At 59.8% G+C, this 111,007-nt stretch carries 119 protein-coding genes and 3 pseudogenes; 62 read left to right on the forward strand and 60 right to left on the reverse strand.

Annotation, left to right across the window (positions count from 1 at the left end; all coding sequences use genetic code 11):
* The first annotated feature begins 5 nt into the window (after positions 1 to 5).
* From PVW48_RS17145 to PVW48_RS17185, 9 genes are all read left to right on the forward strand, one after another.
* Positions 6 to 662 carry a DUF6927 domain-containing protein gene (locus tag PVW48_RS17145; RefSeq protein ID WP_274582290.1) on the forward strand — a complete coding sequence of 219 codons (657 nt, stop codon included), beginning with the start codon at positions 6 to 8 and terminating at the stop codon, positions 660 to 662.
* 104 nt (positions 663 to 766) lie between these two features.
* Entirely contained in the window at positions 767 to 1,066 is a 300-nt protein-coding gene (locus PVW48_RS17150) for a type II toxin-antitoxin system RelB/DinJ family antitoxin (RefSeq protein WP_008327444.1), read from the forward strand.
* Positions 1,053 to 1,328 (forward strand): type II toxin-antitoxin system RelE/ParE family toxin, encoded by a 276-nt coding sequence (locus PVW48_RS17155; RefSeq protein WP_040884151.1) that lies wholly within the window; start codon positions 1,053 to 1,055, stop codon positions 1,326 to 1,328. Before PVW48_RS17150 ends, PVW48_RS17155 begins: the two co-directional genes overlap by 14 nt.
* A 107-nt stretch (positions 1,329 to 1,435) precedes the next feature.
* Positions 1,436 to 5,698, forward strand: coding sequence for a strawberry notch-like NTP hydrolase domain-containing protein (locus PVW48_RS17160; RefSeq protein WP_274582212.1), 4,263 nt, complete (start codon positions 1,436 to 1,438; stop codon positions 5,696 to 5,698).
* Positions 5,699 to 5,818: 120 nt separating this feature from the next.
* On the forward strand, positions 5,819 to 6,205 hold the full coding sequence (locus tag PVW48_RS17165) for a DUF6878 family protein (protein ID WP_274582213.1): 387 nt from the start codon (positions 5,819 to 5,821) through the stop codon (positions 6,203 to 6,205).
* A gap of 1 nt (position 6,206) precedes the next feature.
* Positions 6,207 to 6,668, forward strand: a complete 462-nt coding sequence (locus tag PVW48_RS17170) for a DUF6915 family protein (protein ID WP_274582214.1) — start codon at positions 6,207 to 6,209, stop codon at positions 6,666 to 6,668.
* Positions 6,669 to 6,768: 100 nt separating this feature from the next.
* A complete protein-coding gene (locus PVW48_RS17175) occupies positions 6,769 to 7,071 on the forward strand; it encodes a hypothetical protein (RefSeq protein WP_274582215.1) in 303 nt (100 codons plus the stop codon).
* Between the two features lie 125 nt (positions 7,072 to 7,196).
* On the forward strand, positions 7,197 to 7,925 hold the full coding sequence (locus PVW48_RS17180; RefSeq protein ID WP_274582216.1) for a DUF736 family protein: 729 nt from the start codon (positions 7,197 to 7,199) through the stop codon (positions 7,923 to 7,925).
* Between the two features lie 155 nt (positions 7,926 to 8,080).
* Positions 8,081 to 8,617: a hypothetical protein gene (locus tag PVW48_RS17185; protein ID WP_274582217.1), complete on the forward strand. Its 537-nt coding sequence runs from the start codon at positions 8,081 to 8,083 to the stop codon at positions 8,615 to 8,617.
* Positions 8,618 to 8,793: 176 nt separating this feature from the next.
* On the opposite strand, the gene PVW48_RS17190 is transcribed toward PVW48_RS17185, so the two are convergent.
* Both PVW48_RS17190 and PVW48_RS17195 read right to left on the reverse strand, forming a co-directional pair.
* Complete coding sequence (locus PVW48_RS17190) at positions 8,794 to 9,501, reverse strand: toll/interleukin-1 receptor domain-containing protein (RefSeq protein WP_274582218.1); 708 nt, start codon at positions 9,499 to 9,501, stop codon at positions 8,794 to 8,796.
* 59 nt (positions 9,502 to 9,560) lie between these two features.
* Entirely contained in the window at positions 9,561 to 9,782 is a 222-nt protein-coding gene (locus PVW48_RS17195; RefSeq protein WP_102856492.1) for a DUF2188 domain-containing protein, read from the reverse strand.
* Positions 9,783 to 9,940: 158 nt separating this feature from the next.
* Here PVW48_RS17195 and PVW48_RS17200 point away from each other — a divergent pair, with 158 nt between their 5' ends.
* The 12 genes from PVW48_RS17200 to PVW48_RS17255 all read left to right on the forward strand — a co-directional run bounded on the left by PVW48_RS17200 (position 9,941) and on the right by PVW48_RS17255 (position 24,114).
* Positions 9,941 to 10,276 (forward strand): helix-turn-helix domain-containing protein, encoded by a 336-nt coding sequence (locus tag PVW48_RS17200; RefSeq protein ID WP_102856493.1) that lies wholly within the window; start codon positions 9,941 to 9,943, stop codon positions 10,274 to 10,276.
* Positions 10,263 to 11,117 (forward strand): ImmA/IrrE family metallo-endopeptidase, encoded by an 855-nt coding sequence (locus PVW48_RS17205; protein ID WP_274582219.1) that lies wholly within the window; start codon positions 10,263 to 10,265, stop codon positions 11,115 to 11,117. Before PVW48_RS17200 ends, PVW48_RS17205 begins: the two co-directional genes overlap by 14 nt.
* A 600-nt stretch (positions 11,118 to 11,717) precedes the next feature.
* Complete coding sequence (locus tag PVW48_RS17210) at positions 11,718 to 12,647, forward strand: DUF2493 domain-containing protein (protein WP_274582220.1); 930 nt, start codon at positions 11,718 to 11,720, stop codon at positions 12,645 to 12,647.
* 540 nt (positions 12,648 to 13,187) lie between these two features.
* Positions 13,188 to 13,394, forward strand: a complete 207-nt coding sequence (locus PVW48_RS17215) for a hypothetical protein (protein WP_260084982.1) — start codon at positions 13,188 to 13,190, stop codon at positions 13,392 to 13,394.
* A gap of 564 nt (positions 13,395 to 13,958) precedes the next feature.
* A complete protein-coding gene (locus PVW48_RS17220; protein WP_274582221.1) occupies positions 13,959 to 14,552 on the forward strand; it encodes a helix-turn-helix domain-containing protein in 594 nt (197 codons plus the stop codon).
* A complete protein-coding gene (locus PVW48_RS17225; protein ID WP_274582222.1) occupies positions 14,539 to 16,872 on the forward strand; it encodes a relaxase/mobilization nuclease domain-containing protein in 2,334 nt (777 codons plus the stop codon). Before PVW48_RS17220 ends, PVW48_RS17225 begins: the two co-directional genes overlap by 14 nt.
* Before the next feature lie 8 nt (positions 16,873 to 16,880).
* Positions 16,881 to 18,881, forward strand: coding sequence for a type IV secretory system conjugative DNA transfer family protein (locus tag PVW48_RS17230; RefSeq protein WP_274582223.1), 2,001 nt, complete (start codon positions 16,881 to 16,883; stop codon positions 18,879 to 18,881).
* A gap of 456 nt (positions 18,882 to 19,337) precedes the next feature.
* On the forward strand, positions 19,338 to 19,829 hold the full coding sequence (locus tag PVW48_RS17235; protein ID WP_274582224.1) for an Lrp/AsnC family transcriptional regulator: 492 nt from the start codon (positions 19,338 to 19,340) through the stop codon (positions 19,827 to 19,829).
* Between the two features lie 161 nt (positions 19,830 to 19,990).
* On the forward strand, positions 19,991 to 21,133 hold the full coding sequence (locus tag PVW48_RS17240) for a glycine cleavage T C-terminal barrel domain-containing protein (protein WP_274582225.1): 1,143 nt from the start codon (positions 19,991 to 19,993) through the stop codon (positions 21,131 to 21,133).
* An 81-nt stretch (positions 21,134 to 21,214) separates the two neighbouring features.
* Positions 21,215 to 21,664 (forward strand): OsmC family protein, encoded by a 450-nt coding sequence (locus PVW48_RS17245; RefSeq protein ID WP_274582291.1) that lies wholly within the window; start codon positions 21,215 to 21,217, stop codon positions 21,662 to 21,664.
* An 11-nt stretch (positions 21,665 to 21,675) separates the two neighbouring features.
* Positions 21,676 to 22,476: an enoyl-CoA hydratase gene (locus PVW48_RS17250; protein WP_274582226.1), complete on the forward strand. Its 801-nt coding sequence runs from the start codon at positions 21,676 to 21,678 to the stop codon at positions 22,474 to 22,476.
* 3 nt (positions 22,477 to 22,479) lie between these two features.
* Positions 22,480 to 24,114 (forward strand): acyl-CoA synthetase, encoded by a 1,635-nt coding sequence (locus PVW48_RS17255; RefSeq protein WP_274582227.1) that lies wholly within the window; start codon positions 22,480 to 22,482, stop codon positions 24,112 to 24,114.
* A 280-nt stretch (positions 24,115 to 24,394) separates the two neighbouring features.
* Here the strand turns inward: PVW48_RS17255 and PVW48_RS17260 are convergent, their stop codons facing one another.
* From PVW48_RS17260 to PVW48_RS17275, 4 genes are all read right to left on the reverse strand, one after another.
* On the reverse strand, positions 24,395 to 25,051 hold the full coding sequence (locus PVW48_RS17260; protein ID WP_274582228.1) for a hypothetical protein: 657 nt from the start codon (positions 25,049 to 25,051) through the stop codon (positions 24,395 to 24,397).
* A 10-nt stretch (positions 25,052 to 25,061) separates the two neighbouring features.
* On the reverse strand, positions 25,062 to 25,547 hold the full coding sequence (locus PVW48_RS17265; protein ID WP_274582229.1) for a hypothetical protein: 486 nt from the start codon (positions 25,545 to 25,547) through the stop codon (positions 25,062 to 25,064).
* A gap of 243 nt (positions 25,548 to 25,790) precedes the next feature.
* The gene (locus tag PVW48_RS17270; RefSeq protein ID WP_274582230.1) at positions 25,791 to 26,240 is read right to left on the reverse strand and encodes a hypothetical protein; all 450 of its coding nucleotides are present in this window, start codon (positions 26,238 to 26,240) and stop codon (positions 25,791 to 25,793) included.
* A gap of 69 nt (positions 26,241 to 26,309) precedes the next feature.
* A complete protein-coding gene (locus tag PVW48_RS17275) occupies positions 26,310 to 27,134 on the reverse strand; it encodes a class I SAM-dependent methyltransferase (RefSeq protein ID WP_274582231.1) in 825 nt (274 codons plus the stop codon).
* Positions 27,135 to 27,416: 282 nt separating this feature from the next.
* Between PVW48_RS17275 and PVW48_RS17280 the strand changes: the two genes are divergently transcribed.
* A complete protein-coding gene (locus PVW48_RS17280) occupies positions 27,417 to 28,373 on the forward strand; it encodes a LysR family transcriptional regulator (protein ID WP_274582232.1) in 957 nt (318 codons plus the stop codon).
* Between the two features lie 385 nt (positions 28,374 to 28,758).
* On the opposite strand, the pseudogene PVW48_RS17285 reads toward PVW48_RS17280, so the two are convergent.
* The 17 genes and pseudogenes from PVW48_RS17285 to PVW48_RS17365 form a co-directional block, all read right to left on the reverse strand.
* Positions 28,759 to 29,352 (reverse strand): annotated as a pseudogene (locus PVW48_RS17285) (type IV secretion system protein); the annotation flags it as partial.
* A gap of 55 nt (positions 29,353 to 29,407) precedes the next feature.
* Positions 29,408 to 30,507, reverse strand: a pseudogene (locus PVW48_RS17290) (IS3 family transposase).
* 62 nt (positions 30,508 to 30,569) lie between these two features.
* Positions 30,570 to 31,061 (reverse strand): annotated as a pseudogene (locus PVW48_RS17295) (type IV secretion system protein); the annotation flags it as partial.
* A 12-nt stretch (positions 31,062 to 31,073) separates the two neighbouring features.
* Entirely contained in the window at positions 31,074 to 31,487 is a 414-nt protein-coding gene (locus tag PVW48_RS17300) for a hypothetical protein (RefSeq protein ID WP_338020480.1), read from the reverse strand.
* On the reverse strand, positions 31,484 to 31,678 hold the full coding sequence (locus PVW48_RS17305; protein WP_040182603.1) for a DUF4177 domain-containing protein: 195 nt from the start codon (positions 31,676 to 31,678) through the stop codon (positions 31,484 to 31,486). Before PVW48_RS17305 ends, PVW48_RS17300 begins: the two co-directional genes overlap by 4 nt.
* Positions 31,675 to 32,661, reverse strand: a complete 987-nt coding sequence (locus PVW48_RS17310; RefSeq protein WP_274582236.1) for an ATPase, T2SS/T4P/T4SS family — start codon at positions 32,659 to 32,661, stop codon at positions 31,675 to 31,677. The genes PVW48_RS17305 and PVW48_RS17310 overlap by 4 nt, the downstream gene beginning before the upstream one ends.
* Positions 32,662 to 32,665: 4 nt before the next feature.
* Complete coding sequence (locus PVW48_RS17315; protein ID WP_274582237.1) at positions 32,666 to 34,045, reverse strand: TrbI/VirB10 family protein; 1,380 nt, start codon at positions 34,043 to 34,045, stop codon at positions 32,666 to 32,668.
* A complete protein-coding gene (locus tag PVW48_RS17320) occupies positions 34,042 to 34,716 on the reverse strand; it encodes a TrbG/VirB9 family P-type conjugative transfer protein (RefSeq protein WP_274582238.1) in 675 nt (224 codons plus the stop codon). The genes PVW48_RS17315 and PVW48_RS17320 overlap by 4 nt, the downstream gene beginning before the upstream one ends.
* Positions 34,717 to 34,838: 122 nt before the next feature.
* Positions 34,839 to 35,492, reverse strand: coding sequence for a virB8 family protein (locus PVW48_RS17325; RefSeq protein WP_274582239.1), 654 nt, complete (start codon positions 35,490 to 35,492; stop codon positions 34,839 to 34,841).
* Positions 35,493 to 35,507: 15 nt separating this feature from the next.
* On the reverse strand, positions 35,508 to 36,317 hold the full coding sequence (locus PVW48_RS17330; RefSeq protein ID WP_274582240.1) for a type IV secretion system protein: 810 nt from the start codon (positions 36,315 to 36,317) through the stop codon (positions 35,508 to 35,510).
* Positions 36,317 to 37,405, reverse strand: a complete 1,089-nt coding sequence (locus PVW48_RS17335) for a lytic transglycosylase domain-containing protein (RefSeq protein ID WP_274582241.1) — start codon at positions 37,403 to 37,405, stop codon at positions 36,317 to 36,319. The genes PVW48_RS17330 and PVW48_RS17335 overlap by 1 nt, the downstream gene beginning before the upstream one ends.
* Before the next feature lie 55 nt (positions 37,406 to 37,460).
* Complete coding sequence (locus PVW48_RS17340; protein WP_274582242.1) at positions 37,461 to 37,628, reverse strand: hypothetical protein; 168 nt, start codon at positions 37,626 to 37,628, stop codon at positions 37,461 to 37,463.
* Positions 37,625 to 40,000, reverse strand: coding sequence for a type IV secretion system protein B4 (locus PVW48_RS17345; protein WP_274582243.1), 2,376 nt, complete (start codon positions 39,998 to 40,000; stop codon positions 37,625 to 37,627). The genes PVW48_RS17340 and PVW48_RS17345 overlap by 4 nt, the downstream gene beginning before the upstream one ends.
* Positions 39,990 to 40,268, reverse strand: a complete 279-nt coding sequence (locus PVW48_RS17350) for a type IV secretion system protein VirB3 (protein WP_274582244.1) — start codon at positions 40,266 to 40,268, stop codon at positions 39,990 to 39,992. The genes PVW48_RS17345 and PVW48_RS17350 overlap by 11 nt, the downstream gene beginning before the upstream one ends.
* Positions 40,261 to 40,554 (reverse strand): TrbC/VirB2 family protein, encoded by a 294-nt coding sequence (locus tag PVW48_RS17355; RefSeq protein WP_274582245.1) that lies wholly within the window; start codon positions 40,552 to 40,554, stop codon positions 40,261 to 40,263. The genes PVW48_RS17350 and PVW48_RS17355 overlap by 8 nt, the downstream gene beginning before the upstream one ends.
* On the reverse strand, positions 40,551 to 41,171 hold the full coding sequence (locus PVW48_RS17360) for a lytic transglycosylase domain-containing protein (protein WP_274582246.1): 621 nt from the start codon (positions 41,169 to 41,171) through the stop codon (positions 40,551 to 40,553). Before PVW48_RS17360 ends, PVW48_RS17355 begins: the two co-directional genes overlap by 4 nt.
* A 43-nt stretch (positions 41,172 to 41,214) precedes the next feature.
* A complete protein-coding gene (locus tag PVW48_RS17365) occupies positions 41,215 to 41,568 on the reverse strand; it encodes a hypothetical protein (protein WP_274582247.1) in 354 nt (117 codons plus the stop codon).
* Between the two features lie 224 nt (positions 41,569 to 41,792).
* Here PVW48_RS17365 and PVW48_RS17370 point away from each other — a divergent pair, with 224 nt between their 5' ends.
* The 3 genes from PVW48_RS17370 (at position 41,793) to PVW48_RS17380 (ending at position 42,809) form a co-directional block, all read left to right on the forward strand.
* On the forward strand, positions 41,793 to 42,032 hold the full coding sequence (locus PVW48_RS17370; RefSeq protein WP_274582292.1) for a hypothetical protein: 240 nt from the start codon (positions 41,793 to 41,795) through the stop codon (positions 42,030 to 42,032).
* Positions 42,033 to 42,156: 124 nt separating this feature from the next.
* Positions 42,157 to 42,414: a helix-turn-helix domain-containing protein gene (locus tag PVW48_RS17375; protein WP_274582248.1), complete on the forward strand. Its 258-nt coding sequence runs from the start codon at positions 42,157 to 42,159 to the stop codon at positions 42,412 to 42,414.
* A gap of 167 nt (positions 42,415 to 42,581) precedes the next feature.
* Positions 42,582 to 42,809 (forward strand): hypothetical protein, encoded by a 228-nt coding sequence (locus PVW48_RS17380; RefSeq protein ID WP_274582249.1) that lies wholly within the window; start codon positions 42,582 to 42,584, stop codon positions 42,807 to 42,809.
* Between the two features lie 296 nt (positions 42,810 to 43,105).
* Here the strand turns inward: PVW48_RS17380 and PVW48_RS17385 are convergent, their stop codons facing one another.
* Positions 43,106 to 43,984 carry a LysR substrate-binding domain-containing protein gene (locus PVW48_RS17385; RefSeq protein WP_274582250.1) on the reverse strand — a complete coding sequence of 293 codons (879 nt, stop codon included), beginning with the start codon at positions 43,982 to 43,984 and terminating at the stop codon, positions 43,106 to 43,108.
* Between the two features lie 98 nt (positions 43,985 to 44,082).
* On the opposite strand from PVW48_RS17385, the gene PVW48_RS17390 reads away from it, so the two are divergent.
* The 3 genes from PVW48_RS17390 (at position 44,083) to PVW48_RS17400 (ending at position 45,847) form a co-directional block, all read left to right on the forward strand.
* Entirely contained in the window at positions 44,083 to 44,787 is a 705-nt protein-coding gene (locus PVW48_RS17390; protein ID WP_274582251.1) for an SDR family oxidoreductase, read from the forward strand.
* The gene (locus PVW48_RS17395) at positions 44,777 to 45,028 is read left to right on the forward strand and encodes a DUF6552 family protein (protein WP_274582252.1); all 252 of its coding nucleotides are present in this window, start codon (positions 44,777 to 44,779) and stop codon (positions 45,026 to 45,028) included. The genes PVW48_RS17390 and PVW48_RS17395 overlap by 11 nt, the downstream gene beginning before the upstream one ends.
* A 186-nt stretch (positions 45,029 to 45,214) precedes the next feature.
* Complete coding sequence (locus PVW48_RS17400) at positions 45,215 to 45,847, forward strand: tyrosine-type recombinase/integrase (protein ID WP_274582253.1); 633 nt, start codon at positions 45,215 to 45,217, stop codon at positions 45,845 to 45,847.
* A gap of 156 nt (positions 45,848 to 46,003) precedes the next feature.
* On the opposite strand, the gene PVW48_RS17405 is transcribed toward PVW48_RS17400, so the two are convergent.
* The 7 genes from PVW48_RS17405 to PVW48_RS17435 all read right to left on the reverse strand — a co-directional run bounded on the left by PVW48_RS17405 (position 46,004) and on the right by PVW48_RS17435 (position 51,890).
* Positions 46,004 to 46,636, reverse strand: a complete 633-nt coding sequence (locus PVW48_RS17405; protein WP_274582254.1) for a cysteine hydrolase family protein — start codon at positions 46,634 to 46,636, stop codon at positions 46,004 to 46,006.
* An 18-nt stretch (positions 46,637 to 46,654) separates the two neighbouring features.
* Positions 46,655 to 46,972, reverse strand: a complete 318-nt coding sequence (locus PVW48_RS17410; RefSeq protein WP_274582255.1) for a DMT family transporter — start codon at positions 46,970 to 46,972, stop codon at positions 46,655 to 46,657.
* A gap of 350 nt (positions 46,973 to 47,322) precedes the next feature.
* The gene (locus PVW48_RS17415; RefSeq protein WP_274582256.1) at positions 47,323 to 47,694 is read right to left on the reverse strand and encodes a methylglyoxal synthase; all 372 of its coding nucleotides are present in this window, start codon (positions 47,692 to 47,694) and stop codon (positions 47,323 to 47,325) included.
* Between the two features lie 21 nt (positions 47,695 to 47,715).
* Entirely contained in the window at positions 47,716 to 48,717 is a 1,002-nt protein-coding gene (locus PVW48_RS17420; protein WP_338020481.1) for a GntR family transcriptional regulator, read from the reverse strand.
* A gap of 47 nt (positions 48,718 to 48,764) precedes the next feature.
* Positions 48,765 to 50,294, reverse strand: a complete 1,530-nt coding sequence (locus PVW48_RS17425) for a tripartite tricarboxylate transporter permease (protein ID WP_274582258.1) — start codon at positions 50,292 to 50,294, stop codon at positions 48,765 to 48,767.
* 33 nt (positions 50,295 to 50,327) lie between these two features.
* A complete protein-coding gene (locus tag PVW48_RS17430) occupies positions 50,328 to 50,855 on the reverse strand; it encodes a tripartite tricarboxylate transporter TctB family protein (protein WP_274582259.1) in 528 nt (175 codons plus the stop codon).
* Positions 50,856 to 50,924: 69 nt separating this feature from the next.
* The gene (locus tag PVW48_RS17435; RefSeq protein ID WP_274582260.1) at positions 50,925 to 51,890 is read right to left on the reverse strand and encodes a Bug family tripartite tricarboxylate transporter substrate binding protein; all 966 of its coding nucleotides are present in this window, start codon (positions 51,888 to 51,890) and stop codon (positions 50,925 to 50,927) included.
* 272 nt (positions 51,891 to 52,162) lie between these two features.
* Here PVW48_RS17435 and PVW48_RS17440 point away from each other — a divergent pair, with 272 nt between their 5' ends.
* From PVW48_RS17440 to PVW48_RS17465, 6 genes are all read left to right on the forward strand, one after another.
* Complete coding sequence (locus PVW48_RS17440; protein ID WP_274582261.1) at positions 52,163 to 53,248, forward strand: isocitrate/isopropylmalate dehydrogenase family protein; 1,086 nt, start codon at positions 52,163 to 52,165, stop codon at positions 53,246 to 53,248.
* An 88-nt stretch (positions 53,249 to 53,336) separates the two neighbouring features.
* The gene (locus PVW48_RS17445) at positions 53,337 to 54,011 is read left to right on the forward strand and encodes an aspartate/glutamate racemase family protein (protein ID WP_274582262.1); all 675 of its coding nucleotides are present in this window, start codon (positions 53,337 to 53,339) and stop codon (positions 54,009 to 54,011) included.
* Complete coding sequence (gene otnK / locus PVW48_RS17450; protein WP_274582263.1) at positions 54,005 to 55,282, forward strand: 3-oxo-tetronate kinase; 1,278 nt, start codon at positions 54,005 to 54,007, stop codon at positions 55,280 to 55,282. The genes PVW48_RS17445 and otnK overlap by 7 nt, the downstream gene beginning before the upstream one ends.
* Positions 55,279 to 55,920, forward strand: coding sequence for a 3-oxo-tetronate 4-phosphate decarboxylase (otnC, locus tag PVW48_RS17455; RefSeq protein WP_274582264.1), 642 nt, complete (start codon positions 55,279 to 55,281; stop codon positions 55,918 to 55,920). The genes otnK and otnC overlap by 4 nt, the downstream gene beginning before the upstream one ends.
* A 3-nt stretch (positions 55,921 to 55,923) precedes the next feature.
* A complete protein-coding gene (rraA, locus tag PVW48_RS17460; protein ID WP_274582265.1) occupies positions 55,924 to 56,397 on the forward strand; it encodes a ribonuclease E activity regulator RraA in 474 nt (157 codons plus the stop codon).
* Positions 56,398 to 56,674: 277 nt separating this feature from the next.
* A protein-coding gene (locus tag PVW48_RS17465; RefSeq protein ID WP_274582266.1) for an IS3 family transposase occupies positions 56,675 to 57,786 on the forward strand; the annotation gives its coding sequence in 2 pieces (ribosomal slippage) (positions 56,675 to 56,930 and positions 56,930 to 57,786; 1,113 coding nt in all).
* A 217-nt stretch (positions 57,787 to 58,003) separates the two neighbouring features.
* Here PVW48_RS17465 and PVW48_RS20145 read toward each other — a convergent pair.
* Entirely contained in the window at positions 58,004 to 58,699 is a 696-nt protein-coding gene (locus PVW48_RS20145; RefSeq protein ID WP_274582267.1) for a hypothetical protein, read from the reverse strand.
* A 149-nt stretch (positions 58,700 to 58,848) separates the two neighbouring features.
* Between PVW48_RS20145 and PVW48_RS17475 the strand changes: the two genes are divergently transcribed.
* Complete coding sequence (locus PVW48_RS17475; RefSeq protein ID WP_274582268.1) at positions 58,849 to 59,490, forward strand: hypothetical protein; 642 nt, start codon at positions 58,849 to 58,851, stop codon at positions 59,488 to 59,490.
* Here PVW48_RS17475 and PVW48_RS17480 read toward each other — a convergent pair.
* From PVW48_RS17480 to PVW48_RS17495, 4 genes are all read right to left on the reverse strand, one after another.
* Positions 59,487 to 60,002, reverse strand: a complete 516-nt coding sequence (locus PVW48_RS17480) for a disulfide bond formation protein B (RefSeq protein WP_093454931.1) — start codon at positions 60,000 to 60,002, stop codon at positions 59,487 to 59,489. The genes PVW48_RS17475 and PVW48_RS17480 overlap by 4 nt on opposite strands.
* Before the next feature lie 101 nt (positions 60,003 to 60,103).
* Positions 60,104 to 60,445, reverse strand: coding sequence for a copper-binding protein (locus PVW48_RS17485; protein ID WP_013959881.1), 342 nt, complete (start codon positions 60,443 to 60,445; stop codon positions 60,104 to 60,106).
* A 33-nt stretch (positions 60,446 to 60,478) separates the two neighbouring features.
* Complete coding sequence (locus PVW48_RS17490; RefSeq protein ID WP_093454932.1) at positions 60,479 to 63,661, reverse strand: efflux RND transporter permease subunit; 3,183 nt, start codon at positions 63,659 to 63,661, stop codon at positions 60,479 to 60,481.
* Complete coding sequence (locus PVW48_RS17495) at positions 63,658 to 66,081, reverse strand: efflux RND transporter periplasmic adaptor subunit (protein ID WP_093454933.1); 2,424 nt, start codon at positions 66,079 to 66,081, stop codon at positions 63,658 to 63,660. Before PVW48_RS17495 ends, PVW48_RS17490 begins: the two co-directional genes overlap by 4 nt.
* 594 nt (positions 66,082 to 66,675) lie before the next feature.
* On the opposite strand from PVW48_RS17495, the gene PVW48_RS17500 reads away from it, so the two are divergent.
* The 3 genes from PVW48_RS17500 (at position 66,676) to PVW48_RS17510 (ending at position 70,104) form a co-directional block, all read left to right on the forward strand.
* The gene (locus tag PVW48_RS17500; RefSeq protein ID WP_093454935.1) at positions 66,676 to 67,458 is read left to right on the forward strand and encodes a DsbA family protein; all 783 of its coding nucleotides are present in this window, start codon (positions 66,676 to 66,678) and stop codon (positions 67,456 to 67,458) included.
* 101 nt (positions 67,459 to 67,559) lie between these two features.
* Complete coding sequence (locus tag PVW48_RS17505) at positions 67,560 to 67,973, forward strand: rhodanese-like domain-containing protein (RefSeq protein ID WP_244525676.1); 414 nt, start codon at positions 67,560 to 67,562, stop codon at positions 67,971 to 67,973.
* A gap of 4 nt (positions 67,974 to 67,977) precedes the next feature.
* Positions 67,978 to 70,104 (forward strand): protein-disulfide reductase DsbD family protein, encoded by a 2,127-nt coding sequence (locus tag PVW48_RS17510; protein WP_274582269.1) that lies wholly within the window; start codon positions 67,978 to 67,980, stop codon positions 70,102 to 70,104.
* Between the two features lie 5 nt (positions 70,105 to 70,109).
* Here PVW48_RS17510 and PVW48_RS17515 read toward each other — a convergent pair whose 3' ends face one another.
* The 5 genes from PVW48_RS17515 to PVW48_RS17535 form a co-directional block, all read right to left on the reverse strand.
* On the reverse strand, positions 70,110 to 70,763 hold the full coding sequence (locus PVW48_RS17515; protein WP_093454938.1) for a DUF3047 domain-containing protein: 654 nt from the start codon (positions 70,761 to 70,763) through the stop codon (positions 70,110 to 70,112).
* Between the two features lie 8 nt (positions 70,764 to 70,771).
* A complete protein-coding gene (locus PVW48_RS17520) occupies positions 70,772 to 71,539 on the reverse strand; it encodes a MauE/DoxX family redox-associated membrane protein (RefSeq protein ID WP_093454968.1) in 768 nt (255 codons plus the stop codon).
* Positions 71,540 to 71,555: 16 nt separating this feature from the next.
* Complete coding sequence (locus tag PVW48_RS17525) at positions 71,556 to 72,494, reverse strand: DUF305 domain-containing protein (protein WP_093454939.1); 939 nt, start codon at positions 72,492 to 72,494, stop codon at positions 71,556 to 71,558.
* Positions 72,495 to 72,562: 68 nt separating this feature from the next.
* Positions 72,563 to 72,964 carry a Cu(I)-responsive transcriptional regulator gene (gene cueR / locus PVW48_RS17530; protein WP_093454940.1) on the reverse strand — a complete coding sequence of 134 codons (402 nt, stop codon included), beginning with the start codon at positions 72,962 to 72,964 and terminating at the stop codon, positions 72,563 to 72,565.
* Positions 72,965 to 72,976: 12 nt separating this feature from the next.
* Complete coding sequence (locus PVW48_RS17535) at positions 72,977 to 75,487, reverse strand: heavy metal translocating P-type ATPase (RefSeq protein ID WP_093454941.1); 2,511 nt, start codon at positions 75,485 to 75,487, stop codon at positions 72,977 to 72,979.
* A 206-nt stretch (positions 75,488 to 75,693) separates the two neighbouring features.
* Between PVW48_RS17535 and PVW48_RS17540 the strand changes: the two genes are divergently transcribed.
* Genes PVW48_RS17540 through PVW48_RS17550 form a run of 3 tightly spaced genes read left to right on the forward strand, consistent with a single transcriptional unit; the run spans position 75,694 to position 76,532 of the window.
* Positions 75,694 to 75,987, forward strand: a complete 294-nt coding sequence (locus PVW48_RS17540) for a hypothetical protein (protein ID WP_093454942.1) — start codon at positions 75,694 to 75,696, stop codon at positions 75,985 to 75,987.
* Positions 75,988 to 76,038: 51 nt separating this feature from the next.
* On the forward strand, positions 76,039 to 76,254 hold the full coding sequence (locus tag PVW48_RS17545) for a heavy-metal-associated domain-containing protein (RefSeq protein WP_093454943.1): 216 nt from the start codon (positions 76,039 to 76,041) through the stop codon (positions 76,252 to 76,254).
* The gene (locus tag PVW48_RS17550; protein WP_274582270.1) at positions 76,251 to 76,532 is read left to right on the forward strand and encodes a hypothetical protein; all 282 of its coding nucleotides are present in this window, start codon (positions 76,251 to 76,253) and stop codon (positions 76,530 to 76,532) included. Before PVW48_RS17545 ends, PVW48_RS17550 begins: the two co-directional genes overlap by 4 nt.
* Positions 76,533 to 76,566: 34 nt before the next feature.
* Here the strand turns inward: PVW48_RS17550 and PVW48_RS17555 are convergent, their stop codons facing one another.
* The 10 genes from PVW48_RS17555 to PVW48_RS17600 form a co-directional block, all read right to left on the reverse strand.
* A complete protein-coding gene (locus PVW48_RS17555) occupies positions 76,567 to 77,235 on the reverse strand; it encodes a L,D-transpeptidase (RefSeq protein ID WP_093454944.1) in 669 nt (222 codons plus the stop codon).
* A gap of 54 nt (positions 77,236 to 77,289) precedes the next feature.
* A complete protein-coding gene (locus PVW48_RS17560) occupies positions 77,290 to 78,018 on the reverse strand; it encodes a DsbA family protein (protein ID WP_093454945.1) in 729 nt (242 codons plus the stop codon).
* 10 nt (positions 78,019 to 78,028) lie between these two features.
* Positions 78,029 to 78,505: a c-type cytochrome gene (locus tag PVW48_RS17565; protein WP_093454946.1), complete on the reverse strand. Its 477-nt coding sequence runs from the start codon at positions 78,503 to 78,505 to the stop codon at positions 78,029 to 78,031.
* Entirely contained in the window at positions 78,502 to 79,887 is a 1,386-nt protein-coding gene (locus tag PVW48_RS17570) for a multicopper oxidase family protein (protein ID WP_093454947.1), read from the reverse strand. Before PVW48_RS17570 ends, PVW48_RS17565 begins: the two co-directional genes overlap by 4 nt.
* Positions 79,884 to 80,750, reverse strand: coding sequence for a copper resistance D family protein (locus PVW48_RS17575; RefSeq protein WP_093454948.1), 867 nt, complete (start codon positions 80,748 to 80,750; stop codon positions 79,884 to 79,886). Before PVW48_RS17575 ends, PVW48_RS17570 begins: the two co-directional genes overlap by 4 nt.
* A 3-nt stretch (positions 80,751 to 80,753) precedes the next feature.
* Complete coding sequence (locus tag PVW48_RS17580) at positions 80,754 to 81,098, reverse strand: copper resistance CopC family protein (protein WP_093454949.1); 345 nt, start codon at positions 81,096 to 81,098, stop codon at positions 80,754 to 80,756.
* 26 nt (positions 81,099 to 81,124) lie between these two features.
* A complete protein-coding gene (locus PVW48_RS17585; RefSeq protein ID WP_093454950.1) occupies positions 81,125 to 81,565 on the reverse strand; it encodes a c-type cytochrome in 441 nt (146 codons plus the stop codon).
* Positions 81,565 to 82,134 carry a L,D-transpeptidase gene (locus PVW48_RS17590; RefSeq protein WP_093454951.1) on the reverse strand — a complete coding sequence of 190 codons (570 nt, stop codon included), beginning with the start codon at positions 82,132 to 82,134 and terminating at the stop codon, positions 81,565 to 81,567. The genes PVW48_RS17585 and PVW48_RS17590 overlap by 1 nt, the downstream gene beginning before the upstream one ends.
* A gap of 121 nt (positions 82,135 to 82,255) precedes the next feature.
* Positions 82,256 to 83,707: an ATP-binding protein gene (locus PVW48_RS17595; protein WP_093454952.1), complete on the reverse strand. Its 1,452-nt coding sequence runs from the start codon at positions 83,705 to 83,707 to the stop codon at positions 82,256 to 82,258.
* Complete coding sequence (locus PVW48_RS17600) at positions 83,707 to 84,435, reverse strand: response regulator (protein WP_093454969.1); 729 nt, start codon at positions 84,433 to 84,435, stop codon at positions 83,707 to 83,709. Before PVW48_RS17600 ends, PVW48_RS17595 begins: the two co-directional genes overlap by 1 nt.
* A 245-nt stretch (positions 84,436 to 84,680) precedes the next feature.
* Between PVW48_RS17600 and PVW48_RS17605 the strand changes: the two genes are divergently transcribed.
* From PVW48_RS17605 to PVW48_RS17620, 4 genes are read left to right on the forward strand one after another with little or no spacing between them, the layout of a single operon-like run.
* Positions 84,681 to 85,067 carry a DUF6010 family protein gene (locus tag PVW48_RS17605; protein WP_244525680.1) on the forward strand — a complete coding sequence of 129 codons (387 nt, stop codon included), beginning with the start codon at positions 84,681 to 84,683 and terminating at the stop codon, positions 85,065 to 85,067.
* A 3-nt stretch (positions 85,068 to 85,070) separates the two neighbouring features.
* A complete protein-coding gene (locus tag PVW48_RS17610; protein WP_093454953.1) occupies positions 85,071 to 85,730 on the forward strand; it encodes a TVP38/TMEM64 family protein in 660 nt (219 codons plus the stop codon).
* A 1-nt stretch (position 85,731) separates the two neighbouring features.
* Positions 85,732 to 86,745, forward strand: a complete 1,014-nt coding sequence (locus PVW48_RS17615; protein ID WP_244525679.1) for a cation diffusion facilitator family transporter — start codon at positions 85,732 to 85,734, stop codon at positions 86,743 to 86,745.
* Positions 86,742 to 87,191 (forward strand): DUF411 domain-containing protein, encoded by a 450-nt coding sequence (locus PVW48_RS17620; protein WP_093454954.1) that lies wholly within the window; start codon positions 86,742 to 86,744, stop codon positions 87,189 to 87,191. The genes PVW48_RS17615 and PVW48_RS17620 overlap by 4 nt, the downstream gene beginning before the upstream one ends.
* Here the strand turns inward: PVW48_RS17620 and PVW48_RS17625 are convergent.
* Entirely contained in the window at positions 87,188 to 87,751 is a 564-nt protein-coding gene (locus PVW48_RS17625; protein WP_093454955.1) for a Crp/Fnr family transcriptional regulator, read from the reverse strand. The genes PVW48_RS17620 and PVW48_RS17625 overlap by 4 nt on opposite strands.
* 76 nt (positions 87,752 to 87,827) lie before the next feature.
* On the opposite strand from PVW48_RS17625, the gene PVW48_RS17630 reads away from it, so the two are divergent.
* Both PVW48_RS17630 and petA read left to right on the forward strand, forming a co-directional pair.
* Positions 87,828 to 88,352 (forward strand): hypothetical protein, encoded by a 525-nt coding sequence (locus PVW48_RS17630; RefSeq protein WP_093454956.1) that lies wholly within the window; start codon positions 87,828 to 87,830, stop codon positions 88,350 to 88,352.
* 108 nt (positions 88,353 to 88,460) lie between these two features.
* A complete protein-coding gene (gene petA, locus PVW48_RS17635; RefSeq protein ID WP_093454957.1) occupies positions 88,461 to 89,018 on the forward strand; it encodes a ubiquinol-cytochrome c reductase iron-sulfur subunit in 558 nt (185 codons plus the stop codon).
* A 361-nt stretch (positions 89,019 to 89,379) separates the two neighbouring features.
* Here the strand turns inward: petA and PVW48_RS17640 are convergent, their stop codons facing one another.
* From PVW48_RS17640 to PVW48_RS17655, 4 genes are all read right to left on the reverse strand, one after another.
* Positions 89,380 to 90,297: a cation diffusion facilitator family transporter gene (locus tag PVW48_RS17640; RefSeq protein WP_093454958.1), complete on the reverse strand. Its 918-nt coding sequence runs from the start codon at positions 90,295 to 90,297 to the stop codon at positions 89,380 to 89,382.
* Positions 90,287 to 91,042, reverse strand: a complete 756-nt coding sequence (locus PVW48_RS17645) for a transglutaminase-like domain-containing protein (protein ID WP_093454970.1) — start codon at positions 91,040 to 91,042, stop codon at positions 90,287 to 90,289. Before PVW48_RS17645 ends, PVW48_RS17640 begins: the two co-directional genes overlap by 11 nt.
* 95 nt (positions 91,043 to 91,137) lie before the next feature.
* Entirely contained in the window at positions 91,138 to 91,716 is a 579-nt protein-coding gene (locus PVW48_RS17650; protein WP_274582271.1) for a cation transporter, read from the reverse strand.
* A 103-nt stretch (positions 91,717 to 91,819) separates the two neighbouring features.
* Positions 91,820 to 92,248, reverse strand: a complete 429-nt coding sequence (locus tag PVW48_RS17655; protein ID WP_093454971.1) for a MerR family transcriptional regulator — start codon at positions 92,246 to 92,248, stop codon at positions 91,820 to 91,822.
* Positions 92,249 to 92,455: 207 nt separating this feature from the next.
* Here PVW48_RS17655 and PVW48_RS17660 point away from each other — a divergent pair, with 207 nt between their 5' ends.
* Genes PVW48_RS17660 through lnt form a run of 10 tightly spaced genes read left to right on the forward strand, consistent with a single transcriptional unit; the run spans position 92,456 to position 99,878 of the window.
* Positions 92,456 to 93,022, forward strand: a complete 567-nt coding sequence (locus tag PVW48_RS17660) for an SCO family protein (protein ID WP_093454960.1) — start codon at positions 92,456 to 92,458, stop codon at positions 93,020 to 93,022.
* A gap of 5 nt (positions 93,023 to 93,027) precedes the next feature.
* Positions 93,028 to 93,450, forward strand: a complete 423-nt coding sequence (locus PVW48_RS17665) for a disulfide bond formation protein B (RefSeq protein ID WP_093454961.1) — start codon at positions 93,028 to 93,030, stop codon at positions 93,448 to 93,450.
* Positions 93,447 to 94,106, forward strand: a complete 660-nt coding sequence (locus PVW48_RS17670) for a DsbA family protein (protein ID WP_093454962.1) — start codon at positions 93,447 to 93,449, stop codon at positions 94,104 to 94,106. Before PVW48_RS17665 ends, PVW48_RS17670 begins: the two co-directional genes overlap by 4 nt.
* Positions 94,107 to 94,129: 23 nt before the next feature.
* Positions 94,130 to 94,597, forward strand: coding sequence for a copper chaperone PCu(A)C (locus PVW48_RS17675; RefSeq protein WP_093454963.1), 468 nt, complete (start codon positions 94,130 to 94,132; stop codon positions 94,595 to 94,597).
* Positions 94,597 to 95,223 (forward strand): SCO family protein, encoded by a 627-nt coding sequence (locus PVW48_RS17680; RefSeq protein ID WP_274582272.1) that lies wholly within the window; start codon positions 94,597 to 94,599, stop codon positions 95,221 to 95,223. The genes PVW48_RS17675 and PVW48_RS17680 overlap by 1 nt, the downstream gene beginning before the upstream one ends.
* A complete protein-coding gene (locus PVW48_RS17685; protein ID WP_274582273.1) occupies positions 95,220 to 96,593 on the forward strand; it encodes a M23 family metallopeptidase in 1,374 nt (457 codons plus the stop codon). The genes PVW48_RS17680 and PVW48_RS17685 overlap by 4 nt, the downstream gene beginning before the upstream one ends.
* Positions 96,594 to 96,596: 3 nt before the next feature.
* Positions 96,597 to 97,052 (forward strand): DUF411 domain-containing protein, encoded by a 456-nt coding sequence (locus PVW48_RS17690; protein WP_274582274.1) that lies wholly within the window; start codon positions 96,597 to 96,599, stop codon positions 97,050 to 97,052.
* Positions 97,053 to 97,064: 12 nt separating this feature from the next.
* On the forward strand, positions 97,065 to 97,847 hold the full coding sequence (locus tag PVW48_RS17695) for a ZIP family metal transporter (RefSeq protein WP_274582275.1): 783 nt from the start codon (positions 97,065 to 97,067) through the stop codon (positions 97,845 to 97,847).
* A gap of 28 nt (positions 97,848 to 97,875) precedes the next feature.
* Positions 97,876 to 98,334: a signal peptidase II gene (gene lspA, locus PVW48_RS17700; RefSeq protein ID WP_274582276.1), complete on the forward strand. Its 459-nt coding sequence runs from the start codon at positions 97,876 to 97,878 to the stop codon at positions 98,332 to 98,334.
* Positions 98,301 to 99,878, forward strand: a complete 1,578-nt coding sequence (gene lnt, locus PVW48_RS17705) for an apolipoprotein N-acyltransferase (RefSeq protein WP_274582277.1) — start codon at positions 98,301 to 98,303, stop codon at positions 99,876 to 99,878. The genes lspA and lnt overlap by 34 nt, the downstream gene beginning before the upstream one ends.
* Before the next feature lie 9 nt (positions 99,879 to 99,887).
* Here lnt and PVW48_RS17710 read toward each other — a convergent pair whose 3' ends face one another.
* Together PVW48_RS17710 and PVW48_RS17715 are read right to left on the reverse strand one after the other, a co-directional pair.
* A complete protein-coding gene (locus PVW48_RS17710) occupies positions 99,888 to 100,400 on the reverse strand; it encodes a L,D-transpeptidase family protein (RefSeq protein ID WP_274582278.1) in 513 nt (170 codons plus the stop codon).
* Positions 100,401 to 100,463: 63 nt separating this feature from the next.
* Positions 100,464 to 102,818, reverse strand: a complete 2,355-nt coding sequence (locus PVW48_RS17715) for a heavy metal translocating P-type ATPase (protein WP_274582279.1) — start codon at positions 102,816 to 102,818, stop codon at positions 100,464 to 100,466.
* Between the two features lie 181 nt (positions 102,819 to 102,999).
* On the opposite strand from PVW48_RS17715, the gene PVW48_RS17720 reads away from it, so the two are divergent.
* Positions 103,000 to 103,284 carry a hypothetical protein gene (locus PVW48_RS17720; RefSeq protein ID WP_093454916.1) on the forward strand — a complete coding sequence of 95 codons (285 nt, stop codon included), beginning with the start codon at positions 103,000 to 103,002 and terminating at the stop codon, positions 103,282 to 103,284.
* Between the two features lie 45 nt (positions 103,285 to 103,329).
* On the opposite strand, the gene PVW48_RS17725 is transcribed toward PVW48_RS17720, so the two are convergent.
* Both PVW48_RS17725 and PVW48_RS17735 read right to left on the reverse strand, forming a co-directional pair.
* Complete coding sequence (locus PVW48_RS17725; RefSeq protein WP_093454917.1) at positions 103,330 to 103,992, reverse strand: L,D-transpeptidase; 663 nt, start codon at positions 103,990 to 103,992, stop codon at positions 103,330 to 103,332.
* A 531-nt stretch (positions 103,993 to 104,523) separates the two neighbouring features.
* On the reverse strand, positions 104,524 to 105,594 hold the full coding sequence (locus PVW48_RS17735; protein WP_093454918.1) for a hypothetical protein: 1,071 nt from the start codon (positions 105,592 to 105,594) through the stop codon (positions 104,524 to 104,526).
* Between the two features lie 226 nt (positions 105,595 to 105,820).
* Between PVW48_RS17735 and PVW48_RS17740 the strand changes: the two genes are divergently transcribed.
* From PVW48_RS17740 to repC, 4 genes are all read left to right on the forward strand, one after another.
* On the forward strand, positions 105,821 to 106,702 hold the full coding sequence (locus tag PVW48_RS17740) for a recombinase family protein (protein WP_274582280.1): 882 nt from the start codon (positions 105,821 to 105,823) through the stop codon (positions 106,700 to 106,702).
* 134 nt (positions 106,703 to 106,836) lie between these two features.
* On the forward strand, positions 106,837 to 108,030 hold the full coding sequence (gene repA, locus PVW48_RS17745; RefSeq protein ID WP_274582281.1) for a plasmid partitioning protein RepA: 1,194 nt from the start codon (positions 106,837 to 106,839) through the stop codon (positions 108,028 to 108,030).
* Positions 108,014 to 108,943, forward strand: coding sequence for a plasmid partitioning protein RepB (gene repB / locus PVW48_RS17750; RefSeq protein ID WP_274582282.1), 930 nt, complete (start codon positions 108,014 to 108,016; stop codon positions 108,941 to 108,943). Before repA ends, repB begins: the two co-directional genes overlap by 17 nt.
* Positions 108,944 to 109,156: 213 nt before the next feature.
* Complete coding sequence (repC, locus tag PVW48_RS17755; protein WP_274582283.1) at positions 109,157 to 110,368, forward strand: plasmid replication protein RepC; 1,212 nt, start codon at positions 109,157 to 109,159, stop codon at positions 110,366 to 110,368.
* The last annotated feature ends 639 nt before the right edge of the window (positions 110,369 to 111,007 follow it).

Below are 111,007 nucleotides of genomic sequence, written 5' to 3' on the forward strand. Positions count from 1 at the left end.
GCGTGATGGGTTGGCTCTTCTATACCGATCGCCGCGTCCAGACCTACGCGGATGAGAAAGCGGAGATCACCCGGCTCTGCACCTTCGAGGGCGACACGCGCAAAACCGAGCTGGTCAAAGCCTGTAAGGTTGGCTCCACTTGGTATGCGGCGGCAAGGTTCACCAATCTCGACGGCACCCCTGTCGAAGACACGACCTACGTCACCGATGCGGATGGCTCCATCACTTTCGGGGCTGTCTTCCTCACCCGATACGATGATGGCTGCTGGGGCTACAAGGACATGGAAGAAAGCGCAGGACCAGTCGAATCTCGCGCACCACTGATCCTGTTGGCCCTGCTGTCCGAGCTGAAAGACCCAGACAGCTACGCCCAGGACTGGCGTCAGCGTTGCCGGGACTGGGCTGCGATCCCGGACTACGAGGAAGGCGACAAGATCAGGCTCGCCACGCCCGTGACGCTCACCGATGGCAGCACCTGCCAGATCGTCACAGCGACGCACTACAGACGGGGGCGGCAAAAACGCCGCTGCTACCGCATCGAGGAAACCGGCGGGCTCGTGCGGCTCTCGAAGGCTTCGCTTGCCGGCTCGGAGCTGCTCAGCTCCGCAAAAGGCGAGGCCAGTCCTGTGCTGGCGGAGTATCTCGCGGGGCAGCGTGGCTGAGTTTCCCGCTGAGACAACACCACAGGACCACGCGCTCACATACTGCCGACTTGAAACCGTATCTCAAATGAGATACATCACTCCCATCAACTGGAGGACCATCCATGCCTGCCCAAACATCCATGCTTCATGTCCGTGTTGACGATCAGCTGAAAGCACAGGCTTCGGACGCACTTGCGGGCGTCGGTCTGACGCTCTCCGACGCGGTGCGTATTCTTCTGACCCGCGTGGCCGCAGAAGGCGGCTTGCCTGCCGGATTGACTTCTGATCCGGATGCCTATGACGCCTGGTTCCGGGCGAAGGTACAGGAAGCGCTGGACGATCCTAGGCCCACAACGCCCCATGCCAAGGCGATGCAAGACGCCCAGGCGTTGATTGACGGGAAGCGCCTTGCCAAATCTTGAATGGAAAGCCACGGCCATCGCCGACTTGCTGGCAATCATTGACTACATTTCCGACGACAACCCGGATGCCGCCCAAGTTCTCAAAGATGAGATTGAACACAAGACGTCCCTTCTTCCAGAACGCCCTCAAATGTATCGTGCGGGCCGTGTCGATGGGACCCGGGAGATGGTTGTTCGACCGAACTACATCGTGGTTTATGTTGAAGGCCCTGAGATGGTGACCATTTTGCGCGTTCTTCATGCTGCGCAGCAGTGGCCATGATCGGAGTGCAGGCCCCCCGCTAAGAAATTGCCCGCTCTACGCCTTCAAAGTGTAGAGCGGGCTTTTTGTCCTTTGGAACTCAGACCCTGATCCAAAGGAAAATCCCCATGACCAAGTCCAAACCGGCGAACCCGACTCTTTCAATCTCCGAAGCTAACCTCACCTCTGCGCTGGCGCAAATCGGCGCGGAGATCGACCACCAACCCCTGCGCAGCTCAGCGCTCGCGCGCATCATGCGCGAGACCTTTCTTGGCAGCGATGCCGGCGGTGCCTGGGACTGGCGCATGGCCTATGACCTGATGCAGGCCGCGGCCGTCCAGGTGCTGCTGCGTGAGGCCTGCGCGGCAGGTGACATCGCCGCTGCAAAGCTGCTTGCCTCTCGGCTCCTGACGGAAACTCGCCGGTCAGAGCAGCAGATCAGACTGCAGCAGTTTTCCACGCCGCTGGCATTCGCGGCCCTGACGGTGCGGGCGGCAGCCATTCGAAAGGGCGAGACCGTGCTGGAGCCGTCGGCTGGCACCGGTGCTCTCGCTGCGTTCGCCGCCCGGGCCGGTGCCACACTTCTGCTCAACGAGATCGAACCCTTTCGCCAGAGCCTTTTGCGCGCGGTCTTTGGCGGCGATGTGACGGGCCATGACGGTGAGCATATCGACGATCTGCTGCAGACGCCGGTTTCACCCGACGTCGTGGTGATGAACCCGCCCTTTGCCTCCTCGGTCGACCGCTCCCGGGACAAACACATCGCTGCCAAACATCTCATTGCGGCTGCAAAGCGCCTGGCACCCGGTGGGCGGCTGGTTGCGATCATGCCGCAGGGATTCACGCCCGAACGTGATGCCGCGCATTGGTCCCGAGCCCGCGGTCTCCTGACGCCGCGCCTGGCCCTCACGATGCCGGGGCAGGTCTATCGCAAGCTCGGCACCTCTGTGGAAACCCAGCTGATGGTATTCGACAAGGTGCAGGAAGAAGGCGAGATGATCCGCGCTACAGTCCAGGACCTTGAGGAAGCCCTTCCTTTTGTCGACGCCGTGGCCGCGACCCGGCCCGAGATGCGCCCCGGCCAACGGGCTGAAGCGATCCCTCATGCTCGGCCGACCGTTCCATCATCTGCCCCGCGCAAGGCCGCTGCCAGTGTTGTCACCACCTCCAAACCCCAGGCCATTGCTGTTGTCCCGCTCAGTTTCACGAGCCTTGATATCCCGCGCCACAACACCCCCGTCTCGGATATCTATGCGCGCTACCGTCCGCAACGAATCGAGATTGCAGGCGTGCAGGAACATCCCACGCCCTTGGTCGAAAGCATCGCCATGGCCTCTGTCGCGCCGCCCGTGCCCTCTGGCGCGGCCAGTGCGGAACTGCGCCTGCCTGCCAGGCTGATCGAGGAAGGCCATCTCTCCGAGGCGCAGCTCGAGACCATTATCATGGCGCATGATGCCCATGGGCGTGATCTGCCCGGGCGGTTCACCATCGACGACGACCAGACCAAGCCGACGCGCGCCGATGATGATCCAGACGCACGGGCCTATCGCCTTGGTTATTTCCTCGGCGACGGCACCGGTTGCGGCAAGGGCCGCGAATGCGCGGGGCTCATCCTTGTGAACTGGCTGGCCGGGCGCAGAAAGGCGATTTGGGTTTCCAAATCCGCCACGCTCATCGAGGACGCCCTCCGCGACTGGACCGATCTCGGCGGCTCGCCCGCCGACATCCAGCCGCTCTCCAAATGGAAACCGGACCAGCCCATCCCGATGGGCGACGGTATCCTCTTCGTCACCTACGCCACGCTGCGCTCGTCGGGCAAATGCGGCACCACGCGGCTCAGCCAGATCCTCGACTGGATGGGCGCGGAGTTCGACGGCGTGCTGGCCTTTGATGAGGCCCATGCCATGCAGAATGCGGCCGGGTGTGAGCAGGGCAGGGGGGTGAAACCCTCGCAGCAGGGCCTTGCTGGCCTCCGGTTGCAACTGGCCGCGCCACGCGCCCGCGTCTTTTACATCTCCGCCACGGGCGCCACGAGTGTGCACAACCTGGCCTATGCGGCGCGTCTCGGTCTCTGGGGGCAAGGCCCCGAATACCCCTTCCAAAGCCGCGAGAGTTTCGTCTCGGCGATGGAGGCAGGCGGTGTCGCCGCCATGGAGGTGGTGGCGCGCGATCTCAAGACGCTCGGCCTCTACACGGCCCGCGCCCTCAGCTTCGACGGCGTGGAGTATGACGTGCTCGAACATGCGCTCACCCCGGCCCAGATCGAGATCTACGACGCATACGCGGGTGCGTTTCGGACGATCCACCACAATCTCGAAGCCGCTTTGACAGCCACCGGCGTCAACGATGCCTCGGGCGAGACCAATGCCTCGGCAGCTCGCGCCTCGGCCAAGTCCCGTTTCGAGAGCACGAAGCAGCGCTTCTTCAACCATCTCCTGATGGGCATGAAAGCCCCGACCATCATCCGCGCGATCAAGGAGGATCTGGCAGCGGGCAAGGCTTGCGTCATCCAGGTTGTCTCGACAGGTGAGAGCCTGCTGAAACGCCGGCTTGAGGCGATGAACCCGGAGGACGAGCTGGTCGAGGGCGCGCTGACGCCGCGCGACTACGTCTTGGGCTACCTCGAACAGGCCTTCCCGATCCATGCGCAAAAGCTTGTGGAGATCGACGGCAATATGGTGGCAGAACCTTTGCGCGATGAAACTGGCGCGCTCGTTGTCTCGCGCGAGGCGCTCGCCCTGCGCGATGCGGCCATGATGGAGTTGATGACGCTCGCCCCGATCCCCTCGGCGCTCGATCAGATCCTCTGGGCCTTTGGCGACGAGGCCGTCGCAGAGGTCACGGGTCGGTCCATCCGCCCTTTGAAGGCCGAGGATGGTCATCTCTTCATCGAGAAGCGCGCCGCCAGCAGCAATTCGTCCGAGACCCAAGCCTTCATGGACGGCGAAAAGGATGTCCTGATCTTCTCCGATGCAGGTGGCACCGGTCGATCCTACCATGCGGCGCAAACGGCGAAGAACCAGAAACGGCGGCGGCACTATCTACTGGAGCCCGGCTGGCGCGCCGATGCAGCCATCCAGGGGCTTGGCCGCACGCATCGCTCGGCTCAAGTGTCAGCGCCCTTCTTCCGGGTCTGCACCTCCGATGTGCATGGCGAGAAGCGCTTCACCTCGACAATCGCCAAACGCCTCGACCAGTTGGGGGCCCTCACCAAGGGCCAGCGCGAGACCGGTTCGCAAGGCATGTTCCGCGAGGAGGACAATCTCGAAAGCCCGATCGCGCGGGCCGCGCTGCGTGGGTATTTCGCCGATCTTGCCGCCGGGCGCGTTGAGGCGATGAGCTACGATAGCTTCACCGACTGGACAGCCCTGCGACTGATCGACAAGGACGGTGTGCTTCTCGAGGAGCTTCCCCCGATCCAGCGGTTTCTGAACCGGGTGCTGGCGCTGCCCATCCACATGCAGAACGCGCTCTTTGCGGAGTTCATGTGCCGGATTGCCGATCAGTCTGAGCGGGCGCGCGCGGCGGGCACGCTCGATCTCGGCGTGGAAACCCTACGCGGCGACAAGATAGAACAGGTCTCCACGGAAGATCTCTGGACCTGCCCGAAATCTGGCGCCGTGACGCGGATCATCGGACTTGAGGTGACGGACCCGGTCCACGTGCTGTCGGCGGATGACGCCCTGTCGCGCAATCCCGACAAGCTCCCCATGGTCAATCGCGCCTCCGGTCGCGCGGCGCTCATCTCGGCGCGGCCCATGCAGATGTATGACGAGGATGTCGTCATGCTCATGCGCAAGGTAGCTCGGCCCAACGGGCCGAGCTACCTCGAGGAGACGCGCTTCGAGTCGTCGGCCTGGGAAGAGATCGGCAAGCCTGAGTTCGCGCGGCTTTGGGATGCCGAGGCTGCATCCCTGCCAAAAACCACCACGACCAAGCTCTACCTGTTGACTGGGCTGCTGCTGCCAATCTGGAAGGACATTCCGACCACCAACGAGCGCATCTATCGGGTCACGCCTGAAGGGGCGACGGCGATGATCGGGCGCACGTTGAGCGAGGAAGGGGCGGCAGCGTTGCGTGCCCGCTTCCTCGTGTCCAACCCGCAAACACCGCAGGAGATGTTGACCGCCGCCCTCGGCACCACCGCGCCTGTCGATCTGGGCCTGGGTCTCACCCTGACCCGTCGCCGGGTCGCAGGCGAGGTGCGTCTCGAGCTTAGCGGCGCGGACAAGGGCATGATCGATGGCCTCAAGGCCCTCGGCTGCTTCACCGAGATCATCGCCTTCCAGCTGCGGGTGTTCCTGCCGCATGGGGACGGGATCGACACGGGAAGCATTCTGGCCCGGGTCGTGGGGCAGGGAGCCGCCAGAGCTGCTGAACAAGCCGCCTGAAAAGTCAAAGAGGGCGTTGGGCCGGGCGTCGCGGATCGGGGTTTGGCCGGTCTGCGCTTTCCGGGCGCGCGGGCGAATGCCACGCCCGGACCCCCATATTGCAGACAAGAGGACAGAACCATGACCAATCCCCAAATGGACTATGCCGCAATGGCGGCTCAGTGGCGCGCAGAGCGCGAAACCACCTTGAAGGCATCCCGAGCGGAGCTGATCGCGCAACTACGTGCGCTTGGCATTAGCGAGGTCACTGCCGAATACGAAGGCTATGGCGACTCCGGCAATGTCGAGGATGTGACCGTGCAGCCTGCAGAGGTCAAACTGCCGGAACCGCTTGCCACCGAGGTGGGCGATTTCGCCTGGTCGCTCGCCTATCACCATCACCCGGGGTTCGAAAACAACGAGGGCGGCTACGGCACGCTGACCTGGGACTTGCGCAACGACAGCATCACCCTCGATCACGCGGACCGCTATGTCGAATGTTCGCACAGCTATGTCGAGGGTCTTTGAGATGGCCCATCCGCTTCATCATGCTGAAAGCTCTGCCCGGAAATTCGGCGGGGTGCCGTCTGACTATCAGTCCATACATGACTGGTTCGATGCCTCGAAAGAGCACCTCGCGCTCTTTACGCACCGAGCCATGCGCCACCACGCTCAAGGCCTGTTCGAGGCGGAACGGGTTTTCGGCCTGACCCTGACCAATAGCGCGGGTCGGGACATCCCCGTGCGTTGGATCGGCGAGCAACATGTCCGCGAAGACTGTCAGGGCCGTATCCCGAGCATGGCGGACTGGCTGCGACGGATACAGCCCGAGCCATGGATGGCCAATGGCCACATCGACCGGCATTCCGGCTCCGAGCCCTGCGGCGACCCAAGGGTTGCCTGGGCCTCCGAGGTCGCCGCCGGAAGAACGGTTCTTGGTCTGAAGGATTGGATGGCGGCGCACGCAACGCAAGCCACGGAAGGTGCCTGACAGCTCTCGGCCGTTTGCCAAACGAATACTGCATGGAAGCCCGGTTGGAAGATCGGGCTTCTTGCGTCGTTTCCCCACCATTCTTCTTGAGGAGGATCGCATGACACTCGATGAAATCAAGGCCGCCGTGGATGCCGGGCAGACCGTGCACTGGGCCAATACCGGCTACGTTGTCCACAAGGACCGGCTCGGTCAGTACCTCATCACCTATGTGCCGAACGGTAGCTGCATCGGCCTGACCGACCGGAGCGGGCAACGGTTGAACGGAAAAGAGGCGGAGTTCTTCATCGCGCAACCGAAGGTCTCCGCAGAAAATCTGGGCCGCCAATCAAGACCAGATGGGCAGGGGAGGGGCGCAGCACCCGAAGGCGCGGGGGTATTCCCAGTCGGACGGCAGCTCTGACCCGTGGGCGGGGCTGAAAGGAAAGCAAGCTTTCTGGTTTGTGATCCCAGGAGGGGTCGAGAAAGCAATCCCGGATGCGTTGGCAAAAACGTCAGGCACCGGCCAATCCAAAAAGGAACTATCCCATGTTCGCAGGAACCCTCACCCGCAATGTCGAGACCGCAGCCGCTCAGTACACCGGCATGATCCATTCGACGCGCTTTGACATCGCCATCCAGCTCGAGGCACGGGCCAAGATGTCCGCTCGCAGCCCGGATTACGACGTGACGGCAGTCAACAAAACAGGCCGCAAGGTGCGCATCGGCACGGCCTGGAACGAGACCGGCAATACCAGCGGCAACCCTTACATTTCGATGCAACTCGATGTTGGCCTCGGCCCCTTCCGGGTCAACGCGGTGCAGACGAAAGAGGCGCGCGCGGCCCAAAGCGGCGAGTTCGAGATCATCCCGCTCGTCTCGAACGGCCTGATGAAATCCGGCTCGATCTCGGGCGAGCTCACCGCCATGGACGCCGACAACGCCTTCACGGGCTACATCGCCAACATGATGTTCGATCTGGAGTTCATGCTGATCGAGAACAGCTACAAATCCGAGGAAACCCACCCCGATTACCGGATCGAGGTCAGCTCGCCCCGGGGCACGCCAATCCGCGTCGGCTCGGCCTGGATGGCGAAAAGCAGCCGCACGGGCAACGACTACCTGTCGCTGCTGATCAACACGCCCGATGGCGACCTGCGCGTCAACGCCGTGCAGAACGAAGAGCAGCGCGGTGGCCAGACTTTCTCGATCATCCCGTTCATCGACAGCGGTGAGCAGTCGCAGGACGCGGGCGCGGGGCTGTCGCTGGTCGCGTGATCAGTGCGCGAGAGGAGACGATCTGAACCGAAAGGGGAGCCGTGGGACCACGGTTCCCCTTTTTCCATGTCCTTTTGCGTCAAGGACGCCAACCGCTTGCGTTATGGTGCAAATACGATACGATAGTATATTAACGTAATGTTGAGGGCAGGCGCGTGGCGGCAAGATCAGAGGCGAGTCCATGGTTCGACAGCTTCGACGTTGAAGCAGAGGTTGAGACTCTGCTCGCCCATATCGAGCGCTGTACAGAATTTGCGCTGCCCGCCAGAAAACGCACCGTCGTCATGTCCTATGCCAACACGAAGCTCGATAAGACCAGGCAGGCTTATCAAGAGGCAAAGGCGGCGGGACAGCTGCTGTCTACGTCGCGGCGCGCCTTTCTGACCGAGATCCAAGACACGATCTTCATGGCGGTCCCGGAAGAAAACCTCGCGCAGATGCCGCTGAGCGAGCAGGTTCTCAACGACCCGTCATTTTACGCGGACGCCATGCACCATGCCGCCGCGATCAGTGAGGATGAGCTATTCATGGCGCTGTCCTCTTCGCTGAAAGACATGACAGTCCAAGACGCCCGCGCGTTCGTCTCGAAGCTTTGGCACGGCACGATTGATGATAACGCCCGCAAATATGCCGAAGCCCTGAAGCGCCCCGAGCGTGAAATCATGCCGCAGCGGCCTGGCAAAACAGTATGATACTGCGACAAATCGGTTCCTTGTTCTGGCGTTTCGTGACTTGATCTACGTGAGTTGCCGCGCGCATCAAAGGCGCGCTTGCTCCTCGGTTTCTGTTGTCGCTCGAAGTCAATGGGCGACAGCATTTCGTTCCGCGTGAACCCGCAGTTGCCATTCTGTATCACCTTCAGATTTCATCAAAGCGTCACCAATTCCGCAAGCTTTGCCGCCACATTTGTCATGCTATCTTCAGCAGTGCTCAAGCCACTTCGTGAGCCAAGAAGGGGACTAACTTCGCGAAGCTCCTCGTAAGTTGTTTCATGGACGATTGGGACAAGAAGATCGCGTGCCAACAATGCCGAAAGCTCTTTATCGGCAATTCCTTCGCTCTGAAGGCGGCGCAAAAGTGCTGGGGTGACTAAAACAATGCCAACGCGTGACTTCACAAGTCCTTTGTCGATTTCACGCAGAAGGTTGGAACCAAGCAGAACATCCTTCTCGCTGAACCAAACTGAAACGCCAGCTTCTTCCAAGAAATCGTGTAGTTCTTTCGCTGCGCCTCCTCGGTCGTCCCACGCGTGACACAGAAAAACGTCACGAATGTCAGGAATAGATGCCCGCTTTTCAACGTTTTCTCGTACGGGAGTGAGTGTTCGCACTTCGACGGGAGTATAAACCACCGTCGAGCCTGCTCTAGACCAACGCGGCTTTGTGTTGCCGCCAGCTCTGGAAGCGCCACCGCTTCGTGCACTTCCACTACTTCCCAACGAGGAATAGGATGGACTGCGATACGGTGAATAAGAAAAAGACGACCTGTAGCCACGGGAACCACCTCGACATGCCGGGCAATTTTCGGCCCCACTTGCCGTGCGATGACCATTCACGGGTGCTGTACACTGTGCCATTGGATTATCTCCTTTGTTCGGGGGCGCGTTGGAAAGGGGTCATATATCGCGACGCTGGTTCAGCCTTTTGGAGGATAGGGGTCGTTGCCGTAGCTCCAGGCTTCGCGGAACTGACCATTCCGACCCTGAATCCGGAGCTCTGAGCCCTGATTGCGAGCGATGTCGCGCCCGTGGTCGATAGCTTCGCGCTGAGTGTCGAAGCTGCGGGTAAGACGTTCGTTGCCTTCGCCACGGACGCCCCATTTGTCGCCATTACGAACGACATACTGGTTCTTAGACATTGCTGTCTCCATTTAGCACGGCCCCATCATTGGCGACCGATAACGTATCATATGATCTTACGAAGCGAGTTGTCAAGTTAGCCGCTACGTGATAATATCATTGCATCTTACGGCGCGTTCCCTTATGGACTGCGCCGCTTTGATTCAGGGAGAGAAACATGACATTTGCGGTCCGTCTGAATGAGCTCCGGGTAAAAAAGAAAAAATCACTGCAGGAAGTTGCAGACGCCCTCGGAGTTTCCAAAACCCATATTTGGGAACTTGAGAAAGGTCGAACGGACAACCCTTCTCTCGAGCTGTTGACCAAAATTGCGGACTATTTCAAGGTGTCGATCCGGCATCTGGTGGGCGAAGATTTTGAGAACGACCAGAGCGATGAAATGGCACGTATGTTCAGACAGGTCGGCGATTTAGAAGAGAATGACCGAGCGATCATAGATGATATGATCCAGTCGCTTCGAAACCGCCGAAAGGGGGCAAATGATACAAATTGACCGCATGGAAATTGATGATGCCGGGAGCGACCCGAAGAGGCTCGCAAAGGCAATTCTGGATCAACTTACAGACGATACCGTGATGGTGCCGGTCAGAGATATCGCGAAGGCTATAGATATTTACGAGATCCGCGAGGAACAGTTGAGCGGTCTTGAGGGAGCTCTCATAGTTCCCAAAGAAAAGTCTGAAGGGGCAATCTTGATCAACAAAGATCGCCACGAAAGCCGAAAGCGCTATACGATTGCCCATGAGCTTGGGCATTACGTACATCCGTTCCATCGGGCCAATAGTCCAGACGGCTTCCGCTGTAAGAAGAGCGATCTGGCGGTCACAAAAGCTAAGCCGAATGATCCGCATTCACGGATGGAGCAGCAAGCAAACGAATTCGCGGCTGAGTTGCTTATGCCAGCACGGGCTGTTGCGTCCTTTGTCCGAGACAATGGCGAAGCCGATTTATCCCATATTCTTGAACTAGCTCGACGCCATGACGTGAGCAGAGAGGCAGCAGCTCGACGCTACATTCCTCGGATCGGCGACCCCGCAGCCATAATTTTTTCGAATGGTGGCGTCGTCAGGTATGCCCGGTTGAACGAGTTCTTTCCCAAGTTATCAGTTTGCCGCGGCGACCAGGTTCCGCCGCAGAGCGTCTCTGCCCTATCAACTGCGGAAATTGGAGAAGTAACTGGCTGCGTAGAAGTTGCGGCGTACACTTGGCTGCAGAGCCCGGCCGGAGTAACGTTGTTTGAGCAAACGCTGGCGCAACAAAACGGTTTCAGAATGACATTGCTCACGGCTGAAATCGAAGAAGTTGAGAACGAATGGGAAGCTCCATCGTTCTGACAAAGTGCCGCTCTGTCTATCTACACATTGCATTCATTGGTGTCGCCTGCAGCGAATGTAAGCCTTGCGGCCTCCCCTGCTCGGCTTCGCGTGTCGCAGGGGAGAACGGCCCTTCGGTCCGTCGCGCATTCGGCCATGCGGCCTCACCGCGGCGTTGCGCTTGGCATCCCGGTTTGCCCGCCTCGCGAGCACGTCCCTCCCCGGCCGCTCCGCCGGATTGCGCTCTGGTCTGTTTTGCGGAGCAAAACGATCCCGACACTCCATCCGTCTCCCGCGTCCGGTCGGGCCGTTTGCCTGCTCGTGTCGGGCAAACCTACCGTCAAAACACACACACATGAGCGTGGAAGCATATCCTCCGGATGGCCCCCAAATCAGCCCGCGTCAAGGATCGCAAAACTTTTCGGCGAGAGCGGGGCCTGTGGCGCGGGGCGGTCCCGTGCGGGAGGGCGCGCATGTGTCGGGTGCCCTGCGCGGAAAACTTTTGCGCCCGGCAAGCCGGCGGCTGCGCCGTCCCTGACCCGGGCAGATTCGGAAACCAGGCATTCGGCCATGCCCCCACACTCACGTGGTGGCCTTGCAACCGAACACTGGAGACCAGACATGGCTTACGACACCGCAAACACCTACGAGACCATCGAGCTTTTCGGGCTGACCGAGAAGGACGCACAGCTCCCGATCCCCGAGGATCACATCCTGCAGGACAGCATCATCCGCGAGAGCTTCGAGGCACTGCTCGGTCAGCTGCGCGGGACCGGGCTCGAGGCAGAAATCGAACCGCTGGCCCATGGGTTCGCCACGATCCTGCAGCGCCGAAAGGTGGCACTCGGCAAGGAGGTCGACCGAACCGCCGACAAGATCGGCGCGCTGGCAAAATCCCACGATGGATCGGAGATCGCCGAGACTGCGCTCGAGGAGGCGCAGGCGCGCTTTCTGCAGCTGCGCGAGATCGTCGGCGCCATCGAGGTGATGAGCGAGGCAGCGGCGGAATGCTACGAGATCGAGACGGGCCACGCCTTCATCCCGGCAGCCGGGTCGCGCGCAAGCGTCCGGGCGCAAGAGACTGGTGCCGTCTTCGAGGCCCGGCAACTGCTGGAGCAGCATGACCGGGAGACGGCTGCGAAGTCGAAAGTCGAGGGGGTGCCCCTGATCGTCTCGGGCGCCACCGATTGGACCGATGTCGATGTGATCTTCAACACGCTCGACAAGGTTCGGGAGCGGATCAAGCAGAACCGCAATCAGGAGATCTTCCTCTGCCACAAGGGTGGCAAGCATGGGGCGGAGATGATTGCAGCTCGGTGGGCCCGGGCACGCGGGGTCGCACAAGCGCGCTTCGATCCGCGCTGGTCCGCGCACGGGAGGGCGGCACCGTTCAAGTGCAACGACGAGATGCTGGACGACAAGTTCGCTGCGACAGGCGTCGTGCTCTTCGGAGGCAACGGGGTCGCGCTGAACCTCGGGCAGAAGGCGGAAGCGAAAGGCCTGACGGTCATGCGGGTTGCGGACCCGGCGAAGAATACGTCGCAGGATTGAAGAGAGGGGGTCGCGCTTGGCGCGGCCCTTTCGTCATGTCTCATGGCGCGTGCGCGCTCGGTCATGCGTGATCGACATGCGCCGGTGGCCAGCAATGGCATTCCCTCTACCCGGTCCGTCCGAGCGCGATCCATCCGTCTCGGTTCAGGCGGGGGCTGAGCGCACCTCAGGCACATCATCAGCAACGTACCACGCGGGGGCGGAAGACGTCGCACGTGAGGCAGAAGACTTGCGCGTCCCTCGGGTGGTGTTGCGGAACATCGCACCCATGCGAGGGGGCTTTGTCAGCGCCCCGGCCAGACTTGGCGAAACGAGGACGCGGACGGTGGCGTCGGCGTGATGCCAGAGGTCATCCGGGTCTCTCCTTTTTGCTATGCATGTGGATCGCACGGGGTCGGCCCAATCGTGCCCTGCGCTTGCGCTTCGGCAAGCACAAATACGGCTTCCACGGCGGGGCCGCGGACCCTCCGCATTTGCACTTGCGACCGGGCCTCTTGCCCCCGTGCTGGCAGATCCCCATCGCAACAAGGAGTAACCCAAATGACCAACCACTACGTCGCCACCGTCCCCGTCAAGTTCACCGATACCGATGGCCAGGAACGCACCCGTTTTCAGCGCGTGGGCGCGATGTTCCGCAACACCCGCAACGGGGACGGCTCGGAGTTCTTCAGCCTCAAGCTCGACTTCCCCGTCGCAGTCACGGAGCTGGTGATGTTCCCGCCGAGCGCGAAGGATCCCCAGGACTGAATCCTCTCACAAGGATGGGCCGCCCCGAGACGATCTTGGGGCGGCCCGATCCCTGTTCCAGGGATGCCGGACCCGGCGGGGGTGATCGCCCGAGGCGATCTCACGAAGCTGCCGGTCTCTGCGCGATCAAAGGACGATCGCCGACCGGAAGGATCAGGCCGCGACAGACCGGCCAGTCAGCCTCAAGGGGGCCATCCACAAAAACCGGGAGGCCAGGGCCTCCCGGTTTTTGCGGCAGAGATTTGGCGGAGCCAAATCTGGCCCTCCTTGACCCTGCCTGTCCGCCCTGTTGGTGGGGTTTGCGCCCGCCCGCAGTTCCGTCCGAACACATGCGTGTTCGGCCAGACCCTCGGGCGGGGCTGATGGACGGGACCCCTAGGACAGGTGGGTCGCCCGGTGGCGAGGGCGGCAGAGCCGCGTCCCTGCGGGCCGCGGCGTGAAGCGGACACCAAGGCTGCCCGAGACTGAAAGCGACATAAGTATATAATTGACAGCTAGGTATATTATCGTAAGGTGGAAACAGCCTTGGTGGAAGGTGGCAGGAAATAGGGGGTCTTTCTTCGCATGTCGCGTTCAAAACGTCTCACCGATGCGGACCGCATGGAGATCGTTCGCGAGGCTGCGGAAGGTGTGTCGACGTCTGAACTTGCTGAGCGGTTTGGCGTGTCGCCGCGAGCGATCCAGTACACGCTCAAAGTTGATGCCGAGCGCCAGACGGATGCTGCCATCCCGGTCTCAGCGGTCAGTGTGAAGGTCACGGCTGCGGAGCTTGAGGCGCTCGACGAGGTGCTGGTGAAGGCCGGGATCGAGAGCCGTGCCGAGGGGCTGCGGCGGCTTATTCAAGCGGCAGGCGGTGTGTTCGTTCCGGACGTGCAGATGGCGGCCGAAATGGCGCGTTACCGCGCCTCTCTGCACGAGGTCGGCAATGGGGTCGCGCAGATCGCCAAGCAGATGACGCGGGCCAACCGGATGGGGCAGGGGGCCTTGGGGGGCACGAGTGCCGAGTTCTCCGAATTGCGCCTTGCGCAGATGCGCGGGCTGGCGCGGTTCATCCTAGATTCCGCTGACGAGATCGATCTGCTCCTGCGCCGCCGTCGGGACGCCATGCAGCTCGAGGCCACGGCCGCGCTGAGGGAGTTTGCCCATGCGGCTGAATGATGCGGTTGACGCTGTCACAGGCGAGGTCTTCCGGGACGGCTGGAGCCGGATCCGAGGCTCGATGCAGGGGCTGCATGTCGCCAAGCAGAGTCAGCTTGTGCGCGCGGCTGCAGGGCACCGGCCAGCGGTCTTCAAGGCGATCCGGGGCGGCGGTACGCAAACCAAATCACAGCTCACTAGCCAGCTTGATTACCTCACCACCAAGTCCACCCATATCGTGGACAGTAGCGGGTTCCTCGATGGCAAGACGAAGCTCGAGGCGAAGGACATAAAGGACCTCACCGAGCGCTTTGCCAAGCGGTGGGATGCGGGCTTCAAGCCCAAGCTCGGGCAGACCACTCACATGCTCATGTCCTTCCCCATCGGCACGCGGGGCGAGGATGTGCGCGACATCGCGACGGATGTGGCTGAGCGGTTCTTCCAGACCGATGCGGGGCATTTCGACTACATCATCGCAGTGCATGAGGACCGCGATCATCCCCATGCGCATCTGGTGCTGAACCGCCGCTCGCAGGAAGGTGAGTTCTTCTTCCTCGGGCGCAACCATCGGTTCAACTATGACGATTTCCGCCTCGCCATGGTCGAGGAGGCGGAGAAGTACGGCGTGCGGCTGGGAGCCACGCGCCGGGTGGATCGCGGGGTTGTGCATTACCCCGCCCGGACCCGCGAGGTCTATGCGGCGAAAGAAGAGGGGCGCGCACCCCGCGAGCGGGAACGCGTGGGGGCCGACCTGACACGGACGCTCGCGGAGATCGCCAACACCAGAACCGTCTACCATTCGCTTGCCGCGGAAGCCTCCAGAGAAGCCCGCGAGGATATTGCGGCGGCGCTCTTCCGCGCGGGCGAGGTGCTGGCGCGTGGCGGGCAGGTGGACCGAACAGGAGATGTGTATATGGCCGAGGATCAGAGTTTCGAGGATCTGAGAAGCCTCTATGCGGAGAAGCTCGCACGGGTGCAGGGCATGATTGCCGAAAAGCCTGACGCGGAACGTCCCGTGCTGGAAAAGCGCCTCATCGAGATCCAGACGCAGGTCCAACACATGCAGCCGCTCGGATTGCGTTCGAGCACGTTGTCTGAGGCACCATCGGAGGGAGGGGTCTATTCCGCGGCGAACATCCAAGAGAGCCAGTTAGAGCGTCTTTCCGAGCCGCGCTTGCGGTCGCGGATCGACGCGGCGCTGCGCGGCACCGGGATCAGCACATCGGAAGTGGTCGCCCGGATCGAGACAGGTGCCTCAAATGCAGCGCTTGAGCATCAGTGGATCGCCGACGATCTCTCCAAGGTCTCTGAAGCCCGCGATCTGAACCTCGAACGCCGCGCCGATCTGGAACAGGCGCGTGACATCCTGAATGACGTGCATGTCGCCCTCGGCACGCTTATGGAACGGGAGAACGTGCTGCGTCGGGATGGCGTCGTTGAAGAGCAACCCGTCAGCGAGCGATTCCATTATCACCGGGACGCGGTGCGGGAGATGGAAGGGACAATCCGTCAGGAGATGCGCGCAGACGGTCTGACAGCGCAGCAGATCGAGGACCGGGACTGGGAGGTTGTCTCGCGGGCAGAGCGCCGGATCGAGACGGAGCAGCGTGCGTATCTCGAGGCACACCCGGAGCTGCTCGCACGTCCTGGCGATGTGATCGACCGGTCCGAGCCCTACAGGGAGACCATCACCGATGCGGCCCGCGCCAGCGAGATCACCCGCGAGGTCGACCGGATCATGGCGGGGCGCAACCTCCGAACGCCCGTTGCCGATGCTGTCGCGGATGACTTGCGCGTGCGCTATCCGGATATGCCGTCCCATCTCGCCCGGGGGCTCGGCGCGACCTATGCCGCTGTCGTCGAGATCCGGGACACAGAGGCCATCAATCAGGTCCGCCGCGAAAACGAGAAGCGCGAGGGGCTTGGGTCCGGAACGCGCGACGCACTCCTCGCAGCCCGCGGTGAAACTGCGCCGCAGTCTGACCGTGCCGACCGCCTCGCAGACGAAATTGCGCGTGTCCTGGACCATGAGCGGGCCGGGGAGTTGTCCGCTCCCTTCGAGACCGAGGCGGAGCGGGACGCTTTCCGCGGCGAGATCGCGCGGGTGCTGGATGACCGCCAATTGGGCCGGCTCACATCTGGCGATGCCGATGCGCTGGACAAGGTTCTCGAGGACCGACTCGACCGGCTCTATGTCGCCAAGGTCTACCTGCAATCGGATGCAGCGACGGCCAACACGGAGGCCTTGCGCCAGGTGGTCGATGAACTCGCCGACGTCGAATACGAGAAACACCGCGCGACAGACGTGGATGGCGAGATCGAGCGGGGTCAGGTCCATTGAACGCCGCCATGGGAAAAGCGCGGATCGCGACCGGTGTGCTTCTTGTGACGCTGGTGACCGGGGCCATGGGCTATACCATCGCCTCGGCGGTGCTGACCTACCAAGATCTCGGCTTCGGGGCCGAAATCGACTTTGCCTATATCGCGCAGAACTATCTGGCGATCCTCGATCGCCGCCCCGAGGACGCCCAGCTTATCCACCTGATCATCGGCAGCTTTGCCGCCGCCGGTATGATGCTGAGCCTCGCCCTGTCGGGATCGGCCCTCACACGATTTGGCCAGACGCATTGGCAGAGCGCGCGCGAGATGAAGGCCAATGGGTTTTTTGGCGCACCCGGGACCGGATTCATTCTCGGCAAGCTCGGTAATCCAAAATCCCGCGCGAAGTACATCTGCTCGAAGGTCTTCCCCCACGCGCTGATCGTGGCCCCCACGGGTCGCGGCAAGACCACGGGCTTCGTTATTCCGAACCTGCTGACCTGGCAGGGCTCCGCCGTGACGCTCGATGTTAAGGGCGAGTGTTTCGAGGCCACGGCCCGGCACCGAGCAGCCCAGGGCGACAAGGTCTATCGCTTTGCCCCCACCGATTGGGAGGGCAAGCGCACGCATCGCTACAACCCGCTCCTGCGCATCTTTGAGCTGAAAGATCCCGCGCGCCAGCAGATGGAACTGCAGCTCCTGGCGACGCTCTTCCTGCAAAGCGACAATGACCGGGTGCAGGGCCTTCTCAAAGGCGGGATCGATCTCTTTGTGGCGGCAGGACTGCTGGCCTTCCAGCGCAAGCGTCCGACCTTGGGCGAAATCTACCGCATCGCCGCGTCTGGCGGGAACAAGCAGAAGGAGTATTTTGCGCGCGGCCACGAGGTGGAAAACCGGGCTGCCAAGCTGATCTTCACGCGGCTCGCTTCGACCAACAACGATACGCTGACTTCCTATGTCTCGCTCCTGATGACCTCGGGGCTCGATCAATGGCAGAACCCGGCGATCGATGAGGCGACGGCGGTGTCGGATTTTGATTTCCGGACGATCCGCAAGAAGCCCTTCTCGGTCTATCTCGTCGTCCAGCCGCTGATGGTCAAACCCCTCGCACCGCTGATCCGGCTTTTCTTTTCCGATCTTCTCTCGGCCATGCAGGAAAAGGACCCCGGGCCTGACGAGCCCTGGCCGGTGATGATCATGCTCGATGAGTTCAATCGCCTTGGAAAGATGCCCATCGTGGTCGAGAGCATTGAGACCCTGCGGACCTATCGCGGCCATTTGGCCGTGGTCACCCAAACCATCCCCGCCCTCGATGAAATCTATGGCGAGAACACCCGCCGCGCCTTGCAGGGCAATGCCGGCGTGAAGCTCTACCTGACGCCCTCCGATGAGAAGACCGTCGAGGAGCTGAGCAAGGCGGTTGGCAAGACCACGAAGACGGTCGTCACGCGCTCGCAGTCCATCGGCAAGAACCCCTTCGAGGGCCGCAGCCAATCAACACGGACCGAGGAGAGCTCTCTGCTCCCCGAAGATGAGGCCCGCCGCCTGCCGCTCGACGAGATCGTCATGGTCATCGATGCGCAAATGCCTGTTCGGGCGAAACGGATCCAGTATTTCGATGACCGGCTCTTCAAGGCGATCCACGCGGCACAGACGGGCGAATTGCCGTTTCCGGAGCCGGGGGGAAGTGGGCCGCAAGGTAATCTGCCGTTGAGTATGCGCGCCATGCCGATGACGCCGCCACCGGATGGGCCCCGTGGATCTGAAGCCGATGTGGTGGCCGGACGCCAGGCTGCTGATGGCCAATCGTCAGAGCAAACCCATGTCGCCTTAAAGAAGACCGCGCCCGTCGTTCATGCCGTTATCGCCGAGGAACAACGACAGATGGAGATGGATTTTGCGGGCCAGGTCACGGATGCCGAGGCAGCGAGCGTCATGGGCGAGGCGCAAATGCGCTCCGCCGTCGATGGCCTGGACGACATGGAAGCGATGTTGCGCGATGGCGGTGGTCAAGAGCTAGTTGCCCGATAGGGGAGCGAGGATCGTATGCCGGTCGAGCGGCGGATTCCAGACACTCTCTGCGGGTGCGAAGAGTCCCAGGCGAAATGGTGGAAGCAGACTTTCAGAACAGGCTGCCAAGCCCAAATCTGAAGCCGTCGTTCGCCGCTCCCGTGCCGAATTAGGAATAGGGAGGACGAGGCGTCCCGTTGCAGCGTTCGCTCAAGGATCGACATACCGCAAAAAAGTGACATTACGAGAGCCCGTGCAGTAGATGGAGTTCGCGTAATTGACCGCCATGTTACGCCCCCAATACTAGCTGCGATTTGTCCGTCGGCAAAATGCGCAGAAAGTTTTTTTCGCGATTTCGACGAGATGGGTCGGAAAAGCGTATGCCTTATGCCAGGACATAACGCAGATTGCGCAAGGATGATTATACTCTGAATGCTCGGGCAACCGGCACATCGACCAAGTGAGAAAAGCGCGCGCATGAAGAAGCTGGGCCTTGACGCCACGGACATTCGTATCCTCAGTGCGGTCCAGCAACATGGACAACTCAGCAAGACGCGTCTGGCCGAGCTTGTGAATCTGTCCCCCACACCCTGCTGGGCACGTCTCGACCGGTTGAAAGCGGCAGGTTACATCCGCGGATACCACGCCGAATTGGCGTTGGAGCGGATCATTGATTTCACCCAAGTCGTCGTAACGGCCTCCCTCGGGTCGCACCGCAAGGCGGAATTCGCGCGCTTCGAGGACTACATCATGAAGCTGGACGAGGTCACCGATTGCATCGCGACCGGGGGCGGGATGGACTACGTGATGAAAGTCGCAACACCTAACCTTGCCGCTTTTCAGGCGATCATGGATGACATGCTTGCAGCCGAGCTCGAGATTGATCGCTACATGACGTACATCGCGACTCGTCAGATCAAAACTAGTAGGCCTAATCTGGCAAAACTGATCGCAAGCAGCGGAAAATGACACGCAAAGTCCGAACGGCCTGTTCGTCGCCCGATTATCGGTCTGATCAGACTAATCCGGACACGTTTACAGACCGTCAGTCTTGCAGGTTTTCGTCTAATCCATCGACACGTTTCAACACTTCACAGGCCAGTCAGGCCACCTGCTGCGAGAGCGAAAACATGACACAAACAGACGACTTTGGCTTCGGCACACAAATCCGGAAATCCCCTTATTTCGATGCAACAGTTCGCTGGGGCGCCAAGGCTTTTTCTGTTTATAATCATATGTATATTCCCCGTGACTTTGGCGATCCGGAACAGAATTTCTGGAACCTCGTGAATGACGCAATCCTGTGCGACGTAGCCGTTGAGCGTCAGGTCGAAATCACCGGCCCCGACGCAGCCAAATTCGTTCAGATGCTGACCCCGCGCGACCTGTCGAAGATGGCTGTGGGGCAGTGCAAATACATCCTCATCACCAATGCCCAAGGCGGCATCCTGAACGATCCGATCCTGCTGCGTCTGGCGGAAAACCACTTCTGGATCTCGCTGGCGGACAGCGACATCCAGCTTTGGGCGCAGGGCGTGGCCGTGCATTCGGGGCTGGATGTCACGATCTGTGAACCTGATGTGTCGCCACTTCAACTTCAGGGTCCTAAATCGGGCCTGATCATGCAGGCACTGTTCGGTGACAGCATTATGGACCTGAAATACTACTGGCTTCGCGAACTTGATCTGGATGGCATTCCGCTCATCGTGTCGCGCACCGGCTGGTCGAGTGAATTGGGCTACGAACTTTACCTGCGTGACGGCTCCAAGGGCGATATTCTGTGGGAGCGCATCATGGCTGCGGGCATGGAGTTTGGTTTGAAGCCGGGCCACACATCCTCAATCCGTCGGATCGAAGGCGGCATGCTGTCCTATCACGCGGATGCAGACATCAACACCAACCCGTTTGAGCTGGGATTTGACCGTCTTGTGAACCTCGATATGGAGGCGGAGTTCATCGGCAAGGCCGCGCTGCGCTGCATCAAGGAAGAAGGCCCCAAGCGCAAGCAAATCGGTCTGGTCATTGATTGCGATCCGCTCACAGGTCCGAACACAACCTTCTGGACGATCAACCAAAGCGGTGAGGAAATCGGCAAGGTGACATCGGCGGTCTATTCACCCCGTCTTGAGAAGAACATCGCATTGGCGATGGTGGCGGCAGATGCGGCAATTCTTGGTGCGGAAGTCGAGGTCGTGACAAAATCCGGTCCGACCAAAGCAACTGTGGTCGAGTTCCCATTCTACGATCCCAAAAAGCAGATTGCGGCGGCCTAACCAGTCTGGATCACAGGCGGCGCGGGCACCCCAGGGATGAACGCGCCGCTGCATTTCTCACCTTCGCAAGAGACCTTAGATATGTCCGATCTTTCCATCGAGCTGCATTGGCAGCGCGCCGAACCTGTATTTGCGACAGGCACCTATTCAAACGCACATACCGTGCAGATGAACAGATTGTACGACATCACCGTCGACTCTGCCCCGGATTGGGGCGGCGATCCGTCGAACACCAATCCCGAGCAGGCGTTGGCCTCAGCGCTTTCAAGCTGCCACATGATGACCTTCCTCGCGCTGGCGGCCAAGGCAGGATGGCCCGTGGCAAGCTATCACGACTATGCCGTGGCACATCTTGGCAAGAATCCCAAAGGCCAGATGTCGGTGACGCGGATTGATCTGCATCCGGTGGTGCGGTTCGACACCGGTTTCTCTGTGACAGATGCGCAGATGGCCGAGATGCAAGATCGGGCGCACCGATACTGTTTCATTGCCAACACGTTGGCCGACAGCGTTGAAATCAACATCCGTTGAAGGATTCCCACATGCAGACGGATCAAATTCTGCTCAGCGACTTGAGCGATGAAGGCATTCTGCGCCTGACGCTCAACGATGTGAAACGGCGCAATGCGCTGTCCGAAGCGATGCTGGGCGCGCTCGGCAAGGCGTTCTCGGACGCGGGCCGGGATCCGTCTGTCCGCGTGATCATCCTCGCGGCGAACGGGCCGGCGTTCTGTGCCGGTCACGATCTGAAGGAAATGACCGCCGGGCGTAGCAGGCCTGACGGCGGAAAGGCGTATTTCGCGTCCGTCATGGCTCTGTGTTCGAGCGTCATGCAAGGCATCGTCACCTGCCCCAAGCCCGTGATTGCCGAAGTCACAGGCATCGCGACGGCGGCAGGCTGCCAATTGGTGGCAAGCTGCGATCTGGCCATCGCGGCCGAGAGCTCACAGTTCAGCACGCCGGGGGTTCATATCGGTCTTTTCTGCTCGACCCCGATGGTGGCCCTGTCGCGCAACGTATCGAACAAACATGCCATGGAAATGCTGCTGACTGGCGACATGACTCCTGCCGCGCGTGCCGCCGAGATCGGGTTGGTCAACCGCGTGGAGGCCGAGTCTGCAATTCAAGCGGCTACAACCGAAATGGCCCGCAAGATTGCGTCCAAATCCAGCATGACGCTCGCCACGGGCAAACGCGCCTTCTACGCCCAGCGCGAGATGCCCTTGGCCGAGGCTTATGATTATGCAAGCCAGGTGATGGTCGACAACATGCTTGCAGATGATGCGCAGGAAGGGATCAGCGCGTTCATCGAAAAACGTGCCCCGCAATGGCAGGACGCCTGAGACATGGCCGCAAACCCCTATAACACCGATCTGGATCGCAATCCGGCGAACCACCAACCGCTGACCCCGCTAACCTTTCTGGAACGCGCGGCCACGGTGTTTCCCAATCACACTGCGATCATCCACGGCAGCCTACGGCGCAGCTACGAAGACTTCTACGCGCGCTCACGGCAGTTTGCATCGGCACTGGCGCAGCGCGGGATCGAACGGGGGGATACGGTTTCGGCCCTGCTGCCTAATACGCCAGCCATGCTGGAATGCCACTACGGGGTGCCGATGTGCGGGGGTGTTCTTCACTCGATCAACACGCGTCTTGACGCGGCGATCATCGCGTTCCAGCTGGATCACTCGATGTCAAAGATCGTTATCGTCGATGCCGAGTTCCTGCCGCTCTTGCAAGACGCGTTGGCGTTGGCAGAAGTCAGCCCTTTGGTGATCCAGGTGGATGATCCAGAATATGACGGTACGCGGACGGAATTTGACGGCACAGACTACGAGAGCTTCCTTGCAGGCGGCGATCCGACCTTCGCCTGGTTCATGCCTGAAGACGAATGGGATGCGATCTCGATCAACTACACCTCCGGGACAACTGGCGATCCCAAGGGTGTCGTCTCGCACCATCGCGGCGCATATCTCCTGGCCCAAGGCAATGCGCTGACCACCTCCATGCGGAAACACGTTGTCTACCTGTGGACGTTGCCGATGTTCCACTGCAACGGATGGTGTTTTCCGTGGACGCTTTCGGCCATTATCGGAACCCATGTCTGCTTGCGCCAAGTCCGCGCCGCGCCGATCTGGGCCGCATTGGCGGATGAAAAAGTGACACACCTTTGTGGTGCCCCGATTGTCATGTCGCTCATGATCTCAGCGCCCAAGGACGAACAACGCACCCTGGATCACACGGTGCAGTTCTTCACCGCTGCGGCGCCGCCACCAGAAAAATTGTTGGCCGACATGAAAACCGCAGGCTTTGATGTCACTCATCTTTATGGGCTGACGGAAACCTATGGCCCGGCTGTCGTTAATGACTGGCACGAAGCCTGGTCATCCTTGCCCAGCGCAGAGCAGGCACGCCTCAAATCGCGGCAAGGCGTGCGCTACCTGCCACTCGAAGGGCTGGATGTGCTTGACCCGGAAACCATGCAACCCGTTCCCCGCGACGGAGAAACGATGGGCGAGGTCATGTTCCGCGGCAATGTTGTGATGAAAGGCTATTTCCGGAACCCGGCGGCAACCCAGAAGGCCTTTGAGGGCGGTTGGTTCCATTCCGGCGATCTCGGCGTGATCCAACCTGATGGATACATCCAGCTCAAGGACCGCTCAAAAGACATAATCATCTCTGGCGGAGAGAACATCTCCTCCATCGAGGTGGAAGAGGTGCTTTATAGCTTCCCTGCAGTGGAGATTGCTGCTGTCGTCGCAATGCCGCACGAAAAATGGGGTGAAACCCCCTGTGCCTTTATCGAAGCCGCACCGGGCCAAGACATCGACACAGACGCATTGCGCGCATGGTGCCGCGAGCGACTGGCGGCCTACAAAGTTCCAGGGAAGTTCATCATTACAAGCATTCCCAGAACTTCGACCGGCAAAATCCAGAAATTTGCCTTGCGTGAATACGCTAAGGAATTGGTTAACTAAAGCTAAACCAGCATCTGAGCATAGACCAAGTGGCTCCAGCGAAAGCCGACGTTCAATAGACCTCGCACTTCGAGAATTCTCTGCAACGCCGCTTCCATCTCAGAGCAGTGGTGCGCATTGAATATGATGAGCTGAGAGCAATTAGTGTCTTCGGTCGCGACCGAGCAGCGAAGCTATTTCCCACTGGCCAGTGTAGCCTCGGAATATCCGACCACCCGACTTGAAACTCTTCTGGGCCCTTCCCCGCGCGCTTGCGCTCTCGTGCGGCAAGCATTTTGCGTCAAAGCCGCAAGCCGAAAAACACCATCGCCAACGGCACCGGTGAAACGGCAAGGGCGATGGTTGCGATGGTGGCAAGTGGTGAAAAGATACCGCTGAGGCCCGCCATCAGCATGATGCCACCGCCGCCGCCGATGACCGAGTTTCCGGGCGTGTTCACCGCCACGGCCAGCGCGACATAGCGATACCGGATCGCGAGCCGCAGCGCGCGCGTCGAATGCCCGTCCAGCAGCATGGCAACCCGGTCCTCACCCGACAGGGGCGCTGCCCGGGCGACGAGTTCCGCGGCCTGGTGCATCCGCAAGACTGACAAAACCCGCCGCAAGACTTCAATGGGCAAGAACCGCCCTGCCGTGTAGGCGAGGATCATCGACGCCACGGTGCAGACATAGATCAGCGGCGCGATGGCCGGACCGAAGGCCGCGAGCATGGCCAGACCGATTTCGGCTCCGGGCACGAAAGGCAGCGCCAGCAACCCGATATAGGCCACCGCGCCAAGCATGATCATGCGGTGAACCTGCTGTTCGTTGTCGGGCCGGATCTGCAGGTTCAGCGCGTCGCGGACCATGTGCGCGCCCCAAGTGGCCAGCAGCAGCACCGCAAACAGAATGAAGACGCGCAGGACGATACCGCCCAGCGAGGGACCGGGCGTTCGCATAGCGCCAATCTCAGCCGGAGGCGGCGATTGCGGTGTCGAAATCGGTGGCCGTGCCCGCCACTTCCATGACGATCTGATTGGTCCGGTACCAGCGGCGCGTCGTCCATGTCCCTTGAATCGTGACCGCGTCGCCCTCAACCTGGCCGTAAAACACCACCGTGTGCGGTGCATCCGGGCAAACGGTCGTGGCGGTGAAATGGATCACGCCATCAATCTCTTTGGTTTGATAGCCGGACCAGCCGAAATCGCAGTAGTTCTGGCAGTCAACGGACTGAAAGGTCCCATCCCGGAATATGATTTCGTCTTCCAGAACGGCACCGCTGTTCACGTCATGGCCGTAGACCTCGAAGGCCCGACCGTCCAGCGCACCATCGGCGACCCACGCGCCTTCCGGCACCTTAAGGTCAGGGATATCTTCGTTCATGACCGTCATCGTGGCCGCGCCGGTCCCGAGTGTGGCAACGGCTATCGCTGCGACTTGAATGATCTGGGGCATGAGAACCTCTGAATGACAATTGGGGCTGGGCAGCCGGATTTCCGAAAGTAATCCTGAAACGGTACCACGCAGAACCCTCTGGTATCAATTGGATTGGGTCGCATCCGCGACATTTGTTATTGAGAAGGCATTGAGATTGCGCAGCTTGGTGGCGAATATCAATGTGCCAACCCGGTCCTGGGACCGGGTGGAGAGGGGCTTTGCGCCTCACATGCGCGAGGCGTTTCCCGCTGTCGAGACGCCCTATTCGACACCGAGGACATTGCTGAGCATTTCGGCATAGGCCGGACGCGCAAGGGCGACGCCCTCTTCGAGCGACGGATGCGGCGACAGGGTCGTGATATACCCGACATCGAGCATGGACAGGTAGGATTGACCGTTCTCCTCATAAAAGGCGATATTGCCACAGGGCATCAGAGCAAGGTTGTGCAGCCCTGCGGCCCCGACATAGCCGCGCATGGAGTTGAAGCAGATCTTCATGCCAACGGCGGCACCGCCCATCATTTCGAAATCGCCATTGAGCGACCACTCGTCGTCCATCGCGATGAAGTCGCGGATCAGCGTGGCGGCTTCCTGTGGTGTCTGCGCCAATTCGTGGATGATGAAATGCTCGGACACCTCGGCTTTTGCGACAGATGTCAGGGTCAGACCGGCAAGCGCGGCCACGGACAGGGTTTTTAGGAAGGTGTTCATGCGTAGTCTCCTAGGTTGCGAAATGCGATTGGGACGGGACGGCATCTTTCGAACCGGCCCTGACGGGTCTCAGCCGGTCTTTTCGGCCATGAGGATGCGAAAGGTCGCTCCGATCCGGTAGCTGCCATCGGGCTGTACGAATGGGGCAAGCGCCGCTTCATGTGCTACGTCCAATGCCGCCTGACCGCTGGTTTCCGCGGCCTTGAACGCCACGCCCGACGATCCAAGACCCCTTTGCGCCGTTTCAAGGTCCGGATAGGTCCATGGGCTGTCCACGTCGAACACCTCGCGCGGGGCCAGGCCGGCGGCTGTGGCCAGTTCTTCAAGCTTGCCAGGTTCGGACAGGCCGAACGGACCGCCCGCGCCCGGGGGCGGCGGCGGCAGCAGCGGCTTCAGCGCCGCGACAAGGGCCGTCGCCTGCATACTGCCGGGTTCACCCCAGGTCATGATGAACACCTTGCCGCCGGGCTTTACGACCCGCCGTGCCTCGCGCAAGGCAGCAACCCGATCGGCCGCGTATTGGAAGGAATTGAAGCCGGTCACGACGTCAAAGCCGTCATCCTCGAAGGGCAGAATCTCCAGATCGCCCTGTTCCAGCCGGGTACCTGGCAACCGGCTGCGCGCGACATCCAAAAGCCCTTCCGACGCGTCGATCCCTGCGATTTCGGCACCAAGATCGGCAGCAAGGCGCAGGGCCATGCCAGCCCCGCAGCCGGCATCAAGCAGCCGGGTCGCGGAACCAACCGGCACCTTGTCGAACACCGCGTGGTAGGCCGCCGCGCATTGCGGTTCTTGGATGTCTGCCCAATCCGCGGCGCGCCCGCCCCAGATCCGGCCATTGGCCTCACCGCTCAGGATGTGCGACGCGTCTTGCGGTTCTTCGATAACTGTCATGGGTCGTTCCTCCATCTGGTTGCCTTAGGGCGAGCACAGCTTTCTTGTCGGCGCAGATTGAGGGCGCCGCGGATCGTTTCCGCCGGGAATGAAATTCAGGTCGTCGGGTCTTGGCCGCTCTATTGCCCCGGGGCGGCCTTGTCCGGGTCGTATCTTACGGAAAGCGCAGAAATTTCAGCCTCTCGTCGTGGTGCCCCCGATCCGCGTGATGCTTTTCATTGGACACAGGAACAGTATCTGCCCCAAGGTCAATTCAGTCCAGCGAAACGATTTCAGGCCGACATGAGCCAAATTCAGTTACACAAGGTCGACCTCAACCTGCTCTCCACCTTCGAGGCGCTGATCGAGGAAGGCAGCGTTGCCGCGGCAGCCGACCGGCTGCACCTGACGGCGTCTGCGGTCAGTCACGCGCTTGGCCGCATGCGGACGCAGTTCGACGATCCACTGTTCGTCCGTGTCGGCGGCAAGATGCAACCGACCCCGCGGGCGCTGCTTTTGGCCGATGAAATCGCGCCGATCCTGCGCAACCTGCGCCGTGCGCTCGAGCCAGCTGAGACGTTCGATCCGACAACCACCAACCGCGTCTTCCGCATAGCGTTGCATTCCTCACCCGCCTTCATGGCCAAACTGACCGCGCAGATCGCTACGCTCGCACCCGGCGCGATGATAGACTGGGTCAGGATCAAAACGACCAACCAGAACGATCTGATCGATGGGCTCATTGACCTCTTGCATGTTGGCGGACCGGCGCATCTTGCCGATGGGATCCAGTCGGCCCATGTTGCGCCACTCACCTTTTTCAGTTTTGCTCGGAAAGGTCACCCCGCCGCCGAAAACTGGAGCACCGAAACGGCTGCGCGCTATCGCTACCTACAGGTCGCCGTCGAAGACACTGGTGGTTCGCCTGTCGAGAAAGAGCACCGCGTGCTTGACCGTCCGAGGACATTGGGCGGCAAGGTGCACGATTTCCACCTCGCTGGTCCGATGCTAGAGGGAACCGATATGATCACCACGCAGCCTGCCTTTGTGATGTACGAGGCATGGAGACGCTACGGCCTGCAAATTCTCGAACCCGTAGCCGCGCCCAAGGACTTTCCGATACGCTTCGCATGGTCGGGCCGCCTTGCGACCGATCCCGCCAATGCATGGTTACGGGAAACGGTGATCGCGGCCTATTGCGACCAAGACATCGACATCACCGCGCAGATGCAGGCCGCGGCCGTTCCGCTGAAAGAGTGACTAGGGTAGAGCTGCGCTGCACGCCTTCTCCGCGTCGCCAACCCAAATCTCTACCGCCACCCGGCCGCAACTTGAGAGTGGCTCGGAGATCGTTCCGCCCGGATTAGGCCCAAAGGATAAGTGTTTCGGATTTCGTACTTGGTCGTAATGGATAGAATAACTCGCCTTGACAGTGGGAATTCCAGTCAGACGCAGCGATCGCATCGTTGGTTGAAGATAACCAGCTCATTCTGTTCGTGCTCGTGGAAATCTTTTGGCGGACGATCTAGCAGCGACACATACAGTCACGTAGACATGATATCAGTTTTGCTTCCGCAGCGAACGGCTGCTTCAACGTACCGCATTGCGGCAATAATCGAGGCTGGTGGGCGGCAGCTATGGGCCGTCACCGCCGCCCCAGCCTTCCAAGACGTGCCAGTTGCGCCAACATCTGAGACCCTGCCCCCGGTGACCCAGTGCCGCTTGCCTGACCCGTCTGTCCCATGCCTTGCCGCACTGGCATCTGCTGCACACCAAAAAACTGCCGCGCCCTGAGGGCTGCGTATTCGGCGCCACTGGCACCGCCGATCAGATAGCGGTTGTAGGCCTGCTGGCTGCCCATGGCGGCACGGGCGAAGTTGTAACCACCACCTAGACCACCCGAGAGGGCGGGCATCATGATGTTGCCGGAGATCGCGCGGACGATGAATGGCGTTGCGATGATGAAGCCCTTGGCCATGAGCACCATCATGAAGAAGGGGATGAGCGCGCCAATGTTGGAAGCGCCTTCCGGATCGCCCAGTTCGCCGATCAGGGCTGATGATACCCCGGTGATCGTGGCGAACACGCCGGCGACAACGATGGGGTAGAGCGCAAAGGAAACCAGTGCTGAAAGCCATCGCGCGAAGTAATCCTTGGTCACTTCGAAGAGGGTCATGAAAATCATGACTGGAGCGATCCCGATCAGAAGTGCGATCATCAAACGCGAGGCCACGATGACCTGAGCCCCGACTCTCCTCCGACCATTCGGAGAGTCCGCGGGTTGATTTCTGGGGCTACGCGGCGCGCATTTCCAGCCCCTTCATTGCCATGAACTCAGCCGGGGTCATGTTCCCGAGGCCGGAGTGCGGGCGGTGGTGGTTGTAGTCGTGCTGCCAAGCGCGGATCTGCTGCCGCGCCTCGCCGAGCGATGAGAACAGTGTCTCGTTGAGCAGCTCATCGCGGAGCCGGCCGTTGAAGCTCTCCACGAAGCCGTTTTGCATCGGCTTGCCCGGCGCGATGTAGTGCCATTCGACGCCGGTGCGCTGGCACCAGGACAGGATCGCCATCGAGGTCAGCTCCGTGCCGTTGTCGGAGACCACCATGGCTGGGCGCCCTCGCCGGGCGATCACGGCATCGAGTTCCCGGACGACCCGGTGCCCCGACAATGATGTATCGGCCACCAGCGCCAGGCACTCGCGGCTGTAGTCGTCGACCACGGCCAGAACCCGGAACCGGCGCCCGTCCGTCAGCGCGTCGCTCACGAAATCGAGGCTCCAGCGGATGTTCGGCGCATCCGGCAGCAACATCGGTCGTCGCGTGCCGAGCGCGCGCTTCCGGCCGCCTCTCCGGCGCACCTGGAGCTTCTCCTCGCGGTAGAGCCGTCTGAGCTTCTTGAGGTTCATCACGATCCCCTGCCGCTCGAGCATGACGTGGATGCGCCGGTATCCGAAGCGCCGACGTTCAGCGGCCACCGCCTTTATCGCGGCGCGAGCTTCGCCGTCGTCCGGGCGCACGCTCCGATACCGCACGCTCGATCAGTCCACTGCCAAAGCATTGCACGCCCGGCGCTGGCTCACCCCGTGTGTCGCAACGACGTGGGCCACCGCTTCCCGCCTGACACCGGGCGCTACCATTTTTTTGCCGCGACATCCTTCAGGATCGCGTTGTCCAGCATGGCCTCGGCCAGCAGCTTCTTCAACTTGCCGTTCTCGTCCTCGAGCGCCCTCAGCCGTCGCGCATCCGACACCTCGAGCCCGCCATACTTCGCCTTGTATTTGTAGAAGGTCGCAGAACTCACCCCGTGCTTGCGGCAGACATCGGCCGTCGCCATGCCGGCCTCCTGCTCCTTCAGCATCGCGATGATCTGCTCCTCGCTGAACCTCGATCGCTTCATCATCCGTCTCCTCGTTGGAGCGGACTCTACTTCAAACTGGAGGAAGATACGGGGCTCAGGTCAACGAGTATGAAGGCTGCGAGTCCGCCGAGAATCGAGAGCAAGAGGACCCCGACAATGTCGAGCATGGCGCCGGCCATCCAGTTCAACTCGGAACCAGCGGCGTTCAAGTAGTCCCCCAACTCCGCGATCAGTCTGTCAAACTCTTCGGCGAAAGTACCGGAGGGACCTGGGGTACCGCCACCGACCGAGGCGACAAGCGCACCCGCAATGCTGTCGATGCCGGCAAGGATGGCGGAGGAGAGCGCGTTGAACTGGACCCAGTTGGTCGCGAATATCCCGATCAGTCCGATCTTGACTGCGAGCCAGAATGCCGTGCGGCCGTCCATCGCCTTGTATTGGTAGATCATGTTCAGGAAGACGAGAATCACCACGAGCGTTGTTCCCAGGACGAGAAGCGTGCCGACCGTTGTCGCGACCGACCCGAACTGGGTTTCTGCTGCGGTGTCGAGATAGCCCTGGGAGGTTTCAACGAAATAGGTGACGACGCTCATAACGGGGCTACCCTACCAATTGCCTGCAGCTTCGCAGATGGCTTTGGCGGCAGGGCGGACGGCGCTTGCGCGGCGGTTGTAGGCGTCCGAAGCTTCCAGCATTTCCCAGCGTTCATCACTGGCGTAGAGCTCACGAAACACCGCCTCTGCCGCATCCCACGATGGGAACCGGGTCGCGCAGTCGCAGTTGCCGATCTCGACGATGCGCTCGAGATTCTGGGCGCGGTAGATGTCCTGGACCAGCACGCGCTGATAGGCTTGGCGCAGGGGGATCTCCTGAATCCACACGGGTTCAGCGGGCCGGTCTGGACAGACGTCGAAACTGCGCTCGAGGGTCGGCACGAGATTGCGCTCAGCGAAGCCGGGTGCCGACGTCAGGCCCAGAACCAGCGCAGTCACTACGAGGGTACAGCCCGCCTGCCTCATGCTGTCGCTCCGGCGGGTGTGGTCTCACGCTTCAGGAAGACTGTGTGTCCCACGTTGGCGAATTCTGAGGAGCTGATCGAGACGACCTCCCAGCCTTCTGCACCTTTGGCATTCAGGCTGGCCTGCATGTCGGCAAGGCTGGTCTTACGGGTCATGGGAAAGGACAAGATATCGTATTCAAAGGTCTTCATTGGGAAGCTCCGATCTCGGTTGCGCCGGGGAGGTAGAATTCTGTGATGCCGCGTCGGCCGTCGTGGCGACCGGCCTGGATGATCACATCGATGGAGTTCTCGATGTACTGAATCATGTCGGTATAGGTCATCGGGATCTCGGTCTTGAGCGCGGCGATGGCCAGACGCTGTACGGCAAGTTGCGGGGTTTCGGCGTGCAGCGTGGTCATTGACCCGCCATGGCCGGTATTAATCGCTTCTAGGAAAGTCATCGCTTCCTTGCCGCGCACCTCACCGAGGATGATCCGGTCGGGACGCATCCGCAGCGTCGCGGTGAGCAGGACATCGGCGGTCTGGAACTCCGAGTCCCGATTGGCGATGAGGGTCACGGCATTCGGCTGGGTCGGCAGAAGCTCGGCAGCTTCCTCGATGGTGACGATGCGTTCGTCAGACGGCACATGAGAGAGGATCTTCCGCGCGGCGACGGTCTTGCCGGTGGAAGTGCCGCCCGAGACGATCATGTTGAGTTTGTTCTCGACGCAGAATGCGAGGGCGTCATCAATGATACCAGCGGCCACGACCTCGCGGAGTTCACGGGTTTTCTCGAGGCGGAGTTCTTCCAGCTTGCGTTCTTTCCCATAGAGGAAATCCAGGGCGATCCCATCGAGCGGCAGGCTGGAGAAAAACCGCAGGCTGATCGACATGGCAGAGAGCACGGCGGGCGGGGTGATGACCTGCGCACGAATCGGGCGGTCCTTGTAGGTGATCGAGACCGAGACGATCGGGCGGTCTTTGCTCATCGTTGTGTTGGCGGAAGAGGCGATCTGGTTGCCCAGGTCTTTGACTTCTGTTGCGGTCAATGCCTGATCCAGCCTCCGCATGAAGTGATCGCCCTGGAATTCTCCCCAGCAGCTGCCGTCGGGGTTGATGCAGATCTCGATGACATCGTCGCGGGCGGCGGCGTCGATCCGATCAAGCGAGGTCTGGAGATAGCTCAGCGACATGGGCTCAGAAGATCTCCAGATCGCGGTCGACCATCACCGTGACGCGCGCGCCCTGGTCGACATAAATAACGGGGCCGATGGAGAGGTAATCGCCGATCACGCTGTCCGTGGCATCAGCCAGATCATCGCCCACGTCTTCGAGCACATCCGCTGCGGCCTCGTCCTGCACATTTGCAGCGGCGGCGCTTGGGGCCGCTGAGATCAGAGAAATCAACGCCGCCGAGCCGAAGCGCTCATCGAACCGGGTGTCGACAAAACCCGTCACGCCGGAACGACCTAGTTCATCACCCCCGAAGGAACTGATCTGGATGGTTTGATTGTCGGGCAGGATGATCCGGTCCCACGCGATCGTGACACGACGTTGAGCGATATCGACGCCAGAGCGATAGCGCCCGATGAGACGGGACCCACGCGGGATCAGAAGGCGGGAGCCATCGAAACTGAACACGTCCTCGGAAACGACGGCGCGGGTCTGGCCCGGCAGGGAGCTGTCGAGGGCGGTTTCCATGACGGCCTGGATCATCGTGTCCTGAATGATGGTGTTGGACGGGTTAGCAATGACCTCAGCCTGCGTCACAGAAGTGGGGAGCGCGCCGTTCAGCACAAAATCCGTTACCTCGCCAAAAGTCCGCTCGGCTAACGCCGTCTCATTCGCACCGGATGCACCTCCAAAAGCGATCGTCGGCGAGGTGATGCGGCGCTCCTGGAATGCGCGTTCCTCTTCCGCGCGGCGTTCAAGTTCCGCGAGCCGTCGTGCTTCCTCCTCGCGGCGCAACCGTTCTTCCTCCCGCGCGCGCAACTCGTCCTCGGTTGGGCCGATGGGTGCGGGAAGGGGGCGATTGGCCTCAAGCTGTGCGAGTTCGAGGTCCATGCGGATTTGCTCCAGCTCGCGATCACGCGCCGTGAGCTCATCTCGAAACTGCTGTTGCGCGGCTTCCGACGCGGTTTGCAGCGCCGCGATCTGGGCTGTCAGTGCATCGATGGCTTCGGCGGCAGCTGTGTCTTCCTCGACGACGGGTTCGGGCGCATTGCGCAACTCTTCGATCTGGGCCTGAAGGGCTGCGAGCTGGGCCAGAAGTTCTGCATTGGGCTCCACCAGCTCCGGTGCGACAAGAACGACTTCGGGCTCGAGTGGGGGAAGGGTTTCGATGGCGCCGAAGCCGTCGCCCTCGTTCTGGAACACGTCCGGTGTCGCCGTGCGCAGGGCTTCCTCCTCCTCGGGTTGGGACATGACATAGAGCGATGTACCGCCCGCGCCGATCGCGAGGACAACGACCAAAGCGAGCAGCGGTGAGCGTCGTGGGGCAGGGGGCAAACCTGCGCCCTTGCCTTGTTCTAGAGCAGCGAGGCGTTTCTCGAGGTCCGCGTTTCCGGTGTCGCTCATGATGCCACCCCCGCTGGCGGTGTGGCCTCGATACAGACCACCTCGTCACCAATCCGCAGGACCCATTGCCTGTTCACCCCGGAGACCCGGATCACGCCGTCCCCGGTCGCTTGGGTGTTGACCGTCCGTTCGCGGCCATTCGTGTAGCGAAAGATCGCGGGCACCGGCGCGTTCCGCGGGAGTTCGAAATACGTGAAGGTCCCGTCATCCCATATGCGGGTTGGCGTAAAATCGGTCCGCGCGCTGGCGCCGTAATTGTAGTTTGGCGCTTGGGCCGCGATGGCACGTGTGGGCCGTGCATTGTCGTCCGGATAGCGGAACTGCACCACGTAAAAGGTCGGACTGCGGGTCTCCTGGACGTTGAAATAGTAGCTGCGGCGGTTGGTATAGACCGTGACATTGGTATGGACGCCGCGTGCGACGGGCTTGATCGCGAAGGCCTGCCCGCCAGGCACACCGTCGATCTCGAAGCCTTCCGTGTCCCCTGCGATGATCGAGCGGATGCTCTCGCCTTCCCCGAACTCGACCGTGGTCACATGGGTGAGCGAGACATTCAGTCGATAGACCTGGCCTTCCTGGTAGGTGGCCAAGCGGACGCGGCTGTCATTGGGGCCGCCGCGCGGGATCGCTTCGGCATGGGCGAGGACCGGCAGCAGGGCAATCGAGAGCATGACAAGTCGAACTGGGAGCAAACATGCGTTTCCGGAATGAGTTGCGTCGCCAATACCCTGCCGCGCTGCGCGCTCTCGGGACATTGGTGACAAGATAATTTGAAGTGAATTCCAGAAACCCATTAATTCTCCAATCTGTCGGAGCGGATGGAATATTCGAGGACCGTAAAACCAAAAGGATTGGTCCAGACCTCGTCGATGGAACGACGGGTCTCGGGGCGGAACTCGAAGAGCAGCGTGGCGGTGAAGAGCCCGGTTTGGGTGCCGTTGATGGAGGTCAGACGCTTGCGCAGGCGGACCGTGGCGCGGTTGGTGCCGATCCGGTTGATGCTGAGGATTTCCACATCGAGCCGGGCGTTTGGACCATAAACCGTCGGCGGGTAGTTCTCGTTGGCGCTGTTCCAGATCTGGCGCAGCCCGCTCTCGGCAGCACCATCCGAGCGGCGCAAGACGCTGCGGATGCGCAGGTCATTGTCGAGCTGGTTATAGACCTCTCGGTCGGTCACATAGCGGAAGACCTCCGCCTCGATGACCGCCTGGTTGGCTGTGACCGAAGTCGCGCCCACCGAAGCCTCGGGGAGCGCGAAACCGGTTGCAGGATCATAGGGCACAACCACGGGTGGCGGGTCGACATCAAGGATCGCGACAGCCGCCGCGCTCATGCATCCGAGAATGCCGAAGATGAGCCCGATGAGCCCAAGGCGCTGCCAGAGCCGTTCGCGGCGCAGGGCACCATAGACCAGCTCTTCTTCGATGATTTCTTGTTCACTCGCCACGCGTCAAACCTCGGATCAATCTGCCCGCAGGTCCGGCAGGGTGAAATCCATGAAGCGCTGTTCCTCGGCGATGGTGGCGGCATCGATCACACCGCCGGTGCCATCGCCCACGGTCTGCACCGCTTCGAGCTGCCACATTGCGACCAGCGCGATCGCCAGTTCCGCCGTCACGCGCGTGTTGAGATCGATGCTTTCCTTGAGTTCGTCCATGTCATCGATCAGCCCGACGAGCCGGTCGACGCGTTCCAGCGACTGGCCGGCGTCCTCGTAGCTGTTTTGGGCGGCGGCCGAGACGAGTGCGCCGGTTGTGGCTTGGGTCGCCACGCGGTTGGCCCCGGGATTGCCGCTGGTGGCCATTTCCGAGAGGGTATCGTCGTCAAAGCCGAGATCGGCCAGCACCCGGTCCATCTGAGTTTCGATCTCACCCGCGCCGGAGCCAGAGAGGCCGGAGAAATCTCCGGTCTTGATGGCTTCGATGGTGGCGAGGATGTCCCCGAATTCCTGATCGAGCAGGCCATTCAGCTCGTCCTCCATATCGGTACGGATGATTTCCGGCAGTTCGGCGAGACGGGTGAGGGCTTCGTATGTCCGTTGCAGCTCCGCGAGTTGGTCCGTGAGAAGGCCGAGCTGTTCGCGGAGCTGCGTCAACTGCTCGTTTTGCAGGATCTCGTCTTCGATCATCTGCCGGAGCTGCTGGATGTTTTGCGCGATGTTCTGGGTGTCGACGACAGGCACGCCTTGCGCCACGGCGGAGGTGAGGGTGGCGAAATGCAGGCCAATCCCAAGCGTCGTGGCCAAGGCCGTTCTCATGAGCAAATGTCCCATCAATCAATCTCCCTGATCGTGAATTCCATGAACGCGCCCTCGGCCATGCGGGCGCTGGCCTGGGCCAGCTCTTCGGCGGAGAGAACGCGGGTGCGCGCCGCCTGTAGCCGGATGCGGGCTGCGACGAGGCGCACGAGTTCGGCGCGGGCATAGGTGTTGAGCGCGATGCTCTCCTGAACGTCTTCGGTTTCAGAAATCCGCTCGACGATATCCGAGATGCGAAAGGCTGCCTGTCGGATCGCGGCGGGTGAATTGTTGCCATAGAAGGCCGCACCATGCCCGGTGATCGAGAGGTTGGCATTGGCCAGAAGCGCGGGGTCGATCGTGCCGAGCGCTTCGATCCCGCCGATGCGGCTCAGATAAAGATTGTAGCGTTCGGGAATGACCTGGACGTAGTGCTGGGTCTCGGCAAAGGGCGGGACACCGCCATATTCGAACACACGGCCGGGTCCGGCGTTATAGGCCGCGAGGGCGTTGATGATATTGCCGTCGAAGGTGTTGAGCTGGGTGGCGAGATAACGCGCGCCGCCATGAACCTGCAGGTAGGGGCTGTCATAATATTCCGGGTTTATGCCGAGATCGCTGGCGGTTCCGGGCATGATCTGGGTGAGGCCGAAGGCGCCGACGGGCGAGCGTGCGCCGATGGTGAACCGGCTTTCCTGCCAAATGAGCGCCTGTAGCAGGGCCCGCCACTGAACGGGCGAGAGGCCCGCGCGGCCAACACCTGCAAAGCCGCTGGTCTCCTTGGCGACGCGGATGATGAGCTGCTCGATGTTTTCCGCAGCATCCCCGAACATCTGTGCGCCGCCGGGATTGGGATCGATCTCACCCGTGCCATAGACCGCCTCGACGGAGCGGGTCGGATCGCCGCTGCCGCTTTCCAAGCCCGAGACCATTGCCGGCAGGCCCTGACCGCCAAAACTTGTCTGGGCGTCGAGGATGCGTTGCAGGGTCTCGAGTTGCTCGCGCTCGATCTCGGCGATGAGTTCACGCACGGCAAGCTTGTCGGCCTGGACCGCGAGGTCGGCCTCGCGATCACCGGTCTCAACGATGTCGCGCGCGGTCAGCCCGCTGTCGTTGGTCGGCACACCTTGGGACAGGGCGAGACCGGGCAGCAGGCAAAACGTGAGGATTTGAGGCAGGCTACACTTCAATGTCGCGCTCCGGCGCGCCGAGGGGCGTGAAAGTGCAATCAGGTGCTGTGGGTGCCGTTGATGCGAGGAAGGCGAAGCAATTGGCCTGCGGCTCTTGGTACTGGGCGCAGGAGGCCAAGACGCCGAGCACGGCGAGAAGCACAAAAATGCGTGTCATGAAATCCTCCAGAAGTCCGGGCGGTTGCGGTAATCGGCTCCGACGAGGGCCTCGCCTTTTTCCATGCCGCCGAGGATGGTGAGATTGGGCCCTAGGGCGCTCAGATCGGCATCGACCACGATAGAACCTTGGTCATCGCGGATGAGCGCGAGGCGACTGTCGCTGCCGGTGTTGAGCAGCACATCGAGTTCCTTCTCATAGAGGTTCAGCATCGCGTAATCGGCGGCATGGGCGCGGATGTTCGGGAGGAGGATTTGCGTCGGCACGGCCTCGACGATGGTCTTGCCGGTCCGGGTACGCTCGAGCTGGCTGACATATTGCGTCATCATCACCGCGACGGTGTTCTGCTTGCGTGCGGTGACCAGCCAGTTCGACAGTCGCTCGGCAAAATAGGCGTTGTCGAGCGCCTTCCAGGCCTCGTCGATCACGATGATCGTAGGGCGGCGGTCTTCGATCTCGCGCTCGACCCGGCGGAAGAGATAGGAGAGGACGGCCATGCGTTCCTTCTCCGCCTCGCTGTCGAGAATGCCGGTGAGATCGAAACCGACCACATCGCCTTCCAGAGAGAATGTGTCTTCCAGCGTCTGGCCGAAGATCCAGCCGTAGCGGCCCTCTTCGGTCCATTCGAGCAGGCGCTGATGCAGATCGGCGCCATCATCGGTCGAGACAAAGAGCGATGCAAAGTCCCGCCAGTTCCGCAGGGCTGGATTGGAGGCCTGCGCGTTCTGGCGTACGACTTCCTGAATTCGGTTGGTCTGCGCGGGCGTCAGCGGCTTGTCTGCGCGATGAAGCAGAGTGGCGAGCCAGTCCGAGAGCCAAGCCGTGCCGCGATTGTCAGTCTCGGTCCAAAGGGGGTTGAGCCCAGTAGATTGTCCGGCTTTCAAAGACGCGTAGCGCCCGCCATTGGCGCGGACCGCCATCTCCATACCGAGACGGTAATCGAAGACGAAGATCCGCGCCCCTGCTCGACGGGCCTGTGTCATGAGAAAGGCCGACAGGACTGATTTACCCGATCCGGGCCGGCCCATAATCAGGGTATGCCCGCTGGTGGGTTCTTTGTCGGGCGAACCTTGCTCGTGATAGGAAAACCGGTATGCGCTCTGCTCGGGCGTGGGCAGATAGGTGATGACCTGACCCCAGGGCGTCCTCGAGGCAGGCTTGCCAAGCTGCGTCCGATGAAACGCCGCGAAGTCCGCGAAGTTGCGATTGGTGATCGCACTGGCACGCACGCGCTTCGGTTGATTGCCGGGGTGTTGGCTGAGGTAATGCGCCTTGGCCGCGACCCGTTCGCCGATCATCTTCACGCCCTCGGCGGCGGCGGCGTTGACGATCTCGGCGCTAAGGGTCTGCAACTCGTCCAGCGTATCACAGAAGATCGTCACGACCATGTGGTGCTCGCCAAAGCTCTGGCGCTTGGCCTCCAGATCGTCGGCGGCGATGTCGAGCGCTTCCATGAGCGAGAGGGCCGCATCCTGGCTGGCCTGCATCTGGCGCTTCTGCCGCTTGATCCGACCCGCCATGAGGTTCGAGTTGATCGGCGTGAAGGAGTGCGTGACGATCATGTCGACCGGCAGGTTCAGCATGTCGAACATCGTGCAGGAGGTGGCCTCGGAATATTCCCCGATGGTGAAGCTCTTTCCAAAGCGGTGTCCCACGACGCCTTCGGAGAGCTCGAAGTGATCCCCCTGAAACGACACGCGCGTGTTGGCGACGTTGAAGGACAGAAAGCCGTAGGTGTTCGCCGGATAGAGCGGCAGTTCCTGGCCAGTGTTGAGGGCCCCCAGAAAGCCGATCAACTCCCCAGATGCGGCGGAGAGAAGGCGCGGCTTGAGCTCGGTAAGCCCCGAGAGGAAGACGTTCACGGCCTCGCCGAGGCGCTGCAAGCGTTTGCGGGTCTCCTCCTTCAGTCGGTCCGGCGCGCTGCGGCTCAGGAATGGCAGGAGGCTTTTCGGAGGCGGGCGGTGAATGACGGTGAGCGTCAGTGTTTTGTCGCGGAGCCCGCTGGTCTCGAGTTTCGCGCGCCAGCGCCGGTCAACCTCGCCTGCGAAGCTGTCCTCACGGATCGGGTCGAGATCAGGTTTGATGGCCTTGGAAACCTTGTGGACGTAATAGCTGAACTCCGGCCCCAGCTGCGCGATGATCCGGGCGAATAGCGCCGTCACCTTGTCGAGATAGGCATCATCCGTTGTGTAGCTATTAACCCCGTCGAGCCGGATGCACTGGAAAAGCTCGTTCACGCGCGTCCGCACAGTGCGGTCATCAACCAAGCTCACATAGGGCAGCATGTGCGCGAGGCGGGTTTCGCGCGCATACCAATCCGGCGTCATCGTGCGGGGATCGACCGTGACATCATGGGCTTCATTAGGGCGCATAGCTATCCCCGCTATGAATTGAGCGGTTCCGCGTCGGTGGGGTTTCCTGCAACGCCGTCATCATCACGTCGATGAAGCGCGGATCCCAGTCGGCGGCCTTCCAAAGCACCGGGTAGAGCAGGGCGGCCACGCCCAGCACCGCGATGTGCTGGACCCAGACGAAGAGCAGTACGGAGCCGAAGAGCCAGACCATCGCATACATGATGGGCAGGCCCAGAAGCTTCGGCGGCCGCACGAGGCCGAGAAAGAGGGGCGAGCGCTCAGCCACCGGCGAAGACCGCAGCAACGATTGTGGGAGCGGCGGCGACACCCGCGATGCCGACAAGCACCCAAAGCGCCTGCCGCAGATCGATGATGTTGAAGAACCAGCTCAGGAAAACGCCGAGGACTGCGAGCGTCGCGATGACAACGCCAAGCGGGCCGGTCAGCGCATCAACGATGCCTTGCAACAAGCTCTGGATCGGGGAGAGATCGATGCTTTGCGCAAGCGCAGGCTCTGCGACGAGCAGGAAGAACGCCAACGAGGCGACAAAGAGGTTTGAAATCTGTCTCATGAATTTGTTCCTTCCAATCGGGCCACGACGGCCATGACACGGGCCACGTGGTTCTGGGTTTCTCGGTAGGGGGGAATGCCGCCATACTGGCGGACCGCATCCGGTCCGGCGTTGTAGGCCGCGAGCGCGAGCCGCGGATCGCCGAACGTCTCCAGCATCATCGCGAGGTAGCGGGCGGAGCCGTCGAGGTTCTGCAGCGGATCACGCGGGTCAACGCCGAGATCGCGCGCCGTCGCGGGCATCAATTGACCAAGGCCAATTGCGCCTGCACTCGAGATCGCATCCTGTCGGTAGGCTCTCTCGACTTCGATATTGGCGCGGTAGAGGGTTAGCCAGTCTCGGACTGATAGATCCGTGCGCCGCAGCCCGGGATGCCCGGCATAGCGAAGGCCGGTGGATTCGATGGCCGCCAGAACATCGGCGCGGGGCAGGGGTGCCGGACGGGCGAGTGCTGCAAAACGCAACGCGTCATGTTCAAAAGCTGGTTCATCTTCACCGAGGATCGCCAACTCGTCAGTAGCGGACCACTGTCCGATACCGTCATTGTAGTTGCGGGCAAAGCTATCCTGAGAGCGGGACGGGGTCAGAGAGCCATCGCTCTCCATGACCAGAACCATTTGCGCGGAGGCCGGTCCCGTGAGGAACCAGACAAGGAGAAGACTACTTGCTACCGCCCTTGTTGCTCTTAGCCAGCTTGTGCGTCGTCCGCTGGCCTTCTTCGAGTGGAACATCGGCATGGGAGAAGCCGATGCCGATGAGGAAAGACACCACGCCGGTAATGGTCTTGAACTCGCGGATCTTGATGTCGTTGTAGGTTGTCCGGGTACGTGCCGTGACCAGAAGCTTCTCCACGCCCTCGTCAGAGACCACGCGCATGACCCAGACCCCGTAATAACTCGGGCCTTTCTTGTGTGCCGACTCCTTGCACAGGATTTCAGCGCTATAGCCACTTTCCACGAGTTCGCGGAAACGTGCTTCCGTAACCACATTTGGTGCTTCGATGTCCCACTTCATGGCCCGGCTCACGCTTTCTGCAAACGCGCAACGCCCGGGCATTCCCACTTGAAGCCCAGAGTTACGATAGTATATTATTAACCGCAAGATATAATGCGGCAGATACGGCTGTATCTCGGTTACTCAAACTCTAGGCACGGCCATTGGCGTCTATCAAGGAAATAAGCGGTTTCAGAAACCTCCGGTTGAGCCGATGGGTGAAGATACAGGCTGTAGCCTTGCTGATGCTCGTTCCGGCTGCAAGCCAAGCGGAATCCTGTCTCGCCCCCGTCCGGCCATTCGTCCCAAGCGATTCGCAAGCCGCCCGGGATTATGCCGACATCATCCGACGGGACTTTGAGGTCTACATCGCGGACATTCAGGACTACTTTCGCTGCCTCGAGCAGGAGCGTGCGCGTGCTTTTGAGGAAGCTCGCGAAGTCAGTCTGGACTACGGTCGGTTTCTGGAACTGGTGGGGGATTGATGGGCCACTGGGCATGCACCAGACGTGCACCCCTTGGAAACCAGACGCCGATAACACCCTCAAATATCTACTTTTTAGATAACAGATTTCATCCGCTAGCGACGTCACAAAAGGTATGTGACGCGTGGCGCAAACAATCAGAAGCAAAGGACAAGAGGCTTTGTGCCAGGCGTTGGTCGACGCCCGGATTAAGTCTGGCCTCAGCCAGAAGGAATTGGCGGTCAAACTCAGACATCACCAGTCATTCGTGGCCCGTGTTGAGAGCGGAGAGCGCCGCATTGACGTCGTTGAGCTCATCGCATTGTCCAGAGCCGTTGGATTTGACCCTTTCGAGATATTGGCGATCGTCGAAGCCGCCACGGAGCCCGACCACAGGATTTGAGAACAAAGTAAATTTGGGGCGTACCGCTTTGGATGTCCCCTCGTGAAGTGAGCTCCTTCAAGGAAGAGTAGTTAGCCAACATCCACCAATTGCGTCATGCTGTGCAGGCGAAGCCTGGGAACACGATGCCGCGATTGCAGCGCCAAAGTGCAGGAAGTCAGTAAACAGTGGACGATGATAAAGGTGAAGGCGTCGCGATTGCCAATCTGATCGGGACCGATGGGTGCAGCGTAGTTGGTTGGGTGTATCGCTGGAGTATAGGCGCGCACGCGGTGATGTGGGACGTCAAAGGGCCCCAGCCGGTATCAGAAACCCGGCCGGATCTGACTGAGCAACAGAAGCAGGAAATCGACTTTGACGGATTGACGCGGATCGGAAGCGGCGACAGCAAATAGGCTGCTAAAGTAGCCGCCAGTTCATATTTGATGGACAGGGTCCGCCGGCATACCAGACATTGCGGCCGCGCGCGGCGAATGCGGACTCTGAGCCCTCACCGTGAATTCGATTTTCTAGCTGCGTGCGCTCGCAGCGCAAAAAATCGCTGCAAGTGCTCGATGTACAACGCTGCACGGCGGCAGAGATCGCTACCTTTCGTTAATGGTGCAGCGAAGTTGTGGAGAAGGATCCACAGATCGCGGGACCTTGCTCCCGCTCGTCCACATGATCGGAATGGCCGCTTTGAACCAAGGCGTCAGGCATCTTCGGCGGAGCGCGCCGTAAGCCACGTCATGACATTGACGACCGTCGCATTGTTCTTGGCTGTTCGCGGCATGAGGACATAGAAGTCATTTCCAACCGCGTCCCAGGCTGCACCAACCTCCACCAAACGTCCGGCTTCGAGGTCTTGAGCCACCAGAAAACGGCTCACCAAGGCTAATCCCTGCCCGGCGATGGCTGCATCGACCGCAAGGGACGTTTGGCTCAGACGTAGGTGGCGAGACGACTGGTCCTGAATGCCCAGATGCGAAAAGTAGCCCGGCCATTGGTCATGGGTGTCATGGATTTTCGGCTGTTTGGCAAGGGTTTCTGGATCAAGAGGAGCATCGCGCTTGTCCCCGAACTTCGGCGCGGCGACCGCGATCAACGATTGCCTGAACAAGAGCGTTACGTCCAGTGACGCGCCAAACGGCGGCGATCCCTGGCGCACTGCAAGGTCTATCCCGTCGCTGTGGAAGCTGGAAACTCTTTCGGTCGCCATGATCCGCAAATCGATATCTGGGTGTGCTGCGGTGAAGTCCGGTAGATTGGGGATCAGCCATTTCGCAGCAAAGGTCGGCGTGACGCTGATAAGGACCTTGTTCGGCTCTGGTTTCAGTTCGGCAGTTGCGGCTCGAAGGTCTGCGAACACTCCGGCTATCCGGTTGTGATAGCTGCGCCCGACTGACGTAAAAGCCAGGCCCTTCGGCACCCGTTCGAACAAGACGGCATCAAGATGCGCTTCGAGCTGGCGCACCTGTTGCGCGACGGCCCCTTGCGTAACGCCCAATTCTTCAGCGGCTGAGCGGAAACTGAGGCGACGGCCTGCTGCATCGAACGCACGCAAACTGTTGAGCGGAGGAAGTTCCGTCATACTGCAATAGTATTTCTACTGTCATGCAACATCAATTCTGAATCGAAGTTTCTCAGCGAAAGCATCATGTATGGCTAAACCAAGAAGGGATGCTCGATATGGCAGTAGAAAAAGTAGCTTTGATCACGGCAGCCGGAAGCGGCATGGGTGCGGATGCAGCGCGCAAGCTGGCAGAAGACGGATTCAAAGTTGGCATCCTGTCTTCGTCCGGCAAGGGCGAAGCGCTCGGCAACGAACTTGGCGGTTTTGGCGTGACCGGCTCCAACCTTGATGAAGACGCACTGAACGCTTTGGTCGAGAGTGCGAAGGATCGTTGGGGCCGTATCGATGTCTTGGTGAACTCTGCTGGCCACGGGCCAAAAGGACCAGTTCTCGAAATCAGCGACGACGATTGGCATCAAGGGATGGAAGTCTACCTGATGAACGTCATCCGTCCGACACGGCTTGTCACCCCACTGATGCAGGAGCACGGCGGCGGGGCAATCATCAACATCTCGACCTTCGCGGCATTCGAACCCGACCCTCTTTTTCCCACGTCGGGCGTCTTCCGGGCCGGGCTCGCTGCATTCACGAAGCTCTATTCCGACAAATATGCGTCAGAGAATATTCGGATGAACAACGTACTTCCGGGCTTCATCGACAGCTTGCCCGAAACCGAAGATCGCAAGGCGCGTATTCCCATGGGACGCTACGGTTTCGCTTCGGAAGTGTCTTCTCTCATTTCGTGGCTCGCCTCGGAAGAAGGCGGCTACGTGACGGGGCAAAACCTGCGTATCGATGGAGGGTTGACCCGTGCCGTCTGACACCTTGGCCCTTGTATCACCGCGCGAGCGCCTTGTCTTCTCGGTCAAGTGGGGCGCATCCGCCGTTCAGATCATGGGCTACACCGCGACGGGATTTGGCTGGACACCTTGGAACCTTTACCTGTTTCTCGTCGGTGTCGTGGGATGGTTCGCCGTCGGCGCGCTATGGAATGACAAGGCGCTCATGCTTGTACACCTTGTAGCACTCGGCGCAATGATTGCCGGTATGGCAAGCGGGTGATGAGCGAAAGCTGCCATTTAGGCACTGTGCAGCATTCAGGAGGTATGGGCTCTTTGCGCCAGAACGCGATCGCAGCGTCGGCTTTTCTCATGGGCATCGGACAGCGGCCATCCGCTCGGACTGTACAATGAAACGGTCAGCGTAGTGCTGATGAATGGGTTTGGAGGGAGGAACGGAGGGCAAATCATGCCAAGAGTCCAACTTCCCGCAACAACTTCGAAACGCAGAGCCTGGAACAAGGGGCGGATCATCGGTCAGAAACGTCCTTTGCTGCCAAAACAGGTCTGGGCAATCCGGGCACGGCCCGAACTGGCGGGTCATCTACGTGATCTGGCCTTGTTCAACGTCGCCATCGACAGCAAATTGCGGGGCTGTGACCTCGTCAAATTGGCAGTGTCTGATCTCGTCAAAGTTGACCGCGTACGCGAACGTGTTTCTGTGATCCAGAGCAAGACCAAGCGACCAGTCCAGTTTGAACTGACTGAAAACACGCGTGAAACTGTCTTGGCGTGGGTTAAGTCGCCTGAGATGCTTGCACGTCGGTTCATGTTCCCGAGCCGGTTCCACGACCGGCCGCACATCTCCACCCGCCAGTATGGGCGGCTGGTCCGCGATTGGGTGACGGCAATTGGTCTCGAGCCAAGCGGATACGGCACACATTCACTTCGGCGGACCAAAGCGGCCGAAATCTATCGAAAAACCGGCAATCTCCGTGCCGTCCAACTGCTGCTCGGTCACACGAAGATCGACAGTACGGTGCGTTACCTTGGCGTTGAACTCGAAGATGCCCTGAGCATCGCTGAGCGCATCGATATCTGAGTCAACGTGGCGAACGGTCCTGCCGTTCGCCGTATCAAAGCGAGTGTCCGCACGTTATGCGGCGTTGGTCGGTGCTGAACCCCACACCTAAGAAACGGTCGCGGCACGACGAATGTCCGGTTTAGCATTGTTGTGCGCGCGGAATGCTCGGAGATGTCACTTCGTTTGGCGATGCTCCGAAATTGCGTCGATCACGGTCGCCCGCTCCTGAACGGCCCCCGTTTGTAGATATTCCATCGCTTTGAGAGCCGCTTCATGCGCTTCAACCGATGAACCGCCGACACAGTCTTCGACGACGCGGCAGAAGTAGTCGGATTGGTGGCCATCCACAAATGTGTAGTGCACGCAAACATCGGTCAGCCCACCACACAGCAGAAGGGTGTCGACCTTCAGCCCCCGCAGCAGGATTTCCAGATCCGTCCCGAAAAATGCCGAGTAGCGCCGCTTTGGGATGATGTAGTCGCCTTTCTTGAATCCCATTTCCTCTTTGGCGACTTCCGTGCGCGGGTCGCCTTCAAGACAGTGAACGTCCTCATCCCCGTCCAGTTCGCGGCCAAAATCAATGAGGTCGGACCGATGAATTTCCTGAATGAAGATGACTGGCACATCATGTTCATGCGCCGCATCGACCAAGTCGCGCGCAGCGATCATTCGATCCTTGTACCCAGGCATGTTGTCGATGGAACGTACATCGCTGTCGTCAATGAAAGTGCTTTTCTGAATGTCGATCACAATGAGCGCGGGCCGACCTTCGATCAGTTTTCTTGCTGTTTTCGTCTTTGTCGTCATTTTCCGTGTCCTTTCGTCTTAGTGTGCATCTGAACCGAGCAGAAACATCCCCGCAATCAGAAGTGTCAGACCAGCAATACTGGTGATGCTGAGGTTCTGATTGAAGGCCAACACGCCAACCAGCACCGATCCGAGAGAGCCGATACCGGTCCAAATCGGATAGGCAATACCTAGCGGCAGTCGAGTCATCGCAGCGTAGAGGGCGACGATGCTCGCGATCATCGCGATGAGCGTTAGAGCGCCAAGTGTCCAAGAAAAACCCAGGCCAAGCTTCTTGAGCCCCGTCGCCCAAGCGACTTCCAGCGCACCTGCGATGAGAAGATAAATCCAAGCCATTCTGACCCCCAACGTTTTGCAGGTGGTCCTGACTGATGCCCTTTCGCGGCCGGGTCGTCCCGGCGCGCCATGGACTTTCCGATAAATGTGCGAGCGCGAATTGTCAATTTACCGGTCGACAAGATCTCAAAACTTCGGATGCTGCGCCGGACGCGAATGGCAGTTCTGCGTTTCGCCTACGAATGCGAATAGTCCGATAACTCTGAGCGGAAGCAAACCGGACGGAATTCAGGATAGCCAACTTTCGCCGCAAGGTTGCTGCTTCGGGATGTGCCTCCGAGGCGGGCTGAGAACTACGATATGACCCCGATCGAGGTTTTCTGCTTCCAGATTTCGGCCATTCGTTAGAGCTATTCGCTCGGTTGCCTCACCAATCTGGAAGCCGTGGCTTCATTCACCGCCAGAAGGGTGTCATAGAGAATGGCCAACCGAAGGAGCGACTTGACGTCCACATCATGCGGCAGTGCCGATAGCGGATCGATGAAGAAGACGAGAGCATCAAGTCTTTGCTCTGAAATCATTGCCCCGATCTGTGCATCGCCGCCAAGCGGACCGCTTTTCAACGTCGTCACAGTCAGCGCGGTTTCATCGTTGATGCGCCCACCGGTTGTTCCGGTCGCATAAAGCTGGAAGCCCGACAGCACGTGCTCATGTTGTTTCACCCAAGCGATCATTTGATCCTTCTTCTGGTCATGCGCAACAAGAGCAATAGCCTGCGTCATCTGAGGTCTCCTGACACCTGGCTATCGCGCGGGTTTGCTGGCATCCGCGGCCCAGTTCCAGGCAAGAGGGGATTTGCGTTTCAGGGCGCCGCTGAGATGCTTTCGCATCTTATGAGATGCGCCCAGATTGTCGCCCACTTCGAGCAGATCCAGAATTTCAAGATGCTCGGTACATTGCTCTACAAGTCGGTCGTGGTTGACTTCGGCCCGATACTCCATCAACCGACGCATCCGGTTCACACGCTGCAATGCCATCAGAAAGAAGGGGTTTCGTGATAGCTTTATGAGTTCCTCATGGAAGATTGCGCCATTCGCCAGAAGTGACTCGGCAGGCACCGAGTTGAAATCCATGTCCAGCATCCCCTCCTGAATGCGGCGTTGTTCAGAAAGAATCTGTCGATCCAGTTCAAAGGACGTTTCCAGCATTGCGGCTGGTTCAATTGCCATTCGGAACCGATAGATCTCATCAAAGGCTTCCGGCGTATTGGCAACCGGCAGCAAACGCCAGCCGTAGCCCTCTTTGCGCTCAATCCAGCCCTCACGTGCAGCCCTTACCAGAACCTCGCTGACGCGCGCCTTGGTCCAGCCATATCGCTGGCGCAGAAACTGTTCTGTCACCTCTTCGGGCAACCGATGCACCAGCCAATCATCAGCTAATCGTTGATAGTCGTCATCGGCAGAGTCGATTTGCACATCAAGCGCCTCGCTCATGGCGGACATATCTGCCTCGGCAACAAAGAATCCCCGGTTTGCCTGGCGCTCCAAGAAGCCCTCGGCCTCAAGAAGACTCATAGCTTCCCGGATCGGCGTCCGTGAGACGCCATAGCGATCGGCAAGCTGTTGCGCACCAAGGTGCTGCCCTGTGGAAATGCTCCCAGCTGCGATATCCTGCAAGAGCCGTTTCGAAATCCTTTGGGCGAGATCACTGGTTCGCATCGAAGGGGACATCTCTCTTCTTCGTTCAGTTAGTCGATCAACTGTTTCGCAGATATAATTGCACTCCAGATGCAAAAAAGTAAGCATAAATCGCACTTCTTGACCGCTAGGTGCAACTCATTTGAGGATCTTACTCAGCTTTCAGAAGCCGCCGCCTTCCTCTTGGCCCGGCCCAGCAGGCTGATGGCGAGCGGCACAAAGATGACTGCCAGAAGGATGATGGACAGAACCAAGGAAACCGGGCGCTCCCAGAAAAGGCTCATCGTCCCTTGTGAAATGATGTATGTCTGAAGGAAGGTTTCTTCGGCCATTGAACCAAGCACAAGCGCCAGTACGGTTGCCGCAGGCGAGTAGCCGTATTTCTTCATTGCAAAGCCAATCAAGCCGCTGCCAACCAGTATCCAGGTTTCGATGATGCTGGCGTTGATTGCATAGGCACCAATCACACACAGCAACACGATCACCGGAACGACATTTACGTAAGGAATATCGAGGAACTTTACGAACAAGGGGATCGCGAAGATGCTCATCGCGATGAGGATCATGTTGCCCAGATACATGCTTGCGATCAGGCCCCAGACAAATTCGGGATCATTCACGATCAGCAGAGGTCCGGGTTGCAGACCCCACATCAGAAAGGCGCCAAGCAGAACAGCGGTTGCACCTGATCCTGGGATGCCGAGCGCGAGCAGGGGAACCATAGCACCAGCCGAAGCAGCGTTGTTGGCGGCCTCCGGGGCAACCAGACCACGCATCTCGCCTTTTCCGAATTTCTCTGGGTCCTTGGCGACCTTCTTTTCTACCGAGTAGCCGATGATCGAGCCAAGCGTTGCACCGGAACCAGGCAAAACCCCGGCAATGAAGCCGATCGCCGAGCCGCGCCAGAAGGTCCAGCGGGACTCGTGGTAGTCCTTCTTTGACGGCCAGAACTCTTTGTCGCGGAATCCGATACGCAAACGCTTGGCTGGGTGCGTATGTTGACCATTGAATATGCAGTGGAGCAGCTCTCCGATGCCAAAGAGGCCGATGGCCACAGCAACAAAGTAAACGCCTCCAATCAGCTCCGAGGACCCGAACGTATAGCGTTGTTGGCCGCTCATCACGTCGACGCCGACTGTACCGATAGCAAAGCCAATCAGTGCCGAGATGAACCCTTTGAACTTGTTGTCGCCCATCATCGTTGTCAGCATCAAAAGGCCGACCGCGATGATCAGAAAGTATTCCGAGGGGCCGAAGGAGGCAGCAAAATTCGCGAGCGATGGGGCCAGCGCGGTGATCAGTATAACCCCGACAGTACCACCAAAGAATGAGGCAATCGCTTGCATCACCAGCGCCGGTCCGGCACGGCCCTTTTGCGCCAGTGGATAGCCGTCAATGGTTGAGGCCACAGTGGCAGACTCACCCGGCGTGTTAATCAGGATGGAAGTGATCGTGCCGCCATACATCGAGCCGTAGTAGATACCGGCGAGCATGATGATGGCAATTGTGGGATCCAGCCCAAATGTCATCGGGATAAGGACCGCGATACCTGCCGCAGGACCAAAGCCGGGGAAAAGCCCAACAATCATGCCCAAAAAGGCACCGATCACGAGGAACAGAAATCCTTCAGGCGACGCAGCTACACTGAGGCCAAGGGAGAGGTTTGAAACGATGTCAGAAAACATAAGACTCGTCCTTTCGAGCGAACAGGAGTCGCATCAGAAGCCAAAGGGGCTCGTCGGGAGAGAGGCGTTCAAGAGGATCTTGAAAAGACCGTAGAGGAAGCCTGGCAGTGCCACGCTGTAGATCAAGTTGCCGACGACATGACCGCGGTTAAACGTGAAGAGAAACGCCAGCATGAACAGGATCATGGCCAGAAGGGCACCGACAATCTTCATGATTCCCACGAAGATGCAGATATAGACGAAGACGATGAACACATCGCGCCCATACTCGGGGCCGCCGTCAAGCGCATGCGCGTCAACGCCCATTGCGTCAGCTTTTGCCTCCGTTTCAGGATCGGCCCGATGAGGCGCGCGAACACCGGTCACACGTTCCTTTTGCCATTCCTTGACATCGCCCCAAAGATTGACCGCACTGGAAATGATCAGCAAAACACCAATCAGCAGTGGGAAAAAGCCTGCAGCCGGACGTCCGGACGATGTCAGAAGCGTGAGCGTGTTCAGGCCGTAAACTGTGTAGCCGATCGACAAGAGCAAGAGCGCCGCGGCGAACCACTTTTTCATCGGACCTCCCCTTCCGATTGGATATGAAGACGCGGGCGCAGAACATGCGCCCGCGTCGCGTTCGAGAAGTTACTCTTCGATTGCGCCGATCGACACGAGCGTCTCGTGATACCGTGCGCTGGTCTCGGCCAGATAGGCACCAAAGTCGTCGCCCCAGATCGGGTTGCCCGACATGCCGTTGGTGACTAGGTACTCCTGCCACTCTGGCGTCTCAACCACCTGCTGCAGTGTCTCGATCCACCAGTCCTGCACCTCGGCATCCACGCCGCCGGGCATCACGACACCGCGCGGCAGAGAGAAGCTGAAGTCATAACCGAGTTCCATGAAGGTAGGCACATCGGGGTTGTTGGTGCTGCGCGCCGTGTCCGAGAAGGCCAACGCCACCAAAGTACCAGCTTCCAGCTGGCCACCGACTTCGGATGGATTGGCAACAACTGCGTCAACACTGCCCGAAGTCAGAGCAGTCACAAGCTCTCCGCCAGAGCCGATTGGCACATATTCAAACTCGATATCCGCGGCCTGAGCGAAAAGCTCGGCGGTCACACGTTCGGGGCCAGCAGAGCCACTGCCTGCAATCGTCACACGGCCAGCATTTGCTGCTTCAACAAAGGCGTCGACGCTCTCGTAGCCCGAGTCGGAGCGCACGACGAGCAGCATCGCGTCACTGGCAAGCAGGCCAATCGGCGTGAAATCCGCGTAGGTCCAATCGGTGTCGGAGACCAGCGGAGTGCCGATGAAGTTCCCGCTGGTCGATGTCAGGCGATAGGGGTCACCTGCGTTATTGGCGACAAAGCTGAAACCCACTGCGCCGCTGCCGCCTTCGCGGTTTTCCACCACGATGTTGCCGGGATAAAGGTCATAGGTGCGCAGGATGTCGACGACAGTACGCGACATGCGGTCATTCCCGCCGCCTGGCCCAAAGGCGATCGTGTAGTTCAGTCGCTCGGTTCCGTAGTCATCAGCAATAGCCGGAGCAGCAAGCGCGGCGGCAGCCACACATGCAGCCATTGCCGCAAAGGTTCTACGCTTGATCATGGTATCCTCCCTTGGATCATAATGCATTTCTTGAGTTCTTAATGCAATAATCCAATTGATTGCACATAGTCAACCATAAATGCACTCTTGCCTCAGGCTCCTTCGAAACCCCAATCTTTTTTGATCATTTGATGCACTCCGAGCGAGGGGATACGGCGGAAGAAGCAGGTAGAATCGCTTCGCGTTCCCATTTTTGCGTTGCATTTTGCTTTTTTAAGACATAAAGATCAAAGATGAAGCTTTGGAGAAGACCGTTAGGGAGGAGATGAACAATGAAGCTGATGGTACTGCCCTGTGACGGCATCGGACCTGAAATCATGGGGGCGACCCTCGAGGTGATGGAGGCGGCCAACGCTCGCTTCGACCTTGGCCTTACGTTCCATGAAGAAGAGTCCGGGTTCACCAGCCTGAAGAATCACGGCATCACTCTCAGGGACGACGTGCTGGAGCGCGCGCGGACCGAATTCGATGGCGTGATTCTGGGGACGCAATCGCATATGGACTACCCCCCGGTCGCAGAGGGCGGTCGTAATGTGTCTGCTGGTTTCCGCATCGGTCTTGACCTTTACGCCAATGTGCGCCCGGCGCGCAGCCGTGCTTTCCTTGAGAACAAGGCGCCCGACATGGATCTCGTGATTATGCGCGAGGCGACCGAAGGATTTTATCCCGACCGCAACATGTTCAAAGGCGTGGGTGAGATGATGCCCGACCCTGACATGGCGCTCTCTGTTCGCAAGATCACCCGCCATGGCTCTATGCGGATTTGCCGCGAGGCGTTCAAACTGGCCATGCAGCGCGACAAGAAAGTGGCCGCCATTCACAAGGCCAACTCCTTTCTGATGACGGATGGCCTGTTCCTGGAATGCTTCCGCGAAGTGGCGAAAGACTATCCTGAGGTCGAAACCGAAGAGCTGATCGTGGATGCATTCGCGGCGCTTCTGGTGCGCCAGCCGCAGAAATATGACGTCGTGGTCGCCACCAACTTCTACGGTGACATCCTGTCCGACCTCGCGTCCGAGCTTTCCGGCTCGCTTGGCCTGGCTGGATCGATCAACGCCAATGCGGAAACCGGTCTTTGCTGTGCGCAGGCGCAGCACGGTTCGGCGCCTGATATCGCGGGTCAGAATATCGCCAACCCGACGTCGCTGATCCTGTCGGCCGCGATGATGCTGATTTGGCTCGGTGAGCAACGTGGTCACGCCAAGCTGATGGAAGCAGGCAACGCCATCGCGGAAGCGGTCGATGCCGTCATCGACGACCCGGCCAAGCGCACCCGTGATTTGGGTGGCACCGTGAACACGGATACGTTCGGACGCTACGTGGCAGAAGCCGTGGCCAAGCAGGCTGTCGCCGCCTGAGGCCCTCGCTCTTCAATGTAGCCTTCGCACGTCTGGTGGCGCTGTCTCTCTCCCGCAGCGCCACCGGCCAATTTCAGGACGATTTCAGATGCCAAGGATTGCCCTCATTCATGCCACTCGGGTTGCGATTGACCCAATCGAAGAGGCTGCACGCAAGCTCTGGCCCGACGCGGAGATGATCTCGATCCTCGAAGAGGGCCTTTCCGTCGACCGGCCAAAGTCCAAGGACCTGTCCGCAGGACTTCATCACCGGATTGTCGGGCTCACACGGTACGCTGAAAGCACGGACGCGGACGGCATTCTGTTCACTTGTTCGGCCTTTGGAAACGCGATCCAAGATGCCGCAAGGAGCAGCCCGGTCCCGGTCATGAAGCCAAATGAAGCGATGTTTGACGCCGCATTGGAACTCGGCGAACGCATCGCGATGATTTATACCTTCCCCCCCGCTGCGGCCGGTATGGAGGAAGAGTTCCGGGAGGCGGCTCATGAAAAGGGCCGCACAGCCGATCTGAGATCCTACTTTTGTGATGGCGCACTGGACGCATTGCGTGCTGGAAACAATGCCGAGCACAATCGGCTCGTAGCTCTGACTGCTCAGGGCATCGAAGACGTGGATGCGATCATGCTCGCCCAGTTTTCGATGGCGGAAGCGGCCGATGAGGTCCGCCGCCACATCGATATTCCAATCTTGACCAGCCCCGAGGCTGCCATCACGGAGATTCGCCGCCGCGTCGAGACAAGTGAGAGGAACAAAACGTGCTGATTGGAGTCATTGCCGACGACTTTACCGGCGCAAGTGACATTGCCAACACGCTTGCCAAGGGCCTTCACCCGGAGGGCGGCCTACGCACGGCACAATTTGTCAGCGTACCCGACGGTGCAGCACCGGCCAATGTCGATGCGGGTGTTATTTCGCTTAAGAGCCGAACAGCCCCGATAGCAGAAGCGGTCGCCGACAGCGTTTCGGCGTTTCGGTGGTTGCAGGCACAGGGCTGCAGGCAGTTCATTTTCAAGTACTGCTCAACATTCGACTCAACCAAAGAAGGCAATATCGGCCCTGTCGCCGAAGCTCTGGCCGATGAGCTTAGAGCTGACAAGGTTGTGTTTTGCCCGGCATTTCCGACAACCGGTCGAACGGTTTATCAGGGGCATCTTTTTGTCGGTGACAAGCCACTGAATGAATCCGGCCTTGAAAACCACCCGCTCACCCCGATGACGGATGCGGATATCCGACGGTGGTTGGGACATCAAACCAACGAAGCCGTCGGCCATGTGCCCCATGCAGCCGTGGCCAAAGGTGCCAGCGCAATTCGTCAGGCGATGGCCAGGATCGATGCGCGCTTTGTCATTGCCGATGCCATTGATGATGCTGATTTGATCACTTTGGGTGAGGCGCTGTCAGATGCCACCCTGATCACGGGCGGTTCCGGCATTGCTCTGGGTCTGCCGCGAAATTTCCTGAAATCCGTCTCCAGCAAACAGCAGCTACCAGGAGCCGAGGCTTGTCAGGGCGCGGAAGCAATTCTGGCAGGATCCTGTTCAGGCGCGACTCGGGGCCAAATTGACTTTCATGCAGCCGATCACCCAACCCTTGCCATCGATGTTCCAGGCGTCATGGCAGGCACAGTCACGGCCGAAACACTTGTGAAATTCTATCGGGCCCATGTCGGCTCCGCTCCATTGGCCTATTCCTCGGGGACGCCAGATGAAGTCAAGGCGCTGCAACTGAAATTCGGACGCGAAGAAGTTGCTGCGAAACTGGACGCGCTCTTTTCTGAAACCGCGGCAATGCTGGTTGATCTGGGATTCCGTCGCATCGTCGTTGCTGGTGGCGAGACATCCGGTGCTGTGGCGCAAGCCATTTCGCAAACGCTGAGCGCGCCGGCAATGAACGTAGGCCGGGAAATCGACCCAGGCGTCCCGGTGCTGACACTTGGCAATGACAGGAAAGTGGCTCTGGCGCTCAAATCTGGCAATTTCGGCGCGCCCGAATTCTTTGTCAAAGCCCTCAGACTGATGGAGGGCAGCCAATGAAACCAGAAGAGCGCGCACTGAGGCAGCAAATGGCGCACTTGTGTGCGTCGCTTTTTGCCCGCGGGTTTTCCGTTGGCACGGCGGGAAATGTCTCTGCCCGGCTGTCCGATGGCATTCTGATGACGCCGACCAATTCGACGCTTGGCAATATCGATCCTGATCGGATCTCCAAGATCGACACAGATGGCCAGCATGTGTCCGGCGACCAGCCAACCAAGGAAGTGTTCCTGCACCAAGCCTTCTACGAGACCCGACCGGATGCCGGCGCCGTTGTGCATTTGCACTCGACCTGGGCGACAGCTCTTTCCTGCATCGAGGACACGGATCCCGAAGACTGCGTGCCCCCGTTGACGCCATATGTGGTCATGCGCGTTGGAACCGTCAGGCTTGTTCCATATGTAAAGCCCGGAGATCCCATGGCAGGCGAGCTCATTCGAGAACTGAAGGGCGAATATGCCGCGGTTCTGCTTGCCAATCACGGGCCGGTTGTGACGGGCAAAGATCTCTTCTCGGCAGTTTGTGCAGCAGAAGAATTGGAAGAGACAGCCAAGCTTCTCATTGCCCTTCGCGCAATGCCCACCAGGCTCCTGACGGCAGAACAGGTCGCTGAGCTGAAAACAACGTTTGGAAGGATTTAATCAATGAAAACCGCAGACTTGATCGACGCCCATGCCGCCGATTTGCAATTGTTGCATCTGCCGTTCCTGTCATTTGGCAAGAAACAGAGCTTTGCTGGACAGGCTCAAACTATTAAGTGCTTTGAAGACAACACGCTGATACGGGCGCAGCTGGAAACCCCCGGCGAAGGTCGGGTACTTGTTGTTGATGGCGCTGGATCAACACGCATTGCCGTTATGGGAGACATGCTGGCAGAGTTGGCCATTCGAAACAATTGGGCAGGCGTTGTTCTGAGCGGAGCAATTCGCGACAGCGCCGAAATCAATGAAATGAACACGCTTGTTTTCGCGCTCGGGACCTCGCCGGTAAAGAGCTCGAAAGACGGGCTCGGCATGGTTGGCGGCGCCGTCCGCATCGGTGGCGTGGTCATCTCACCCGGCACATGGATTTATGCTGATGCGGATGGCGTTCTGGCGAGCAGCTTGAAACTAATATGACTTAGAGTGTGGTTCGAAACCGGTATTGCTTTTGACTTGGCCGAATAGCCAGCTCATTGGAGAGTCCGGTAAGATCTTTAAAAGCAGACTTTGGCGCATCCGCAGCCAATTGGCGCTTGGTCCCGCGTCTCCCTGGTCCGTTAAGGCAGCAGCGAAAGCGCAGTACCGGTTCGGGTCGAGTTGGTGCCGTTTAACGACTGCTTCGGTGACATTGACCTGCTCCCCTGAAAAGTCCTCGGTTTGAGGTTAGCCTGTTCTCCGAACGAGGAGACAGACGATGAAGAGAAGCCGTTTCAGCGAAGCGCAGATCATTGGCATCCTGAAGGAGCATCAGGCGGGCATGAGCGCGCCCGATCTATGCCGCAAGCACGGGATCAGTGATGCCACCTTCTACAACTGGCGACGGAAGTACGGCGGCATGGAGGTCGCCGATGCGAAGCGGCTGAAGGCGCTGGAAGCCGAGAATGCAAAGCTCAAGAAGATGCTGGCCGAGCAGATGATGGATGTGGCGACGCTGAAAGAGATGCTCGGAAAAAATTTCTGAGGCCCGGTTCGAGGAGGAAAGCGGTGGATTGGGCCATGACAGAGAAGAGCTACTCGCAGCGACGGGCCTGTGCGCTGGCCGGGATTGATCCCCGGGTGTATCGGCGGACATCGAAGCGTCCGGCTGACACCGAACTGCGGGACCGAATGAAGGAACTGGCGTCCGAGCGGCGCCGGTTCGGCTATCGGCGTCTGCACATCCTGCTGAGGCGGGAAGGCTGGGAGGTGAACTGGAAGAAGCTCTACCGGCTCTACCGCGAAGAAGGGTTAACCGTCCGTAAACGCGGCGGTCGCAAGCGTGCGATCGGAACCAGGGCGCCCATGACGATCCCCCAAAGCCCAAACCAGCGGTGGTCGCTCGACTTCGTGTCGGACGCTCTCTCGGACGGCAGGCGGTTCCGCATCCTCTGTGTGATCGACGACTTCAGCCGGGAATGCCTGGCCACCGTGGTCGATACCTCGATCTCCGGTATCCGGGTCGCCCGCGAACTGGACCGGATCGCCGAGATGCGCGGCTTCCCCTGCATGGTGGTCAGCGATAACGGTACCGAGCTGACGTCGAACGCCATGCTCAAATGGCAGGAAGACCGCCAGGTCGAGTGGCACTACATCGCGCCGGGCAAACCGATGCAGAACGGCTTCGTGGAAAGCTTCAACAGCCGCCTGCGGGACGAATGCCTCAACGAGCACCTGTTCCTGACGCTGCGCCATGCCCGCCATCTGATTGCAGCATGGCGTGCCGACTACAACCACCACCGCCCGCACTCGAGCCTCGACGGGCTCAGCCCGCGGGAGTATCACCAACGGTCAGAAGAAGACCAAAACCTGAACAGAGCTAAGCCATAAACGCGGACTCCAAGGGGAGCAGGTCAACATGCGCTGCGTCGCAATAAGATGTGTGCTACGACAGCGAAGACATGCTGCATAAGCAAAGGTCGAATATCCAAGGTCGGGAAAGTCCGCTCTCCGGACCTTGGCATCGACAGCAACGAAGGTCCGGTAATTGAGTAACTCAGAGCACTTAGGTCAACACAAATGAATTTCAACGCTGTCTTTGTCGGCGCTAGTAGTTCACCTGCTCAAAGCCGTAGTTCCCTTCATAGTCACGCCAGTCGACGAAGACGGAACGGTGATAGATACCGGGGCAATTCTGGCCCCAGCGTTCGAGACCGATATGGGCGGAGGGTAGGGCGGTGATGGAGGACCTTTGCCACGCGAAGTCGCCTTGGGTTCCATATGTGCCGAGGACCACGGTGGCGCTACGGTTGCAGTCGCCGTCACGTCCGGATTCATGCTGTCGCGCATACCGGACATCATAGACGCGGATCGACCGCACGAAATTGAACTCAGGTCCGCTGATATCGATGTCCGCGCGATCCTGAATAAGCTGGAGGGCCCGGTCGGCGGGAACGAGATCGTCGACTGGCAAGGATTGGAGTGGTCTACGGCTATCGGGCCGGTACAAGATTTCAAAGATGCGGCCAGCGTTGTTTGATAGCCGATCGCTCTCATAGGAGGCGCCCATGGGACAGCGCCAGATTTGTAGCGGCGGTTCCACCGGCCAAGGCGTAATTCGCCGGATGAATTCGGCGCGGGCCCGGGCGCAAGGCACGGAAGCCGGCCAGCCGCCAGAAAGGCACAAGAGGATCGCGCAATCGATCGGGTATGACTGCGCTCGGGCGGGCATCGGCAGCGACGTACTTGTCACAGTCAAAGCGACTGCGACCGAGGGGAGGAGCTTCTTGAGTAGATGACGCATGCTGTGGACCCAATGTGACAGGGGTCAGCATACATACGATAATATACTTTCGCAACACTAAGTATAAAGACGCATAATGAAGTTTATGTAAATAAATGATGGTCGCAGAGAAAGTCGACTGTTGTCTCCCGACATGCCAACCTGCTCACATGCAACGGTTCTTCTCAACCAAGATGCCGGGCGTGAATTTTGTAATGAACGTCTTGGTCTTCAGCCTAATCGGTCTCCTGCCGGTCTTGCTCGTTTATGTCATGCGTGCGCCTGGATTTGCTTCGGCATTGATGGACGGTGGACCGGCGCTATCACGATTTCTCAGGCAGGTTCTGACGAATGGCCTACCGGTCATCTTTATCGTCAACTACGTCGGCTTCTTCCTGTTTGCGATGTTGAAGGCGAAAGACACCAATAGCCGTGATCCGGCGGTATTCATTCTCTTCGATGTGATAACTCGCGTCGCTCTTTTTCTCGTTCTCCACGCCTTCATTTACGTGCTTTCCGCCAGTTGGTTCGGCTCTTTTGGAGGCAGTCGGGCGACGGCTCTTTCAGTGGTTGCGCCCACACTGGCGCGGTCAGCACTCTTTGAAAACATATCCGGAGTCTACCTGTACGCCACTTTGGTAAGTGCACTGCCGCTCTATGTTACGGCAGCCGGAAAGTCGGCAATCCTGAGACCAATCTTTGATCTCTTCCCAAAGAAAATGGGCGCGGTTTCGGTTGCTCTCCTTGCTTTTTTGTCGGCCGCTGTGTGTCTGACGGCTACTGCAGCCGTCATCCTGCGTCTCCTGAGCTAGACTGCCGTCACGCTCTCATCTGAGCGGGACGCGCGCCAAGCTTTGGCAAGAGCCAGGATCCAGAGCCCTGCAAGAACGAAACTCCAAAGCGCGTTCCAACTCGCCATCGACAGGCTCAGAAATTCCCACGCGACTTCGTCACACATCACCAAGGTTGATGGAGCGGATGATGCGGAGGGCAAAAGGTCCGAAGCTAACAAGTTCGACATATCAAGACCAGAGCCGGTGCACGCCGTCGGACCTTCCCACCAACCTCGTTCGACGCCGGTATGGAACATCCCGATACCCGCTGTCACGAACGCGGCGGCAGCGCCTGCCATCAGTAGCAGTAAGATGGGCAAACCAACCATGAGGAGCACGCCGATAGCGATGGCGATCGCGTGAGGGTATCGCTGCCAAATGCACATCGCGCATGGTGCGTAGCCCGCTGCCTGAAACAAGAAGGCAGCCAGCAAAAGAACGGCCGATCCGCCGGCAGCGATCAAACCAAGTTGTTTCGAAGACAGCCGCATTCACTTTCCTTTCGCCTACACGCAGCTCGGCGGTCGAACTCGGTGTACCTCTCCAAATACGCGCCGCAGTTGCCGATTTCTCGGCAACTGCGCATTCATGATCAGTTCGGCATTATGGCCCCGATTGCGTACATGCCATCCTCGCCCTTGACGAGCATCAGGGTCACCTCGTCACCATCGGTCACCTCGCCCATCATCTGCGCGTTTTCCAGAACCGTCATATCCATCGTCATTGCAGGCCAGCCGATCTCGGGAATCGGGTCATGGCTCACGTTGGCCGTGCCGTCGCCGATGGAATTGATCACGGCCTTTGCGTGAACTGCGCCCTCCATTTGTTCGGCGGACATCGGCATGTCCGAATGATCCATATTGTGGTTCATTTGTGCGATAGCCCCTGTCGCGGACAGGGTCAGAAGTGCGAGACTTGCAGTCAGTATCTTCATGAGAAGCTCCATTCTTGAGGTTTGTGCGTTCGATTATTCGGCAGGCAGTGCTGCATCGACGGGCTGCTGAATTGGGGACGTGATTTCGCGGTTAACGCGTTTCAGCGCGAGCCGTTTCCAAATCACGAATATGGAAGGAATGACAAAAAGCGTCAGCAGGGTCGCTGTCACCATACCGCCGATCATCGGTGCAGCGATGCGTTGCATGATCTCCGAGCCGGTGCCGGTGCCATACATGATCGGTATCAGCGCCGCGAAGATGGTGGCCACGGTCATGACTTTGGGTCTCACCCGAAGAACAGCTCCCTCAAAGACGGCCTCCTCGATATCGTCTTGTGTCAGCTTGCGGCCTTCGGATTGACCGAGTTTGCGTCGCTTTTCCCAGGCGAGATTGAGATAAAGCAGCATGACGATAGCTGTTTCGACGGCCACGCCGGCCAGGGCAATGAAGCCGACAAGGACGGCGATCGAAATGTCGAAGCTGAGATACCACAGAAACCAGACACCGCCTGCCAACGCGACAGGAAGCGCGGCGAGAATGATGCCAACTTCGATCACCCTATTGAACGCCATGAACAACATCAGCGTGATGATCATAAGCGTGGCGGGGGCGACGATCGCCAGCCGGTCCTGCATCCGCTCGATGTACTCATACTGCCCGGACCATGTCAGAGAATATCCGGGCGGTAGACGCACCTGATCGGCCACGACCCTCTGCGCCTCGGCGACATATCCGCCGAGGTCTCGTCCTGCGATATCGATAAACACGAACCCCGTGCGCCGAGCGTTCTCTGATCGGATCATGCCCGGACCATCCACAATTCGAACATCGGCCAAGGCGGTCAGCGGCACATGAGCCCCCGATGGGGTGACAACGGGCAAGTTTTCGAGGCGTTCGGGGCTGTCGCGCCACGCCTGCGGATAGCGCAGGTTAATCGGAAAGCGCTCCAGCCCTTCAACGGATTCCGATACCTGCATCCCACCGATGGCGGTTTGCACCACATCCTGAACATCCCGCACGCTCATCATGTATCGCGCTGCGGCGTCGCGCTTGACGTCGATTTCTATGAAGCGCCCGCCTACCGGACGCTCCGCATAGGCGGAGGCAGTTCCCTCGATATCCGACACGGCTCGTTCCACTTCGATCCCGATGTCTGTGATGACGTTCAGATCAGCACCCGAAATCTTGACACCAACCGGCGTTCGTATCCCGGTGGCAAGCATGTCGATCCGGTTCTTGATCGGCTGGATCCAGACATTGGTCACGCCAGGGATCTGCACAGCCCGATCAAGCTCATCGCGAATTTTTTCCATGGTCATGCCAGGGCGCCACTCAGCTTCTGGTTTGAGCTGGATCGTGGTTTCCACCATCGTGAGTGGTGCAGGATCGGTCGCTGTCTCTGCGCGCCCCACTTTGCCGTGCACAGTTTCGACCTCTGGGATTGTAGCGATCAGGCGATTGGTCTGCTGCAGGACCTCGCGCGCCTTACCGATCGACACGCCCGGGTAGAAGCTTGGCATGTAAAGGAAGTCGCCCTCATTCAGCTCGGGCATGAACTCGGACCCGAGCCGTTGGTACGGATACCACATTGAAGCCACGAGGGCGCCGGCAAGCAAGGTTGTCGCCCACGGCCAGGCGATGGCTGCGTCGAGAAAGGGACGATACAGGAAGACCACCAATCGGTTCAGTGGGTTTTTGCGCTCGGGCAAAATCCGGCCCCGGACAAAGTAACCCATCAAGACCGGAACCAGTGTGATCGATAGGATCGCGGCGGCGGCCATCGCGTAGGTCTTTGTATAGGCCAGCGGGGCAAAAAGCCTGCCCTCCTGATTTTCCAGCACAAAGACAGGCAGAAAGCTGACCGTGATGATTGCCAAGGAGTAAAAGAGGGCCGGACCGACCTCAGAGGCGCATTCCTGCACGATCCTCCACCTGTTTTCTGCGGTAAGCTTCTCCTTCTCCAGCCGCCTGTGCATCGCCTCGATCATCACGATCGACGCATCGACCATGGCTCCAATGGCAATCGCTATGCCGCCAAGCGACATGATGTTCGCATTCACACCCTGCGCTTTCATCAGAATGAAGGCAGCGAAGATTCCGAGGGGCAACGACAGAAGGATCACCAGTGATGAGCGCAGATGCAGCAGAAAGGCCGCACAGACGAGGACGACGACAACGAATTCCTGCGTCAGCTTCTTCTTGAGATTGTCGATTGCGCGTTCGATCACGCCGGACCGGTCATAGGTCGTGATAATCTCGACACCTTCCGGCAGGTTCGGCCGCAACTCTTCGATGCGGGCCTCCACCGCTTTGATGGTCGCAAGGGCATTGCCACCCCATCGCATGATGACCACGCCGCCAACGGCATCGCCTTGCCCGTCAAACTCTCCGACGCCGCGGCGCAATTCCGGTCCTAGGCGAATGTCAGCAACGTCGCCGAGGGTCAGAGCAGCTCCACGCTCGTTGATCATTAGGGGGGCGCTGGATAGATCAGAAAGCTCATCGATGTATCCGGACGAGCGGATCATGAATTCTGCTTCGCCCATCTCGATCACGCTTCCGCCGGTCTCTCGATTGGCCGCTTGTATCGCGTTCCTGAGTTGTGTCAGCGTGATATCGTAGGCCCGCAATTTGTTCGGATCGACGACGACCTGATACTGTTTGACCATGCCGCCAATTGTTGCCACTTCAGACACACCGTCGACAGCCTGCAGTTCGTATTTCAGAAACCAGTCCTGCAGCGTTCTCAGTTGCGCGAGATCGTGTGTGCCGGTTCTGTCGATCAACGCATATTGGTAGATCCACCCGACCCCGGTGGCATCCGGGCCAAGCTGAGGGGACACTCCGTCCGGCAAGCTCCCGGTGATCTGCCCAAGATATTCGAGGACGCGGGATCTTGCCCAATACAGGTCCGTGCCATCTTCGAAAACGACATAGACAAAACTGTCACCAAAGAAGGAAAAGCCGCGTACATCCTGTGCGCCAGGTACCGCCAGCAACGATGTGGCGAGCGGATAGGTGATCTGGTTTTCGACCACTTGCGGCGCCTGCCCCGGATAAGGGGTGCGGACGATCACCTGCACATCGGACAGGTCCGGTATCGCATCGACCGGTGTCTCGCGGATGGCCCAGATGCCTGCGACACCCATCATGACGGCAAGGACCAGAATAACAAACCTATTGGCCAGCGAGGCGCGGATGATCGCCGGGATCACTGGGTAACCCTCCCGTCACGGACAACATCGATCAATGTCATCGAGAAATCCGGGTTGCGCCGCAGGATGAGCGTGACGTCCGTTCCCACTGTGAGTTGGGAAATCTCGAGCTCCTCAGCCAAGGGAAAATCCATCGTCATTCCGGGCATGCCGATATCGGTCATCGGCCCATGGGTGATGTTCGCCGTCCGTGATTGAGCATCGATGGAGTTGATTTGACCTGAAACCTGCATGGGCGGTGCCACAGGTTCGGCCGCTGCCAGCACCATGTTCATGCCGTCCGGGCGCGCGAAAGTGAGCACCATCTCCACATCTGTCATCAAAGCGGCAGCGTCGAGTGACGGATCAATATCAAAGGCCATGGTCATGCCAGGCATGCCGATATCGGTCATCGGTCCATGGGTGATCGTGGCCTTTGAGGCGTCTGTATCGACACTATCGATCGTGCCTGAGACCACGATGGGCGGTGCCGCAGCTGCCTCAAGCTCGACATCAGACAAGATCATGTTCAAGCCATCCGGCCGTGCAAATGTGAGGGTCATTTGGACGCCGGTTTTCAGCGATGCCATGTCCAAGCCCGGATCGATGGGGAAATCCATGGTCATGCCTGGCATTCCGATCTCAGCCATGGGCCCGTGGGTGATCGTTGCGGTTCCGGAATGCAGATCGAGGTCGTCGATGGTGCCGGACACCATGATCGGCGCCGCGGCATTTGTTTCAGCCGCTTCCACCTCTTCGGGATCGGCGCCCTCGGCGCGGACCGCGACTACGGAGAAAAGGCCGCCATCACCTGCCGTGAGATCGAATTCGATCGGCGCATCGAGGGGCACGGTCTCGAGATCAACCCCCAACACCGGCAGGTCCATCGTCATTGCGGGCCAGCCAAGCTCTGGGATCGGGCCGTGCTCCAGCGTTAGCTTGCCATCCGACGTCACCGCGCGTGCAATCCCAGTGCCGGTACCGGCAATTCCATCATCTGGCGCAAGTTCGGTGAGGCTCAGGAGTCCATCGGCGCCACGGGCCACGAGAAACGCGACTGCCTCCCCCTCCTTTAGCCGATCCAGGGGAACATCGGCTCTCACCGGGAAGTCGGATGTCATCGCTGGCCAGTCAAGGCTTTCCAGGGCATCATGCTGCACGGTTGCCACCCGATTCTCAGGATCGAGAGCAACGAGAACACCGCTGCCCCGCGCCGGGTCGGCATCCGTTGGCGCCATGCGCGTGAAGCCTGCGCTCAAAGCGCTTTCGCTGTCGATCAGGAACTGTGCGGAGGCAACGACCTCTTCACCCGGACCCAGGCCCTGAAGAATTTCTGTCCGCCCTCCTTCTCCGAAACTGTCCCGGAGACCGGCAGTCACCAATCTCGGTCGGAAGGTCCCCTCCCCTGTTTTCAGGATGACGCGCTCAGCCGACCCTGTCCGTATTACGGCCTCAGATGGCACTGTCAGGACCGTCCGGCTTTCGTTGGGCCTGAGACTGACACTTCCGAACATTCCGGGGCGGAGCACGCCATCGGAATTGTCAAACCTCAGTCGAACAGGAAGCGTTCGTGTTTGGGGATCGAGTTCAGGATAGATGTAGTCGATGTCGCCTTCAAACACGCGCCCTGGCAAGTGTTCGAACCGAGCGATGGCCCGCATATCCTCAGACAGCCGGGCAATATCACGTTCAAAGACATCTACAATGAGCCAGACCTTCGACAAGTCAGCGACGGAGAAGGCAAGCGTTCCAGGTTGCAAATACATGCCATCGGCCGCATTCAGGGCGATGACCACGCCGTTCTGTGGTGCTTCGATCTCGATGTTGCGAACCAATTCGCCGCCCGCCTCGATCTCCGCAACCTGGCGGGCGGACATACCGTGGCTCATCAGCTTGTTGCGCGCCGCATCCAGAATGCGGGGGTCACCATCTTCGACAGCGCGAACAAGATCACCCGTCGCGGCTGCGATGAGTGGAGAAAAGAGCTCGAAAAGAACCTGCCCCCCGGCAACGCGGTCTCCGACCGCTCGGACCTTAAGCCTTTCGACCCAACCTTCTACCCGCGTATGCACATGACTGGTCAGATGTTCGTCATACCCCACGAAACCCACAGTCTCGATCCGAGGCTGCACTTCACTCATGCGGGCGACCGCCGTGCGTACGCCGATTGCGTTGATTTCGGCCGCGTTCAGTGTGACCTCGGCAGGATCACCAGATGGTTCCTGTCCGGCATAGACTGGAATAAGATCCATCCCCATGGGCGACTTGCCCGGTCCTGGTTGACGGAAATTTGGGTCCATGGGCGCAACCCAATAGAGAATCTCGGGGCCTTCAGATCCGCCTTGCACCGCTGGATTCAGGTACAACCGCTCAACGTAAACCCCACCGCCAAGGCCAGCTGCCAAGGCAAGAACTGAAAGTGCCGCGTATCTTCCACGCATAAATATCGTCTCCTGACGGCTGCATTGGATGCAGCGATCGATTGGTCAAACAGCCCGCATATGCGGGCACCGAAACGTCAGGAGTGTCGGGGCGGGCGATCGGGCACGAGGGGCTCACGGGATACATGAGCCCTGGAGAATGCGGCCCGTGTTGGCGCCGTAAACGCGGTTTCTTCAGACCGATGATCCAGATGTTGCTGGTAGTCCATGACACAGCAAAGACCGGTGTGGCACCCGTCGCCGTGTCCTGCGTGAGCGTCCGTTTGCCGCTCGCCATTGTTTTCGGGGTGGTGCGCGTGAATGTGGTTGGACACTTCTCCCACAGAAGCGATGTACAGGCCGCGCTCCACGCCGCTGATCTCTCCATCAAACGGCATTGCCTGCGTTCCGACGACGGTGATCGTCAGACACACACAGGCAAGACATGCCGATCGCAGGAAAAAGAACGCGTTCCAAACCATATGCGAGAAATAGCGCTCTTCAGAAGTTGCGGCAATTGGAGCGGGGCTGAAAGATTGTATCAGTTTGTAAAGTTGACCTTTTCCAAGGCTTCACACTACGAACTTAAGGGGACACGGTGAGATCAGGCTTCAGATGGATTCCAAGAAACGGTCAACGCTTCTGACGATCGGTGCGATCATCGCAGGGTACGCCGCCCTGCGCACAGTTCCCTCATTGTTGCCGGAAAAACTGGAATTGCAGGCACTCGATAGACCAGAAGGATTTCGTAAGTTCGTTGCGGGTGAGACGTCAGGCGGCTTCGATCCTTTCGTAGGCCTGGGCACGGCGGACAGCACCGAAGTGGCGGCGCAGAAAGCCGCAGCCTTGGAGCGCGTCTCCGATAATATTTGCTCGGCCCTTTATGGTGGTCTGACTCCCACGCCTACGCAGGTCCCGATGGCGTCGTTCTCGGACTACTATTGCCCCTTTTGCCGCGTGCAAACCAAACGGTTGGCCGACATGACGAGCGAGATGCCAGACAAGATCGCAGTGGCTTGGCATGAATTGCCGCTCCTCGGCGACAGCTCAAATCTTGCGGCCAAGGCAGCTCTGGCGGCGAAACGGCAAAATGCCTATGTCGCCTTTCATGAACGGCTGATGAAATCCCCTTTCCAGGCAACGCCAGAATATCTCTCGCGCCTCGCCACTGATCTTGGCGTCGATGGCAGCCAATTGATCACCGACATGGAGAGTGCCGAGATCACGCGCGAGCTGGAAGACAGTGCAGCGCTTGCACGCGTGTTCGCCTTTGTCGGCACGCCGGCCCTCGTGATCGGCCGCACTGTCGTCCAAGGTCAGATCAGCGACAAAATGGTTCGGGAAATCATCGAGTTGGAGCGCGAAGAGGGTTGGCAGAATGTTTGTAAGGCTGCTTAGGCTGCAAGGCTCGCCCCGGGAAGTCCTGGCGTTTCTCGTCAATCGACTGTGGAGGCAACATGGATAGGCGGTGCTTCATCCTGCTTGCATCGACATGGGTCATGGGGCCGCAGGTCGTTGCGGCCGCCACGCGCGAGATCTGGTCGGCTGCCGAGACGGCCGACGCATTGGCGCAGAACAGGATTTCCCTGATTGATGTTCGATCGCGCCCCGAATGGGTGGAAACGGGCGTCGCGAAAGCCGCATGGCCGATCAGTATGCACGAACCCGTGTTCGAGCAGCGCTTGTTCGCCGCACGCGATTTTTCAGGCGAGAAACCCATTGCGCTGATCTGCGCCACCGGGGGGCGCAGCGGCCGTCTTTTGAGCGCCTTGAAACGAGCCGACTACACGGGCTTCATCGATGTCTCGGAAGGCATGCTGGGATCACAGAAGGGGCCAGGCTGGATCGCACGCGGATTGCCCGTGACGGATCTGGAGGCGGCCTTGGCCAGCCTGCCTGGCGTACTGCGTTGACTGCATGCACACCCAAATGACGGTCCGAGTTTTTCACCTCGGGGCTTGGCTTCTGCTCATCCTTATCGGTTGCGTGGGCATCTTCCTATCCGATGCCGCCAACGCTGCCGAATCCGAGAGCTTTTCAAACCCCGCCGTCACGGCGCGTCTGATCTCGGCCGAAGACGGGATTGCGCCGGATGCCGCCTCCGTCTCACTTGGGTTGGCCTTGGAGTACGGCGAGGGCTGGAAGGGATACTGGCGCACCCCCGGCGAGGTTGGCTTGGCACCGGAGATCAACTGGTCGGGTTCGACCAACCTGAAATCCGCCGAGCTACTCTGGCCCGCGCCGGAACGGTTCGAGGCCTTCGGGATCGAAAACTTCGGCTATTCCGGTCAGGTTGTCTTGCCGATCCGCGCGAGACTTGAGGACGACGGCCACCCTCTGGAACTGCGTGCCCGCGTGTCCTTGCTGACATGTTCGACTGTCTGTGTGCCCCATGACTTCGAACTTTCACTCGCCCTGCCACAAGGCATCGGGATCGATACAAACTCGGCTCGCCAAATTGCTACTTATGCCGATCGCGTTCCCGCGGTACCCGAGAACAGCGACATCAGGATATCGGTCACGGCCCTCGATGCGCGCGACTCGGCTCTCATCGTTGTGGCAACGAGCGACACACCGTTCGGTGAGGTCGACGTGTTCCCGGAATTCGGACCCCTTGTGACCTTTGGCAAACCAGATATCCGGTTGGATCGCGATAGAACGGAACTCTGGGCACAAATACCGATCAACGCCTGGACCGAAGAGCATGCAGAGCCTTCGGTGACGATCACAGACACCGCACGTGCAATCACGGCGCCGATCACGCTTACCTCAGATCCCCCTGCCCCACCGTTTTCAAGCGCGAACCCTCGAACGAGTGTGCTGAAGGTCGTGGCGGTGGCCGCCATCGCCTTTCTCGGTGGTCTGATCCTGAATGTCATGCCCTGCGTGTTACCCGTTTTATCGATCAAGCTCACATCCGTTTTGAAGGCAACCGGTCAAACCCGGCAGATGACGCGCAACGGATTCCTGTTTTCAGCCTTGGGGGTACTGACATTTGTCTGGGCGCTTGCGGCTGCCTTAGTGTTTCTTCAATGGATCGGAGTATCCGTCGGCTGGGGTATACAATTCCAAAATCCGGTCTTCGTGACGCTGATGTTCATGGTCATCGTCGTCTTTGCCGCCAATCTCTTCGGTGCATTCGAGATAACCCTGCCCGCGGCCCTTCAAGACCGCCTGGGTGCCAGCAATGCCAGAGCCGGGTACATCTCAGACTTTGGCACCGGACTGCTTGCGGCCATCCTCGCTACGCCGTGTTCCGCCCCGTTCCTCGGCACCGCGATCACCTTTGCGCTCGCGGGTACACAACTGGACGTGATAGTGATATTCACGGCGCTCGGTCTTGGACTGGCCCTCCCCTACCTGGTCATTGCCGCACGTCCCGAGTTGGTCACGCGACTGCCCCGGCCCGGGCGATGGATGCTTCTGGTCAGGATCCTTCTTGGCGGTCTGTTGCTGGCAACAGCCGCATGGCTCTTGTTCGTTCTTGTCGGCGTGACGGGTGGGCGTGCAGCTGCCTTCATCTCGGCACTCACAGCTGTGTTCATTGTCGCCGCATCAATCCCACAGGCAAACCAATGGGTACGGCGTGCGGTTCTCAGCGCCTGTGTTTTTCTGGCGATTTTCGGGGCAGGTCTCACCTCAACCCCTGACCGCACCACAGCAGGGGTTGATGCGACGTCCCACTGGCAGGATTTCGAACCCCTCGGCATCGCGCGCCGCGTCTCTGAAGGCGAGACGGTGTTCGTCGATGTGACCGCGGATTGGTGTCTGACCTGCAAAGCCAACAAGTCTCTCGTGCTTGACAGGGATCCAGTGCGTGCGCGGTTGCGCGGCGGTTCCGTGATCGCCATGCAGGCGGATTGGACCCGCCCGGATGACAACATCGCGCGGTTTCTCGAGCGATATGACCGCTACGGCATTCCGTTCAATATCGTCTTCGGGCCAGGGTCGCCTTCCGGCATCGCTCTCCCGGAAATTTTGACGCCACAGGCAGTTCTTGACGCTCTCGACACAGCGTCTGTTCGAAGTGTCGCGTCGGAGTAACGCGCTTAATCGAGCTGAAGATCGGAAATCGACGCAACGATTCTGCCCTTGGTATCATCGCTTTCGGCCGACACGGCCAATCCAATCAGGGCACCCGGCTCGATCCCGAACGCAGTGCGATGATCTGATGCGAGATCGACCTGCTCACGATACTGCCCGATCTCTGAAGGGCGCAGGACTTTGCTGCGCAACCGGGGCGAATAGGGGCTGGGCAATATCGCATTGGTCGGGTGCGCACCGCCCCACACGTAGATCAGGGCGCGTGCGCTGTCCTCTTGAAGAATGCGCCGCGCGCTCTTTCCGCTCAGAGCGTCCACCCTCTCCGGATCGACGAACACGAAGTAGATCGCCAGATTTCTGTCGTCACCACCTTTGATCGTAAGATCGGTCGGTCGGACACCCTCGTGGACCCGCCAGACCCAACGCGCAGATTCAACCGAACGATTGAGGTCCTTAACGGGGCGCCAGAGCAACGAGACCGTACCGTCCGAAACGATGTCCAACTGGCGTCCCCGTTGACCAAAATCGTTCGAGAAAAGGCGCAAGAAGCCCTGCTTTTTCCAGCTGCCGTCAAAAGAAATGACCTCGTTGGCGATGCCCGCGGCTGGTGTAAACACGGCGCATGTCAGCAAGGTCAGGACTTTGGCGACATGGACCATTGCTCGTCCTATATCCAACCGAGTGCGCGCGCGGGCATCCAGACCCCCATAAAGATCATCATCAGATTTTCGGTCAGCGACACAAATCCCAGTGGCACGTTCGACCCGCCACCAACGCAAGCGCATTTCAATTCTCGCCCGTCGATATAGACCGCCTTGAACACGGAAACCGCCCCGATGGTCCCGATCACGAGGGCAATTGGGGCGCTGATCCACACTAGTGCGCCCGCGACCATGAGAACGCCCGCGATGGCTTCACCAAAGGGATAGATGTAGCCGTAACGCACCCAGCGTTGCGCGAGCAGATCGTAGTTCAGGAACATCGTCGAGAAGCCTTCGATATCCTTCAGCTTCTGGACGGCAAGGAAGCACATGGAGATCGCGATAAACCACTCGAAAGCACGGAGCGTACGTATCGACCCAGAGAACGCCCAGCTGAGACCCAGGGCCATCAGAAACGACACCGAGAAGATCGCGATGACCGGCTGATAGGTTGTCTCGTCCGCGTCCTTAACCTCTTTCCCGAAGTGCTCGCGCAAGGCGTCATAGCCGCCGATGCGCGTACCGCCGATGAAGGTCTGGGGTGTTGTCGATACGTCGTGTTCCGCCTTGAACGCGTCCGTCTCTTCGCGCGTCGTCAGATGATGATCTTCGACCTCATACCCTTCGCGCTCCAAGAGATCTTTCGATTTTAATCCATAGGGGCAGAGGTGGTCTTCCATGACCATGCGATAAAGAACAGCCTTTCCTGCGGCCTGGTTGGTATCTTTCGGCATCATGTCCTCCATTGGTCTAGCCGTTGCAGGTCCAGTAGCCCATGGAGCCAACCGCGAGCGGGGTTTCACCGGTCAATTCGAACAGAAGGGTAGAGCCTTCTCCATTGTCAGCATCGCTCATCGCGACGGTCATCTGGCCACCATCGGCCATCAGAACACCTCCAGAGGCCACACTGCCGGTCGCTTCGAATTGCACCAGCGACCCGGAGACCTTCGCGATTCCCTGCCCGTTTCCATCGGTCGCCAATATGGGGTCGGCGTTGACGGCGCGAACGAACGTACACATCGGCTCGGTGCCGAGCCCGCTTTCGATCTCCGCGTCCGAAAGAGGAGCAGGACGGATGCCTGCAATGACCGGCGTCGAGATTGCCTGCGTCAGGCTTGCCACGCTTGCAGGTCCATCGGATTTACCCAATGGCCATTCTGGCCCAGCTTCACCATTTGCCTCGATGTCGGCGAGCAGGAAGCGCATCTCCGCAATTTCCCGATCTTGGGCCACGACAATTTCTTCAGCAAGCGCTTTGACGCGCGGGTCAGTGATTTCCGCCCTCTTGCTGGTCATGATTGCAATCGAATGGTGCGGGATCATGGCACTCATCCAACTTTCATCCTGCACGGTTTCTTGGCCGCGGACGAGCCAGAGAGCGCCGGCGAACAGGACTGCCGAGCCTGCGAGAATGGCGACATTGGCGGCGAGGTTTTTGTACATGCCCCACATAAACAGGAGCATCACGACTGCCATCGTCGCACCCATGACAAAGGTCATATAGAACCGTGTCTCGCTCCAATAGACATGCTCAATGGCATAGGTGTTCAGATACATCAGGCCGAACATAATAGCGGTCGACGTTCCAACCATCGCGAGGAAGCGCCCGTAAGAAGACTTGCCGTGACTGTCCGATTTCGCGGAATCGGCTGTGCGGCTGTCGTGATTTAATATTGCTGAATCTGACATGTGAACTCCTTTCGCTTTTCTCTCAAACAAGATTCCAGCGCTGGAGGGTTCCGAAATAGAACGCGTTTTCAGCGGATGTTCTTCAGGTCACCAGAAAGATCCTTCAAGATCGGGCAATCCGGTCGGTGGTCTCCGCGGCAGGCCTCGACGAGATGGGACAAGGTCTCGCGCATGTCCTGAAGCTGCGCGATCTTGTCGTCGATTGCGCTCAGGTGCTCTTCGGCGATGGCCTTCACCTGAGCGCTCGCCCGCGTTTCATCCTCATAGAGATTCAAGAGATTGCGGCAATCCTCGATCGAGAACCCGAGCGCGCGCGCGCGACCCAGAAACGCAAGCTTGTGCAGATCGGTCTCGCGGAATGCGCGGTATCCGTTGCCGCTGCGCTGCGGCCTGACCAGGCCGATATCCTCGTAGTAGCGGATGGTTTTGGGCGGGATGCCAGACCGCTCTGCAACTTCTCCAATGTTCACGACACGATCCTCCTATTCCGCGGGTTGGGTCTGTGCACTGATCCGTGGTGCGGTGATGTCTCTGTCTTCACGCAAGGCCGGCGCGATGCGGCGCAGACGCAGGGCGTTTGTCAGAACCGATACCGACGACAGGGCCATAGCACCCGCCGCGAAGACCGGGGAAAGAAGCAAACCAAAGGCCGGATAGAGAACCCCGGCAGCGACCGGGATCAGCGCGACATTGTACCCGAAGGCCCAGACGAGGTTCTGGCGAATGTTCGACATGGTGCGCCTGGAAACCTCAACCGCATTCACCACGCCGCGCAGATCGCCTGACATCAAGACCACATCGGCGGATTCGATAGCGACATCGGTTCCGGTGCCGATGGCGATGCCGACATCCGCATGGGCCAGGGCCGGTGCATCATTGATGCCGTCGCCGACGAAAGCAATCATTCGGTCTCCCGCGCGCAGATCGTCGAGCGCTGCGACCTTGCCATCCGGCAGGACACCCGCGATCACGTGGTCGATTCCGGTTTCGCGCGCGATGGCCTCCGCCGTCTCGCGTTTGTCTCCGGTGATCATCGCAACCTTGAAACCGCGCGCGTGCAGGGCTGCAATGGCTTCCTGGCTGGCGGGTTTCACGGGGTCCGCCACGGCGATCACTGCGGCCAGTTTGCCGTCGATCGCCGCATAAAGCGCTGTCCGGCCCCGCCCTGCCAGCTCGGCTTCCGTTTCGACCAAGGCGGCGATTTCGATCCCTTCGCGGGACATATAACGGTCCGCGCCGACCATCACCTCCTGACCTTCGACAGTCGCGGCGACGCCGTAACCGGTGATCGACCGGAAGCCCGTGGCATTCGGAACGGCGATCCCTTCGGCCCGCGCGCCGCGGACAATGGCTTCGGCGATGGGATGCTCAGACTGGGCTTCCACAGCGGCGATCAGGCTCAGCACTTTGTCTCGGTCGAAACCGTCGGTAGTGACCAGATCGGTCAGCGACGGCTGGCCTTCGGTGACAGTCCCCGTCTTGTCGAGTGCGATGACATCGACTTCGGACAAGGCTTGGAGCGCATCCCCCTTGCGGAACAAGACTCCCATCTCTGCGGCGCGCCCGGTGCCCACCATGATCGACGTGGGTGTGGCCAAGCCCATGGCGCAAGGACAGGCGATGATCAGAACCGAGACGCCGGCCACCAGCGCAAAGGTCAAAGCCGGGTCCGGTCCGACAAGCAACCAGATCACAACCGTGAGTGCCGCGAGCACCATGACGGCAGGCACGAACCACAGGGTCACGCGGTCAACTAGGCCCTGGATGGGCAGCTTGGCACCTTGAGCCTCTTCGACCATGCGGATGATCTGCGCGAGTGTGGTATCTGAACCAACCCGTGCGGCCTTAAACGTCAGGCTTCCAGTGCCGTTGACAGTCCCGCCAGTGACAGCGGCACCAGCGGTTTTCTGCACGGGCACGGGCTCTCCGGTAATCATGCTCTCATCGACATTACTCGACCCCTCGGTCACCTCGCCATCCACGGGGATCCGTTCACCCGGTCGGACAAGGATCACATCGCCGACAGCGAGTGCGTCGACATCGACCTCCGCCGTTTCACCGCCCCGAATGACGCGCGCGGTGCGGACCTGCAGGCCCAGCAAAGCCTGAATCGCTGCGCCGGTGCGACCCTTCGCGCGTGCCTCAAGCCAGCGCCCAACCAGAATGAGGACGACGATGACCGCAGCTGCCTCAAAGTAAACCGCGCGTACCCCCTCTGGCAGGAGTCCGGGAAGAAAGGTTGCGACCACCGAGTACCCCCAGGCCGCGCCGGTGCCGACGGCAACGAGGCTGTTCATGTCCGGCGCGCCCTTGAAAAGCGCGGGAAACCCCTTGGTGTAGAAATGGCGTCCCGGCCCGAAGAGGACGAGTGTTGCGAGGACGAACTGGATGATCCAAGACGTTTGGAGACCAATCGTCGTCATCACCAAGTGATGAAATGCCGGAATAAGATGGGAGCCCATTTCTAGGATGAAGACCGGGAGCGTTAGAATTGCTGCCAAAAGGACGCTGCGACGCAGTCCGTCGGCTTCTTCTGCCTTGCGTGCGGCGCGAGACTGGCTCGCCTGCGCCTCTGCAATCTCGGCCGGATAACCAATCGCCGCCGATGCCGCCATCAAATCGCCCAAGGACACCGCGCCCTCGAGATACTCGATCGTTGCCGTTTCTGCCGCCAGGTTCACGCTGACGGAAAGCACTCCGGGCACGTCCGCCAGTGCCTTGTCCACCCGTCCGACGCAGGATGCGCAGGACATGGACGCAATGTTCAAAGTGACTTTGGATGTCCGCGCGGGATAACCCAAGGAGGCAAGCGTCTGCGTGGCGTCGGTTAGCCGAGACGGATCATCCAGCGAAAGGCGCGCCGTCTCAGACGCGAGGTTGACGGCGACGTCGGAAACGCCGTCGAGCCCCGCCAAGGCCTTTTCAACACGTCCCACGCAGGATGCACAGGTCATGCCGTCGATGCTGAGCGTTGTTTGGCTGGTGTCGGTCATAGCGTGTTACCTGGATTGTATGGTCTAGGCAGATATAGGGCTTCCAGTCACTGGAAGCTCAAGGGGTCATCGGAGATTTCTTTTGGTGACCGGCACAGCATCAACCTGAAGCATGTCTAACCCCCTGTTTCCAATTGAAATGTATCGATTTGTAAACTTGGCGGACAAGCCACCGGTGCGCTATTCCCCGGTCAGGAGAGTGCCCGATGAAAATGTCAGATCAGGAACAGCAGCCGCAGAATTCAAAAATGATGCACGTCGGCATGTGGGTGTGCTGCGCGGTGATGCTGCTTCCGCTGCTTGTTTTCTTTGCCCGAGGCGGCTCGTTTTTTGGATTGCAGGACATTTTGGGCGTTCTAGCACCAATCGCCCTTTGCCTCGGCGCACATGGCGTGATGTTCTTCTTCATGGGGAAGTCCTGCCATGGAAGCGGCAAGTCATCGGATAGCAACGCACCCGCGCCCTCAAAAGCCCCTTTTCCAACATCGATGGATGCTTGACCTTCCACCCGCTGGAACCCTTAGTTCCTATGAGTGAGAAGAGGATACACCATGAAATTTCACGTCCCAGACATGAGCTGCGGCCATTGCATTGCAGCTATCGAAAAAGCGGTCAAGGCTGCAGACCCGTCCGCAACCATTCGGCCGGATTTGGCTGCACACACGACAGAGATCGACTCGACAGCCTCCTCCTCGGCGGCCCTGCTTCAGGTTCTTGCGGAAGCTGGTTATCCGGCGACCGCTCTGGAAGAAGGTCCGGAGGATTGAAGAGCCGGATAAACACGATCTTGAAGGCGTCGGGCTTGATCTTTAGTGCTTATCTGCTGACCGGATGTTCCACGACACCCGTGGTCGATGCGGACGGTGCCTTCACCGAATTGCCTGAACCACTCGTCGGTCTCGCTGCGCCATACCAGAACCTCAACAAGGTACGGCTTGATCCGAATGACAATTGTTTTTGGTATCTTCACAACGGCCCGGTTGAAGCGACCTGGTTGCCTCTCAGAACGCCACAAGGCAATCCAATCTGCCAGGCGGTGAGCTAGTTCAAGACGCTTTGAGCAACACCAAAATGCCCCATTAGCCCCCGATCGCATCTTCGGGCGGATACAGGTGAGCGGTTTTGCCCGTTTCCACGTTGGGATAGAGATCGTTGATATGTGCCATGATCATGCGCACGCACCCCGAACTCGCCCGACCTCCGATCGAACGCGGCTCAGGCGATCCATGAATACGCAGATAAGTGTCCCGGTTCCCCACGTAGAGATAAAGCGCACGGGATCCCAATGGGTTGGTTGGCCCCGCGTCCATCCCCTCCGCATGCTGTGCATAAAGGTCCGGGTCGCGTTCGATCATGTCGTCCGTTGGACGCCACGTGGGCCACTTGGCTTTACGCCGGATCGTGTAGACACCCGGCTCGTACAATGTCCCGCGTGCGATGGCCACGCCATAGCGCATCGCCGTGCTGCCGTTCGGCTCGATATGATACAAGTAGCGCGCAACGGCATCGACATGGATGTCACCCGGCACGAGGCCCGCCTTTGCCTCCACCCGAACCGGTAGGAACCGCGGATGAACCCCCCACGGATTGGAAGTTGAGGGGTCATAACCCGGAGGTGTGACTTGCGCATCCCAGACATCCCACATCGCGCGCGGGGACGTGGGCGCTGCCGATATCGACGTGGCGAGTGGCGCCGAAAAGAGCATTGCAGACCCTACCACAAAGTGCCGACGCGTCAGTTTGGCCATCAAAATACCTCTTTCACTCGTCTTGACTGTGTCCGTTCGCCAATTGTCAGGAAACTATTGACCTGCGGCGCGTGCCTCCTGCGTAAGACGGATCATCTGATCGGCCTCGATGACCCCCGGAACCAGCGCGTCTCCGATCACAAAGGATGGCGTGCCATTGAAGCCGAGCGCGCGGCTCATCTCCATTGACGCCGCGATATGGGCATCGATCTCAGGTGCCTGCATGTCCCGTCGCAGCTGCGCGATATCCAAACCAATCTCCTGTGCGACCTGGATGACGGACGCTTCCTCGGCCCGGCCTTGCATGCCCATCAACGCCCAGTGAAATTCCTCGTATTTACCCTGCTCTCGCGCGGCCAATGCGGCGCGCGCGGCAAAAACAGAGCCGTCGCCGAGGATCGGCCACTCTCGATAGACCAGCCTCACATTGGGATCTTCGTCCAAGAGCGCTTCAATATGCGGCTTTACCCTACGGCAATAGGGGCAGTTGTAATCGAAGAACTCCACGACCGTGACGTCGCCTTCTGGATTTCCGAGAACCGGTGCGTTCGGGTCGTTCTCGAGGAGATCGCGATTTTCGGAGAGGACACTCGCCGCCGCGGCCGCCTGCCGTTCCTGTTCACGCCGTTCAATGATCTGAACCGCCTCGAGGACGATCTCCGGGTTTTCGCGGATGGCCTCCAGGACCAATTCCTTGACCCGGTCTTCGCTGAGCGCGTCAGCATGAGACGCGAATGGGGCGAGCAAAGTGACGACCAGAGACATCGTCATTGCGATCTTCATGAGAGTTCTCCTAGTTCACCGGCACACCATGGGTGCGCGCGTACTGAATATCCTGTATTTCCTCGGGCCAGGTCGACTTGATGTACCCGAGGATATTCCAGATTTCCTGGTCGGACAGTTGGTCGCCGAATCCGGGCATACCGCTGTCGAACTCCATGCCCTGAGCGGCCATCACCTCTCGGCCCCCAAGCTTTGTGTAGTCGAACAGCACCTGGTCGGCATGATGCCAGGTGTGACCCGTTTCATCATGGGGAGGTGCAGGCAGCCGACCGTCCGCGCCCGGACTCCGCCAGTTGTCCTGACCCTCCAGATTGGCCCCATGGCACGCAGCGCAGGTCTCGGCATAAAGCGCTTCGCCGGCCACGAGATCGACGCTTTCCGGCATCACCACGCTTTGGACATCACCGGCAGACCCGGTCCAGACATAGGCTGCCGCCCCGAGAGCCGCCAGGACACCAATCCCGAGGATGGCAGCCATCGCTCTCATGCCACATTGACCCATGTCATCATGCCGGACGCCGCGTGTGACAGCATATGGCAATGCAGCAACCATTTTCCGGGGTTGTCTGCCACGAAGGCAAGGGCGCGCACTTCGCCCCGGTCCAGCAGTGTGGTGTCGCGTAGCGCGCCGAGGCTGCCATCGGCTGCGATCTCGTGAAAGTGCATCCCATGGAGATGCATGGCATGCGGAAACGACGTGTCATTGGTGATCTTCAGCCGAACGGTTTCGCCACGCGACAACTCCGCCAGTGCTGGACCATCCATGCCCCCCACCGCGCCATTGAAGGCCCAGAAGTTTCCTGTCTCCATCATGTCGCGCATCGAAGACATCCGACCGCCCATCATGGCACCGCGCATGCCGCCCATGGCCCCCCCTTCCATCAGCAATGCGATGTCCCTTGCCGATCCCAGATCGGGGATGGCATGGGCATTCGGTGGGAGGGGTTGAGGCGTTCCGCGCCGCGCGCGTGTACCGTCGCCTGTCACCTCGAAGGCCACCTGAGAAAAGCTTTCATCGCGGCTCAATTGCACGATATGGCCTGCGCTGCCGACCTCTGCGGTCACGTCGACGATCAGGTCCACCCGTTGTGCCGACGACAGCAGGAATGAACCTTCCACGGGTTGCGGCACGGCCAGCGGCATCCCGTCCATGGCCACAATCCAGCCTTCGAGCCCCTCCAGCGCAAGTTGGAAAATCCGGGCGTTGGACGCATTGATCAGCCGCAGGCGCAGACGCTCATGCCGTTTCACGCTCTTTGCGAGATTGTAGACGCCGTTCGTTGTGATGTAATTTCCAAGACGCCCGGCATGGCTGAGGTCATGCATCGCCCCGAAAGTATCCGCAATCTGGGCTGTTTCCGGATCGATCCGCCAATCGTCGAGGATCAGGACCTCTTCACGGTCGATATCGATCGGCTCCGGCTCTTCGACGATCAGCGCACCCTGAAGACCACGTGCGACTTGCTCGAACGAGCGGTTGTGCGCGTGATACCAGTAGGTGCCCGCATCGGGGACAACGAAATCGTAGTCAAAGCTGTCCCCGGGGCGAATGGCGTCCTGCGTCAGACCGGCCACCCCATCCATCGCATTGTCGATGCGGATCCCGTGCCAATGGGTCGATGTCGGATCGGGTAACTCATTGATAATACGTCTCTGTACCCGCGCGCCTTGCGTAACCCGGATTTCAGGGCCCGGCGCGATACCATCGAACCCCCAGATCTGTGTTTTTCCGTAGTCATCAGGCAAAAGCTGTATATCTGCGACCCGGGCTGTCACCGCGCGCATGTCTGTCTGCGCGAACAGTGAATTCGGCATGCACGCCAAACCGGCAGCACTCATGCGAAGAAAATCGCGTTTTGAAAGTTTCATGATGGCACCGTTAGAATTGAGGTGAAGACAGCCGTGGCAAGCAAGATGACACCGATACAAACCCATTCGAGAGAAATCGATCTTGCAAGGTGTGGCCCAGCTTTGGGATCACCGCTCTGCAAAGCGGGCACAAGCCGTGTTTTGTTGATGGCGGCAAGGGCCAGAAGCAGCGTCACGACGGCAATCTTTGCCAGAAGTGTCAAACCATAGGCAGTGCCGAGAAGCGCGGGTAACGAACCAACCAGTCGCCAGGTCATTACCACGCCAGCGAGTAGTAGGAGTGGGACCGCAACAGATGCGACCTGTCCAAAGCGATGTCCAAGCACGGCAGCAACTCGCAATGTGTCCGCAGACCCCGAAAGCTTATGGAGTGGAAGAAGGACGCCGATCCAGAATGCGGCAACGATCAGATGACCGAACAAGACGCTCTGAAACCACAGGCGATCTTCGCTGGCGACATGACCGATCTCGCAAAAACTCCAGATTGCCAAGAAACTGCCCAAGAGCGCGACCCATAGCCACCGTCCCCCCAAGACCACACCGGTCAGGAGTGCCCCCAGGCCCAGTAGCCGCAACAGCAGGGCGTCTCCGGGCGGCGTTTCCCAGAGCAACGCCAGGATCGCCAGATCAGTCATGCCTGAAGCATCATCCATGAGCACCGCGCCCCGCACGGCAAAGCCGAGGAATGACATTGTAGCCGCCAAAAGAGCAAAGAAGACGGCCCAGGCGCGTAGAAAACGGTCGAGCCCAGCCAACTGCTCGGAAAAGACTTGGCGACAGAGTATCAGCCCGGCACTCGTGAGGACGCCGAGATAGAGCAAAAACTTTGTGGCAACCGCAGCCTGTCCCCAGATATCCGGCACCGCTCACTTCACTTCAAACGAGAAGACACCGTTCATCGGGTGCCCATCAACACCAAGCCCGCGCCATTCAATGTGATACATGCCCGGCCCCATGGGCGTGAGAGGAAGCGAGAATTCTTTGACAAAACCGGATTGGGTGCCGAGGTCCAGAGCCTCGGTGTGCGTCTCAGCATGGGTCATTTCGACTTTCGTCAATCGCATCCCATCGTTGAAGCGCAATCCAATCGTCTCCGGTACGGCGTCAAGAATGGCTCCGTCTGCAGGCGTCATGCTTTCCTTTTCAGAATGGGCGAGGGCTTGCGCGCTGGTCAGCGCCAAAAAAATTGTCAGTGCGACTCTGTATATCACGGATCGTCCTTCGTCGGTTTCTTCAGTCAGTTTATACCATTCGCGCGTTGCAACTCACGCACATAGGCCACGATCATTTTCACATCGCCATCGGTGACACCTTCGACCGGCGGCATGTTCCCAAAGCGCCAATGATGCGCACGGACACCATTCTTGGCCGCCAGAAGGAAAGCGGCATCCCCATGGTGGCTGGGTTCGTAAATCTTATGCACAAGAGGGGGCGCCACACCGTCCTGCCCGGCAGCATTTGCGCCGTGACAGGCTGCACATTTCGCATCGTAGGCCAGTTTGCCGACCTCCGCGTTGGCCGACAGCACTTCCGGCAAGGCGACATCGACCATGGGCCCGTTGGCGCGAGACGCGTCGTCCGTGGTCGTTGCCACGTCATCGTCAGTTGGTCCTGTCCACCAGAAGCCAATGCCAAGAACCACCGCAAGGGCGACGGATAAGATCGTGTAACGCCCCATCAGATCAATTTGACCTGCGTTCCGACCGGTGTCCGATTGTAAACCTCAATGATATGTTCGTTGTAGAGGCCGATGCAGCCGCTCGACGAACGACGACCAATCTTGCGTGTATCGTGTGTCCCGTGAATGCGATAATATTGCCAGGTCAAATGCAGCGACCGCACCCCGAGCGGATTGTCCGGACCTGGCGGCATATAGGCCGGCAAGGACGGATCGCGCTCGCGCATGGATGGCGTGGGTGTCCAATCCGGCTCAGGATCTTTGAAAACGATCTCTGTATAGCCCCGCCGCGTCAGCTCATCCGTCATTGGAACCGATGTCGGATAAAGAAACATTTCACCGTCGGCTGTCCATTGCTGAAGCGCCCGTGAATTGGTGTCCGCGATAATGATGCCTTTGCCCAGATGATCGAAGTGGTCTTGCCAATCGTGGGTTCTGAAGCTCGAAGCGTTGCGCCGAACCGGTGCGCGTGGTTCTGCGCGCAGCACCGAAGGCGCAAACAGGAGCGCCGCGCCGACGCCGCCGACAAAATGACGACGCGACCAAAAGGATCGATTTCTTGCCTGCATGGCTCTGCCTCGTTTCCATGTCGAACGCTTTGTTTTCTATCGAAGATCAGTGAGCGACGGAACGCAGGGAGCCCCGGAATTTTGTAAGGTTATGTATCAACCCGCCGGTTGGACCGCGGCGCTACACTTTTTTAGTCCGAGCCGAAAATCCGGTTTCGGCGCGCGCTTCGGGATGCTCTGACGGAGATGTCATTGCAGCTTGATGCGCAGTCACGGGCAAAACAATGTGCGCACGGAGTCCGCCCTCTGCACGGTTCGACAGGGTGATCGCGCCGCCGTGTTGCAAAACGATGCTGCGGGCGATTGAAAGGCCCAGCCCATGGCCTCCGGTTTCGCGGGAGCGCGATCCTTCCAAGCGCAGGAAGGGCTGAAACACATCGCGCAAGCGGTTGTCAGGGATTCCCGGCCCATCGTCCTCGACCAAAATCTCGATGCTCTCGTCAGAGACGCCCCAGGTTAGGGTCGGGTTGCGCCCGTAGCGCCCCGCGTTGTCGATGAGATTGCGCAAAGCACGGCGCAGCGCCTTGGGCTTGATCTGCACCATTGCCTCGGGTCCCGGGCGCACGTCCAACGCACCGTTGGTAGCGTCCCGAATGTCGGTCAGGAACGCGCCAATCTCGGTCCGTTGCAGGGCCTCGTCCTGTCCCACACCGCGCGCATAGGCCAGCGTGGCTTCCACCATATCCTGCATCTCGTCGAGAGAGGCCGTGATGCCGGTCTTGGTCTCCGCATCCTCCACCATCTCGGCATGAACCCTGAGCGCGGTGAGTGGCGATCTCAAGTCATGGGCCAGGGCGGCCAGCATTTGCGTCCTGTCCGTGACGAAGCGAGCCAGGCGCGTTTGCATGTCATTGAAGGCCGTCGTCAGGTTCCGCACTTCATTTGGGCCGACCGGCGTGAGGGGTCCTTGCCCGCCACCGCGCCCGAACTCCTCGGCTGCCGCGGCGAGATCATTCAGTGGCCGCGTCAGGCGCGTCAGCAGAAACCAGAAGATCGCAAGCAGCAACACGGCGGCCGTCAACACGAAAGAGAGGGTGGAGGCCCAAGACCATTGTATGGGCGGCCGCTCGAACCGGGTGGCGACGTTCAGCCATTGGCCTCCGGCAATGGCGATCGAGACCTCCATCTCGAGGGCCGCCAGGGTGCCCTGCATCATCTCGGCGTGCATTTCCGCCATTTCCGGAGAGAGGTTCGGCAGCGGCAACAGCCCCTGTTCAATCTCATGCACTTCGACCCGGATATCGCGGGTGTAGCCATCGTTCAAAAGCGCACGCACGCGCGCTTCTATCGCTCCGTTCTCATCATGGTGGGTGTGCGTTACGGCAGGCGTGTCGCCGAGATCGAAGCGTACAAGGGGCGAGTTTGCCGCCGCCACAATATCCTCATGCAACGTCGGCGGTGCCTCCTCGATCAGACGGGCGACGTTTGCCGCGCGTCCGGCTGCCTCGCTGCCGATGGCCGCTTGCACGGCCAGCGACCGTTCATCGACGAAAAGCCACAAACCCACGACCTGCGCCACGAACAGAACCACCACCACCAAAAGGGCGATCTGTGAGCGGAACCCCATTCGCATCAGGCCTCGACCTCCACATCACAGTTCAGGCAATATCCACCATTGCGCACGGTCGATATGATCCGGGGGCGAAGCACATCGGGTTCGATTTTCCGGCGCAGGCGCGAAACCTGATTGTCGATCGTTCGGTCAAATGGTCCGGCAACACGGCCGGCGCTCAATTCCAGGAGCTCATCCCGGCCGATCACCGCCCGAGGACGCTCAAGTAAGACCGTCAGCAGCTTTGCTTCGGCCGTGGTCAATGTATTGACCGTGCCATCGGGGCAAATGACATGGCTGGCGTCGTGATCGAATGTGATCCCGGCAAAAACGGCCCGCTTGCCCGCAAATGTTCCGCCATGGGGTGCATATCCGTCCCCCGCACGGCGCAGGATCGCATTGATCCGGGCCAGAAGCTCGCGCGGATTGAAGGGCTTGGCCAAGTAGTCATCTGCACCGGTGTCGAGCCCCTTGATCCGAGCGTCATCGTCGCCGAGCGCCGTCAGCATGAGAATCGGGGTATGCTGCTGCTCCCGACGCAACCGTGCACAGGCCGCGAGCCCGTCCTCTCCCGGCATCATGATATCGAGCACGATCAGATCGAATTTGTCCTCGCTCAATCGCGCATCCATCTCGCCCGCACTTTTGGCTCCCGTCGCGCGCAGCCCGTTTTTCTCCAGGTAGCGCGTCACGGAGTGCCGGATCTCGGCATGATCATCGACGACCAGAATATGCGCCGATGCCGCCATCAGCGATCGGGTCCCACACATCGGCACGTCTGGCTGATCGGCCTACTATTCAATAGATTGAGTTCCATAACACCCAGAATAGATTGTTCTTTCGGGAAAGACCCGCACCTCGTTTGTCGCAATATGTATCAATCGACCTGACATGTCTTGACCCTCCAGCTGCTGGAAGCCCCATCTGACGCGGCATGACAGGCGCAAGACCAGACATATCGGGGCAACATCCCGCCCAATCAGTGCACCGGACCATGGCGGCGCCCGCGTGGATCGGATTTGCGCTTTTTGTGGTCACAATGCCCGCCCACCTCCTCCTGGAACAGGCAGACTCGCTTGCCTTGGCAGCGGTCACACTGGCCCTGATCGGCGGGGCCTATATCGGGTTCGGTGCCGCCGATGGCCGTCGCTCCGTGTTCTGGTCTGAGCTGGCGGTTGCTCTCGTCTTTGGTGCGGCGGCCGTAGCGGGTCTCCTTTGGCATTGGGCAGCCTTGCCTCTGGGTCTCGCGCTCCATGCGCTGTGGGATCTTGCCCATCACAATGCGGTCCGGCTTGCCCGGGTCCCACACTGGTACATCCCGTTTTGCGTCGTCTTTGACCTGATGGCGGCAGCCTTTCTTGTGCTGCTTTATACGAGGTAGGCCATGGTGCGTGTCGTTGTTCTTGTCCTTCTGGGGCTCTTGCTTCTCGTCCTGGCGCGTCCGGACCTTGCGGGGCTCGATGCCGATCTGCCGGAGCGCGACGACCTGCGCCTTTGGATCGAGGCAGCTGGTCTTCTTGGTCCGCTTCTGGTCGTGGCGCTGATGACGCTGGCGATCGTGGCCAGTCCCCTGCCCTCGGCGCCGATCGCGCTGGCTGCCGGGGCCGCCTATGGTCACACCTACGGAACACTGCTTGTCGTGCTCGGCGCGGAGATCGGCGCGCTTGCTGCGTTTCTACTCGCGCGCGGGCTGGGGCGCTCTTTCGTGGAACGCCATGTCGGCGAGACGATCGGGCGTGGACTTCTGGGGTCACAGAATACACTGACGTTTCTGGTGTTCGGAAGCCGACTGCTGCCGTTCCTGTCCTTCGACATGGTCAGCTACGCTGCAGGATTGAGCGTCTTGCACCTTTGGCGGTTTGCCCTGGCGACCCTCGCGGGGATCATTCCGGCCAGCTTCTTGCTCGCCCATCTCGGCAGCGAAGCCATGAATGGGGACGTGCAAACCGCCACCTGGACGGCGCTGGCGCTTGGCGCATTTACCGCCGCGTCCGTCCTCTTTGCGGTATGGCGTGACCGCCGCACGCCGAAAAAGGAGATCTGACATGGCCACTCATTCACATGCGGGACATATGCCGTCGTCGGGAAAAGCTCTGGTCATATCTGCCTGGCTGACCGGCATCTACTTCGTGATCGAACTGGCCGTCGGGCTCTGGACCGGCTCGATCGCGGTGCTGTCAGATGCGTTTCACACGTTGTCCGCCGTCGGGGGCGTGCTCGTCGCCATCATTGCGCAGCGGATCGCGCGCCGCCCGGCGGATATGGCGCGCAGTTACGGGTGGTATCGCGCAGAGATCATTGGCGCGCTCGTGAATGGCGGCTTTCTTCTCGGCATGGCGCTTCTGGTGATCTGGATGGGGGCGATGCGGCTCGGAAATCCGATCCATCTGCCCACGGGACCGATGCTCTGGGTGGCCTTCGGTGGCTTGGTCACCGAGGTGATCTCGCTCGGCCTGATGTGGAAATCCAGCCAGGATGATCTGAATGCCCGCGGGGCCCTCTGGCACATCATCCAGACCTTCGTCGGCAGCCTGTTGATCATCGTGACCGCGCTCGTCATCGAGTTCACCGGCTTTCTGGCGATCGATCCGATCCTTGGTATGGCCTTCGGGGTCGTGCTCCTCTGGGCCTCGATCGGAGTTATCCGCGAGGCGGTGCATATTCTGTTGGAAGGGACCCCGGAAGAAACTGATCTCTCGGCCGTGACCGCTGATCTGCGCGCGCAGGACGGCGTTCTCGATGTCCACCATGTCCACGCCTGGACCCTGACCAGCGGCAAGCACGCCTTCTCGGCCCATCTGCGCCATGCAGAACCTGCCGATGCCGCGCGCATCCTTGAGACCGCCTATACGCACCTTACCAAGCATCACCGGTTTCACATGGTGACCCTGCAGCTTGAAACGGACTGCCTCGACGAGCGCCACGCGGACGATTTGGACGTCACGCAATCGATGGGGCCGCAGGCAGAGCTTCATGAACCACCTGCGCACCGCGATCACCTCGACAGTGCCGCTCCGGATGCTAATCTCGAACGCAATTCAAAAGGAAACGACACATGAAACGACGTAGCTTTCTGCTGACCGGCGCTGCCGCCACAATCGCGCTCCCGGCCATGGCTGATGCCGGGCCCATCATCAAGGTTGTCAAAACCCCGACCTGCGGATGCTGCACGGCCTGGGTCGATCATGTCCGGCAAGCCGGATTTCTGGTCGAGGCCCAGGATGTCGATCAGGACGCCCTCTATGCGCTGAAAGACAGGCTCCGGATCGCGCCGGAACTGGCCGGTTGCCACACCGCCGTGGTGGGCGATTATTTCATTGAGGGCCATGTGCCGGCTGAGGACATCGCCCGGCTTCTTTCAGAGCAACCGGCGGCGCGCGGGCTGAGTGTACCGGGTATGCCGATGAGTTCCCCCGGCATGGGCGGTCCCGGTGCCGGCGATACGTTTGATACGCTGCTTGTCGGGCCTGATGGCGCGACATCGGTCTTTGCCAGTCATAGCTAGGCCAATCGGTAGGTCCCACGGGACGGGTTTGTAACCCGGCCCGCTTCGACAAGCGCCCGCAGCGCACGGTAGGTCGCCTCATGCGTCAGCTGGAGGCGCGCGGCAAAGTCGACGACGGTGCCATCCAGAAGACCCGCAACGATCCCCGCCATCACCCGATCCTCGGCGCGTCGGATGCCGACAATTCCCATGATCTGCCGGTGCGCCTGAACCTGTTGGGCCGCATGGCGTCCATAGGCCCGCGCAAAATCCGGGTTCGCGAAGGCGGCGAGAACCGCGGACTTGTCGATCCGGACCAACTCACCTGCATCCATCACGATGGCATCGCAATGATAGCGCTCCGAAAAGACCGAGGCTTCGGCAAAGCTGGTCCCGGATGTCGCCCGGTGAATGATGAGCCGCTCGCCATTCGGACCAACCCGTTCGAGATGCACACGCCCGGTTATCAGCACATAGAGGCCCAGGGTCCTTGCACCCTGTCGGAAGAGCACGTCGCCAGCCGCAATTGTGTGCGACTGACGCGCAGTTGTCGGGAGAAGGTCGTAGGGCTCTGGCAGCATATGATTGAAATCATATTCCAGAGCAGGCCTGCGTGCTACGAAAAACGGGTATCGTGCCGTTCAAAAGGATCCCCCCATGCGCCTTGTTGCTCTCCTGCTTGCCCTGTCATTTTCTGGACCCGTCGCGGCCCAGCACAGCCATTCCGCGACCGGGCATGCGATGCCGGGTCCGCAGGAAACCGGGCAATCTGCCTTTGCCGCCATGGCCGAGATCGTGGCGCTCCTACGCGCCGATCCCGCTACCGATTGGGCAAATGTCGATATCGCGGCCCTGAGGCGACATCTGGTGGACATGGAGCTTGTGACGATGGAGGCCGAGGTTACCCGCAGTGTGCGGCCCGCCGGTATCCGGTTCGAAATCCGCGGAGCACCGCGCGTTCTCGAGGCCATTCGCGCCATGGTGCCTGCCCATGCGCCGTTCCTGGCTGCCGAGACGGGTTGGGAGGTCACGACAGAGGATCTCGGGGATGGTGTTGCCCTCCTCGTCGATGGCGATTCCGACCAGATACAGGGTCTTGGGTTCTTCGGGCTGATGACCATCGGCGCGCATCACCAGGAGCATCACCTCATGGTGGCAAAAGGCGAACCGCCCCACCATTGAGCTGAAGATCCGCCACAGTTTCCCTCCGCCAGCCCCCGGGTTGCAGACAAAACATTACAAAACCCGCGTTGACGTTCCGGGGCGGGAAGGTTGCACACTCGCTGTGCTATGGATGCCACCGACGACACTGAACGCAGGGATTTCCTGTATTATGCCACTGCTGGCGCGGGCGTGGTCGCGTCCGGTGCGGCGCTCTGGCCGCTGATCAATCAAATGAACCCATCGGCGGATGTGCGCGCCCTGGCGACGATCTCGGTGGATATCTCCGGGCTCGCGGAAGGCACCCAACTGACCGTCAATTGGCGCGGAAAGCCCGTCTTCATTCGCCACCGGACGCAAGCGGAGATGGCCCAGGCGCGTGAAGAGGCGGTCTCCACCTTGCCGGACACCGATGCGCGCAATCCCAATCTTCCCGGCGAGGCCACAGCGCAGGATGAGAACCGGGCCATTCCGGGCCATGACGCCTATCTGGTGATGATCGGTGTCTGCACGCATTTGGGATGTGTCCCGCTTGGCGATGGCGCGGGCGATTTTGGAGGGTGGTTCTGTCCCTGCCACGGGTCGCACTACGATACCGCGGGTCGTATTCGCAAAGGGCCTGCGCCGGAGAACCTACACATTCCACCCCTGGCCTTGTCCGACAACATGGTGCTGACGCTAGGCTGAATAATATGAACTTTTTGACGTAGTCGCGCCGTGTGAAACCAGACCATATTCAGACGCCTTCCGATCACCATGGATTGCGTCGCACCACATCCGAATTATTCTTTGCCCGGATATTTCGCGAAGTGGGGCTCTGGCTTCCATCCAAGCGAGGTTGCGGTTGACGGGTGCGCGCCTGTTGCCCGAAGCGATCATCGCTCCAAACACGGCCAATGTGAGTCCCCATGTGAAGTTTGGAATGACTGATCTTTCGCTGTTCGGAGACCAAATGTGCCTAGATGGGTGGAAGATTGGGCAAAGAAGCGCGCTAATCAATACCAGACCGGACAGGAGGCCAATGACCATTAGATGCTTTGAACCACCGTCATGAGCGGTGTCCGAACACCTGTGCCTCTTTATGCGCATTGTCGCTCGCTTCAAACTCAAGCGTGGAATGCTCAATTGAAAAACGTTCATGCAGCACTGATTTGACGTTTTCTTTAATTTTGTCGGCCTCACTCATCCGGTCGCGTTCGACGACAATATGGCAGTCCAATGCCGCAGCGTGCTCCTGCATTTGCCACAGGTGGACATGATGCACGTCCACAACGCCATCGACACACTGGATCGCTCTGACCACGTCGTTTCCATCCACATCCGGCGGGCTTCCAAGCATCAGGGTTCGAATTGGGCCCCCTATTTCGGTGAAGGACAAATACAGGATGTAGAGCGCGATGCCGATGGTGATGGCCGGATCAACCCAACGCATTTCATAGAGTATAATGAGCGTCCCGCCGACTATGACGGCCACTGAAGCCAACGCATCCGAAAGGTTGTGGAGAAAAAGCGCACGGATGTTCACGCTCCCCTTCTGCATCGAATAGGTCAGCATTGCGGTCAGCGTGTCGACCACAAGCGCGATTCCACCGAGAATGACGACGGTCCACCCCATGACTTCGGGTGGATCAATCATGCGCATGCCACCTTCGTAGATCAGATAGAAGCCGATCACGATGAGGGTGGTGTAGTTGATCAGGGCCGCGACGATTTCGACCCGACCATAGCCGAAGGTCATACGCTCATCGGCTGGGCGGCGCGCGATCTTGCGTGCGGCAAAGGCAATGACAAGCGAGGCCATATCGGAAAAGTTGTGCAGCGCATCGGCGATCAGTGCCAGGCTGCCCGACAATATGCCCCCGACGATTTGCGCAACGGTAAGAAGCCCGTTCGCCCAGATCGCGATGGCAACCCGCCGATCGCCAGAATCCGGATCGATATGCGCGTGCCCGTGGTCATGTGGCATTGGCAGGCTCCTCATGCGCGTGTGTCGCGCGTCGGTCAGTCTTCAGGCGGCCGCTGCGGAAACCACGTACGCGCGCATTCATCCAGTGGCGTATGATATGACGGTATAAGGCACCACGCAGCCATCCAAAGGATTGCTCATGGGACAAATAGAAGGCGTCCGGCGTATCAAACACGCCGAAATCCTGCACGATGCCGGTTTTCTGAATGTAGGTATCTTCTCCGTTCCAGGCGACGGGAGGCGCGCCAAGGCAATCCGTGCCCGCGCCATAACCGCAGAGACTGTCCGTGTCCGAGAAAGACGTTTGCAGGACTTTGAGGAAAGCGTCATCCAGGATGAAGCCTTCAAGGTTGATCCAGGCACCTTGAAATTCGATCTCGACCCATGAGTGGAGAATTTCCTGCGGAGCAAGCGGATACACCAGCTCAGGTACAACACCGCGCTGCAAGCCTTTATGGATCGTAAACCCATGCAACCGGCAACGAATGCCGACACCACGCAGCAGCGCCATCAAGAGCGTGCCTTTGGTATTGCACTGCCCATAGCCGTCGGAAAGCACTTCGGATGCGGGGATGTCGTCAGCTCGATTGTATCCGAACGCGATTTCATTCCGAACGAAATCATAGGCAGCTCCGATCCGATCGTATTCGGATAAGCCGCGCCAGCTGCGGTTCTCAATTAGACGCGCAAGAGGCGCGGCATCAAAATCCAGTAGTTTGGTGGGTACAAGTAGGGGGTCGGTCATCTGCAACGGGTCGCTCCTCGAATCGTCTTGGAACAAGACTAATTGCTATAGTCACTGTAGCTTCAATCCTTTCTTTCAGAAAGAATCTCCCGCAACTATTTGTCCGTGTGAACCGCTTTGTGGTGTTCGCCGTGTGCATCGCGCAGGATGTCGATACCGCCCCACGCCGCGATCCCGGCCACGACCACACCCACGACTAGGTCCGGCCAGTTCGTTCCCAGCCAGGCGACGAGACCGCCAGCCACGACGATCCCGAGGTTTGCGGCGAAGTCGTTCCAGCTGAAGGTGTTCGCCGCGCGGATGTTGACGTCCGGTTCGCGAAGTCGGGCGAGCAACCAGACGCAGACCGCGTTGATCGCCGCGGCGATCAGGGCCATGGTGATCATGATCGTCCCGAGCGGATCCGACCCGCCGACATAGCGCCGCCACGCATCGTAGAGGATGCCTGCAGCGAACAGGATCAGCAGCCCACCGGAGATGTTCGCCGCCCCGCGTTTCCATTTGTCGGATCGGGACAAAGCGAAAAGGCTGATCGCGTAGACGAAGCTGTCGGAAAGGTTATCGAGCCCGTTGGCGATCAGGGCACTTGAGTCGCCGAAGGCGCCTGTTGCGAAAAAGGCCACGGCCAAACCGATATTGAGCGCCAGAACGATCCAAAGCGTCCGTCTCTCCATTGAATCTTGTCTAGCGGCCATTTTGTGGTTCCAGCTTGTGTTGTAGGACACATTAACTTCTGCGGCTGATCTGCGTTCCAGCCGGAATGTTGGCTGAATTCCTTCAGGCCCCGATTTCCTCGTGCTCGGTCAAGCATTCCGAATGGTCCCGCAACACCTCAAGCACCTTGCAATCTCCCGTCCGCCCGCCGCTGCATTCGTGAACCATGCGTTTCAGTTCCGTGCGCAGCGCCTTCAGGCGGTCCATGCGCTGCTCCACCTGTTTGAGCTGGCGACGCGCGATGGCATCTGCCTCGTCGCAGGGGCGGTTGGGATGGTCGCTGAGGTCGAGCAGCTCGCGGATCGCATCGAGCGAAAAACCGAGTTGCCGCGAATGGCGGATGAAGGACAGTCGGTCGAGCTGTGCATTGTCGTAGCGCCTCTGTCCGCCTTCGGTCCTGCCAGGTTCGGGCATGAGTCCGATCTGTTCGTAGTACCGGATGGTCTGCACTTTTGTGCCAGTCTTCTTTGACAGAGTACCGATCGTGAGCATTTTCGCCTCCATGAAAAAGATACAGTTTGTGTAGGTTTTGCCGTCGGAATAAACAAGTGTCGGATTCACAGACGCGTGAGTTCAAGCTATACCATGATTTCGTGCTTGAACCTCTAGCAGCTAGAGGATGTATCCGCACAGGCAATAAGAATCAAAATCAGGCGAACAGGATTGTCCCTTACATCGGCACAGAAGTTTCTTTGGGTTTTGGCAGGCGTGGCAGCGCTTGCCTTCGTATGGCTTTTGCTATGGTCCGATTATCGTGCCGATAGCGCCCGAACCGACGCCGAACCGCCTTTTTTCGCTGAGTTCGAACTGACGGACCACCAGGGTATGGTTCGAACCGAGGAGGACTTTGCGGGGCGCTGGATGCTGGTTTTTTTCGGCTTTACCAACTGCCCCGACGTCTGCCCGACGACCCTATCCGAGGTCGCGGCGGTGATGGACAGTCTGGGCGACGATGCCGCCAAGGTCCAGCCGATTTTCATAACAATCGACCCTGAACGAGACACGCCCGCAGCACTCGCCGAATACGTCCCGCTGTTCGATGCGGGCATCATCGGGCTGACCGGCACGCCGGAACAGATCGCCGCTACATCCGAGACCTTTCCGATCTTCTTCGAACGCGTCGAAGAGGCTGCGGCGCCGGATGGTTACACGATGGGCCACACGTCGCATCTGTTCCTCTTCGATCCCGACGCGGGCTTCGCCGACTCGTGGCCCTACGGCACCTCCGCCGAAGAGATCCTCGCCGATCTGGAAGAGAGGATCTGACCGACATGATCCGTATGTCCGGAGAAACAGCCCTCGGGCTGGCGTGGATCATCGCGCTCGTCGCCTCGCTTGCCGTGCTTTTCATCGGCGAGGTGCTGGGGCAGACGCCCTGTGTGCTATGCTGGTTCCAGCGCGCCTTCATGTTCCCCTTGGCCATTGTCCTCGGGCTCGGCCTTTGGTGGCGGGACGGCCGCGTGGGGCGCTACGGCATCGCATTGGCGCTTGGCGGCGGCGCAATCGCCCTGTGGCACATGGGGCTGTACGTCGGTCTTGTTCCCGAACGCATCCAGCCCTGCACGGCCACCGGCCCCTCTTGCACCGATGACAACCAACTGGTCTTCGGCATCCCTATCCCGCTGATGGCGCTCGCCGCCTTCGCGCTGATCGGGGCGCTGTCGGCCCTTTCATTGAAGGACACACGAACATGAACCGACGCGGCCTGATCCTGTCCGTTCTCGCCCTCGGCGTCGCCGGTTTCGGCGGAGCCACCTGGTTTGCAACCCGCCCCGGCCCGGTGGCCGAAGCGGAGCCTGTTGCTCCGGAACTTGCTGAGGCGATGATCCGCCCCTACTCGCCCATCCTCGGACCTGCGGAGGCGCCCGTCACGATCGTCGAATTCTTCGATCCGGCCTGCGAGGCCTGTCGCGCCTTTCATCCCATCGTGAAGGACATCATGGCCGAGCATGGGGATGCTGTCCGCGTCGTGATCCGCTACACGCCCTTCCACGGCGCGGCATCCGAGGAAGCGATCCGCGTGCTCGAGGCGGCGCGCATGCAGGACGTTTACGTGCCGGTGCTTGAGGCCGTTCTGCGGGAACAGCCGAGATGGGCTTCGCACGGTGCCCCGGCGCCTGGCCTGATCCTTCAGATCGCCACCACGGCCGGACTCGATGCCGAGGCCGCGCGCACGCAAATGCTGGCGCCCGATGTCGTGGCGATCCTGAATCAGGATCGTGCCGACGTCGAGACCGTGGGAATTCGCCAGACGCCCACATTCTTCGTGAACGGCAAGCCGCTCGATCCATTCGGAGAGGCAGAATTGCGTCGTCTGGTGGCTGCCGAAGTCGCTGCCGCGCAAAGCTGAATGGAAAAGGCAGGATCAGAACGATGAAAAAGTATATTTTGACCAGCACACTGGCCGCGCTTTTGACCCTTGGAGGGCTCTCGGTGCCCGCGCTGGCCGGACCCGAGGATGTTGTCGTCGAGAACGCGTGGTCCCGCGCCTCCATCGGGATGAACCGTCCCGGGGCCGCCTACATGAAGATCCGCAACACTGGCGACGAGCCTGTGACGCTGATCGGTCTTACAACACCGCTCGCGATGATGCCCGAAATTCACGAGACGAAGACAAATGCCGAAGGTGTGAGTTCCATGAGCCCGGCGGGGGAGATCGCGATCGCCCCGGGCGAGAGCGTCGCGCTCGAACCGGGGGGCCTGCACGCAATGCTGATGCGGCTACAAGAACCGATGACGGAAGGGGACACCTTTCCGCTGACCCTGCTTTTCGACGACGGAGGCGAAATGACGGTCGAGGTGCCGATCCTCGGAATCGCCGCGCGGGGGCCAGAGGACTGATGCGGCGACGAGCGATCCTGGGGTACGGCGCGGCTGGTGTCGGGGCGGTCGCCCTGATGCTCTTCGTCGGTTGGTGGCAGGTCGATGGACCCGGTGGACCCGAACCTGTCGGGCAGCGGCCTGTGGCTCTGACCGAGATGGATTTCCGTCTGACGGATCATGAGGGCAACGCGGTCGGGCCAGAAACCCTGATCGGCCGCCCGACGATGGCGTTCTTCGGCTTCACCTACTGCCCCGATGTCTGCCCGACCACGCTCTCTGACATTTCGGGATGGCTCGACGATCTGGGAGACGAGGCCCACGAGATGAACGTGGCTTTCATCACGGTCGATCCCGAGCGCGACACTGTCGAAACGATGGCCGAATATGTCGGCTACTTCCATCCGGCGATCCGCGGCTGGACGGGGCCCGAGGAGCAGATAGCGCGCGTCGCGGACGGCTTCCGTGCCACCTACGAGCGGGTGCCGACGGAGAGCGGCGATTACACGATGAACCACACCGCGAGCGTCTTCCTGTTCGCAGCCTCTGGGCGGTTCGTCACCATGATCGACTATCACGAACCCAGAGAGTTCGCGGTGCCGAAGATCCGCCGCGCGCTGGAAAAAGAAATGGAGGGGGCGACATGAGGCTCAGAACTTTGGCGGCTTGTGTCGCAATTGCGGGGACGGTTTCGGGAGCGGCTATCGCCATCTCTGATTTCATGTCGAAAGAACCCGTGCCGCCGGAACTTGCCCAGGCAAGTAGCTGGATGCCACAACGTCCTGAAGTCCCCCAGAACGTTGACATTCCCGTGACGCTGCCCGCGGCGGCATGGGCAGACGATGCACACAATCTCAGCCCGCTGCCCCTTCTGCAGGTCGCTGTTGCCGACAGGCCGGTGCAAGCGATCGAGCCACCCCTGTCGACGTGGTCGCGCGACATTGCTCCGGGCGAAACGCTCGATTTCTTGCTGTCAGAGGCCGGTCTTGCGGCACCTGACAGAGCCGAAGTTGCCCTCGCGCTTGGTGCGGAATACGATCTGCGACGGCTGCGGCCGGGGCACTCGGTCACTGTCGCTTCGACCGTGGACGGCAGCCCCCGCACCGTCTCACTCGCCGTCGAGGACGGGGTTCGGATCGAGGTGGTTTTCGGCGAGCAGATGTCCACGCAGGTCGTGGCTCCGGATCCGGAAATCGTAACCCTTGCCGGCGAAGCCATGATCGACAGCTCGATCTTCGCGGCACTCGACGAAGCCGGCATACCCGCCCGTTTTTCCGTGGACCTTGCGCAGATGCTGGGTGGGACCGTGGATTTCCGCCGCGAGATGGCCGGCGGCGAAACACTAAGGCTTCTCTGGCGTGAGGCGCGGGTCGGCGAGGACAGGATCGGACAGCCCGAACTCGCCTTCGCCGCACTGGAGATCGGCGGTTCGCTCTACGAGATCGTATGGCCTGACGACGGCAGCGGTCAGGCGACGATCTACGTCGATGGCGAGGTGCTGCGCGTCTTCGCACAGCCGGTCGAGGGTGCGCGCCTCAGCTCGGTGTTCGGGCGCCGCACGCATCCGGTCTTTGGCAACGTCCGGATGCACACCGGCGTCGATTTTGCAGCGGCACGTGGGACACCGGTTCAAGCGACGGCACCGGGGCGGGTCAATTTCATCGGCTGGCGCGGCGGATATGGTCGCGTGGTCGAAATCTTGCACGGCTCCGACACCATGACGCGCTACGCGCATCTGAGCGCCGTGCCGGAAGACTTGGCACAAGGCCAACGCGTTGCGGCGGGAGACGTGATCGGCCGCGTCGGCGCGACTGGCACGGCGACAGGTCCGAACCTGCACTATGAGGTGCTCGTGGATGGGCGCCCGACTGACCCGCTCTCTGACGACCGGCTCGCCGAAGCGGCCGAGAGCGATGCGGATGATGCCGCCGCGCTCTCGCGTCTGGCCGAGGCGCGGGCGCTTCTGAATGAAAACCTCGGCAGCGAGATTGCCAAAACGACAACCGAAAGGCTCTGACCCATGAAACGTATGACCCAAGCTCTTGCCATCACGCTCGCCCTGTTCCCGGCGGCACAGGCCCTCGCAGAGGCAACGGCGATCGACGTCCGCAAGACGAACGGTTGCGGCTGCTGCCTCTCGTGGATGAACCATCTCGAAGAAAACGGGTTTGCGCCGACGGGCGAGAACATGTTCGGTGGGTTGCTGGTTCGCTTCAAGCTCGACAACGGCGTGCCGCAGCGCATGGTCTCCTGCCACACCGCGCTCATTGATGGCTACGTGATCGAAGGCCATGTCCCAGCCGCTGACATCCGCCGCATTCTCGAGGAGCGCCCGGACGCCGTCGGCCTCGCTGTTCCGGGGATGCCCTATGGCTCGCCCGGCATGGGGCCAGAAGACGACCGCGAGGCCTATGATGTCTTCCTCATCCGCAAGGACGGGTCGACGGAAGTCTTTTCGAGCTACGCCGAAGGATAATCTGGCCCGCCCATGGAAAATCTGTCTCCGATAGTGCTCGGCTTTCTCGGAAGTCTTGCCGCCGGATCGCTCACAGCAGTCGGAGCAGTTCCCGTGCTGTTCGGGCGCATCCCGTCTCGGGCCACACGCGATCTGTCGCTCGGCTTCGCTGCCGGTGTGATGCTCGCCGCTTCTTTCTTTTCGCTGATCATCCCGGCATTGGATGCGGCAGAACCGATGTTCGAGAACGGCGCGATGCCTGCGGCCATCGTATGCGTTTCGATTCTTCTGGGCATGGGGGCTGTCGCCCTGATGAACGAAAAGCTGCCGCACGAGCACTTCAAGACGGGACGCGAAGGGCCGGAAGCGGCGTCTTTGCGGCGGGTCTGGTTGTTCATCATTGCGATCACGATCCACAACTTCCCCGAAGGCCTTGCCGTGGGGGTCGGCTTCGGATCCGGAGGTATGGAAGGCGGCCTACCGCTCGCCATCGGCATCGGGCTTCAGAATGCGCCCGAAGGATTGGCCGTCGCTGTATCTCTGCTGGGCGAGGGATATCCGAAGCTGCGCGCCTGGGGCATTGCGGCGCTGACGGGCATGGTCGAGCCGATTGGCGGCCTGCTCGGGGCCGGGATCATCACACTGTCGGAACCGCTGCTGCCATGGGGACTGGCCTTTGCCGCGGGCGCAATGCTCTACGTCATCAGCCACGAAATCATCCCCGAAACCCATCGCAGCGGCCATCAGAACAGGGCAACGCTCGGTCTCGCTGTCGGGCTCGTTCTAATGCTGTTTCTCGATGTCTGGTTGGGATGAGGCAATGTCATCATACAAAGTATCTCCGATGATCGGCATATTTGCAGCGCTTGCTGCGTTCGCGATCGATCAGATCACCAAAGCCATTGTCGTTGCGAATGCCGTCACTATTAGCGCTGGGATTTCCGTGTTTCCGGGATTCAACCTCGTCTTTTATCGTAATGACGGCGTGACTTTCGGGATGCTGGGCGGCAGTCCGTGGTGGAGCCTAATCGCTCTCGCTCTTGCCATCTGTGTTTGGCTAGGGGTTATGCTGTTTCGCGCCGAAAATGCGGTCGAAACACTTGCCTATGGCGCGATCATTGGCGGAGCCCTGGGCAATGTCATCGATCGTGTGCGGTATCGGGCTGTAACAGACTTTCTCGATTTCTACATTGGCACAACACATTGGCCTGCCTTCAACTTGGCCGACGTATTTGTCGTCAGTGGCGTGGGGCTCTTGCTCGCCGCGCCATGGATCAGCGCGCGGCGTTCGATCAAGTCGTGAAGCCGGAAATTCTAAACCGCATCGCTCTGCGCCACCGTTTTCTTTCGCGGATGACGCTTGGTTTCGCCGCCGGGGCGCTGACCGTTCTGACTTTCCCGCCTCTTTCGATTCTCCTGCTCGTTCCCGTTGCCTATTCCGCGTTGTTTGTCGGGCTTCGCGATCTCTCCTTCGGGCGCGCTTTCCTCGTCGGCTGGGCGTTTGGTCTCGGCCAGTTCGGTTTCGGGATTTCGTGGATTGCAGAGAGTTTCTACGTCGAGGCCGAGCGGTTCGGGGCGATGGCGATCCCGGCCGTCGCGGGATTGTCCGCAGGTCTCGCGATTTTCCCGGCCATTGCCGCCGCGCTTTTCGCCGAAATCGCGCGGCGCGGAGCCCTGGGTAGTCTCTTGGCTTGCCTCCTGTTCGCGACCTCCTGGACCGCTGCCGAGTGGTTGCGAGGTCACGTTTTGACAGGATTTCCGTGGAACCTCGCCAGCTACGCTCTGGTCGATTACGCCGCTCTTCGCCAGCCCGCCGCCTGGGTCGGAAGCTATGGGTTAAGCTTTCTCACCGTGTTCGTTGCGGTACTCCCCGGCGCGGCTGTCATGGTGTCCGGGCGGCAACGATTGACCGTTTCGCTCATGGCGCTGGCCGGCATCGCGACGATGTGGGCTGTCGGCACGCTTCGCCTCCAGTCGGATGCACAACAGCCACCCACTGTCGACCTGCGCATTGTCCAAGGCAACATTCCACAAGAGGAGAAATGGGCGCCCGAGAATCGCGAGGCGACATTCGCGCGCTATCTTGAGCTTTCAACCCGGCGCGGCGATTTCGACGTTCTTCTCTGGCCGGAAACCGCCTTTCCGGGTTTCCTCGATGAGGATACGGAGGCGCAGGCCCGCATTGCCGCTGCGCTAACGGAAGGCAGCGTGCTGCTCACCGGGGTGCCGGACCGTGTACCGAGCGACGATGGCACCCGATATTTCAACACGGTCCAGGCTTTTGGCGCGACCGGCAGAATCCTGACCGGATACGCGAAACACCATCTCGTACCCTTCGGCGAATATGTGCCATTCCGTGGCTGGTTGCCCATCGAGCGGCTCACGGCGGGCCTGGGCGATTTTACGCCCGGACCGGGCCCGAGAACGCTTGCGCTTCCGGGTGTGCCGCTGGTCGCCGTGGCGATCTGCTATGAGATCATCTTCCCAGGGCATGTGGTCGACGACCTGTTCCGGCCGGACTGGATTTTCAACGCGACAAACGATGCCTGGTTTGGCACCAGCATCGGACCCGAGCAGCATCTGGCTTCCGCACGTACGCGCGCCGTAGAGGAAGGCCTTCCAGTCATCCGAGCCGCGAATACGGGCATCTCTGCGGTCATCGACGCGAGCGGAGAGATCGTTGCGCGGCTCGATACCGGCGAAACGGGCATCATCGACGCTAGCCTGCCCTCCGCGCGACCGCCGACACTCTACGCGAGCTTCGGGGACTGGATGCTGTTGGCGCTCATCTTGGCTTCGTGGAGCTGGGCAATGGCGCCAATGCGACGGCTCACTACCGCCGCATGAGAAAGACCGTCATGCAAAGATGTGGATAGGTGTCCCGTCCTTCACCATTGCATAGATGTCTTCGATCTCCCGATCCGTGACCGCGATGCAGCCAGCTGTCCAGTCGCGGACATTTGTCGGGTCGATGCCGGGGCGTGGGCCACCATGGATGAAGATGTCGCCGCCGGGGGAAAGGCCCTGCGCTTCGGCAAAGGCGATGTCGGCCTCGTTCGGATAAGAGATGCCAACTGAAAGATGATACGTACTTTCAGGGTTGCGCTTATCGACAATGTAGGTGCCCTCCGGGGTCCGGCCGTCTCCCTCGAATTGCTTGTGACCCTCAGGAGCGAAACCCAGCCCGACCGGATAGGTTTGCAATACGCGATCGGCTCCGTCGAGAACAAGCAAGCGCTGTCCCTTGTAAAGCCGAACACGGGTCACCTCGGGTCCGCCATAGCTGCGGAACTTGCTGGCACACCCGGACAGAAACGCTGCCAGCCCGCCCAACAGGACGGCGCGGCGGGGAAATCGGATGGTCTTCACTGCTCGATGCCTCTTTGGTGAGGTCTGATATGGACATCACGTTACTTTGCAAATGCAGCGTGATCAATGTCCGTGGGCAAGCGCGGCCTTTGCCATCTGTGGGCCAACCTGCTCACCGCCGGACGGCGGCGCCTTGGCCTTTTGGCTGTTCAGCAGGCGCAGGGCGTTGGCCACCACCAGCAATGACACTCCTACATCGGCTGCAATAGCGCCCCACATCGATGCCACTCCGAAAGCGGTAGCGACAACGAAGACGCCCTTGGTCGCCAAGGAAATACCGATGTTCTGATGGATAATCGACATTGTCCGGCGCGAATGACCGATCAGCCAAGGCACCTTCCCGAGGTCGTCTGTCATCAGGGCAATATCCGCCGTCTCGATTGCCGCGTCCGAACCAACGGCACCCATTGCGATGGCGTAATGCGCGCGCGCCATGGCCGGGGCGTCGTTGACCCCGTCGCCGATCATGGCCACCATGTCATGCGTTTCGACCAGTTCTTCGATGGCTGTCACCTTGTCTTCGGGCAGAAGCTCGGCACGGACCTCGTCGATGCCGACCTCGGCTGCAACAGCGCGCGCTGTCCGCTCGTTGTCGCCCGTCAGCATAACGATGGTCTTCACGCCCTGCGCGTGGAGCTGTGCCACGATGCCCTTGGCATCGGGGCGGATACGGTCGCGCAATTCCAGGATGCCGGTGACGCCGGTGTCGTCGCCCACGGCAACAAGGGTGCTGCCGGCCCCTTCGATGCGGTCGCGCAGATCCTTCGGAATGGCGTCGCCGAAACCCTTCTCCTCGGCAAACCGGTCGGACCCTAGCCAGATCGACCGGCCGTCTGTGCGTCCTTCAAGTCCCCTACCTGGAACGGTTCGGGTATCTTGCGCGGCGGACACATTGATGCCGTCGGCTTCTGCCCGCGCGAGAATGGCGCGCGCCAAGGGATGCGAGGAACGTGCCTCCAGCCCAGCGGCGAGGGTCATCAGATCTTGCGCCGATGCTTTGCCCAGCGGATGCACCGCCGCCACCTCCGGCTCGCCCATGGTGATCGTGCCGGTCTTGTCCATGGCCAGTGCAGTGGTCTTGCCCGGTGCCTCAACATATGCACCGCCCTTGATCAGCACCCCAGCCCGCGCTGAGGCGGCGAGTGCGGCGACGATGGAGACCGGTGTCGAGATGACCAGAGCACACGGGCAGGCGATCACCAGCAGCACGAGTGCATTGTAGAACCAATAATCCCAGGCCCCACCGAAAATGAGCGGCGGCAGCAGGGCAATTGCAATGGCGAGAGCCATGACGATAGGCGTGTAGATGCGGGCGAACTTCGCCACCCACTGCTCCACCGGCGCGCGGCGGGCATGGGCGTCACCGACCATGCGGATGATCCTGGCCAACACGGTATCCGAGGCGGCCTTCGTAGCGCGCACCGTCAGTGTGCCTTCGCCGTTGATCGTACCGGCATAGACTTCGTCGCCCCGTTCCTTTGGGACCAGCGCACTCTCTCCGGTGATTGGCGCCTGATCGACGGCCCCTGCCCCATCGACAACCTCACCATCCAATGGGATGCGGTCTCCGCCGCGCACGACGAAACGTACGTTGATAGCAACCGCGGAAGCCGGTACGTCCGCTTCCGAACCGTCATCATAAAGAATTCTTGCCGTCGGCGGCGCCAGGTCCAGCAGAGCTGAAACCGCATTCCTCGCACGCCCGACGCTCCAGCTTTCGAGGAAAAGCGAGAGCGAGAAGAAGAACGCAACCGTCGCCGCCTCGAAAAATTCGCCGAGGCCAATTGCACCCGCGACTGCGACGACCATGAGCAGGTTCATGTCGGGCGACAGCCGCCGTGCGGACGACCATGCCTTGGGCGCCACGAGCCAAACACCGAACAGGATCGCAACCGCGAATAACCCTGCCTCGACCAGTGGCATCGGCGCTTCGCCGTGCCCTGCGAAGAGGCCGAGTGCCCCCCCCATGCCGGTCTCGATGATGTGCCACAGAAATCCCGCGGCCCAGAAGCCACCACTGAGCGCCGTAAACAGCCGCTGGCGTGCAAGATGGGCCGCCTGGTCGACCGACGCGTTTTCGGCATCCCAGGGCTTGGCGGTCATGCCGGTGCTTGCGACCAGTTCTGCAATTTCGCCGTCCGATACACTCTTGGCGCTGTCGAGGATAGTCATCCGTCCATTGATCACGTCGAACGCAAGATGTTCGGCCCCGCCGATCTTCGGGCCGACCACCTTGTTTAGGATTGCTACCTCCTCGGCGCAATCGAGGCCGGACACCTGAAAACTGCGCCCGCCCGCTGGCGCGGGGGTCGCCGGAACGATGTCGCCGCACGTTCCGGCGACCCCGCAGCAGCTGCCGCCGCTTGTCTGGGCATCTTCGGCGTGATCGTGGTCGTGACGATGGGTGTCGGACGGCATGAATGGACCTCTGGATTCGGGTGCTTTACCATGACATAGCCCCTACAGTGGCTAGAGCTTCAAGAGCAAAATACGGTGGTATTTCAGATTGTTTTATTGCTACACGGTTTGATGACCGGCTCGTTCACCCCTTGAGGCATGAGAACCGATCGAAGGAAAACCAGAAACGAAAGGAAGCTCGATGCGGGGTTCGATGCTGAAGCAAAAAATGATGGTTGCGACGGCGCTGTCGCTCCTCGCTGGATGCGCCATTGCTCCAAGTGGCAGTAGCGACCCGGCGAATGCGATCGGGAATGTGCCTGAGAGCGTGGTGGCAATGGCGGCGCCCGATCAGAATATATCGACCGCCCGCCTCAGGCCGGAAGACGGCTGCTATTGGTACGAGCACAGCGGCCCGGTGGAGGTGACCTTGCTCCCTCTGCGAACAGCGAACGGCAACCCGATCTGCGCCGCGCGCCCAACCTGAGATCGATCGACGGACCGCAGGCACGTTGGCCGACCGAGCGCTCCCTCAGCTGCGGGCTGTGACGCTGTCCTCTGCCGAATACAGGTGAGCTGTAGAGCCGAGTTCTACATTCGGATAGAGATCGTTGATGTGGGCCATGACCATCCGCACGCAGCCTGAACTCGCGCGACCGCCGATGCTTCTCGGGTAGGGTGTGCCGTGGATCCGGAGATAGGTGTCGCGATCCCCGACATAGAGATAGAGTGCCCGTGATCCGAGAGCGTTTTCCGGCCCTGGTTCCATCCCATCGGCCCATTGTGCGTTCACGGGATCGCGTTCGATCATGTTTTGTGTTGGCGTCCAGTGCGGCCACCTGACCTTGCGCTTGATGGTATAGACACCTGGCTCGTAGAGGTTGCCCCGCGCGATCGCCACGCCGTAGCGCATCGCGGTTCCACCCTCTTCAATGTGGTAGAGATATCGCGCGACCGCATCGACATGGATATCTCCCGGCACGAGACCGTCCTTCGCGACGACTCGTTGCGGCAGGAACCGCAGGTGCAATCCCCATGGGTTGGAAGTCTCGGCAACATAACCCTGAGGCGTCACCTGTGCGTCCCATTCAGCCTTCTGAGCCTCGGTGGGCCAAGTGTCGGCAAAAGCCATACCGGGACCGGTCACCGAAAAAAGCGCCGTTGTTGTCTGAATGAAGTGTCGTCTTGTCAGCATTTCGTACCCTTTCGGTTCTCACCGGCGATTGATGGCAAGAACGGTATGTGTTCTCCTTGAACAGATAGGACTTCTAGTGGCTAGAGGTTCAAGGGCAAATTTTCGTAAGTAAACATGCGATCCTTGCAGTTTCCAGTTTGCTAGGGAGGAGAAAACTGCTCGCACGATACCTGGTCCGAAGTTGCGCAGCGACAATTCGTTAAGTCGCAGATTGTCTGGAAATTTAGGCACAGCGGCTTCGATATCGCGACCATGAGATCGGGAACGTCACGGCACAGGGAACTTACGCCACTCGCAAATGCTACGATGCCATCTCTGGCTCCGGCTCTCATTCCGTTATTTCGCCCCGTTACAACCTTCACCCACTGGAGCTTCAAGCGATCAATTGTCACAAAAACGTGAGACGAATGGCTAACGAACGCTTTGGGCTGGAAAAGCCTTGTCGCATTCGAACGGAAAGTGGCTTAAACGATCATCTGGGGCGGCACTAAAGCGTGCCAGGTCAAGCCGGTGTCAGCCTCGACAAATGACCTATATTAGGTCAGCTTTCCACATGCGATACCTCCCGTGCCCCGTCACCTCGCGGATCAAACCGCTTGCCTCCATCCATGCGAGATTGCGCTGAACGGCGGCGCGGCTGGCTCCGGTCATGGCCTCAGCCATCGGGGCGGAGACCAAGGGCCATTCCGTGAAAACCTTTCGCAAGGCAACCGGCGTGCGGCCAGATAATTGCGCCATGACGTTTTCTGCCCGCCCGATCCACACTTCAATATCATCAAGTGTTCGCATCGCCGTTAGAATTGCGCTGTTCATCCCATCCAACCAGCGGGCCAAACGCTCGGGTGGCAAGCCCGAAACGCGCAGCCCCCCGGCCCCGGCCATAGCGAGCGGCGCGAAGATGGCACCGCTTCCATCGCTGGTCGCGATCCTGGACGCGGTGACGGCAGCTTCGATCTGGTCGCCGTGGCGTCCGAGGCCCGCCAAGCTCCACAGGTGATACCCCATGCACGCCCGCGTGATCGGGTGGAGACCCTTTGCGGCTGCCATGACGTCCAGCCACCCACCCGCGCGATCCTCGAAACGCTCAGCGCTGTCTTCAATGTTCTCGGGATCGCGGCGATCCAGGAAGGCGGCCAAGTCAGCTTTCGGTCCAGGACCGCCTGTTAGGCGCCGAACAGCCCATCCAACTCTTGCCAGTGCATTTGGGTCATCCTGTGCACCTGACAGCCGCATCGATATCCAGAGCGCCAGACGATCAGAACTCACCCGATCCCCTGCGAACCAGCTGAGATCCGCTGCCTCGATAAGAGCGAGGCGATGCCGCCAGCCTTCCGGGCCACGCAGCAGCCGGTCATCCAGAGCTCCCAGGCGTCCAGCCACTCTTGCCAGTCGCGCAGCGTGAACGCCTTCTGCTTTTGCCCAGTCTTCGACGACAGCAGTGTCGGGCGGTTCCGCCCGTGGCCCTGGAGGCAAATCATCCGGTTCTTCTTCAAGTGACCTAGGTAGAAACCAGAGATCGTCTTCGTGAGCCTCTTCATCCTCCTCGATGGTGATAAGGGGGTCGTCGTAATCATCAGTCAAAGAAGAGGCTTGCGTCACCATGTGTGCAAAATACTGATTTTTTGCACATTGCCCAGGCGTTTTCGTGGCCGCTGCCTGCGCCCTTTATATAGTACGAGCGCGCGACTGCAGGTGAAACCTCTCAGATCGCTTTCAGCGCAAGGAAACCAAAGGTTTTTGGACGAGCACGACGAGAGAGCACCTACTTGCATTTGTTTACAAACGGTCGTTTAATGGCGGTGTCTTAAATTGCAAACGGCCCGTTTTCATGCCGCTGATAGGCTACGCCCGTGTTTCCACAGAGGATCAAACCCCCCTGCCCCAGTCTGAGGCCCTGCAAACTGAGGGTTGCGTCGAGATCTTTGAAGAGCACGCCTCGGGCGGCAATCGCGCGCGACCGGTGCTGGCACGCGTGCTCGAACGCGTCCAGAGCGGCGACACACTGGTTGTCGTGCGAATTGATCGGCTTGCGCGGTCTCTGTCGCACTTACTGGAGGTGATCGAGCGTCTGGAGGCCAAGGGAGCCTTCTTCCGCTCGCTGCAGGATCCAATCGACACCGCCTCCCCTCAAGGAAAATTCACATTGCAGGTTCTGGGCGCGGCGGCGGAGTTCGAACGCGCGCTGATACGTGAGCGCACGAAGGCCGGGCTTGTCTCTGCGCGCGCCAAGGGCCGCGTTGGCGGCAATCCTGGGCTTCGCACCAAAGACCCCGCCGCGCTGCGCAAGGTGCGGCTGGCACGACAGGACGGCTACATGGAGCGCCTGAACGAAACCGCGCAGGACTGGGTGCCCCACGTGCGACGCCTGCGGCCGGAAATGGCCTGGGAAGATGTTTTGCGAATCATTAATGGCCCCCTGCCCCACGACCGGCACTGGACCCAAAGCCGCCTACTCCGTGCTGTGAAAGCCTATGTCCGCGACGGGTTTCTACCAGATGCAGTGCTTGGCCGCGCCGGACGCCGCGAAACCGATGACCGCCTGCCGGCTATCGTGGCTGCCATCAAAGGCTCGGACCCCGAAATAACACTGCAGGCGATCTGCGACCGGCTGGAATCGATGCGTGAGCGCACCCCCCGAGGGCGCACTAGCTGGCAGCCGTCTTCGGTCAAAATGCTGCTTGAGCGTGCGGAAAAGTTGGGACTCCTCTGAACACGACACTTGTGTTGGCCTAACGGATTGCCACTAAATCTAGAAAGTGCTTGCACGAATCTGGCTGCTCGGGCAATAGTCTCGAAAAATAACGCGCGGTCACATAAAAAACGCGCCCACGGATCGGGGCAGACATGAGCGAAGCAGAACAGGATCTAGATATCGCCATCGGGCACTACGCGGAACTTCTCGCGTCGAACCTGCATGCTCAGCGCGCTGCACATTTCCCACCAGATGCTAAGAAGGTGATGCGCACTTTGACCAGCGGCGAAGCTGCTGAGCTCCTTGGCGTCGACCATACCTATCTTCGGAAGCTTCATCGAGAAGGAAAGATCGTTGACGTCGAGACGACGGCTGGAAGTCATCGCCGCTATACGCTCGACGATATCTGGGAAATCCGGCAGACGCTTGAAGGAAACGCAAAAAAGGCTGGAACTTACGTGCCTGGACGTCGCGACGGTGACGAGCTTCAAGTCATTTCAGTGGTGAACTTCAAGGGCGGGTCCGGCAAAACGACGACGTCTGCTCACCTCGCTCAGCGCTTGGCGCTCAAGGGGTACAGGGTTCTTGCGATCGATCTCGACCCCCAAGCATCTCTTTCGGCTCTTCACGGAATCCAGCCAGAACTTGACCTCATGGAGGGCGGAACCCTCTATGATGCCGTTCGCTATGACGATCCGGTTCCGATCGCCGAAGTGATCCGCAAGACTTACATCCGCGGCCTTGATCTTATCCCGGGCAACCTTGAACTCATGGAGTTCGAGCACGAGACGCCTGCTGCAATTCAGCGAGGCGGAGCGAAGGCGTTCTTCGCGAGAGTTCATGACGCACTCGATAGTGTTGAAGCGAACTACGACGTTGTTGTGATCGACTGTCCGCCGCAGCTTGGCTTCCTGACCATGTCTGCCCTATCCGCGTCCTCAGGGGTCTTGGTTACGGTCCACCCGCAGATGCTCGACCTCATGTCCATGTCGCAGTTCCTGCGGATGACGGCCGACCTGTTGGGCGTGATCCGCGATGCAGGCGCCAACCTGCGGTTCGATTGGCTGCGCTTCTTGCCAACGCGATACAAAGTCGGCGACGCACCACAGACCGAAGTCATCGCCTTCATTCGCGGGCTCTTTGGGAGGTCGGTCCTGACCAATCACATGGTTGAGTCGACCGCAATTTCTGATGCCGGCTTGACCAAGCAAACGCTCTACGAAGCTGACAAGAAGGACTTCACGCGTCAGACGTTTGATCGTGCGATCGAATCTATGAACGCAGTGAACGATGAGATCGCTGAAATCATCCAGAACACATGGGGGCGGAATGGCAAGAAAGCCTAAACTTGGCCTGCCGCTGCAGACCCTTCGCAACGCTCCTGACGCTCTTGAAGGGCGCCGACTGCGTGGCGGTGTTTTTGAGATCGATCCGGCGCAGATTGTTACCGAAGGACGGTTGGATGACAGGCTTCAGATTGAAGTTGAGGGCCTGAAGAACTCTATTTCCAAGAACGGTCAGCGTGTGCCTGTCTTGGTCCGCCCACTGGAAGGCGATCGCTACAACCTGATCTATGGCCGCAGACGCTTGGAAGCATGTCGCGAACTCGGTATCAAAGTTCGAGCCATCGTCACGGAGGTTGAAGGTGATCAAGCGCTTCGAGATCAGCTTCTCGAGAACCAAGAGCGTCGTGATCTGAGCTTCATTGAACGTGCGCTTGTAGCGACGGCGCTTCTAGACGGTGACCATTTGGAAGGGGCTGAGCGCACCAATCGTGGTGTCGCCGAAGTCCTTAACCTCCACGAAGCTGGGGTTTCACAGCTCTTGAGTGTCGTTCGGACAGTCGGCGAGGATCTCGTCCAGGCAATTGGTGCAGCTCCTGGGATTGGTCGCCCGAGATGGGAAGAGCTCAAAAAGGCTTTGGCTGCCTACGACGGTGATCGGGACCAACTGCTAGCCATAGCTCATGCAGCCAAGTCCGAAAGTTTCGGCTCGGTCGATGAGGTTTCTGAGCGTGCGTTTCTCGCAGTTCTGGCAGCTGCGAAGAGCGCAGAGAAGAAAGCAAGCCCGTCTAAAAAAGGAATGCCTGCTTTGGCGATCCCCGGTGTTGGAGCTGCGACGGTCAAGACCGGCCGCCAAGGCAAGCAGCTCAAACTTGATCTAACTACGGATGAACCTGATTTTATCAGCTGGTTGGAGGGCAACGCCCCAAAGCTGATTACCGAGCTTCATGAGCGCTGGAAGCGTTCAGGAGACTGAGGAAGAGCAACCAACAAGAAGGAGGCACGATACAGGCAAAAAGAAAAAGGCCCCGAGAAGCTAGCTTCACGAGACCTTTGTAAGGTTTCGCACCGGGATCAGCCCGCTACAAAATCTCAGTTTTCGCACTTCTGAATGTAGCGTTCTGGCCCCTACCCCGCAAGCGCAAAGCGATTCGCGGGCCCTAGAATTTTTGTCTTCGTGGACATTTTCATGGAGTACACACCAATCTCGCCGTTTATGCGGCCGATTTCGCACGCCCATTTGCGCGTGATCGAGCGACCCGAGGCATCTGTTCCAGCCAGACCCGTTAACAAGTGGGAACTCCTGCGCGAGCTCTCCAAGGCGCAAACGGCCTTTGGGGTCTCGGAACGTGATCTGACTGTTTTGCAGGGGCTCCTCAGCTTCTTTCCAGACGATGCGCTTGGCGGGAACGCCGAGATGGTCGTCTTCCCCTCGAACAAGGCGATCTGTGAGCGCCTGAATGGTATGCCCTGCTCCACGATGCGTCGTCACCTCGCGCGTCTGGTCGAGGCTGGCTTGCTCCAGCGGCGTGATAGCCCCAATGGTAAGCGCTACGTCCGCAAGCACGGCGAAGACCGCGTTGCCTTTGGCTTTGATCTTTCCCCGCTCTACTGTCAGTCCGAGGAGATCGCACGGGCCGCAGAGGCTGTACGTGAAGCTGAGGAGCGCATCAGGCGCCTGAGAGAGGTCGTAAGCCTCATGCGACGCGATCTCGCGGCCCTCGCGGAGTACGGAGGCGAAATGCAGCCAGGCCTTGGCCTCTGGGATCAACTTCGTGACAAGGCGGTCCTCACATCTCGCGCACTTCGCCGCAAGCTTTCAATTGAGGACCTCGCGGCCTATCGAGCCGATCTTGAAGCCCTTCTCGACCAGGCACGCAACGTCATTGATGGCCCTGAAACAGAAGAAATGAACACCAATGATGCCCAATCTGAGCGTCACCATCATAATTCAAATAAAGAATCTATAGATCTTGAACCTGCTTTAGAAAAAAGCGAGGTGGTGGCGGGTGTGCCAGATGTGGACACGGATGAGCTTGTGGCTGACGTCGATGAACAGGACACAAGACACCTACCAAAGATCCCGCTCCACCTAGTGATCGCGGCATGTCCCTCGCTCAAGACCTTCTACCAAGGTGAGCTCCGGCATTGGCATCAGCTTTTCGATGCGGCGTGCCATGTGCGCCCAGCCATGGGCATCAGTGCGTCTGCATGGGAAGAAGCACAGCGGTTCATGGGTCCGGAGCAAGCGTCGATCGTCGTTGCTGCCATGCTGGAACGCTTCGCTGACATAAGATCACCCGGTGGATACTTGCGAGCTCTGACTGCCAAAGCTGCGGCAGGCGAGTTTTCTTGTGGCCCAATGGTCATGGCATTGATTGGCCGGCGGAACGCGGCTTAACAGCTGTTAAACTCCAATCGCGTGCGGCTGGCATGGCATAACTTAACAGCTGTTAAGTTGGCTCTCGGCAGACAAACGGTGTTCGAGAGAGAAAAGTTAGGGGATGAGGTGTGGCGGTATTTGAGATCGTGAAAGTGGCTTTCGCCTTCGTCTCGGCGAAGATCGGATGACGAAGGCATCCCGATCATCATGGTAAAACCTCAGCTGGTGACCATCGCGGCTAGTAGCGCAAAGGCGGCTAGCGAAGAACACACAGAGCGTTGCGCTGCAGCCAACCTAGCAGTTGCGCGCCTCCGCGGCCCTGCCCTGTTCGATGTCTGTGATCTGATGATAAATACCCTCAACAATTGGCTCTACTCTATCCGGCGCCTGCTGGTAGCGATTTGGATCCTGGCCTCGGATATTCGCTTGGCCTTCATCGGTGCCAATGCCTGAGAGGTCCGTTGTGGATGTCTGTTGCATGGTATCGTGGCTAAGGGCCGTAGCGCACAAGGAGCAGACGATCGATGGTTGCCAAAACCGTTTGACCAAGGACTCGATCCTCGAATTCCCGCGCGCGGGGAAGGGAAGTCGGTAACTTCTCAGTCACTTCGATAATGGCGACATGGCCAGCGAGGCAATCGGTTCCTCGAGCGCACC

It is taken from the genome of Dinoroseobacter sp. PD6, assembly GCF_028807315.1.
In the GTDB taxonomy this organism is placed as follows: Bacteria; Pseudomonadota; Alphaproteobacteria; order Rhodobacterales; family Rhodobacteraceae; genus Dinoroseobacter; species Dinoroseobacter shibae.

Bases quoted from the DNA above. Each gene is read 5' to 3' on its own strand.
- PVW48_RS17145 (WP_274582290.1), top strand. From the start codon at position 6: ATGGGTTGGCTCTTCTATACCGATCGCCGCGTCCAGACCTACGCGGAT.
- PVW48_RS17150 (WP_008327444.1), top strand. From the start codon at position 767: ATGCCTGCCCAAACATCCATGCTTCATGTCCGTGTTGACGATCAGCTG.
- PVW48_RS17160 (WP_274582212.1), top strand. From the start codon at position 1,436: ATGACCAAGTCCAAACCGGCGAACCCGACTCTTTCAATCTCCGAAGCT.
- PVW48_RS17165 (WP_274582213.1), top strand. From the start codon at position 5,819: ATGACCAATCCCCAAATGGACTATGCCGCAATGGCGGCTCAGTGGCGC.
- PVW48_RS17170 (WP_274582214.1), top strand. From the start codon at position 6,207: ATGGCCCATCCGCTTCATCATGCTGAAAGCTCTGCCCGGAAATTCGGC.
- PVW48_RS17175 (WP_274582215.1), top strand. From the start codon at position 6,769: ATGACACTCGATGAAATCAAGGCCGCCGTGGATGCCGGGCAGACCGTG.
- PVW48_RS17180 (WP_274582216.1), top strand. From the start codon at position 7,197: ATGTTCGCAGGAACCCTCACCCGCAATGTCGAGACCGCAGCCGCTCAG.
- PVW48_RS17190 (WP_274582218.1), bottom strand. From the start codon at position 9,501: ATGGCACAGTGTACAGCACCCGTGAATGGTCATCGCACGGCAAGTGGG.
- PVW48_RS17195 (WP_102856492.1), bottom strand. From the start codon at position 9,782: ATGTCTAAGAACCAGTATGTCGTTCGTAATGGCGACAAATGGGGCGTC.
- PVW48_RS17200 (WP_102856493.1), top strand. From the start codon at position 9,941: ATGACATTTGCGGTCCGTCTGAATGAGCTCCGGGTAAAAAAGAAAAAA.
- PVW48_RS17205 (WP_274582219.1), top strand. From the start codon at position 10,263: ATGATACAAATTGACCGCATGGAAATTGATGATGCCGGGAGCGACCCG.
- PVW48_RS17210 (WP_274582220.1), top strand. From the start codon at position 11,718: ATGGCTTACGACACCGCAAACACCTACGAGACCATCGAGCTTTTCGGG.
- PVW48_RS17215 (WP_260084982.1), top strand. From the start codon at position 13,188: ATGACCAACCACTACGTCGCCACCGTCCCCGTCAAGTTCACCGATACC.
- PVW48_RS17220 (WP_274582221.1), top strand. From the start codon at position 13,959: ATGTCGCGTTCAAAACGTCTCACCGATGCGGACCGCATGGAGATCGTT.
- PVW48_RS17225 (WP_274582222.1), top strand. From the start codon at position 14,539: ATGCGGCTGAATGATGCGGTTGACGCTGTCACAGGCGAGGTCTTCCGG.
- PVW48_RS17230 (WP_274582223.1), top strand. From the start codon at position 16,881: ATGGGAAAAGCGCGGATCGCGACCGGTGTGCTTCTTGTGACGCTGGTG.
- PVW48_RS17235 (WP_274582224.1), top strand. From the start codon at position 19,338: ATGAAGAAGCTGGGCCTTGACGCCACGGACATTCGTATCCTCAGTGCG.
- PVW48_RS17240 (WP_274582225.1), top strand. From the start codon at position 19,991: ATGACACAAACAGACGACTTTGGCTTCGGCACACAAATCCGGAAATCC.
- PVW48_RS17245 (WP_274582291.1), top strand. From the start codon at position 21,215: ATGTCCGATCTTTCCATCGAGCTGCATTGGCAGCGCGCCGAACCTGTA.
- PVW48_RS17250 (WP_274582226.1), top strand. From the start codon at position 21,676: ATGCAGACGGATCAAATTCTGCTCAGCGACTTGAGCGATGAAGGCATT.
- PVW48_RS17255 (WP_274582227.1), top strand. From the start codon at position 22,480: ATGGCCGCAAACCCCTATAACACCGATCTGGATCGCAATCCGGCGAAC.
- PVW48_RS17260 (WP_274582228.1), bottom strand. From the start codon at position 25,051: ATGCGAACGCCCGGTCCCTCGCTGGGCGGTATCGTCCTGCGCGTCTTC.
- PVW48_RS17265 (WP_274582229.1), bottom strand. From the start codon at position 25,547: ATGCCCCAGATCATTCAAGTCGCAGCGATAGCCGTTGCCACACTCGGG.
- PVW48_RS17270 (WP_274582230.1), bottom strand. From the start codon at position 26,240: ATGAACACCTTCCTAAAAACCCTGTCCGTGGCCGCGCTTGCCGGTCTG.
- PVW48_RS17275 (WP_274582231.1), bottom strand. From the start codon at position 27,134: ATGACAGTTATCGAAGAACCGCAAGACGCGTCGCACATCCTGAGCGGT.
- PVW48_RS17280 (WP_274582232.1), top strand. From the start codon at position 27,417: ATGAGCCAAATTCAGTTACACAAGGTCGACCTCAACCTGCTCTCCACC.
- PVW48_RS17300 (WP_338020480.1), bottom strand. From the start codon at position 31,487: ATGAGGCAGGCGGGCTGTACCCTCGTAGTGACTGCGCTGGTTCTGGGC.
- PVW48_RS17305 (WP_040182603.1), bottom strand. From the start codon at position 31,678: ATGAAGACCTTTGAATACGATATCTTGTCCTTTCCCATGACCCGTAAG.
- PVW48_RS17310 (WP_274582236.1), bottom strand. From the start codon at position 32,661: ATGTCGCTGAGCTATCTCCAGACCTCGCTTGATCGGATCGACGCCGCC.
- PVW48_RS17315 (WP_274582237.1), bottom strand. From the start codon at position 34,045: ATGAGCGACACCGGAAACGCGGACCTCGAGAAACGCCTCGCTGCTCTA.
- PVW48_RS17320 (WP_274582238.1), bottom strand. From the start codon at position 34,716: ATGCTCTCGATTGCCCTGCTGCCGGTCCTCGCCCATGCCGAAGCGATC.
- PVW48_RS17330 (WP_274582240.1), bottom strand. From the start codon at position 36,317: ATGGGACATTTGCTCATGAGAACGGCCTTGGCCACGACGCTTGGGATT.
- PVW48_RS17340 (WP_274582242.1), bottom strand. From the start codon at position 37,628: ATGACACGCATTTTTGTGCTTCTCGCCGTGCTCGGCGTCTTGGCCTCC.
- PVW48_RS17345 (WP_274582243.1), bottom strand. From the start codon at position 40,000: ATGCGCCCTAATGAAGCCCATGATGTCACGGTCGATCCCCGCACGATG.
- PVW48_RS17355 (WP_274582245.1), bottom strand. From the start codon at position 40,554: ATGAGACAGATTTCAAACCTCTTTGTCGCCTCGTTGGCGTTCTTCCTG.
- PVW48_RS17360 (WP_274582246.1), bottom strand. From the start codon at position 41,171: ATGGTTCTGGTCATGGAGAGCGATGGCTCTCTGACCCCGTCCCGCTCT.
- PVW48_RS17365 (WP_274582247.1), bottom strand. From the start codon at position 41,568: ATGAAGTGGGACATCGAAGCACCAAATGTGGTTACGGAAGCACGTTTC.
- PVW48_RS17370 (WP_274582292.1), top strand. From the start codon at position 41,793: ATGCTCGTTCCGGCTGCAAGCCAAGCGGAATCCTGTCTCGCCCCCGTC.
- PVW48_RS17385 (WP_274582250.1), bottom strand. From the start codon at position 43,984: ATGACGGAACTTCCTCCGCTCAACAGTTTGCGTGCGTTCGATGCAGCA.
- PVW48_RS17390 (WP_274582251.1), top strand. From the start codon at position 44,083: ATGGCAGTAGAAAAAGTAGCTTTGATCACGGCAGCCGGAAGCGGCATG.
- PVW48_RS17400 (WP_274582253.1), top strand. From the start codon at position 45,215: ATGCCAAGAGTCCAACTTCCCGCAACAACTTCGAAACGCAGAGCCTGG.
- PVW48_RS17405 (WP_274582254.1), bottom strand. From the start codon at position 46,636: ATGACGACAAAGACGAAAACAGCAAGAAAACTGATCGAAGGTCGGCCC.
- PVW48_RS17410 (WP_274582255.1), bottom strand. From the start codon at position 46,972: ATGGCTTGGATTTATCTTCTCATCGCAGGTGCGCTGGAAGTCGCTTGG.
- PVW48_RS17415 (WP_274582256.1), bottom strand. From the start codon at position 47,694: ATGACGCAGGCTATTGCTCTTGTTGCGCATGACCAGAAGAAGGATCAA.
- PVW48_RS17420 (WP_338020481.1), bottom strand. From the start codon at position 48,717: ATGCTTACTTTTTTGCATCTGGAGTGCAATTATATCTGCGAAACAGTT.
- PVW48_RS17425 (WP_274582258.1), bottom strand. From the start codon at position 50,294: ATGTTTTCTGACATCGTTTCAAACCTCTCCCTTGGCCTCAGTGTAGCT.
- PVW48_RS17430 (WP_274582259.1), bottom strand. From the start codon at position 50,855: ATGAAAAAGTGGTTCGCCGCGGCGCTCTTGCTCTTGTCGATCGGCTAC.
- PVW48_RS17435 (WP_274582260.1), bottom strand. From the start codon at position 51,890: ATGATCAAGCGTAGAACCTTTGCGGCAATGGCTGCATGTGTGGCTGCC.
- PVW48_RS17440 (WP_274582261.1), top strand. From the start codon at position 52,163: ATGAAGCTGATGGTACTGCCCTGTGACGGCATCGGACCTGAAATCATG.
- PVW48_RS17445 (WP_274582262.1), top strand. From the start codon at position 53,337: ATGCCAAGGATTGCCCTCATTCATGCCACTCGGGTTGCGATTGACCCA.
- otnC (WP_274582264.1), top strand. From the start codon at position 55,279: ATGAAACCAGAAGAGCGCGCACTGAGGCAGCAAATGGCGCACTTGTGT.
- rraA (WP_274582265.1), top strand. From the start codon at position 55,924: ATGAAAACCGCAGACTTGATCGACGCCCATGCCGCCGATTTGCAATTG.
- PVW48_RS20145 (WP_274582267.1), bottom strand. From the start codon at position 58,699: ATGCGTCATCTACTCAAGAAGCTCCTCCCCTCGGTCGCAGTCGCTTTG.
- PVW48_RS17475 (WP_274582268.1), top strand. From the start codon at position 58,849: ATGCAACGGTTCTTCTCAACCAAGATGCCGGGCGTGAATTTTGTAATG.
- PVW48_RS17480 (WP_093454931.1), bottom strand. From the start codon at position 60,002: ATGCGGCTGTCTTCGAAACAACTTGGTTTGATCGCTGCCGGCGGATCG.
- PVW48_RS17485 (WP_013959881.1), bottom strand. From the start codon at position 60,445: ATGAAGATACTGACTGCAAGTCTCGCACTTCTGACCCTGTCCGCGACA.
- PVW48_RS17495 (WP_093454933.1), bottom strand. From the start codon at position 66,081: ATGCGTGGAAGATACGCGGCACTTTCAGTTCTTGCCTTGGCAGCTGGC.
- PVW48_RS17500 (WP_093454935.1), top strand. From the start codon at position 66,676: ATGGATTCCAAGAAACGGTCAACGCTTCTGACGATCGGTGCGATCATC.
- PVW48_RS17505 (WP_244525676.1), top strand. From the start codon at position 67,560: ATGGGGCCGCAGGTCGTTGCGGCCGCCACGCGCGAGATCTGGTCGGCT.
- PVW48_RS17510 (WP_274582269.1), top strand. From the start codon at position 67,978: ATGCACACCCAAATGACGGTCCGAGTTTTTCACCTCGGGGCTTGGCTT.
- PVW48_RS17515 (WP_093454938.1), bottom strand. From the start codon at position 70,763: ATGGTCCATGTCGCCAAAGTCCTGACCTTGCTGACATGCGCCGTGTTT.
- PVW48_RS17520 (WP_093454968.1), bottom strand. From the start codon at position 71,539: ATGCCGAAAGATACCAACCAGGCCGCAGGAAAGGCTGTTCTTTATCGC.
- PVW48_RS17525 (WP_093454939.1), bottom strand. From the start codon at position 72,494: ATGTCAGATTCAGCAATATTAAATCACGACAGCCGCACAGCCGATTCC.
- PVW48_RS17535 (WP_093454941.1), bottom strand. From the start codon at position 75,487: ATGACCGACACCAGCCAAACAACGCTCAGCATCGACGGCATGACCTGT.
- PVW48_RS17540 (WP_093454942.1), top strand. From the start codon at position 75,694: ATGAAAATGTCAGATCAGGAACAGCAGCCGCAGAATTCAAAAATGATG.
- PVW48_RS17545 (WP_093454943.1), top strand. From the start codon at position 76,039: ATGAAATTTCACGTCCCAGACATGAGCTGCGGCCATTGCATTGCAGCT.
- PVW48_RS17555 (WP_093454944.1), bottom strand. From the start codon at position 77,235: ATGGCCAAACTGACGCGTCGGCACTTTGTGGTAGGGTCTGCAATGCTC.
- PVW48_RS17560 (WP_093454945.1), bottom strand. From the start codon at position 78,018: ATGAAGATCGCAATGACGATGTCTCTGGTCGTCACTTTGCTCGCCCCA.
- PVW48_RS17565 (WP_093454946.1), bottom strand. From the start codon at position 78,505: ATGAGAGCGATGGCTGCCATCCTCGGGATTGGTGTCCTGGCGGCTCTC.
- PVW48_RS17570 (WP_093454947.1), bottom strand. From the start codon at position 79,887: ATGAAACTTTCAAAACGCGATTTTCTTCGCATGAGTGCTGCCGGTTTG.
- PVW48_RS17585 (WP_093454950.1), bottom strand. From the start codon at position 81,565: ATGGGGCGTTACACGATCTTATCCGTCGCCCTTGCGGTGGTTCTTGGC.
- PVW48_RS17590 (WP_093454951.1), bottom strand. From the start codon at position 82,134: ATGCAGGCAAGAAATCGATCCTTTTGGTCGCGTCGTCATTTTGTCGGC.
- PVW48_RS17595 (WP_093454952.1), bottom strand. From the start codon at position 83,707: ATGCGAATGGGGTTCCGCTCACAGATCGCCCTTTTGGTGGTGGTGGTT.
- PVW48_RS17600 (WP_093454969.1), bottom strand. From the start codon at position 84,435: ATGGCGGCATCGGCGCATATTCTGGTCGTCGATGATCATGCCGAGATC.
- PVW48_RS17605 (WP_244525680.1), top strand. From the start codon at position 84,681: ATGGCGGCGCCCGCGTGGATCGGATTTGCGCTTTTTGTGGTCACAATG.
- PVW48_RS17610 (WP_093454953.1), top strand. From the start codon at position 85,071: ATGGTGCGTGTCGTTGTTCTTGTCCTTCTGGGGCTCTTGCTTCTCGTC.
- PVW48_RS17615 (WP_244525679.1), top strand. From the start codon at position 85,732: ATGGCCACTCATTCACATGCGGGACATATGCCGTCGTCGGGAAAAGCT.
- PVW48_RS17620 (WP_093454954.1), top strand. From the start codon at position 86,742: ATGAAACGACGTAGCTTTCTGCTGACCGGCGCTGCCGCCACAATCGCG.
- PVW48_RS17625 (WP_093454955.1), bottom strand. From the start codon at position 87,751: ATGCTGCCAGAGCCCTACGACCTTCTCCCGACAACTGCGCGTCAGTCG.
- PVW48_RS17630 (WP_093454956.1), top strand. From the start codon at position 87,828: ATGCGCCTTGTTGCTCTCCTGCTTGCCCTGTCATTTTCTGGACCCGTC.
- petA (WP_093454957.1), top strand. From the start codon at position 88,461: ATGGATGCCACCGACGACACTGAACGCAGGGATTTCCTGTATTATGCC.
- PVW48_RS17640 (WP_093454958.1), bottom strand. From the start codon at position 90,297: ATGCCACATGACCACGGGCACGCGCATATCGATCCGGATTCTGGCGAT.
- PVW48_RS17645 (WP_093454970.1), bottom strand. From the start codon at position 91,042: ATGACCGACCCCCTACTTGTACCCACCAAACTACTGGATTTTGATGCC.
- PVW48_RS17650 (WP_274582271.1), bottom strand. From the start codon at position 91,716: ATGGAGAGACGGACGCTTTGGATCGTTCTGGCGCTCAATATCGGTTTG.
- PVW48_RS17655 (WP_093454971.1), bottom strand. From the start codon at position 92,248: ATGCTCACGATCGGTACTCTGTCAAAGAAGACTGGCACAAAAGTGCAG.
- PVW48_RS17665 (WP_093454961.1), top strand. From the start codon at position 93,028: ATGATCCGTATGTCCGGAGAAACAGCCCTCGGGCTGGCGTGGATCATC.
- PVW48_RS17670 (WP_093454962.1), top strand. From the start codon at position 93,447: ATGAACCGACGCGGCCTGATCCTGTCCGTTCTCGCCCTCGGCGTCGCC.
- PVW48_RS17675 (WP_093454963.1), top strand. From the start codon at position 94,130: ATGAAAAAGTATATTTTGACCAGCACACTGGCCGCGCTTTTGACCCTT.
- PVW48_RS17680 (WP_274582272.1), top strand. From the start codon at position 94,597: ATGCGGCGACGAGCGATCCTGGGGTACGGCGCGGCTGGTGTCGGGGCG.
- PVW48_RS17685 (WP_274582273.1), top strand. From the start codon at position 95,220: ATGAGGCTCAGAACTTTGGCGGCTTGTGTCGCAATTGCGGGGACGGTT.
- PVW48_RS17690 (WP_274582274.1), top strand. From the start codon at position 96,597: ATGAAACGTATGACCCAAGCTCTTGCCATCACGCTCGCCCTGTTCCCG.
- PVW48_RS17695 (WP_274582275.1), top strand. From the start codon at position 97,065: ATGGAAAATCTGTCTCCGATAGTGCTCGGCTTTCTCGGAAGTCTTGCC.
- lspA (WP_274582276.1), top strand. From the start codon at position 97,876: ATGATCGGCATATTTGCAGCGCTTGCTGCGTTCGCGATCGATCAGATC.
- lnt (WP_274582277.1), top strand. From the start codon at position 98,301: ATGGATCAGCGCGCGGCGTTCGATCAAGTCGTGAAGCCGGAAATTCTA.
- PVW48_RS17715 (WP_274582279.1), bottom strand. From the start codon at position 102,818: ATGCCGTCCGACACCCATCGTCACGACCACGATCACGCCGAAGATGCC.
- PVW48_RS17720 (WP_093454916.1), top strand. From the start codon at position 103,000: ATGCGGGGTTCGATGCTGAAGCAAAAAATGATGGTTGCGACGGCGCTG.
- PVW48_RS17725 (WP_093454917.1), bottom strand. From the start codon at position 103,992: ATGCTGACAAGACGACACTTCATTCAGACAACAACGGCGCTTTTTTCG.
- PVW48_RS17735 (WP_093454918.1), bottom strand. From the start codon at position 105,594: ATGGTGACGCAAGCCTCTTCTTTGACTGATGATTACGACGACCCCCTT.
- PVW48_RS17740 (WP_274582280.1), top strand. From the start codon at position 105,821: ATGCCGCTGATAGGCTACGCCCGTGTTTCCACAGAGGATCAAACCCCC.
- repA (WP_274582281.1), top strand. From the start codon at position 106,837: ATGAGCGAAGCAGAACAGGATCTAGATATCGCCATCGGGCACTACGCG.
- repB (WP_274582282.1), top strand. From the start codon at position 108,014: ATGGCAAGAAAGCCTAAACTTGGCCTGCCGCTGCAGACCCTTCGCAAC.
- repC (WP_274582283.1), top strand. From the start codon at position 109,157: ATGGAGTACACACCAATCTCGCCGTTTATGCGGCCGATTTCGCACGCC.